The 115,343-nt window shown below is 42.9% G+C and carries 99 protein-coding genes, 3 tRNA genes, 3 rRNA genes and 1 pseudogene; 57 read left to right on the plus strand and 49 right to left on the minus strand.

Going from position 1 to position 115,343, the window contains the following annotated elements; all coding sequences use genetic code 11:
* From DPF90_RS03720 to DPF90_RS03740, 5 genes are all read left to right on the plus strand, one after another.
* A 23S ribosomal RNA gene (locus DPF90_RS03720) occupies positions 1–196 on the plus strand; the annotation flags it as partial.
* Positions 197–284: 88 nt separating this feature from the next.
* Positions 285–400 (plus strand): 5S ribosomal RNA (gene rrf / locus DPF90_RS03725).
* 42 nt (positions 401–442) lie between these two features.
* A tRNA-Thr gene (locus DPF90_RS03730) sits at positions 443–518 on the plus strand.
* Between the two features lie 13 nt (positions 519–531).
* Positions 532–647: ribosomal RNA gene (gene rrf / locus DPF90_RS03735) — 5S ribosomal RNA — on the plus strand.
* Between the two features lie 31 nt (positions 648–678).
* A tRNA-Asp gene (locus DPF90_RS03740) sits at positions 679–755 on the plus strand.
* A gap of 79 nt (positions 756–834) precedes the next feature.
* On the opposite strand, the gene apaH is transcribed toward DPF90_RS03740, so the two are convergent.
* The 6 genes from apaH to lptD all read right to left on the minus strand — a co-directional run bounded on the left by apaH (position 835) and on the right by lptD (position 7,629).
* Complete coding sequence (gene apaH / locus DPF90_RS03745) at positions 835–1,641, minus strand: bis(5'-nucleosyl)-tetraphosphatase (symmetrical) ApaH (protein WP_114784842.1); 807 nt, start codon at positions 1,639–1,641, stop codon at positions 835–837.
* A gap of 19 nt (positions 1,642–1,660) precedes the next feature.
* The gene (gene apaG / locus DPF90_RS03750) at positions 1,661–2,038 is read right to left on the minus strand and encodes a Co2+/Mg2+ efflux protein ApaG (RefSeq protein ID WP_114784844.1); all 378 of its coding nucleotides are present in this window, start codon (positions 2,036–2,038) and stop codon (positions 1,661–1,663) included.
* Positions 2,039–2,101: 63 nt separating this feature from the next.
* The gene (rsmA, locus tag DPF90_RS03755) at positions 2,102–2,908 is read right to left on the minus strand and encodes a 16S rRNA (adenine(1518)-N(6)/adenine(1519)-N(6))-dimethyltransferase RsmA (protein WP_114784846.1); all 807 of its coding nucleotides are present in this window, start codon (positions 2,906–2,908) and stop codon (positions 2,102–2,104) included.
* Between the two features lie 12 nt (positions 2,909–2,920).
* Entirely contained in the window at positions 2,921–3,913 is a 993-nt protein-coding gene (gene pdxA / locus DPF90_RS03760; RefSeq protein ID WP_114784848.1) for a 4-hydroxythreonine-4-phosphate dehydrogenase PdxA, read from the minus strand.
* Entirely contained in the window at positions 3,903–5,198 is a 1,296-nt protein-coding gene (gene surA / locus DPF90_RS03765) for a peptidylprolyl isomerase SurA (protein ID WP_114784850.1), read from the minus strand. Before surA ends, pdxA begins: the two co-directional genes overlap by 11 nt.
* Positions 5,199–5,250: 52 nt before the next feature.
* Positions 5,251–7,629, minus strand: a complete 2,379-nt coding sequence (gene lptD / locus DPF90_RS03770; protein ID WP_114784852.1) for an LPS assembly protein LptD — start codon at positions 7,627–7,629, stop codon at positions 5,251–5,253.
* A 148-nt stretch (positions 7,630–7,777) separates the two neighbouring features.
* Between lptD and djlA the strand changes: the two genes are divergently transcribed.
* The gene (djlA, locus tag DPF90_RS03775) at positions 7,778–8,635 is read left to right on the plus strand and encodes a co-chaperone DjlA (protein ID WP_114784854.1); all 858 of its coding nucleotides are present in this window, start codon (positions 7,778–7,780) and stop codon (positions 8,633–8,635) included.
* A 59-nt stretch (positions 8,636–8,694) separates the two neighbouring features.
* Here the strand turns inward: djlA and DPF90_RS03780 are convergent.
* From DPF90_RS03780 to rpsU, 5 genes are all read right to left on the minus strand, one after another.
* Positions 8,695–8,770 (minus strand) — tRNA-Ile (locus DPF90_RS03780).
* 141 nt (positions 8,771–8,911) lie between these two features.
* Positions 8,912–10,765 (minus strand): RNA polymerase sigma factor RpoD, encoded by a 1,854-nt coding sequence (rpoD, locus tag DPF90_RS03785; RefSeq protein WP_114784856.1) that lies wholly within the window; start codon positions 10,763–10,765, stop codon positions 8,912–8,914.
* A gap of 97 nt (positions 10,766–10,862) precedes the next feature.
* Positions 10,863–12,632 carry a DNA primase gene (gene dnaG / locus DPF90_RS03790; protein WP_114784858.1) on the minus strand — a complete coding sequence of 590 codons (1,770 nt, stop codon included), beginning with the start codon at positions 12,630–12,632 and terminating at the stop codon, positions 10,863–10,865.
* 95 nt (positions 12,633–12,727) lie between these two features.
* Positions 12,728–13,171: a GatB/YqeY domain-containing protein gene (locus DPF90_RS03795; RefSeq protein WP_114784860.1), complete on the minus strand. Its 444-nt coding sequence runs from the start codon at positions 13,169–13,171 to the stop codon at positions 12,728–12,730.
* Positions 13,172–13,199: 28 nt separating this feature from the next.
* Positions 13,200–13,415, minus strand: coding sequence for a 30S ribosomal protein S21 (rpsU, locus tag DPF90_RS03800; protein ID WP_001145625.1), 216 nt, complete (start codon positions 13,413–13,415; stop codon positions 13,200–13,202).
* A 229-nt stretch (positions 13,416–13,644) separates the two neighbouring features.
* Between rpsU and tsaD the strand changes: the two genes are divergently transcribed.
* Positions 13,645–14,661: a tRNA (adenosine(37)-N6)-threonylcarbamoyltransferase complex transferase subunit TsaD gene (gene tsaD / locus DPF90_RS03810; RefSeq protein WP_114784862.1), complete on the plus strand. Its 1,017-nt coding sequence runs from the start codon at positions 13,645–13,647 to the stop codon at positions 14,659–14,661.
* A gap of 134 nt (positions 14,662–14,795) precedes the next feature.
* The gene (locus DPF90_RS03815) at positions 14,796–15,605 is read left to right on the plus strand and encodes an alpha/beta fold hydrolase (protein ID WP_114784864.1); all 810 of its coding nucleotides are present in this window, start codon (positions 14,796–14,798) and stop codon (positions 15,603–15,605) included.
* Between the two features lie 32 nt (positions 15,606–15,637).
* On the opposite strand, the gene plsY is transcribed toward DPF90_RS03815, so the two are convergent.
* On the minus strand, positions 15,638–16,234 hold the full coding sequence (gene plsY / locus DPF90_RS03820; protein ID WP_114784866.1) for a glycerol-3-phosphate 1-O-acyltransferase PlsY: 597 nt from the start codon (positions 16,232–16,234) through the stop codon (positions 15,638–15,640).
* 160 nt (positions 16,235–16,394) lie between these two features.
* Between plsY and folB the strand changes: the two genes are divergently transcribed.
* The 11 genes from folB to rpoS all read left to right on the plus strand — a co-directional run bounded on the left by folB (position 16,395) and on the right by rpoS (position 24,056).
* Positions 16,395–16,748, plus strand: coding sequence for a bifunctional dihydroneopterin aldolase/7,8-dihydroneopterin epimerase (folB, locus tag DPF90_RS03825; RefSeq protein ID WP_114784868.1), 354 nt, complete (start codon positions 16,395–16,397; stop codon positions 16,746–16,748).
* The gene (folK, locus tag DPF90_RS03830; protein ID WP_114784870.1) at positions 16,745–17,242 is read left to right on the plus strand and encodes a 2-amino-4-hydroxy-6-hydroxymethyldihydropteridine diphosphokinase; all 498 of its coding nucleotides are present in this window, start codon (positions 16,745–16,747) and stop codon (positions 17,240–17,242) included. Before folB ends, folK (DPF90_RS03830) begins: the two co-directional genes overlap by 4 nt.
* A 7-nt stretch (positions 17,243–17,249) precedes the next feature.
* Positions 17,250–18,053 (plus strand): undecaprenyl-diphosphate phosphatase, encoded by an 804-nt coding sequence (locus DPF90_RS03835; protein WP_114784872.1) that lies wholly within the window; start codon positions 17,250–17,252, stop codon positions 18,051–18,053.
* A 91-nt stretch (positions 18,054–18,144) separates the two neighbouring features.
* Positions 18,145–18,423, plus strand: a complete 279-nt coding sequence (gene ftsB / locus DPF90_RS03840; RefSeq protein WP_114784874.1) for a cell division protein FtsB — start codon at positions 18,145–18,147, stop codon at positions 18,421–18,423.
* A gap of 2 nt (positions 18,424–18,425) precedes the next feature.
* Positions 18,426–19,127, plus strand: coding sequence for a 2-C-methyl-D-erythritol 4-phosphate cytidylyltransferase (ispD, locus tag DPF90_RS03845; protein ID WP_114784876.1), 702 nt, complete (start codon positions 18,426–18,428; stop codon positions 19,125–19,127).
* A 3-nt stretch (positions 19,128–19,130) separates the two neighbouring features.
* Complete coding sequence (gene ispF / locus DPF90_RS03850) at positions 19,131–19,607, plus strand: 2-C-methyl-D-erythritol 2,4-cyclodiphosphate synthase (RefSeq protein ID WP_114784878.1); 477 nt, start codon at positions 19,131–19,133, stop codon at positions 19,605–19,607.
* 51 nt (positions 19,608–19,658) lie between these two features.
* Complete coding sequence (truD, locus tag DPF90_RS03855) at positions 19,659–20,705, plus strand: tRNA pseudouridine(13) synthase TruD (protein ID WP_114784880.1); 1,047 nt, start codon at positions 19,659–19,661, stop codon at positions 20,703–20,705.
* Entirely contained in the window at positions 20,702–21,466 is a 765-nt protein-coding gene (gene surE, locus DPF90_RS03860; protein WP_205395160.1) for a 5'/3'-nucleotidase SurE, read from the plus strand. Before truD ends, surE begins: the two co-directional genes overlap by 4 nt.
* A complete protein-coding gene (locus DPF90_RS03865; protein ID WP_114784882.1) occupies positions 21,463–22,089 on the plus strand; it encodes a protein-L-isoaspartate(D-aspartate) O-methyltransferase in 627 nt (208 codons plus the stop codon). The genes surE and DPF90_RS03865 overlap by 4 nt, the downstream gene beginning before the upstream one ends.
* A gap of 2 nt (positions 22,090–22,091) precedes the next feature.
* Entirely contained in the window at positions 22,092–23,009 is a 918-nt protein-coding gene (locus tag DPF90_RS03870; protein WP_114784884.1) for a peptidoglycan DD-metalloendopeptidase family protein, read from the plus strand.
* A gap of 63 nt (positions 23,010–23,072) precedes the next feature.
* On the plus strand, positions 23,073–24,056 hold the full coding sequence (gene rpoS, locus DPF90_RS03875; RefSeq protein WP_114784886.1) for an RNA polymerase sigma factor RpoS: 984 nt from the start codon (positions 23,073–23,075) through the stop codon (positions 24,054–24,056).
* A 54-nt stretch (positions 24,057–24,110) separates the two neighbouring features.
* Here rpoS and DPF90_RS03880 read toward each other — a convergent pair whose 3' ends face one another.
* On the minus strand, positions 24,111–25,385 hold the full coding sequence (locus DPF90_RS03880) for an HlyC/CorC family transporter (RefSeq protein ID WP_114784888.1): 1,275 nt from the start codon (positions 25,383–25,385) through the stop codon (positions 24,111–24,113).
* Positions 25,386–25,507: 122 nt separating this feature from the next.
* Positions 25,508–26,302 (minus strand): cytochrome C assembly family protein, encoded by a 795-nt coding sequence (locus DPF90_RS03885; protein ID WP_114784890.1) that lies wholly within the window; start codon positions 26,300–26,302, stop codon positions 25,508–25,510.
* Between the two features lie 207 nt (positions 26,303–26,509).
* Between DPF90_RS03885 and ffh the strand changes: the two genes are divergently transcribed.
* The 5 genes from ffh (at position 26,510) to rplS (ending at position 30,125) form a co-directional block, all read left to right on the plus strand.
* Positions 26,510–27,889 (plus strand): signal recognition particle protein, encoded by a 1,380-nt coding sequence (ffh, locus tag DPF90_RS03890; protein WP_114784892.1) that lies wholly within the window; start codon positions 26,510–26,512, stop codon positions 27,887–27,889.
* 225 nt (positions 27,890–28,114) lie between these two features.
* Positions 28,115–28,363, plus strand: coding sequence for a 30S ribosomal protein S16 (gene rpsP, locus DPF90_RS03895; RefSeq protein WP_005438039.1), 249 nt, complete (start codon positions 28,115–28,117; stop codon positions 28,361–28,363).
* Positions 28,364–28,392: 29 nt separating this feature from the next.
* Positions 28,393–28,941: a ribosome maturation factor RimM gene (gene rimM / locus DPF90_RS03900; RefSeq protein WP_114784894.1), complete on the plus strand. Its 549-nt coding sequence runs from the start codon at positions 28,393–28,395 to the stop codon at positions 28,939–28,941.
* 45 nt (positions 28,942–28,986) lie between these two features.
* On the plus strand, positions 28,987–29,730 hold the full coding sequence (trmD, locus tag DPF90_RS03905) for a tRNA (guanosine(37)-N1)-methyltransferase TrmD (protein ID WP_114784896.1): 744 nt from the start codon (positions 28,987–28,989) through the stop codon (positions 29,728–29,730).
* A gap of 41 nt (positions 29,731–29,771) precedes the next feature.
* Positions 29,772–30,125 carry a 50S ribosomal protein L19 gene (gene rplS, locus DPF90_RS03910; RefSeq protein ID WP_009602110.1) on the plus strand — a complete coding sequence of 118 codons (354 nt, stop codon included), beginning with the start codon at positions 29,772–29,774 and terminating at the stop codon, positions 30,123–30,125.
* A gap of 84 nt (positions 30,126–30,209) precedes the next feature.
* Here rplS and yacG read toward each other — a convergent pair whose 3' ends face one another.
* The 8 genes from yacG to nadC form a co-directional block, all read right to left on the minus strand.
* A complete protein-coding gene (gene yacG, locus DPF90_RS03915) occupies positions 30,210–30,404 on the minus strand; it encodes a DNA gyrase inhibitor YacG (protein WP_114784898.1) in 195 nt (64 codons plus the stop codon).
* 27 nt (positions 30,405–30,431) lie between these two features.
* Positions 30,432–31,172: a cell division protein ZapD gene (zapD, locus tag DPF90_RS03920; protein WP_114784900.1), complete on the minus strand. Its 741-nt coding sequence runs from the start codon at positions 31,170–31,172 to the stop codon at positions 30,432–30,434.
* A 27-nt stretch (positions 31,173–31,199) separates the two neighbouring features.
* Positions 31,200–31,814 (minus strand): dephospho-CoA kinase, encoded by a 615-nt coding sequence (coaE, locus tag DPF90_RS03925; protein WP_114784902.1) that lies wholly within the window; start codon positions 31,812–31,814, stop codon positions 31,200–31,202.
* A 1-nt stretch (position 31,815) separates the two neighbouring features.
* Complete coding sequence (locus DPF90_RS03930) at positions 31,816–32,685, minus strand: prepilin peptidase (RefSeq protein ID WP_114784904.1); 870 nt, start codon at positions 32,683–32,685, stop codon at positions 31,816–31,818.
* A 48-nt stretch (positions 32,686–32,733) separates the two neighbouring features.
* On the minus strand, positions 32,734–33,951 hold the full coding sequence (locus DPF90_RS03935; RefSeq protein WP_114784906.1) for a type II secretion system F family protein: 1,218 nt from the start codon (positions 33,949–33,951) through the stop codon (positions 32,734–32,736).
* A gap of 13 nt (positions 33,952–33,964) precedes the next feature.
* The gene (locus tag DPF90_RS03940) at positions 33,965–35,284 is read right to left on the minus strand and encodes a GspE/PulE family protein (protein WP_240314465.1); all 1,320 of its coding nucleotides are present in this window, start codon (positions 35,282–35,284) and stop codon (positions 33,965–33,967) included.
* Between the two features lie 2 nt (positions 35,285–35,286).
* Positions 35,287–35,727 (minus strand): pilin, encoded by a 441-nt coding sequence (locus DPF90_RS03945; RefSeq protein WP_114784910.1) that lies wholly within the window; start codon positions 35,725–35,727, stop codon positions 35,287–35,289.
* Positions 35,728–35,932: 205 nt separating this feature from the next.
* Entirely contained in the window at positions 35,933–36,820 is an 888-nt protein-coding gene (gene nadC / locus DPF90_RS03950) for a carboxylating nicotinate-nucleotide diphosphorylase (protein WP_114784912.1), read from the minus strand.
* Positions 36,821–36,953: 133 nt separating this feature from the next.
* Here nadC and ampD point away from each other — a divergent pair, with 133 nt between their 5' ends.
* Entirely contained in the window at positions 36,954–37,499 is a 546-nt protein-coding gene (ampD, locus tag DPF90_RS03955) for a 1,6-anhydro-N-acetylmuramyl-L-alanine amidase AmpD (RefSeq protein WP_114784914.1), read from the plus strand.
* 84 nt (positions 37,500–37,583) lie between these two features.
* Here ampD and fldB read toward each other — a convergent pair whose 3' ends face one another.
* Positions 37,584–38,105, minus strand: coding sequence for a flavodoxin FldB (gene fldB / locus DPF90_RS03960; protein WP_114784917.1), 522 nt, complete (start codon positions 38,103–38,105; stop codon positions 37,584–37,586).
* A 163-nt stretch (positions 38,106–38,268) separates the two neighbouring features.
* Between fldB and xerD the strand changes: the two genes are divergently transcribed.
* The 7 genes from xerD to lpdA all read left to right on the plus strand — a co-directional run bounded on the left by xerD (position 38,269) and on the right by lpdA (position 49,292).
* On the plus strand, positions 38,269–39,165 hold the full coding sequence (gene xerD / locus DPF90_RS03965) for a site-specific tyrosine recombinase XerD (RefSeq protein WP_420855715.1): 897 nt from the start codon (positions 38,269–38,271) through the stop codon (positions 39,163–39,165).
* A gap of 38 nt (positions 39,166–39,203) precedes the next feature.
* Entirely contained in the window at positions 39,204–39,956 is a 753-nt protein-coding gene (locus DPF90_RS03970; RefSeq protein WP_114784921.1) for a thioredoxin fold domain-containing protein, read from the plus strand.
* A 117-nt stretch (positions 39,957–40,073) separates the two neighbouring features.
* On the plus strand, positions 40,074–41,810 hold the full coding sequence (gene recJ, locus DPF90_RS03975) for a single-stranded-DNA-specific exonuclease RecJ (protein WP_114784923.1): 1,737 nt from the start codon (positions 40,074–40,076) through the stop codon (positions 41,808–41,810).
* Positions 41,811–42,215: 405 nt separating this feature from the next.
* Complete coding sequence (pdhR, locus tag DPF90_RS03980; protein WP_114784925.1) at positions 42,216–42,983, plus strand: pyruvate dehydrogenase complex transcriptional repressor PdhR; 768 nt, start codon at positions 42,216–42,218, stop codon at positions 42,981–42,983.
* A gap of 49 nt (positions 42,984–43,032) precedes the next feature.
* Entirely contained in the window at positions 43,033–45,702 is a 2,670-nt protein-coding gene (gene aceE / locus DPF90_RS03985; RefSeq protein WP_114784927.1) for a pyruvate dehydrogenase (acetyl-transferring), homodimeric type, read from the plus strand.
* 19 nt (positions 45,703–45,721) lie between these two features.
* The gene (gene aceF / locus DPF90_RS03990; RefSeq protein ID WP_114784929.1) at positions 45,722–47,608 is read left to right on the plus strand and encodes a pyruvate dehydrogenase complex dihydrolipoyllysine-residue acetyltransferase; all 1,887 of its coding nucleotides are present in this window, start codon (positions 45,722–45,724) and stop codon (positions 47,606–47,608) included.
* A 253-nt stretch (positions 47,609–47,861) separates the two neighbouring features.
* Complete coding sequence (gene lpdA / locus DPF90_RS03995; protein ID WP_114784931.1) at positions 47,862–49,292, plus strand: dihydrolipoyl dehydrogenase; 1,431 nt, start codon at positions 47,862–47,864, stop codon at positions 49,290–49,292.
* Positions 49,293–49,412: 120 nt separating this feature from the next.
* On the opposite strand, the gene DPF90_RS04000 is transcribed toward lpdA, so the two are convergent.
* The gene (locus DPF90_RS04000) at positions 49,413–50,018 is read right to left on the minus strand and encodes a LuxR/HapR/OpaR family quorum-sensing transcriptional regulator (protein ID WP_114784933.1); all 606 of its coding nucleotides are present in this window, start codon (positions 50,016–50,018) and stop codon (positions 49,413–49,415) included.
* 303 nt (positions 50,019–50,321) lie between these two features.
* Here DPF90_RS04000 and hpt point away from each other — a divergent pair, with 303 nt between their 5' ends.
* Positions 50,322–50,852, plus strand: coding sequence for a hypoxanthine phosphoribosyltransferase (gene hpt, locus DPF90_RS04005; RefSeq protein WP_114785251.1), 531 nt, complete (start codon positions 50,322–50,324; stop codon positions 50,850–50,852).
* A gap of 70 nt (positions 50,853–50,922) precedes the next feature.
* Here hpt and can read toward each other — a convergent pair whose 3' ends face one another.
* Positions 50,923–51,582 carry a carbonate dehydratase gene (gene can, locus DPF90_RS04010; RefSeq protein ID WP_114784935.1) on the minus strand — a complete coding sequence of 220 codons (660 nt, stop codon included), beginning with the start codon at positions 51,580–51,582 and terminating at the stop codon, positions 50,923–50,925.
* A gap of 330 nt (positions 51,583–51,912) precedes the next feature.
* On the opposite strand from can, the gene DPF90_RS04015 reads away from it, so the two are divergent.
* Both DPF90_RS04015 and DPF90_RS04020 read left to right on the plus strand, forming a co-directional pair.
* The gene (locus DPF90_RS04015) at positions 51,913–52,827 is read left to right on the plus strand and encodes an ABC transporter ATP-binding protein (RefSeq protein WP_114785252.1); all 915 of its coding nucleotides are present in this window, start codon (positions 51,913–51,915) and stop codon (positions 52,825–52,827) included.
* A gap of 1 nt (position 52,828) precedes the next feature.
* Positions 52,829–53,599, plus strand: coding sequence for an ABC transporter permease (locus DPF90_RS04020; RefSeq protein WP_114784937.1), 771 nt, complete (start codon positions 52,829–52,831; stop codon positions 53,597–53,599).
* Between the two features lie 71 nt (positions 53,600–53,670).
* On the opposite strand, the gene panC is transcribed toward DPF90_RS04020, so the two are convergent.
* The 7 genes from panC to sfsA form a co-directional block, all read right to left on the minus strand.
* Complete coding sequence (gene panC, locus DPF90_RS04025; RefSeq protein ID WP_114784939.1) at positions 53,671–54,573, minus strand: pantoate--beta-alanine ligase; 903 nt, start codon at positions 54,571–54,573, stop codon at positions 53,671–53,673.
* An 11-nt stretch (positions 54,574–54,584) separates the two neighbouring features.
* The gene (panB, locus tag DPF90_RS04030) at positions 54,585–55,379 is read right to left on the minus strand and encodes a 3-methyl-2-oxobutanoate hydroxymethyltransferase (RefSeq protein ID WP_114784941.1); all 795 of its coding nucleotides are present in this window, start codon (positions 55,377–55,379) and stop codon (positions 54,585–54,587) included.
* A 25-nt stretch (positions 55,380–55,404) separates the two neighbouring features.
* A complete protein-coding gene (gene folK, locus DPF90_RS04035; protein ID WP_114784943.1) occupies positions 55,405–55,887 on the minus strand; it encodes a 2-amino-4-hydroxy-6-hydroxymethyldihydropteridine diphosphokinase in 483 nt (160 codons plus the stop codon).
* Positions 55,884–57,254 (minus strand): polynucleotide adenylyltransferase PcnB, encoded by a 1,371-nt coding sequence (gene pcnB, locus DPF90_RS04040; RefSeq protein ID WP_114784945.1) that lies wholly within the window; start codon positions 57,252–57,254, stop codon positions 55,884–55,886. The genes folK (DPF90_RS04035) and pcnB overlap by 4 nt, the downstream gene beginning before the upstream one ends.
* A 112-nt stretch (positions 57,255–57,366) precedes the next feature.
* Positions 57,367–58,257, minus strand: a complete 891-nt coding sequence (gene gluQRS, locus DPF90_RS04045) for a tRNA glutamyl-Q(34) synthetase GluQRS (RefSeq protein WP_114784947.1) — start codon at positions 58,255–58,257, stop codon at positions 57,367–57,369.
* Between the two features lie 69 nt (positions 58,258–58,326).
* Positions 58,327–58,773 carry an RNA polymerase-binding protein DksA gene (dksA, locus tag DPF90_RS04050; RefSeq protein WP_114784949.1) on the minus strand — a complete coding sequence of 149 codons (447 nt, stop codon included), beginning with the start codon at positions 58,771–58,773 and terminating at the stop codon, positions 58,327–58,329.
* 139 nt (positions 58,774–58,912) lie between these two features.
* On the minus strand, positions 58,913–59,626 hold the full coding sequence (gene sfsA / locus DPF90_RS04055) for a DNA/RNA nuclease SfsA (protein ID WP_114784951.1): 714 nt from the start codon (positions 59,624–59,626) through the stop codon (positions 58,913–58,915).
* Between the two features lie 54 nt (positions 59,627–59,680).
* Here sfsA and hrpB point away from each other — a divergent pair.
* The 10 genes and pseudogenes from hrpB (at position 59,681) to DPF90_RS04105 (ending at position 75,898) form a co-directional block, all read left to right on the plus strand.
* A pseudogene (gene hrpB / locus DPF90_RS04060) lies at positions 59,681–62,129 on the plus strand (ATP-dependent helicase HrpB).
* Complete coding sequence (gene mrcB, locus DPF90_RS04065) at positions 62,126–64,471, plus strand: penicillin-binding protein 1B (protein ID WP_114784953.1); 2,346 nt, start codon at positions 62,126–62,128, stop codon at positions 64,469–64,471. The pseudogene hrpB and the gene mrcB overlap by 4 nt, the downstream one beginning before the upstream one ends.
* A gap of 100 nt (positions 64,472–64,571) precedes the next feature.
* Positions 64,572–66,812, plus strand: coding sequence for a patatin-like phospholipase family protein (locus DPF90_RS04070; protein ID WP_114785253.1), 2,241 nt, complete (start codon positions 64,572–64,574; stop codon positions 66,810–66,812).
* A 287-nt stretch (positions 66,813–67,099) separates the two neighbouring features.
* Complete coding sequence (gene acnB / locus DPF90_RS04075; RefSeq protein ID WP_114784955.1) at positions 67,100–69,697, plus strand: bifunctional aconitate hydratase 2/2-methylisocitrate dehydratase; 2,598 nt, start codon at positions 67,100–67,102, stop codon at positions 69,695–69,697.
* A gap of 112 nt (positions 69,698–69,809) precedes the next feature.
* Positions 69,810–70,181, plus strand: coding sequence for a YacL family protein (locus tag DPF90_RS04080; protein ID WP_114784957.1), 372 nt, complete (start codon positions 69,810–69,812; stop codon positions 70,179–70,181).
* A gap of 174 nt (positions 70,182–70,355) precedes the next feature.
* Positions 70,356–70,694, plus strand: a complete 339-nt coding sequence (locus DPF90_RS04085) for a P-II family nitrogen regulator (RefSeq protein WP_114784959.1) — start codon at positions 70,356–70,358, stop codon at positions 70,692–70,694.
* A gap of 25 nt (positions 70,695–70,719) precedes the next feature.
* On the plus strand, positions 70,720–71,949 hold the full coding sequence (locus DPF90_RS04090; RefSeq protein ID WP_114784961.1) for an ammonium transporter: 1,230 nt from the start codon (positions 70,720–70,722) through the stop codon (positions 71,947–71,949).
* A gap of 141 nt (positions 71,950–72,090) precedes the next feature.
* Positions 72,091–73,104 carry a Fe(3+) ABC transporter substrate-binding protein gene (locus DPF90_RS04095; protein WP_114784963.1) on the plus strand — a complete coding sequence of 338 codons (1,014 nt, stop codon included), beginning with the start codon at positions 72,091–72,093 and terminating at the stop codon, positions 73,102–73,104.
* Positions 73,105–73,241: 137 nt separating this feature from the next.
* On the plus strand, positions 73,242–74,867 hold the full coding sequence (locus DPF90_RS04100; RefSeq protein WP_114784965.1) for an ABC transporter permease: 1,626 nt from the start codon (positions 73,242–73,244) through the stop codon (positions 74,865–74,867).
* Positions 74,867–75,898 carry an ABC transporter ATP-binding protein gene (locus DPF90_RS04105; protein WP_114784967.1) on the plus strand — a complete coding sequence of 344 codons (1,032 nt, stop codon included), beginning with the start codon at positions 74,867–74,869 and terminating at the stop codon, positions 75,896–75,898. Before DPF90_RS04100 ends, DPF90_RS04105 begins: the two co-directional genes overlap by 1 nt.
* A 21-nt stretch (positions 75,899–75,919) precedes the next feature.
* On the opposite strand, the gene DPF90_RS04110 is transcribed toward DPF90_RS04105, so the two are convergent.
* The 12 genes from DPF90_RS04110 to hemL form a co-directional block, all read right to left on the minus strand.
* Positions 75,920–77,833: a beta-N-acetylhexosaminidase gene (locus DPF90_RS04110; protein WP_114784969.1), complete on the minus strand. Its 1,914-nt coding sequence runs from the start codon at positions 77,831–77,833 to the stop codon at positions 75,920–75,922.
* Complete coding sequence (locus DPF90_RS04115; RefSeq protein ID WP_114784971.1) at positions 77,830–78,720, minus strand: glucosamine kinase nucleotide-binding domain-containing protein; 891 nt, start codon at positions 78,718–78,720, stop codon at positions 77,830–77,832. Before DPF90_RS04115 ends, DPF90_RS04110 begins: the two co-directional genes overlap by 4 nt.
* 1 nt (position 78,721) lies before the next feature.
* Positions 78,722–80,440: a glycoside hydrolase family 9 protein gene (locus DPF90_RS04120; protein ID WP_114784973.1), complete on the minus strand. Its 1,719-nt coding sequence runs from the start codon at positions 80,438–80,440 to the stop codon at positions 78,722–78,724.
* Positions 80,441–80,489: 49 nt separating this feature from the next.
* Positions 80,490–81,482, minus strand: coding sequence for an ABC transporter ATP-binding protein (locus DPF90_RS04125; protein WP_114784975.1), 993 nt, complete (start codon positions 81,480–81,482; stop codon positions 80,490–80,492).
* 36 nt (positions 81,483–81,518) lie between these two features.
* A complete protein-coding gene (locus DPF90_RS04130) occupies positions 81,519–82,502 on the minus strand; it encodes an ABC transporter ATP-binding protein (protein ID WP_114784977.1) in 984 nt (327 codons plus the stop codon).
* On the minus strand, positions 82,499–83,530 hold the full coding sequence (locus DPF90_RS04135; RefSeq protein ID WP_420855711.1) for an ABC transporter permease: 1,032 nt from the start codon (positions 83,528–83,530) through the stop codon (positions 82,499–82,501). Before DPF90_RS04135 ends, DPF90_RS04130 begins: the two co-directional genes overlap by 4 nt.
* On the minus strand, positions 83,527–84,516 hold the full coding sequence (locus DPF90_RS04140) for an ABC transporter permease (protein ID WP_114784979.1): 990 nt from the start codon (positions 84,514–84,516) through the stop codon (positions 83,527–83,529). The genes DPF90_RS04135 and DPF90_RS04140 overlap by 4 nt, the downstream gene beginning before the upstream one ends.
* A gap of 158 nt (positions 84,517–84,674) precedes the next feature.
* A complete protein-coding gene (locus tag DPF90_RS04145; protein WP_114784981.1) occupies positions 84,675–86,348 on the minus strand; it encodes an ABC transporter substrate-binding protein in 1,674 nt (557 codons plus the stop codon).
* Positions 86,349–86,933: 585 nt separating this feature from the next.
* Positions 86,934–90,320 (minus strand): hybrid sensor histidine kinase/response regulator, encoded by a 3,387-nt coding sequence (locus DPF90_RS04150; protein ID WP_114784983.1) that lies wholly within the window; start codon positions 90,318–90,320, stop codon positions 86,934–86,936.
* A 197-nt stretch (positions 90,321–90,517) separates the two neighbouring features.
* Entirely contained in the window at positions 90,518–91,540 is a 1,023-nt protein-coding gene (gene rsmC, locus DPF90_RS04155) for a 16S rRNA (guanine(1207)-N(2))-methyltransferase RsmC (RefSeq protein ID WP_114784985.1), read from the minus strand.
* A 77-nt stretch (positions 91,541–91,617) separates the two neighbouring features.
* Complete coding sequence (locus tag DPF90_RS04160) at positions 91,618–92,703, minus strand: AI-2E family transporter (RefSeq protein ID WP_114784987.1); 1,086 nt, start codon at positions 92,701–92,703, stop codon at positions 91,618–91,620.
* Between the two features lie 271 nt (positions 92,704–92,974).
* Entirely contained in the window at positions 92,975–94,267 is a 1,293-nt protein-coding gene (gene hemL / locus DPF90_RS04165; RefSeq protein ID WP_114784989.1) for a glutamate-1-semialdehyde 2,1-aminomutase, read from the minus strand.
* A gap of 252 nt (positions 94,268–94,519) precedes the next feature.
* Between hemL and erpA the strand changes: the two genes are divergently transcribed.
* The 3 genes from erpA to DPF90_RS04180 all read left to right on the plus strand — a co-directional run bounded on the left by erpA (position 94,520) and on the right by DPF90_RS04180 (position 99,329).
* On the plus strand, positions 94,520–94,861 hold the full coding sequence (gene erpA, locus DPF90_RS04170) for an iron-sulfur cluster insertion protein ErpA (protein WP_114785255.1): 342 nt from the start codon (positions 94,520–94,522) through the stop codon (positions 94,859–94,861).
* A 245-nt stretch (positions 94,862–95,106) separates the two neighbouring features.
* The gene (locus DPF90_RS04175) at positions 95,107–96,210 is read left to right on the plus strand and encodes an efflux RND transporter periplasmic adaptor subunit (protein WP_114784991.1); all 1,104 of its coding nucleotides are present in this window, start codon (positions 95,107–95,109) and stop codon (positions 96,208–96,210) included.
* The gene (locus DPF90_RS04180; protein WP_114784993.1) at positions 96,198–99,329 is read left to right on the plus strand and encodes an efflux RND transporter permease subunit; all 3,132 of its coding nucleotides are present in this window, start codon (positions 96,198–96,200) and stop codon (positions 99,327–99,329) included. The genes DPF90_RS04175 and DPF90_RS04180 overlap by 13 nt, the downstream gene beginning before the upstream one ends.
* Positions 99,330–99,350: 21 nt before the next feature.
* On the opposite strand, the gene DPF90_RS04185 is transcribed toward DPF90_RS04180, so the two are convergent.
* On the minus strand, positions 99,351–100,637 hold the full coding sequence (locus DPF90_RS04185) for a peptidoglycan DD-metalloendopeptidase family protein (RefSeq protein ID WP_114784995.1): 1,287 nt from the start codon (positions 100,635–100,637) through the stop codon (positions 99,351–99,353).
* 129 nt (positions 100,638–100,766) lie between these two features.
* Here DPF90_RS04185 and tyrS point away from each other — a divergent pair, with 129 nt between their 5' ends.
* Both tyrS and DPF90_RS04195 read left to right on the plus strand, forming a co-directional pair.
* On the plus strand, positions 100,767–101,954 hold the full coding sequence (gene tyrS, locus DPF90_RS04190; RefSeq protein ID WP_114784997.1) for a tyrosine--tRNA ligase: 1,188 nt from the start codon (positions 100,767–100,769) through the stop codon (positions 101,952–101,954).
* 373 nt (positions 101,955–102,327) lie between these two features.
* Positions 102,328–103,173, plus strand: coding sequence for a magnesium transporter (locus DPF90_RS04195; protein WP_114784999.1), 846 nt, complete (start codon positions 102,328–102,330; stop codon positions 103,171–103,173).
* Here DPF90_RS04195 and dacB read toward each other — a convergent pair.
* Complete coding sequence (dacB, locus tag DPF90_RS04200; RefSeq protein ID WP_114785001.1) at positions 103,152–104,585, minus strand: serine-type D-Ala-D-Ala carboxypeptidase; 1,434 nt, start codon at positions 104,583–104,585, stop codon at positions 103,152–103,154. The genes DPF90_RS04195 and dacB overlap by 22 nt on opposite strands.
* Before the next feature lie 102 nt (positions 104,586–104,687).
* Positions 104,688–105,743 carry a porin gene (locus DPF90_RS04205; RefSeq protein ID WP_114785003.1) on the minus strand — a complete coding sequence of 352 codons (1,056 nt, stop codon included), beginning with the start codon at positions 105,741–105,743 and terminating at the stop codon, positions 104,688–104,690.
* A gap of 517 nt (positions 105,744–106,260) precedes the next feature.
* On the opposite strand from DPF90_RS04205, the gene greA reads away from it, so the two are divergent.
* Complete coding sequence (greA, locus tag DPF90_RS04215; protein ID WP_114785007.1) at positions 106,261–106,734, plus strand: transcription elongation factor GreA; 474 nt, start codon at positions 106,261–106,263, stop codon at positions 106,732–106,734.
* Between the two features lie 102 nt (positions 106,735–106,836).
* On the opposite strand, the gene yhbY is transcribed toward greA, so the two are convergent.
* Positions 106,837–107,133, minus strand: coding sequence for a ribosome assembly RNA-binding protein YhbY (yhbY, locus tag DPF90_RS04220; protein ID WP_114785256.1), 297 nt, complete (start codon positions 107,131–107,133; stop codon positions 106,837–106,839).
* Between the two features lie 113 nt (positions 107,134–107,246).
* Between yhbY and rlmE the strand changes: the two genes are divergently transcribed.
* The 6 genes from rlmE (at position 107,247) to rimI (ending at position 113,130) form a co-directional block, all read left to right on the plus strand.
* Complete coding sequence (rlmE, locus tag DPF90_RS04225) at positions 107,247–107,876, plus strand: 23S rRNA (uridine(2552)-2'-O)-methyltransferase RlmE (protein WP_114785009.1); 630 nt, start codon at positions 107,247–107,249, stop codon at positions 107,874–107,876.
* Positions 107,877–107,983: 107 nt separating this feature from the next.
* A complete protein-coding gene (gene ftsH / locus DPF90_RS04230; RefSeq protein WP_114785011.1) occupies positions 107,984–109,936 on the plus strand; it encodes an ATP-dependent zinc metalloprotease FtsH in 1,953 nt (650 codons plus the stop codon).
* Between the two features lie 50 nt (positions 109,937–109,986).
* The gene (gene folP, locus DPF90_RS04235; protein WP_114785013.1) at positions 109,987–110,838 is read left to right on the plus strand and encodes a dihydropteroate synthase; all 852 of its coding nucleotides are present in this window, start codon (positions 109,987–109,989) and stop codon (positions 110,836–110,838) included.
* Between the two features lie 2 nt (positions 110,839–110,840).
* Positions 110,841–112,181, plus strand: a complete 1,341-nt coding sequence (gene glmM, locus DPF90_RS04240; RefSeq protein ID WP_114785015.1) for a phosphoglucosamine mutase — start codon at positions 110,841–110,843, stop codon at positions 112,179–112,181.
* Positions 112,182–112,276: 95 nt separating this feature from the next.
* Positions 112,277–112,675: a DNA polymerase III subunit psi gene (locus tag DPF90_RS04245; protein ID WP_114785017.1), complete on the plus strand. Its 399-nt coding sequence runs from the start codon at positions 112,277–112,279 to the stop codon at positions 112,673–112,675.
* 5 nt (positions 112,676–112,680) lie between these two features.
* Complete coding sequence (gene rimI, locus DPF90_RS04250; RefSeq protein ID WP_114785019.1) at positions 112,681–113,130, plus strand: ribosomal protein S18-alanine N-acetyltransferase; 450 nt, start codon at positions 112,681–112,683, stop codon at positions 113,128–113,130.
* Between the two features lie 3 nt (positions 113,131–113,133).
* On the opposite strand, the gene DPF90_RS04255 is transcribed toward rimI, so the two are convergent.
* Positions 113,134–115,185: a putative bifunctional diguanylate cyclase/phosphodiesterase gene (locus tag DPF90_RS04255; protein ID WP_114785021.1), complete on the minus strand. Its 2,052-nt coding sequence runs from the start codon at positions 115,183–115,185 to the stop codon at positions 113,134–113,136.
* Between the last annotated feature and the right edge of the window lie 158 nt (positions 115,186–115,343).

Below are 115,343 nucleotides of genomic sequence, written 5' to 3' on the forward strand. Positions count from 1 at the left end.
GCATTGCCCGGTAGCTAAGTTCGGAATCGATAACCGCTGAAAGCATCTAAGCGGGAAGCGAGCCCTAAGATGAGTCTTCCCTGACCCCTTGAGGGTCCTAAAGGGTTGTTCGAGACTAGAACGTTGATAGGCAGGGTGTGTAAGCGTTGTGAGGCGTTGAGCTAACCTGTACTAATTGCCCGTGAGGCTTAACCATACAACACCCAAAGGGTTTTGTTGTGGACTCAACTAGAACATTGAATGTGTAAGAACGAAGAAACAGCTTTCCGAATTAACAAATTTTGCTTGGCGACCATAGCATTGTGGACCCACCTGACTCCATGCCGAACTCAGTAGTGAAACGCAATAGCGCCGATGGTAGTGTGGGGCTTCCTCATGTGAGAGTAGGACATCGCCAGGCTTTAAATACCTTGCTTGAGATATAAATCTTGAGCAATATTATGCTGATATAGCTCAGGTGGTAGAGCGCATCCTTGGTAAGGATGAGGTCCCCAGTTCGAGTCTGGGTATCAGCACCATCAAAGAATTTTGCTTGGCAACTATAGCGCTTTGGACCCACCTGATTCCATGCCGAACTCAGAAGTGAAACGAAGTAGCGCCGATGGTAGTGTGGGGCTTCCCCATGTGAGAGTAGGACATTGCCAGGTTCTTATTTAGACTCAAGAGTCTAACCAGTGTGGAGCGGTAGTTCAGTTGGTTAGAATACCGGCCTGTCACGCCGGGGGGCTCGGGTTCGAGTCCTGTCCGCTACGCCACTTATTCTAAACCCCAGCAGCCATGTTGGGGATTTCTGTTTTAAGAGCATCGATTCTATTGTTTATTAACTCGTTCTTACTAGGAAATACTTTTTTGAGAGTAGTATTGTTTGTCTTCCCAGCGGATCATGGTTAAGCTACCTCCCCATACACACCCTGTATCTAAGCCTATAACTCTTTTTCCTTTATAACCTTCAAGCGCAGCCCAATGGCCAAAAAGAATAGTTTTCTTGATTTTCTTTTGTCGTTTGAGTTCGAACCAAGGCTGCAAATTACTTCCAATCAAATCTTTAGGGGGGCGTTTACACTCCATATCTAAACTAGCATCTGGAAAGCAGTATCTCATTCGAGTGAAAGCGTTAATGATAAAGCGGTATCTCTCAATACCTTCCAGTGTGGAACACCATAGATTAGGCGTGTTGTTATACATATTTTCGATAAGCCAAGGCCATTTATCGCTTTTTAATATAGCCTCCACCTCTTTTGCGCATTTTTTCGCGGTTGATAAAGTCCATTGAGGCGTGATCCCTGCATGACAGACAATAAACTCCTCATGCTCGGCAAGAAGAGGTTGGTAGCGTAGCCAGTTTAGTAACTCATCACGATCATTGGAGTCTAGAATTGCTCCTGTGTTGTCTTTCTTCTTGGCTTGATGTATCCCGAGAGATACGGCAAGGAGGTGTAAATCATGATTACCTAAGACAACTCTAGCACTGCTCCCCAAACTTTTTATAAAGCGGAGTGTCTCTAAAGATTTAGGGCCCCTTGCAACTAAATCTCCTGCTACCCAAAGCACATCATTATTCGCGTTAAATTTGACTTTTTTGAGCAGTAATTGAAACTCATCAAAACAACCTTGAATGTCACCGATAATGTAGTTGGACACAACCAATCCTATGTTGTAATTAATTAAGAATGTTGGGTAATGCTAACCGAAATGGCTCGATTTCTGTGATGAATTCTTTACCTTTCTCATCCAGTAAAATGTATTGACCTTGCATAACGCCTACTGGCGTTTCAATGGCAGTACCACTACTGTATGTGTATTCATCATTACCGGAAATAAAAGGCTGTTGGCCGACTACGCCATCGCCTTCGATAGTCATTTGCTTTCCATTAGCATCAGTAATGAGCCAGCGACGACTAATGAGTTGGACGGTTTGGTTGCTTAAATTCTTTATAGTGATGACATAAGCGAAGACATAGTGTTTCTCATCTGGCTGAGACTGCTCTGATATGTATTTGGTGTGGACTTGGACTTTAATACAAGGGGTGACTTCCATTGGGACTCCTGCGTATTAGTCAAAAATTAGAGTTGCCTTACTACAACTCTAATTATACGAGTGTTATTTATGATTTGCGTCTAACCAATTCGCTAGATCAACAAATTGCTCTAGAGTTAAGTTTTCCGGACGCATACTTGGGTTGATGCCAAGCTCCTCTAATACATCTGAACTTACCAATGACTTATAGCAGTTTCTTACGGTCTTACGTCTTTGATTAAACCCTTCCCTACACACTCTATCTAACCAGTTAAGATTAGTTGCAGGGTATGGGATTGTCTCATACGGAACGAGGCGAACTACGGCTGAATCAACTTTAGGTGGTGGAACAAAAGCGGTTGGGGGAACTTCTAGTACAGGAACAACCCTACAATAGTATTGAGCCATTACCGTCAAGCGGCCATAGGCTTTTGTTCCTGGCCCAGCTGCTAACCTGTTCACGACTTCTTTCTGCAGCATAAAATGCATATCTTGAATATCTTTGTGATATTCAAATAGATGGAACATCAGGGGGGTGGAAATGTTATACGGCAGGTTACCAAAAATGCGTAGCCTGTTATTAGGTTTCACTAGTTGTGTGAAGTCGAAGCGCATTGCATCGCCTTCATGTATGGTCAGCTTATCGGCAAGATCTGGGTGTTGTCTCAATCGTTCAGCAAGATCTCGATCAAGCTCGATCACTGTAAACTTGTCGACTTCTCGACCAACAGGCTCGGTGATCGCCCCTAATCCTGGACCAATTTCAACTAAGTTTTGCCCTGGTTTAGGGTTGATTGCAGATACGATACCATCAATGATATATGGGTCGTTCAAAAAGTTTTGACCAAAGCGCTTTCTTGCTTTGTGTCCTAAATGGACATCGTTTCTCATATTTTTCTCAAGTTAACTTATTTTATTCTCGGCTAGCTCTATTGCTTGAGTCAGTGCCGTTGTAAAACTTCCTGTATCAGCTTTGCCTGTTCCAGCCAGTTCTATTGCTGTACCGTGATCAACGGATGTCCTAATAAAAGGTAAGCCTAAAGTGATATTCACTGACTTACCAAATCCTTTATATTTTAACACGGGGAGTACTTGATCGTGATACATTCCTAATATAGCATCCGCGTCATCCAGATATTTAGGACTAAATATGGTGTCTGCAGGAAGTGGGCCTGTTAGGTTAATACCTTCCTCTGCTCGGATGTCACCAAGTGTAGGGCTTATGGTATCTATTTCTTCAGTCCCCAAACAACCATCTTCACCTGCATGTGGATTGAGCCCACAGACATATATCTTGGGTGACATGATGGAAAACTTGTTGATCAAATCTTGGTGAAGGATGCGGATAACATTACGTAAGCGATCAGCGGTAATGGCTTGCGAAACTCCAGATAGTGGGATGTGAGTGGTTACTAGTGCCACTTTGAGCCCTTCAGTGGCGAGCATCATAACAACCAGAGGGGTGTTTGACATTTCTGCTAAATATTCTGTATGCCCACTAAAAGGGACCCCTGAATGGTTGATAATCCCCTTGTGTACCGGGCCAGTTATCAGAGCGTCAAACTCGCTATTTAAACAGCCGAGAGAAGCACGTTTTAAGGTTTCTAATACATAATGACTGTTGCTTGAATCCAGATTTCCGGGGGTAACTTGTGAGACTAACGGGATATGTTCAACGATCAAAGTTCCTGCTTTTTGAGGCAGTGGCGATGCTGACGAGTCATAGTCAATAAGTTCCACCTCTATATTTAGCCGTTTAGCACGCTGCATCAACATGTTTTTGTCTGCACATATGATCACTTGGTGTGGCCAGTCCTTTTGTGCGAGGGAAAGTGCGAGATCCGGTCCTATACCTGCCGGCTCGCCTGCGGTAACTATAACTCGTCTAGTTGTCATCTTGGCCATCCTTGACGATTTCTACGAAAGCGCTCGCTCGTATTTCCTGTAACCAAGTGCTTGCTTCTTCATTGAATTTGCGGTTAAAGATAATTCTATAAGCTTTGTTCTTTAAGGCAGAATCGGTACGGTCTACTTCTCTTCTGTCCAAAACTTCAAGAATATGCCAGCCGTGGACAGTCTTAAATGGTTCACTGATTTGTCCGATACGAAGTGAATCTACCTGATGTTTAAATTCAGGAACATAGATGTCAGAGGTTTGATAGTCCAATTCGCCTTTTTGGGCAGCAGATCCGGGATCCTGACTATATTGCTGAGCCATTTCGCCAAATGTTGCCTCGCCAGCTTCAATTTTACGAGTGATTTCGAGCAGCTCTCTTTTTACGCCGTCATCACTCAGGATGACGGTAGGTTTTATAAGGATATGCCGCGCTTTTACTTCAGTGACTGCGACGGTTTCTAGGCCTTTGACATCCTCAATCTTTAAGATATGAAAGCCTACGCCACTGCGAAATGGACCAATTATACTTCCTTTGCCTTGCAGTTTGATTTGATCGGCGAAGATGGTCGGCATTTCTTCTTTTCTCATCCAGCCCCAGTCACCGCCTTGTAGAGCTTTGGGACCTTTAGAGTATGTATATGCCATAGTTTGGAAATCTGCACCTGCATTTAGCTCATTTACAATCTTGTTCGCCTGCGCTTCGACTGTGACTTTGTCGTTATCCTCGTTAACTCTGAGTTGAATATGTCCGACTTTGTACTGTACTGTCGCGTTAGTTTCTTTAGCTAAAATGTCAGCAAGGTTATCTACTTCGGCTGGTAATATATTGATGCGACGACGAACTAATGCATTACGCGCTTCACTCGCAGCTATTTCCTTGCGTACTTGCTCTCTAAATTGAACGTAATTTAGGCCTTCTTTCGTCAAAGAAGAGTTCAGCTCTTCAAGCGTTTGTTTGTTATTCTTTGCAATATCTTCGATCGCTTTATTTAGACGATTGTCATCGATACGCACCCCAATCCTGTCTGCTTCCTGTTGTTGTATGGTATCGACAATTAACTTTTCTATTACTTGTCCGCGAAGTGTTGCATCATCAGGGAGAGTTTGTTGATTATCCTTAGCGTTTGCACGGATAGTTTTTAATGATGTTTCAATATCACTTTGCAGTACAACTCCAGTGTTGACAATGACAGCAACACCATCAAGCTCTGAAGGTGCTGCTTGTACAGCTGTCAGTTGGCTAGCAACAAAAAGCCCAAGGAGAAGTTTATTCCAAATTTTCATCTGATTACCTGTAAATAGTCCTGCCTGTGTGTTAAAACATCAGGTTTTAAAATTAGTTATTTAGGAAAAATGGGCGTCCATAGCCAAGTGAGTTATTGGCACTACTTTCGCTGACTTCGCCTGAGTTTGAGCCTATACTCGTTCCGAACCCTATAATGCCAAAGTTGAAGCTAAAGTTGTTTTCATAAGTTGGCGTAGAATTTGGGTAACTGGAAAAATTCGGGTTCCAGTCTTTAAGTTGGTTGCTGTAGCTAAAGCCAATGTACCAACAATCTGAACGATAGTTTATTCCAGCTAACCATTCTAGAGCATTACTGGTAGTGAGGTCGTAGAAGTACTGGCCGCTTGCGCTCCACTTTGGTGTTAGTTGATAGCTAGCGAGTAAACCAGCTTGAGATATACCATTTTCTGTTATCGAATCTAAATCATTAATACTGTCGAGTGTGTTTTCTATATATTCACGAGTTACGTATCGGTAGTTCCCTTGCACATAACCTTTGTCAAACCGATATTCGAGGGTGCTGTTAGCCAACTGTAGATCGCTGGTATCGACATCATACTGTATCCCACCATGATAGAATAAGTAGTCGTCATAGTTAAAATCCATCTCAACAGCCCAAGCTGAGAAGTTGGACATATTGTTTTCATTACTTAAAGCTGAGTTTTTGGTGTCTTTATCAATATAGAAAATTTGTCCAAACGAGATGTTAAGCCTTTCTTTGTAATGGTTATCAAAAAATCGAGTAGAAGCGCCATAGCTGAACTGATTTGCAGCGGCTATCCGGTCGACCCCGCTATACTTGCGGCTACGAAACAGACCGTAATAGTCGGTTTGAAGTAAGGTCGTGTCGTATAAGTAGATATCACTTTGATCTTTTTCTGGTACATATAAGTATTGGACTTGTGGTTCTAGAGTCTGTGTGTAGTTATCAAAAATAACGGTATCACGCTCAAGAGTAATACCAGCATGTGTTCTAAATTCAGGTATGACGCGTGATGTTGACTCTTTTAAATTATATCCCTCGCTCGATAACTCGGTTAGATCTAAACCGCTTAAGTCTTGTTGGTAATAAGTTCCAAGTAATCTAGCCTCTGTTGTCCAGCTGCCCCATGAGGACGCTACGGGAATTTTTATACCTGGTTCAATATGAACTCGAGTGGCGGATGGTCTTTCAGAGTTATCGGTATCAAATTTGGATATATGACTTTTAAGGTCTAAGTCAAGATAACGCATTACTTCTGGGGAGTAGTAATTAAAGCTAAGCTGAGGTAAGAGGCGATATGGGGTATTATCACTTTCTGTTAAAAGTTGAAAGTCTCGGCTTAAAATGGAAGCATCCCAACTTGCTGAACGGTAGGTAACAACGGCTTCTTGGATCAGCTGTCCGTCAGATTGATTGCCTAAACTTGAACCTGTATCTGAAAAATAACGGATATCACTGACTTTTGAATAGTCAACTCCTAGCTTCCAATTCTCGTTATAGATGCCTGAATGTTGCCATTGAATACCCCAGCGATCCCCTTGTTCTGGGTACTTCTTATCGTCAGGTAAATATTCAGATTTAATCGTACTATAGCCTAAATCTGACAGGTAGCGGAATTCACTGTTTAACTGAGTACCACGATTTTGCATCGACTTAAGAGTTGTTTGCAAGTCGTAGTCTGGCGCTAAGTTCCAATATATAGGGACTTCCACTTCGAAGCCATCGCTTGACCCATAGGAAACAGTAGGATAAAGAAAACCGGTCTTACGAGTGTCACCAATTGGAACCGTTAGAAATGGTAGGTAAAAGACAGGTACATTTTGAATTTCAAAGCGAGGATTATAGAAAGTGGCTTCTTCTTCGTTTTGGTCAATATCAATGCTCGATGCTCGCATGCGCCATGAACTGTCTCCCTCTGGGCATGAAGTAATAGTACCATCCTCTACTTCGTAGACTGCTTTTCCTGTTTTGGCCACATAGACAGCCTCACCACGTCCTGGCTCACACAAAAACTTATAGCTAGTGTTTTCCAGTGTGACTTCTTCGGAGCTAATATTGTATACCGCCTTATCTGAGATGGTTTTTATTTGCCCATCGCTAAATATAACGTTTCCTTCTGCAGCAACGATATTATCTCTTTGATGTACCGTGGCTTTATTCGCTTTCATACGTTTGTTACCTTGAGTCACAGTAACATTACCTGAGTATATTGCCTTATCGCCGTTTATTGCCTCTAGGTGATCAGAATCAGCACTGACAGGTTGTTGTTTATTTTCAGACTCTTCATTATTGACCACACATTGGTCGATAGGGTCTAATGTCTGACACTGACCAATGATAGGCATTGCTTGTGAAGATACTGCCGCGGATTCTTCAGCATTCGCTTGAGATATGAGAAAAGCGGCGCTAATTGAACTGGCTAACAAGGTACGAGGAAAACGTGACATCGAGTTTGACTATCCTGTTGAACTTGATATATCCGGTGAATAGATGACCGAATGTAAAATTAAACGGTCTCTATGATAAAGGAATTTAAAGCTTACAGCACTATCAGACTGCTTTATGAAGAAAAAATTCAGAGATTGAGAGTAAACAATGCATATTTTCGGCAAAATACTGGGTACTTTTTTTGGCTTTCTTATGGGAGGGCCATTTGGTGCTATTTTCGGCTTATTTCTAGGTCATCAGTTCGATAAGGCTCGTCGCTTAAAACTGGCAGGTTTTAGTTCGGATTTTGGTTCTGGCCCGAGTCAAAGCGAGAGGCAGGCTGAGTTCTTTAAATCTGCATTTGCGGTTATGGGGCATGTAGCAAAAGCTAAGGGCCAGGTCACACGGGAAGAAATCCAGTTAGCGACAACCATGATGGAGCGAATGAGTTTACACGGTGATCAGCGTAGGGCTGCGCAAGAGGCTTTCCGTGAAGGTAAAGAGCGTGATTTTCCCTTAGAAACAGTTTTAGAACGCGTACGTATTTCTGCTGGTGAAAGATTTGACTTGATGCAGTTTTTTCTAGAATTGCAGATTTCAGCAGCATTTGCTGATGGGGATATACATCCTAGCGAAAGGAGTGTGCTGCATAAAATCGCTCAAGGTCTTGGCTTTTCATCTCAGCAGCTTGAACAACGTTTAAAAATGCAGGAAGCCGCATTTCGCTTTCAACAAGGAGGAGGCTTTGATGGGTATTCTGCTGGTGGGCAGTCGCGAGGTTCTGGCAGCAGTTGGCAACAAAATTCATCGGCCAACCAGCTTAGTGATGCCTATAAACTCCTAGGTATAGATAGCAGTGCGGATGCTAAAACTGTCAAACGTGCTCATAGAAAACTAATGAATGAGCATCACCCAGATAAGCTTATGGCAAAAGGATTACCACCTGAGATGATGAATGTTGCTAAAGAAAAGGCTCAAGAGATTCAAAGTGCTTATGATTTAATTAAAAAAGCAAAAGGTTTTTAGGTGAACACCTTGATATCGAAAACAAAAAACCTGATGAAATTCATCAGGTTTTTTGTGTTTGGTGGCCCCTCGCAGATTTGAACTGCGGACCAATCGATTATGAGTCGACTGCTCTAACCACTGAGCTAAGGGGCCTTCGTAGGTCAACGATTATAGGGGATGATGATAGGGCTGTCTAGACACAAAACAGGGTAAATTAGCCTATATTTTATCCACTTAAACTGTTTGGTTATAAAAAAGGCGAGCCATTGCTCGCCTTTTGACCATGATGCTTAATTATTCATCTAAGAAGCTGCGCAGTGTTTCTGAGCGGCTAGGGTGACGAAGCTTACGTAATGCTTTTGCTTCTATCTGACGAATACGCTCTCGAGTGACATCAAACTGCTTACCAACCTCTTCAAGAGTGTGGTCAGTATTCATATCGATACCAAAACGCATACGAAGAACCTTAGCTTCGCGAGGTGTAAGACCTGCTAGAACATCTTTTGTCGCAACTTTTAAACTTGTAGAAGTTGCTGAGTCTAAAGGAAGCTCCAAGGTTGTATCTTCAATAAAGTCGCCAAGATGCGAATCTTCATCGTCGCCTATCGGCGTTTCCATTGAGATCGGCTCTTTAGCAATTTTTAGTACTTTGCGAATCTTATCTTCCGGCATTTGCATGCGCTCTGCCAATTCTTCTGGAAGTGGTTCACGGCCCATCTCCTGTAGCATTTGACGAGAGATACGATTCAGTTTGTTGATCGTTTCGATCATGTGTACTGGAATTCGTATTGTTCGAGCTTGATCGGCAATAGAGCGAGTGATTGCTTGTCGAATCCACCAAGTTGCGTAAGTCGAGAACTTATAGCCACGGCGATATTCAAATTTATCAACTGCTTTCATCAAGCCTATGTTACCTTCTTGAATCAAATCCAAGAACTGCAAACCACGATTAGTGTATTTCTTCGCGATAGAAATAACCAAACGCAAGTTAGCCTCGACCATTTCTTTCTTAGCTCGACGGGCTTTTGCCTCACCGATAGACATACGGCGGCTAATATCTTTGATATTTTGTACCGTTAGAGAAGTCTCTTCCTCAATCATTTTCAGTTTCATGATTGAGCGACGTATGTCTTCTTCGCTGCGTTGAATTTTTTCTGCATAAGGCTTATCAGAAGATAAAATTTCGTCTAGCCATGCTTCGCTTGATTCATTACCAGTAAAGAGCGTAATGAAGGATTTTTTCGGCATTTTACCGTATTCAACAGACGCCTTCATGATCAAGCGTTCTTGAGTACGGACGCGCTCCATTGAGGTGCGCAACTCGTCAACTAAGTAATCAAACTGCTTAGGAGTCAGACGGAATTCTTTGAACACATCCAGTACAAGCTCGTGAGCAATTTGAGCTTTTGGACTTTCATTGCCGTACTCATTGCACGCCAACTGAAAGTTTTGGAAGGTGTTACGCAGTGAGGTAAACTTCTCAAGGGCGAGTTCAGGGTCAATTCCTGTTTCTTCTTCCTCTTCGTCGCTATCTTCACTGTCTTCATCGACGTCTTCATCATCTTCGTCTTCTAAGTCAGACTCAGCCAGCTCTGAACCTATGTGGGTTGCAGTTGGCGCTGCTGTTTCATCAGCATCAGGGTCTACGAAGCCGGTAATGAGGTCAGTAAGGCGCAGTTCCTCAGCTTGAACTTTATCGAATTGCTCAAGAATATAAGGAATGGTTCCCGGGTACTCGGCTACAGCATTTTGAACTTGGTTAATACCATCTTCAATGCGTTTTGCAATATCGATTTCGCCTTCACGAGTCAGTAGTTCTACTGTTCCCATTTCGCGCATATACATACGCACTGGGTCCGTGGTACGGCCAATTTCATTTTCTACGCTAGATAATGCGGCAGCAGCTGCTTCAGCGGCATCTTCATCGGTAATTGTATCATCGTCATTCAGAGCAAGGTCATCGGCATCAGGCGCAGTTTCAACAACTCGGATGCCCATGTCGTTAATCATTTGAATGATATCTTCAACCTGCTCAGAATCTACGATTTCTGCTGGCAGGTGATCATTTACTTCTGCGTAGGTCAGATAGCCTTGTTCCTTGCCTTTAATGACAAGTTGTTTTAGCTGTGACTGCGGATTTTGATCCATAGACGGTATCCAACTTAGTATCTGGTGAAGGAATTAGTATGCGAGTGCAAACCACCCATAATAACACATTAATTTATTGCTGACTATTCAAACAGGGTTACACTTTTAAATCTAGCATTAAAGCTAGCAGCTCCCTTCTTTCTTCGGTTGATAAACCGACACTTCTTTCTTTGGCCTGCAAATCTTCAATTTGCTTTTCGACACACTGGGCCAATATTTTATCCAGCGAATCTAAAAAAATATCTTGTTCATTATCTTCATCGAGCGGGATTTCCCATCCAGCTAAACGAGACAGTAGAGCTTCATGACTCGTATTGCGCCAGTGTTCAATTAACTGACCTGTGCTTATATTGGGGTGCAGCTGGCAGTATTCAAGCACCTCAATGAATAATCTTAATCCAGGAACCGATAGTTCTCTAACTGGGGTCAAATCCGGCACCATTTGAGCATAGTTCGGATTTTGAATAAGTAACGCTATCACCTCACGCATTGGCGTTCTTTTGATGTCTTTATGAGGAGTAGGCTTTGTATCAGTTGTTGTAGTTATCAGTGAATTGAGAAACTTCTGAAGTTGGAAGTCACTCCAACCAGTACCCAGTGTTAACTCTTTCCATAAATATGCTTGCAGCGAGGGATCAGTCGTTTTGTTAAGTAGTGGGGCTGCGTTTGTCGCCACATAGGTCCCCCAGCGTTTAGGATCTGAATCCGGAGCATCTTTTTTAATTTCGGCGAGTAAGAAATCAATCAATGAATCTGCTTTATCTATTTCTCGCTCAATTGCCTCTTTGCCAAATTTTCGAACAAAGCTATCTGGATCTTCTCCATCTGGTAAAAACAAGACTTTAAGTACTTTGTTGGCATTGAGGAACTGCAGGGCATTTTCCATTGCTCTTCTTGCCGCTTCTCGGCCTGCTCGATCACCATCGTAGCAGCAAACGATAGTGTCTGTTTGTCTGAATAATTGGCGTATGTGATCGTCTGTTGTCGAGGTTCCGAGAGATGCTACCGCATAGTCGACACCATATTGAGCCAGAGCCACCACATCCATATAGCCTTCAACAACTAATATTTGTGGTGGTTCACGGTAAGCCTGCATGACTTCGTATAGACCGTATAACTCTTTGCCTTTATGGAAAACGGGTGTTTCTGGTGAGTTAAGATATTTTGGGGTGCCATCGCCTAGGATTCGGCCACCAAAGCCAATGACTCTTCCGCGCCTATCATGAATAGGGAACATGACTCGGCCACGAAAACGATCGTAACGGCTACCTTTATCATTTTCGATTAGCATTCCGCCGGAGACGAGCATAGCTTGGGTTTGTTCTGTGTGTCCAAAATTCTTACGGACTAAATCCCACTCATCAGCCACATAACCAATACCGAATTTTTTGACTATCTCTCCTGTGAGGCCCCGATCTTTTAGGTAGTCGATAGCGACTTTGCTTCCGGAGTGCTTTAACTGGTCTCGGTAAAACTGAGCAATGCCTGCCATCAAATCATAGAGGTTACGTTTTTGCTCATTATTGGCTTGAGGGGCATTTGAGGTGAACCTTCCACCTTGGCGTTGTTCTCTTGGTACATCTAACCCCAGATAAGAGGCAAGTTCATCAATCGCTTCTGGGAATTCTAATCTTTCGTACTCCATCATAAAGTCGATAGCGTTGCCATGGGCACCGCAGCCAAAGCAATGATAGAACTGCTTTTCTTGGCTTACACTAAATGACGGTGTTTTCTCATTGTGAAATGGACAGCATGCGCCGTAGTTTTTGCCTTTTTTCTTTAGCTTTACACGAGAGTCGATGATGTCGACAATATCCAGCCGAGCGAGTAAGTCATCGATAAAGCTTCTTGGTATCTGTCCTGCCATAAACCTCTAGAATACGAAAAAGAATAATAGGCTAGATACAAACAAGCCGCGCTTTCCCAAGGTTAGCACGGCCTGTTGTAATGTGTATTGAGTAATTATCCGAGCTTAGCGCGTACTAAGCCGCTGACTTTACCCATATCTGCTCGCCCCTGAATCTTTGGCTTAAGCACAGCCATTACTTTACCCATGTCTTGCATGCCCGCTGCTCCTGATTCAGTAATGGCATTGGTGATCAATGCGGTTACTTCAGTTTCACTTAGCGGTTGAGGCATAAACTCCTCAAGTACAGTAATTTCAGCTTGCTCGGTATCAGCAAGATCTTGTCGACCTGCAGATTCATATTGAGCGACAGAGTCGCGACGTTGTTTAACCATCTTAGTTAAGACAGCAAGAATATCGTTGTCAGTCAGAGTTATCTGTTCGTCAACTTCACGCTGTTTAATCGCAGACAGAGCTAAACGTATAGTGCCAAGGCGCAATTTGTCCTTGGCTTTCATCGCTATTTTTTGCTCATCTTTGAGAGTATCAATCAGAGCCATAACTAAATTCCTTTGTTGGACTTAGTTATTAGTACAGGCGAACGCGACGAGCGTTTTCGCGAGCTAGCTTCTTAGCGTGACGCTTTTGAGCCGCTGCTTTAGCGCGTTTGCGAACTGTAGTTGGCTTTTCGTAGTGCTCACGACGACGCACTTCAGAAAGGATACCTGCTTTTTCGCAAGAGCGTTTGAAACGACGTAGAGCAACGTCGAACGGTTCGTTTTCACGTACTTTAACTACTGGCATATGCCTTTCACCTCAGGGGTTATTCATTAATGCTGATTTTGAAGTACCAAAGCTTTACTGCCGGTTCTATTATCAGCTTGATCAAAAATGGTGCGGAATTTTAATCCGATCATATAGGCTTTGTAAAGCCCTTTGTCGTTTAATCAGTATACAAAATTTGTTTGCTAAGCCAAGCCAAGGTAAGATTGCGCCAATTTTGAATCGTAGAACAAGCTATCTAGGTTAAACCATGCGTATTATTGGTATTGAAACCTCATGTGATGAAACAGGCATCGCGATATATGATGATGAGAAAGGACTGCTTTCTCACAAATTATACAGTCAAGTTAAACTGCACGCCGATTATGGTGGTGTCGTTCCAGAGCTTGCTTCTCGTGATCATGTTAAAAAGACCATTCCGTTAATTAAATCGGCAATGACAGAAGCAGGTTTGACATCTAAGGATATCGATGGTGTCGCGTATACGGCTGGACCTGGTTTAGTTGGAGCTTTACTGGTAGGTGCGACCATAGGCCGCAGCCTTGCTTATGCTTGGGGGGTGCCTGCTGTACCGGTACACCATATGGAAGGGCACTTATTAGCGCCCATGTTAGAAGATAACCCGCCGCCTTTTCCATTTGTTGCTGTACTTGTATCTGGAGGGCACTCTATGATGGTTGAAGTCCGAGGAATTGGTGAGTATACGATTCTCGGTGAGTCGATTGATGATGCTGCTGGTGAAGCCTTTGATAAAACGGCTAAATTGATGGGGCTCGATTATCCGGGAGGCCCTCTTTTATCTAAGCTGGCAGAAAAAGGCACCTCTGGGCGCTTTAAGTTTCCTCGTCCAATGACAGATAGGCCAGGTTTAGATATGAGCTTCTCGGGGTTGAAAACATTTACAGCTAATACCATTGCTGCCAATGGTGATGATGAACAAACGCGTGCTGATATTGCGTTAGCATTTGAAGAGGCAGTCTGTGCAACTTTAGCGATAAAATGCAAGCGGGCTCTTGAACAAACTGGGTTAAAGCGGATCGTTATTGCTGGTGGTGTGAGTGCTAACCGTCGATTGCGTTCAGATTTAGAACAATTAGCCAGCAAGATTGGTGGAGAGGTATATTATCCACGAACCGAGTTTTGTACCGATAATGGTGCAATGATTGCCTATGCGGGTATGCAGCGGCTAAAAAATGGTGAAACGACTGATTTATCTGTGCAAGCGACCCCACGCTGGCCAATCGACCAATTGAAACCAATCTTGTAATCCAATTTTTTACAATAAAGCCACTTAACTCAAAGGGGTGGCTTTCCCCATCATTTCTAATACCTCAATAGCTTTGAGTGCCATAGGCACCATGAGTCACCTTGGTAGGTATTTTGATGAAAATGAGAATGAATATGCCCAAATTTACGTTAGACGAACAGAAAATGGTTTATACAGATATCGGCCAAGGTCCTGTGATTGTTTTTGGTCATGCATATCTGTGGAACAGGGAAATGTGGGCTCCGCAAGTCGAAGTGTTAAGCAAAAAGTATCGCTGTATTGTGCCAGACTTTTGGGCACATGGAGACTCTGGTTCTGCCCCTAAGTCAATGAATTCACTGGTCGACTACGCCAAACATATTGTTGCCTTAATGGACCATCTGAGTATTGAGCAGTTCTCTATTGTTGGTATGGAACTGGGGGGAATGTGGGGAACTGAAGTTGTAACTTTTGTTCCCCGCAGAGTGAAGTCGCTCGTTATGATGGATACCTTTGTTGGTTTGGAGCCAGAAGTGACCCATAAAAAGTATTTTTCTTTATTGGATACGGTGGAGTCTTCACAGATGTTCTCTGGCTCGATCATTGAATCCATCTTGGCGCTTTTTTTCGCTTCTGAGCATCAAGCAACTGAGTTAGTAGCACAATTTCGTACGAGGTTGGCAAGCTTAAAAGGTGAGCGAGCGATAGAAACGGCCCGAATAGGTCGCATGATCTTCGGGCGCCGAGATCAGGTTGAAGATATAGAGATGTTTGCATTACCGGTATTGATTGCTGTTGGGGAGAAAAATGTACCTCGGCCAGTCCTTGAGTCATACCTTATGCATGATTGTATTACTGGCTCTGAGTTTGTTCAGATACCAACTGCTGGGCATATTTCAAACCTAGAGCAACCTGAATTTGTATCAAAAATGCTGGAAGACTTCTTCACCAAGCTGTATCAATAAACGATTTAGAGCAAGTGTGAGAGATATGAGAGTTAAACAGAATTTTTTTCGTTGATTTTTGGTTCAGAGCCGTCGAGTAAGCGCTTAATGTTTTTGTGGTGACGAAAGATGATTAGGCATGCCAACATGGCGACAGGTAAGGTGTATTGGGGTTTTATCATCCAGGTATAAAGTGGGGCTAGTAAAACGGTGACAATTGCAGCTAGAGAGGAATAGCGAAATAGCACAATAACTAGCAACCAAGTAGCGATGAGCATGCATGATAAGCCTAAACCTATTGGAGCTATAGACCCTAGAGCGGTTGCAACCCCTTTACCGCCTTGAAAATGGAAAAAAATGGGGTACATATGACCTAGGCATGCAGCGATGGCTATGACACCAAGCAAAATGGGTTCAATATGAAAAAAGTAGCCTCCCCAAACGGGAATGGTTCCTTTTAGCATGTCACATAATAGTACTGCGAGTGCGGCTTTTTTGCCTCCTAGCCTAAGTACATTGGTCGCCCCAGGGTTATGAGAACCTACATCACGTGGATCGGGTAATTTGAGTAACCGACAAATAAGAATAGCGCTCGAGACCGAACCCAATAAATAAGCTGAGATGATCATGACAATAGCGATAGTGGTCATAGTGTCGTTACTCATTATAAAAAGGTGTTAGCTGAGCAAGTAATTGATATCATATAGCGCTTACAAGGCTCAAACTACCCAGATCTTGGTGTTTGGGACAAAAATAGTACGACTTTTTATCAGATTTGGGTATCCGACCTCTAATTAGGAATCAAAATGCATGGATAAAGTGTTTATCGAGCAGTTAGAAGTGATCACGACGATAGGCGTGTACGATTGGGAACAGAGCATTAAGCAAAAGCTGGTTCTGGACATTGAAATGGCCCACGATAATCGGGCTGCAGGTAAAAGTGATAATGTTGTTGATGCTCTTGATTACGCTAAAGTAAGCTCGGCGGTTCTTTCTCATATAGAATCTGGTCGTTTTTTATTGGTCGAGAGAGTGGCAGAAGAAGTCGCTGAATTAATTATGAGCCAGTTTGCTGTTCCTTGGGTGAGAATTCGATTAACAAAACCTGGAGCTGTTGTTCAGGCATCCGGTGTGGGGGTCATCATTGAGCGAGGCAACCCATGACAAAAGTATACATTGGTGTTGGCTCCAATATAGAGCCGCGCAAACATATCGAGGTTGCGATTGGTGCATTACATGAGATTGGTCAGAACATTCGCTTGTCGACTATCTATGAATGCCCAGCTGTAGGCTTTGATGGTGACGCTTTTTACAATTTGGTTGTTGAAATGGAAACCTCGCAAACTTTAGAAGAATTTGTGCAGCAGCTGCGTGATATAGAGCTAGAGTGGGGGCGTGAGCGTGACTCTGAAAAACTTCAGTCTCGCACGGTTGATTTGGATATTATCTTGTTCGGCCAACAGGTATCTAAACACTCACCAGAGCTACCTCGCAGTGATATCTACAAGTACGGTTTTGTCATTGAACCGCTGCGTGAATTATGTGCTGAACTTCGCGTGCCCAATGATGGCCGAACTATCGATCAAATTTGGTCAGAACTTTCTTACCCAGAACACCTAAGTGAAATAGAACTTTGGTTTAATCACCCTTCTAACTGAGAATCTAATGAGTTATTTTGAAGCTTTTATTCTAGCCTTGATACAGGGCTTTACTGAATTTTTACCCATTTCTAGTTCTGCACATTTAATTTTGCCCTCCGCAGTACTTGGATGGGAAGATCAAGGGCTAGCCTTTGATGTAGCTGTTCATGTGGGTACCTTGGCCGCAGTGGTTATATATTTTCGTCATGAAGTTGTAGCCTTATTCAGTGCCTTTTTAGCTTCAATCTTTAAAGGCGATCGCAGTAAAGAAGCTAAGCTGGCTTGGATGATTGTTATTGCAACCATTCCAGCTTGTGTCTTTGGCTTATTAATGAAGGATATTATAGAGCTGTATTTGCGCAGTGCTTGGGTTATTGCTATTACAACCATAATTTTTGGTTTGTTGCTTTGGTACGTTGACAGAAATGCGAGCCTTGCTAAAGACGAATATCAGGTAGACCGAAACAAAGCAATATTGATAGGTATTGCGCAAGCAGTAGCTATGATACCTGGAACCTCTCGCTCTGGTATTACGATTACAGCCGCGTTGTATTTGGGCTTTACTCGTGAAGCAGCGGCTAGGTTTTCATTCTTAATGTCAATTCCTATTATTTTGCTAGCTGGTGGTTATTTAGGTTTGAAACTTATCAGTAGTGGCGTGGCCGTAGACACAAACATGCTCCTCACTGGTATTGTTACATCCTTTGTGAGTGCTTATTTATGTATTCACCTGTTTCTTAAACTTATATCGCGTATGGGAATGACCCCATTTGTAATTTATCGATTGGTATTAGGTTTAGGATTACTCTTGTTTTTGTTACAGCGCTGACCTTATTGAGCTCTCTATACCATTATATCGCCATACAAGTGGTATTATGGTATACATGAGCTTCAAATTACTGTCATTGTTATAACTAGTTATGCGAATTTTTGCCCTTGTTTTATTACTATTATTAGTCTGGCTGCAGTACACGCTGTGGCTGGGGAAAAATGGCATTTCTGAGTTTAAGTCTGTCCAGGCAGAGATTGAAGTACAGCATCAGGTTAACGGTAACCTGCAAAATAGAAATAGCGAAATGTTTGCTGAGATTGATGATTTACGTCAAGGGCTAGATGCGATAGAAGAGCGAGCTCGCCATGAGCTGGGAATGGTTAAAGATGGTGAAACCTTTTATCGAATTGTTGAAGAGAATAACTGAGTATGACACAAGCTTCTTCCATTATTGCGATTGTTCCAGCCGCTGGTGTAGGGCGCCGTATGGGGGCAGAACGCCCCAAGCAATACCTTCAAATAAACGAAGCAACGGTACTCGAACATACAGTATATAAATTGTTAAGCCATCCAAATATCGCCAAAGTTGTTATTGTGGTAGGGAAAAACGATCCTTATTTTTCACGTTTATCTTTAGCCCAAGATGATAGAGTTGCCGCCGTTATTGGTGGTGATGAACGAGCGGACTCTGTTCTAGCTGGTGTCAATTTTGTACGCAATAATGAGGAATCAGACTGGGTTATGGTTCATGATGCGGCTCGGCCTTGTATTAACAATCAGGACATAGACAACTTGATTAAGGCGTCATTAAATCATCCAGTTGGGGGCATACTTGCCGCTCCTGTTAGAGATACGATGAAAAGAGCCAATCGTTCCGGTGATATTGAAAGTACGGTTGATAGAGAAAACCTATGGCACGCATTAACCCCGCAAATGTTTCGTACCGTTCAACTAGCGACAGCTTTGGAGTGGGGTTTATCTACAGGTGTTCATATCACGGATGAAGCGTCTGCCATGGAATGGTCAGGATTGTCACCCGCGCTTGTTCCGGGTTCGGCAGAAAATATAAAAATCACTCAACCTGAAGATTTGGCTCTGGCTGAGTTCTACCTTACCAAGAATAAAGGATAACTTATGATTCGAATTGGCCATGGTTTTGATGTACACAAATTTGGTGGTGATGGCCCAGTTATTATTGGTGGTGTTGCTGTTCCATATGAGTATGGTTTGTTAGCTCACTCGGATGGTGATGTTGCTTTGCACGCTCTAAGTGATGCGTTACTAGGCGCTATAGCGGCAGGCGATATTGGCCGACACTTCCCTGACACAGACGACAAATGGAAAGGCGCGGATAGTCGAGGGCTACTTCGTGATGTTTATAAGAAAGTTAAGCAAATGGGATACGTACTTGGTAATGCGGATGTCACCATTATTGCGCAGGCTCCTAAAATGGCGCCTCATATTGAGGCTATGTGTCAAGTTATCTCAGACGATCTTGAAACCGACATTGGCAATGTGAACGTGAAAGCGACAACAACTGAACGTCTTGGATTTACTGGACGTAAAGAAGGTATTGCAACTGAAGCGGTTGTCGTACTTGTGAAGAAATAACAAATGATTCTGCCCTGAGGAAAGCTCACGGGTTTATGCAGTGGTAATGGTATGACCGATATTTTGTCTTCTTTGGCCTATTTAAATGGCCTCCCCAATTCAACCGGAAAATTAAAAGTTGAGCCAGAACATTTCCAGGTAAGTGAAGATCTAGGCTTTGGTTTCTCCGGTGAAGGTGAACACCTTATGGTGCGAATTCGAAAAACAGGGGAAAATACAAGCTTTGTCGCGAATGAATTAGCCAAAGCTTGTGGAGTTAAGTCAAAAGATGTCAGCTGGGCTGGATTAAAAGATCGCCATGCCGTTACGGAGCAATGGCTTAGTGTGCATTTGCCCAAGGGCGGAGAGCCAAGCTTGAGCTCTTTTCTGACCCAGTATCCTAGTATAGAAGTGATTGAAACTAGGCGTCACAATAAGAAGCTTAGACCTGGTGATTTAGTCGGAAACCATTTTAGCATCACACTGACTGAAGTCAGTGATGTTGAAGATGTTACCCAGCGCTTGCAAGCGATTAGTCTGCATGGTGTGCCTAATTATTTCGGTAGTCAGCGTTTTGGTAATCAGGGTAATAACCTTGGAGAGGCTAGACGTTGGGGAAGGGAAAATGTCCGTACTCGTAATCAGAATAAACGCAGCCTTTATCTTTCCGCTGCTCGTTCATGGATTTTTAATACAATTGTATCAAAACGCATTGAAAAGAGCTTGTTCGATCAAGCGGTTGAGGGGGACTGCCTTTTGACAGATGAAGGCATCGTTTTAGCTGAAACACAAAAACTGGTCGCCTTAAATGAAAGCATCCGCGAAGGGAGTGTGTCTATTACTGCAGCTCTGGCCGGTGACAATGAGTTACCTACGGTTTCCGATGGCCTCTTAATCGAGCAGCCTCAGCTGGATGTTGAACCTGATTTGATGGCGTTAATTCGAGGCAACCGAATGCGGCATGAGAGACGAAGCATAGTCCTTAAGCCGCAAGACTTAACATGGAGCGTTGATAGGGACTCGGTTAAGTTAGACTTTTCTTTAGATGCAGGTTGCTTTGCGACGGCGCTTATTCGAGAACTTATTCAAGAAATAAAAGTGGAGCGCAATTACCAATGACTGATAAAGTTTTGAAAATATTGCTCAGTAACGATGATGGAGTGCATGCTGAAGGCATACACGCCATGGCGGACGCGCTGAGTAATTTGGCGCACGTGACTATCGTTGCTCCCGATAGAAATCGCTCTGGAGCGTCAAACTCACTAACCTTGGAGCAGCCCTTAAGAGTAACTGCTTTATCTGAGCGCGTATACTCAGTCCAAGGAACACCGACTGACTGTGTCCATTTTGCGCTAAATGAATTAATGAAAGATGAACTTCCAGATTTGGTCTTATCTGGTATCAATCATGGTGCCAATTTAGGTGACGATGTGCTGTATTCAGGCACGGTAGCGGCGGCGATGGAAGGTCACTTTCTAGGTGTTCAGTCGATAGCATTTTCTTTAGCGGGAAAGGTGAATTTTCAAACAGCCGCTATTGTGGCAAAACAAATGGTGCAACAACACCTGAAATCTCCTATCCCAACCAACAAGCTGCTTAATGTGAATATTCCGGATTTATCCTTGGATGAGATAAAAGGAACTTGTACAACTCGTCTGGGTGCTCGTCATCATGCAGAACCCATGCTAAAGCAGCAAGACCCGAGAGGGTGTGATATATATTGGTTAGGGCCTCCCGGTAAAGAGCAAGATGCGGGAGAGGGGACGGATTTTTATGCCATTGAGCAGGGGTTTGTTTCCGTCACTCCAATTCAGGTTGATCTCACTGCACATGAGTCACTGCCTACGATGAACCGCTGGTTACAGGACACGTACCAATGACAAATCCCAAGGCTGATAAGTTAGTTGATTTTCTGATTGAGAGTGGCATCCAAGATAGATTTGTGATCAATGCAATACATTCTATTCCTCGTGAGCAATTTGTATCTCAAGCAATGCATCATCAAGCCTATGACAATAATGCCTTGCCGATTGGTCAGGGGCAAAGTATCTCTCAGCCCTATATGGTCGCAAGGATGACTGAGCTATTGGAACTGACACCGGAGAGTAAAGTTTTAGAAGTCGGTACAGGGTCAGGCTATCAGACGGCTGTCTTGGCTCGATTAGTCGAGCATGTTTATTCTATAGAAAGAATAAAACTGTTGCAGTGGGAAGCGAAGCGTCGGCTCAAGTACCTAGATATATATAATGTTTCCACCAAGCATGGTGATGGTTGGCAAGGATGGTCAACAAAAGGCCCTTTTAACGCTATTATTGTTACCGCCGCAGCCGCATCAATTCCGCCAACCTTACTTGAACAGTTGGACGACGGCGGTGTTTTGGTTATTCCTGTGGGTGAGGAGGAGCAAAGTTTGCTTAAAATTACACGCTATGGAGATGATTTCCCTTCTGAAATTATAGAAGATGTGCGCTTTGTTCCCCTTATAGCAGGTGAACTTGCTTAACTATGATCCGCAAGACTGAGTCCATTCTTTTTGTTATTCCATTTGTAAGCGCAATGCTTATTGGATGCAGTGCTCATTTCCCAGCCCCTGTTTCTGGATTAAATAAAGATTACACAAATATCTCTCGTGGCAGTTACAGGGGGAGTTACTATCAAGTGGAGAAGGGTGATACCCTGTATTTTATTGCATACGTCACAGATAAGAATGTAAATGACATTATTCGTTACAATGATTTAAAAAAGCCTTACACCATTTACCCTGGTCAAAAATTGAAACTTTGGCAGCCCGTCTATAAAGCACCAGCTTACGGTGGGGCGGGGGCTGTAGGCGGATCCGTACCCGTTACACTAGCATCGACATCTGCGATTAATACAAAATCAAGTAAAGACTCTAATCAAGCAGTTAGCAGCAACAAGACGAAAGTTGACCCCATATCTTCCCAAAAAGCGACTGTGAACAAGGTTGATCAATCTTCAGCAAAGGAGTATGTTGGAGCTAAAAGTAAAACAAATGTTAATAAACCCGTCAGTTATGCGAATCCAAACAGTGAGAAAATTTCTAAATGGTTATGGCCAGCCAAAGGGAGGGTAATTAAAAATTTCTCAGCTGGAGACCAGGGTAACAAAGGTATAGACATTGCAGGACAGCGAGGTCAACCGATATCGTCGACAGCTAATGGAACCGTTGTATATTCGGGTAATGCACTCAAGGGTTATGGGAATCTTGTGATTATCAAACACAACGATAACTATCTCAGTGCTTATGCGCATAATGAACGGTTGCTCGTGCACGAAGGACAAAGTGTAACAGCAGGCCAGAAGATCGCAACGATGGGCAGTTCTGGAACTAACAGTGTTCGACTACACTTTGAAATTCGTTACCAAGGTAAGTCAGTGAATCCTAAACGCTACCTACCTTAATACTTTATAGATTTATAGCGGCATTAAAAGAAATGCTTCGCTAGATCGCCAGGGGGAGGCGCTATGAGTATCAGTAACACAGCAACGAAAGTCGAAGAGTATGAGCTTGAAGCAGAAATGGAAGCGATTCAGGCTGATGATTCCACAACCACGGGCAGTGCCCAAGCCGAGGATGCAAAAGAAGATTTTGATGTATCCACTAAAAGCTTGGATGCGACCCAACTTTATTTAGGAGAAATAGGTTTTTCACCTCTGCTTACCGCAGAAGAAGAGGTACTATATGCTCGTCGTGCTCTTAGAGGAGACGAAGCAGCTCGTAAACGTATGATTGAAAGTAATCTTCGTTTAGTGGTGAAAATATCCCGTCGATATAGTAACCGTGGTCTCGCGTTACTTGATCTTATTGAAGAAGGCAACCTAGGTTTGATCCGAGCGGTCGAAAAGTTTGACCCCGAGAGAGGCTTTCGCTTTTCAACTTACGCAACATGGTGGATAAGACAAACCATTGAGCGTGCTTTGATGAATCAGACTCGGACTATACGTTTGCCCATTCACGTCGTAAAAGAGCTTAACATCTATTTACGTACAGCCAGAGAGTTATCTCAAAAGCTTGATCATGAGCCAACAGCGGAAGAGATCGCACTTCAACTAGATAAGCCAGTTGATGATGTCAGTAAGATGCTGCGTCTTAATGAGCGCATCAGTTCAGTCGATACTCCAATTGGTGGCGATGGTGAGAAAGCACTGCTTGATATCATTCCTGATGTAAACAATTCAGACCCCGAAGTTTCTACTCAGGATGATGATATTAAGTCTTCATTGATTGATTGGCTTGACGAGTTAAACCCAAAACAAAAAGAGGTCCTCGCACGTCGGTTTGGGCTATTGGGTTATGAGCCTTCAACTCTAGAGGAAGTCGGGCGTGAGATTAACCTTACTCGAGAAAGGGTAAGACAAATACAGGTTGAAGGTTTGCGTCGCCTAAGAGAAATCTTGATTAAGCAGGGCCTTAACATGGAGAGTCTATTCAGTATTAATGAAGAGTAGGTGAGCTTAAGTTTAGAAAAAGCCTTGATGTGTTCAAGGCTTTTTTATTAGTCGTTATTTATCTTTATCCTTGCAAGGGTATACTTTAACTAATTTGATGCGGTTTTCTTCTAGGTCAACGATTTCCATTGGATGGCCTGAAACTTGAACACTGATATGGCTTTCTGGTATGTCTTCCAAATGTTCCAATATGAGTCCATTTAATGTTCTAGGACCATCTGTTGGTAATGTCCACATTAGCCCTTTGTTGATGTCTCGGATGTTTGCACTACCCTCTATCAAAAAGCTTCCATCGCCTTGAGGTATAATTTCATCAGACAGACTTGGAGTGATGGAAGTCGTGAATTCACCAACGATCTCTTCCAAAATATCCTCAAGAGTAATAAGACCAATGATATCGCCATACTCATTAACAATCAGGCCAATACGTTCTTTGTTGCGCTGAAATTTAAGCAATTGGATATTGAGAGGCGTGCCTTCTGGAATAAAGTACACTTCGTCAGCAGCACGCAGTAAGGTTTCTTTATTGAACTCATTCTTCTCCAGCATCAGACGATAAGACTCTCGCAGTCTTAGCATGCCGACCACTTCGTCGATTTGATCTCGATACAGAACAACACGGCCATGTGGGGAGTGAGTTAATTGTCTTACTATGGACTTCCAATCATCATTTATGTCGATACCAGTAATTTCATTTCTTGGAACCATAATGTCGTTTACAGTCACATTCTCTAAGTCGAGAATCGAAATCAGCATATCTTGGTGTCGCCTAGGAATAAGACTACCAGCTTCGTTAACCACAGTACGTAACTCTTCAGAGCTTAAATGATCATCACCGCCATGCTTGGCTCTGATCCCTAACAACCGAATAAAACCATTAGTGATGAAGTTAACCAACATGACTAATGGCGACAGCAATTTCATTAATATGGTGAGAAGGATACTGCTTGTGTATGACACTCGTTCAGGGTAAAGGGCGGCAAGAGTTTTAGGCGTAACCTCAGCAAATACGAGGATAACCATAGTTAATGCGCCTGTTGCTATCGCTACGCCAATATCGCCGTACAGACGCATACCTAAGATGGTTGCGATGGCGGAAGCCAAAATGTTAACTAGGTTGTTGCCGATTAAAATCAGCCCAATGAGTCGATCAGGGCGCGCTAGTAGTCTTTCTACACGTTTAGCGCCTTTATGACCATGATTAGCTAGGTGTTTAAGCCGATATCGGTTCAAAGCCATCATGCCTGTCTCTGAACCTGAAAAATATCCTGAAATAACGATAAGACACGCGAGTAGGGCAAATAATGCACCCGTTGATATGTCGTCCAAAGCTGAATGTTTCCTTTTGAGGTTTGGTTAATTTATGACCTAAGCCAAGCGTGAAGTCAATCTCAGGTTATAAGTAAAACATTGTAAAAGAAAGGCGTATTGTGCGCACTCTTAAATATCAATTATTTAAGAATGATTTCACGAACAAATCGACTTCCGAAGTAGGCTAAGGTCAACAAAGTTGCGCCAGCAACGGCAAACCAAGTTACCTTACGACCTCGCCAACCTTTTTGGTAGTGACCCCAAAGTAAAATTGAATATACGATCCACGCGATAAAAGACAGGACCCCTTTATGTGCTTTGCCTTGAGCGAACATATCCTCAACAAAAATAAACCCTGTTAAAAGAGTCCCTGTAAGCAGAAGGTTACCGATCAGGATAATTTTAAACAATTGCCTTTCGACCATCAGTAGCGGCGGTAAATTTGAGTTTATACTCAATGCTTTTTTCGATTTGAGTTTGTGATCAAGCCATGCTAATTGAAGAGCATAAAGCGCACCGATAGTTAAGGTTGAATATGAAAAAAGTGCCAAGGAAATATGGATGAGCAGTTTTGGGTCTTGTTCTAAGTGAGTAATGAAGGTACTGGGTAAGAAGGCCGCTGCAGATAGGTTAATCGCTGCAAAACAATAGACGACAGGAAGCAGAAACCATAAACGCGTTTTTAGCATTGCTAAACTTAATACCAAAGAAATAATGAAACTTATCAATGAAGCGACATTGAGAATGCTGAGATTTTGCCCTGAGCCTTCAATGATAAGATCGCCCAACAACCAAGCATGAAAGGCCAGAGCTAAAAATGCACTGGCTGATACCGTTTTGGTTCGAATGCCGACCTGATGTACTAGGCCCGGAACTATGGTTGCGATTGCTAAAACATAAAGTATTGCAGCAGCAACGGCGATGATGTTGTCCATGCTTCTCTGTTATTTGGTGAATTTTTGATAAATTATACCTTGCATCAAAAGCTTGGGCTATGACTTATATAGCTGATTTGCGTGTTATGAGAGATCAAAAGTTACTATAGCAGTGCAAAGCAGTGCCTGGCTAAGGTATACTCACAATAATTTTGTCGCCAATTAACAGGCGGTGGCATTTAGGGTCGCTCAGATAAAGAGACTAAGATGTTTGATAATTTAACGGATCGATTATCCAAAACCCTGAAGAATATCAGTGGTAAAGGTCGTTTGACCGAAGACAACATAAAAGACACATTGCGTGAAGTGCGTATGGCTTTGTTGGAGGCGGATGTTGCCCTTCCTGTCGTGCGTGATTTCGTAAAACGGGTCAAAGAAGGGGCGGTTGGCGTTGAGGTTTCAAAGTCTCTAACTCCTGGGCAAGAATTTATTAAGATTGTTCAAGCCGAACTTGAAGCTGTCATGGGGGAATCTAACGAGGCGCTCAACCTAGCAGCTCAACCGCCAGCCGTTATTTTGATGGCCGGTTTACAAGGTGCGGGTAAAACGACCTCTGTTGGTAAGCTGTCTAAACTATTAACAGAGCGCGATAAGAAGAAAGTTCTTGTTGTTTCTGCCGACGTATATCGACCTGCTGCGATCAAGCAGTTAGAAACACTTGCATCAGATGTAGGTGTTGATTTTTTCCCATCTTCAGCAGACCAAAAACCATTAGATATTGCTAATGCTGCGATAGACCACGCCAAGAAAAAGTTTTATGACGTACTGCTTGTTGATACAGCAGGCCGCCTAGCTGTCGATGAGCAAATGATGGCTGAGATTCAGGAGCTTCATACGGCAATTACTCCTGTTGAAACACTGTTTGTTGTTGATGCAATGACAGGACAAGATGCAGCGAACACAGCAAAAGCGTTTGGTGATGCATTGCCTTTAACAGGGGTTGTTTTGACCAAGGTGGATGGTGACGCTCGCGGTGGTGCAGCCTTATCTGTACGCCATATCACGGGTAAACCCATCAAATTTTTAGGCGTTGGTGAAAAAACGGATGCTCTAGAGCCCTTTCACCCTGAGCGTGTTGCCTCTCGTATTCTTGGCATGGGAGATGTACTTTCTCTGATTGAGGATCTTCAACGCAACGTTGATACCGAAAAAGCAGAAAAACTGGCTAAAAAGTTCAAAGAAAAGAAAGGCTTCGATCTTGAAGACTTCCGTGAACAATTGGGACAGATGCAGAATATGGGTGGCATGATGGGAATGCTAGACAAACTGCCTGGTATGTCTCAGTTGCCCACGGATGTAAAAGATAAAGTTGATGATAAAATGTTCAAACAGATGGAAGCCATTATCAACTCGATGACAATGAAGGAGCGTCAACGCCCTGAACTTATTAAAGGTTCTCGTAAAAAACGCATTGCCGCCGGTTCAGGAACGCAAGTTCAAGATGTTAACCGCCTACTCAAGCAATTTACTCAAATGCAGAAGATGATGAAGAAAATGCAAAAAGGCGGCATGAAAGGCATGATGCGTAACATGCAAGGTATGATGGGTGGTATGGGCGGAGCTGGCTTCAATCCATTTGGTCGATAGTCGATAACCCATTAAAAATTCAAGGTGTTATATAGCTCACAAAATGGTTACTGCTTTATCTAATGATACAGTGGCACTAGATTGGTGAAAAAATAGCTAAATACCTTGCAATACTGCGGAATAAGAGTAAAATTCCGGAGCTTTATTTTGGCACGAGACCCCAAACTGTTTCATATGAGCAGTCCTTGGGGTTAATTTTATTTTTGAGAAAGCAAAGAGGACGACATGGTAACCATTCGTTTGGCACGTCACGGCGCGAAGAAGCGTCCATTTTATCAAATCGTAGTAGCGGACAGCCGCAATGCTGCAACTGGCCGTTTCATTGAGAAAGTGGGTTTCTTTAACCCAACGGCTAAAGGTCAAGAAGAAGGTCTACGTCTAGACCTAGATCGCGTAAACCACTGGGTTGGTCAAGGTGCATCTCTATCTGACCGTGTAGCTAAGCTAGTAAAAGACGCTCAAAAAGCGGCTTAATTCTTAATTCAAGAAGAAGTAATTAGCTTATGTCGATGAAAGGTAAAGAAACAACGAGCAGTGATAAGATTGTAGTAGGTAAGCTTGGTGCTTCTTACGGCATTCGTGGCTGGCTTAAGGTTTTTTCCTACACAGACAATACTGAAAGTATATTTGATTACTCACCATGGTTTATAAACCAAAAGGGTGAATGGGTTGAGCAAAAAGTAGAAAGTTGGAAGCGCCATAACAAAGGTTTGGTGGTAAAACTTGAGGGTCTAAACGTGCGTGAAGATGCACAGTTGTTGACTAACTTTGAAATTGCTATTGACCCTGCTGTATTACCGGAATTGCCAGAAGATGAATTCTACTGGCGTGATCTGATTGGAATGCAAGTAGTAACTGATAAAGGTTATGATTTGGGTATAGTCTCTGACATGCTTGAAACGGGTTCCAACGATGTTTTGGTGGTAAAAGCAAATCTAAAAGATGCTTTTGGTCAAAAGGAACGACTAATTCCGTTCCTTGAAGAGCAAGTGATCAAACTTATTGATCGCCAAGCTCAACGGATCGAAGTTGACTGGGATCCTGGATTCTAACTCCAAGTAACGGAGCAATTGAACCAAGTTTATATTGGTGAAAACATGTGGGTTGGCATAATTAGCCTTTTTCCAGAAATGTTCCGCAGCGTTACTGACTATGGGGTAACAGGTCAAGCGGTTAAAAAAGGTCTTTTGTCAGTTGAGACATGGAATCCTCGCGATTTCACTCACGACAAACATCGTACCGTCGATGATAGACCTTACGGTGGTGGCCCTGGTATGTTGATGATGGTTCAGCCTTTGCGCGACGCTATTCATGCTGCTAGAAACGCCTCACCAGGTAAGACGAAAGTTATCTACCTATCTCCTCAAGGTCGTAGACTTGACCAAAAAGGAGTGGAAGAGCTGGCAAAAAATGAGAACTTACTTCTGATTTGTGGCCGCTATGAAGGGGTAGATGAGCGTGTCATCCAAGCTGAAGTTGATCAAGAATGGTCAATTGGAGATTTTGTGATGACGGGTGGTGAAATACCAGCCATGACGTTAATTGATTCTGTTTCACGGTTTATACCGGGAGTGTTAGGAGATTTTGCGTCGGCAGAAGAAGACTCTTTTGCTAACGGTTTGTTAGATTGCCCTCATTACACGCGACCAGAGATGTTAGATGGTCAACCAGTACCTGAAGTACTGACATCTGGCAACCATAAAAACATTCGTCGCTGGCGACAGAAACAGTCGTTGGGCCGCACTTGGCTAAGAAGACCAGAGCTCCTGGAAAACCTAGCTCTGACTGACGAACAGGAACAATTACTGGCTGAGTTCATAAAAGAACATCAAAAGCAGTAACCTATTAAATTTAGTATCAGTTTATTCTAGGAATATTGAAAATGAGTAACATCATCAAGGCTCTTGAAGAAGAGCAAATGAAAAAAGATCTACCTAACTTTGCACCTGGTGACACAGTTGTTGTTCAAGTTAAGGTTAAAGAAGGTGAACGTGAGCGTTTACAGGCTTTTGAAGGCGTTGTAATCGGTATCCGTAACCGTGGTCTACATTCTGCATTCACTGTACGTAAGATCTCGAACGGTGAAGGTGTAGAGCGTACGTTCCAAACTCACTCTCCAATGGTTGATAGCATTGAAGTTAAGCGCCGTGGTGCAGTACGTCGTGCCAAGTTGTACTACCTACGTGAGCGCTCTGGTAAGTCTGCTCGTATTAAAGAGAAACTTGCTAAGAAGTAATGCTTTAACTAGCGTTCTCATCGTATCAGCGGAGGCAAACCAGCTTCCGCTTTTTTATTCTTTAACATAATGGTTCGAGCTAGGTTAGTACTGCTCTTCTGACCAACCGTCAGCATCAGACATGTCCGGTGCGCCGGGAATGGAATTTTCCTCATCTGCCCACCCACCAAAATCTATCATTTGACACTGCTTACTGCAGAAGGGACGGTGAGGGCTGGTTGCTCCCCACTTAACATCTGTGCCGCACTTTGGGCAAGCAACCGTAAAGACTTTGGTCATAATGACTTCTCTAGAAAAAGATTTATCTTAGCTACACACAGCTAATTGGAACTCGATATTATCGCAGGAAGCTTGGCCTGAAGCAAAAAAGATAAATTTGATTGCGAAACGATTCTTGTGACCTGAAATCATGGGGTACACCCCATACTCCATTGGGATTTCAAGGCGGAGTATATTGGCATCTTCTGCATCGCTTTGATAAAAACCAGAACGAGCTTCTTGCGGTTGGAGATGTCCGGTCTCACGTGTCAGACGCAGCCAAAGCTTGAGCGCATCAGTGAGAGGTTGCAAGTTTTCTATCCATTTACGGCTGTCTTCAATTTTCTGTTTGATGGGAAGGTGCAGCCAATGGTGAAGCGCTGGTAAATCGAAGCAGCATGAGCCCCCAGGCAAATTAAATCTTTGCCTAATCGTACTGAGAAAGCGGTCTTCTTTAAGGCTTTGACCAAAACGCTCTGCTGCCATTAGTTTACTGTGGACCTCATCAACTTCGGCTAACACGTTGTTGAGCATTTTTTGATCTACACCTTCCACGTGTAGCCATGAACGATAGGAAAGACGCTGTTTTTCGATGTCTTTAGCTAACTCACTTTTCAGTTGTATTTGTTCAAAGATTTCAAGTAAGTCAAAAAGTGAGCGAAAAAACAGCAGGTGTTGCATGTCATCGCTAAATTGGGATGACATATTTAGTTGAGTGAGCAAGGCTTCAACTCGTAGATATATCCGAGTTTTCTCATTCAATGGATGTTCAAAGTAGTGCGTTGTCATTCCATGTAGCCTTTGATTATTCTTCCCTTATTCTGACCGATTTCCCATACTTAATTCTAGATACTTTTTATGTAATTCTGTGATTTCAGGCAAAAGATCCTTGTTTATCGTATCATTTTTGATTACATCATCCGCAACACTGAGCCTATCACTGCGACTTGCCTGAGCTGCAATGATGGCTTGAGCTTGTTCAAGTCCCACCTTGTCCCTTTCCATTGTCCTTAGCAACTGGGTTTGTTCATCAACATCAATTACCAAAACTCTGTCAGTCAAGTTTTGCAGCTTGTTCTCAACCAGCAATGGTACCACGAGCAACACATATTGTGATGACGCCTTGGCAACATCTAACTGCATTTTTTCCCTAATCATAGGGTGAAGTAGCGCATTGAGCCATGTTTTGTCTTCTTCACATTCGAAGACCTTATTTCTTAGTTTAGCTCGGTTTAATGTTCCGTCACTCAATAAGATATTAGAACCAAAACGAGATTTTATCGCTTTTAATCCTAAGGAATCTTTTTCAACGACTTGTCTCGCTGTAATATCAGCATCAATAATCTCTATGCCAAAGTGAGAATTAAATAGGTTTGCCACTGTGGTTTTCCCACTTGAGATCCCCCCAGTAAGCCCGACAACAAAGGGCATCTTAGACTCCAATAATTGTAGTGAAGTACCAGTTTATAATACTTTCTCCCCAGATAGCACTTACCCAACCTGCTATGGCGAGGTAGGGCCCGAAAGGGAACGCTTTGTCTATGCCTTGCTTTTTAAAACCTAGTTGGATAAGCCCAAATATGAGCCCAACTAGAGACGAAAGTAAAACAATAATGGGTAGGTATTGCCAACCAAGCCAAGCTCCTAAAGCGGATAGTAGCTTGAAATCACCATAGCCCATGCCTTCTTTGCCTGTGATAAGTTTGAAAGCCCAGTATACAGACCATAGGCATAAGTAACCTGTGATGGCTCCAATCACTGAATCTTGCAATGATACAGGGCTTATCTCGAGGAGAGATAAAGTGATGCCCGACCAGGCCAAAGGCAGAGTCAGTTGATCTGGCAATAGCATAGTATCCAAATCAATGAATGTTGCAGCGATGAGGACAAAGGTAAAAAAGAGTAAAGCAATGGCGAAATAACTGAACTCGAACTGATACGCTATGGTCAAGCTGAGCAGTGCAGACAGCAGTTCAACAAAGGGATAACGAGCGCTTATCTTGGCTTGGCAATAATGGCATTTCCCTCTCAACACTAGCCAACTTACTAGCGGAATGTTGTCACGAACACGAATCGGCGTATGGCATTTAGGGCAATGGGAATTCGGGGTGCTCAGGTTAAACTCACCTGAAGGCGGCTTTATTTTGTATTCGGGAAAGCAATCTGCGCACTCTTTCCGCCATTCATGTTCCATGATCTTCGGTAAACGATGAATGACAACATTAATAAAGCTTCCTATGATTAGGCCAAATAAAGTGGCTAAGGTTGGGAATAACCAAGGGTGATAAAAAAACAGATCCATATGTAACTCAGCCGATTTAGGAAGTAGAGGTGATTCAAGGAGACTATATTAGCTCATTACGTTAACTAAGTTAAAGATGGGCAAGTACATAGCGGTCACCAAACTTGCGACAATTGTACCTAGTACCACAATCACAATAGGTTCAATTGCCCGACTCAGATAGTCGATAATTTTTTCAATCTCATTTTCATAGTCATCTGCGACACGATTTAACATCTCAGCAAGGCGCCCAGATTCTTCACCTAGCATAACCATTTGCATTATAAATTCGTCAAAGGCGCCACTGCTGCGCATTGCTTGGTGTATTGGGACGCCAGAATCCACTTCTTGGATAACCGTATACATTGCTGTTTGATAAAACGTATTGTCAAATGTCTGGGCCGCTGCGTGCAAACTCGGAGTAATTGGAATACCGGAATCAAAACAGGTTGCTAGTGTTCTAATAAATTGGCTAAGACAAGCCAAACGATACAATTTACCAAGCACAGGTACTTGGAGCTTCATTCTGTCTAGCTTTTTTTTCCAGGGGATTGAGTATCTGTATCCAAGTCGTATCGATACTATGAGAAGTATAAAACCAAGAGCAGTGTGAAGTCCGTAATTTATCGTAATTTGTGAAAGGCTAATGACTTGTTGAGTAAACCATGGCAAGGGAGCGTTATAGCTTTCAAACATGCGTTCAAGTTCAGGAATAACTTGAGTGAGCATTAGGATAGTGACAAGCCACGCTGTCCCAAAAACCAAACAGGGATATATACTTGCCCCTACAGCTTTTGAGCGAATATATTCTATCTTTTCTCTATGAGTTGCTATGCGTCGTAAAGATTCTGCTAGTTGTCCAGAACTCTCACCCGCATGAATAATTGCGAGATATAAGGAATCAAAATGAGTGGAGGACTCTTTCAGTGTTTGGGTTACGGATAATCCTGATTCGAGCTTTTGACGTATTAGCCATATGATGGATCTAATTCCTGCCTTGGAAAGATTGTTTGCAACAATTTTGAGTGAAGTTGTGATTGGTAGTCCGGCGTCGATCATACTGGCCCATTGTCGTGTTAGCAGTGTAACTTCTTTTGCGTTGACCCTCTCTCGCATTTGACGGTAAGCAGGTAGTCTGCGTTTTAAAATAAAGCTTACATCAATACCTTGATCATCAAGATAAGCTAGGACTTGAGAGCGACTAAGCGCGAGTATTGTTCCTTGCTGTTTTTGATCATTTGAACCAAAACCACACCAATAGTAACGGCTTAACTTGGGAGCTGACATACGGGGGTACACCTCATGGAGCTAGTATACGTTGCAGTTCGGCATAGCTAGTTATTCCTTGGTTAACTCTCTCTAATCCAGACTGATAGAGCGCTTTTATACCTTGCTTTTTAGCTAGTTTATCCAATTGGTGTTGGGCGTCTTTTTTTAAGATCGAATCGCTTATCTCTGGAGTGATACTAAACATTTCATAGATACCGATCCGGCCTAAATATCCATTATTGCAGGCACCGCACCCATGGGAGCTGGCTTGATAAAGCACGGAGTAATCGTCTTTCGATAAACATTCGGGTATTGGTGCAGGAATCTTACACAAAGGGCACAGACGACGGAGTAATCTTTGGGCAATCACTAGGCAAAGCGAAGCTGCGATGTTATGTGGTTCTATGCCAATATTTTTAAGGCGAGTGATTGCTTCAGTGCTTGAGTTTGTGTGCAATGTCGCTAGAACCAGATGGCCAGTTTGAGCGGCTTTAGTTGCTATATCTGCTGTTTCTTTATCTCGTATTTCACCTAGCATGATGACATCTGGATCCTGACGAAGAAAAGCTCGTAAAGCTTCAGCGAAGCCAAAACCAATTTGAGGCTGGATCTGAACTTGATTGATACCTGAGATGCTTATTTCAATTGGATCTTCAGCAGCTGAGATATTGAGACGTTCACTATCGAGTGTAGATAAACCGCTGTATAAAGATAAGGTTTTACCACTCCCTGTTGGTCCAGTAATCAGAATAAGACCTTGAGGTTTCTTTAATGCTTGCTCATAAATTTGGCGTTGTGCAGTGCTATAGCCCAGAACTTCAAGATCTAAGCTAGTGACTTGGTTGTCTAAAATTCTTAATACTAACTTTTCGCCCCACATGGTGGGTAGAGTTGAAACACGAATGTGTACATCATTTGATTTGGTTAATCTATGAGTAAGACGACCATCTTGAGGTAAACGACATTCAGAAATATCCAGTTGCGATAAAATTTTGACTCTTGCGACAAGCCTTTTGCAAATTTGATGCGGTGATTGGTGGACCTCAACTAATATCCCGTCGCAGCGAAACCGGATTCTAAACGATTGTTTATAAGGTTCAAAGTGAATATCAGATGCTTTTTGGCGAACGGCTTTAGAGATGACCTGATGAATGTAGCGACTAGTATGCGATTCATCTCGCTGCGCCTCATCCTTTACTGTTACCTGATTGATAATTAAATTATCGAGTTCGTGAAAATCCATCTCTTGGTTGTTGGAGGAGAGGTAAGTCTTTTCTGTTGCATACAATGCACTGGCTGGTTGTTCGTTAATAACATTGGCATTAAAAAGTAATCTTGGAAGTCGGCTCATCATTAGCTCCCGGGGCACCAATATTCACTGTCAGTTCCTGCGCAATTAAGGCTCCAAACCAAACCATTGCTGGATTCTTGGCTTGTCAGAGAGAGGACCGAATCTGAGGGTAGAGAGCCTTTTGAACCTATGGTGACGGCCTTGATTATTGTATCGCTATTATCCGATAGAGCTTCTATAGAATAGCCATTAAAGATCTGTTGAGAGGGTATTCCGTTTTGCCCTGAAATACAGCTAGCAGGCGAATCAGTGGTTGAGATGCAAATACCGACGGCCATTTTCATCGCTGACATGGTTGATAAAATTTCACTAGCGTGAGCACGCTTGGTGTAGTTTTGGTAACTTGGAATAGCGAATGATGACAAAATTCCTATGATAGCGACAACTATCATCAATTCTATGAGAGTAAAACCTAGTGATTGCTTCCTTTCTGGTGCCATCATTAATCATTTACTTGAAGAGGAAATGACATTCACTATATGAAAGTAAGTCTATTTTATCCTTGATAATAAAGTAGATAATTGAAGTTTATTGGCGGAATTAGTTTGTTAGTTACATGCATGTTACACAAGGCAAGAAAATGGTGTTAGTTGAGGCTTTCTATCAAGGTAAGGAGCAAGAGAGATTGGTCATCTCTCTTGCTGATTGTTATTTAAAGCGCATTGATAGGTCAAGTGCTTTGATATGCTTGGTGAGAGCGCCCACTGAAATATAATCTACGCCTGTTTCTGCATATTCTCGTAACGTCTCAAGCGTCACGTTACCTGAGTTTTCCAGTGCTGCGCGACCTGCGTTAATTTTGACCGCTTCACGCATCATGTCTGTGGTAAAGTTGTCCAACATAATAATATCAGCACCAGCTTCAATCGCTTCGGTTAGCTCTTTTAGGTTTTCTGTTTCAACTTCAATAGGTTTTCCTGGGTGAAGCTGTTTTGCAGTGAGTATGGTCTGAGTAATGCCACCATTGGCAATAATATGGTTTTCTTTGATCAGATAGGCATCGAATACACCAATACGGTGGTTAAAGCCCCCTCCACATGCAACCGCATATTTCAGAGCGCTTCGCAAACCTGGAATGGTTTTTCTAGTATCGAGAAGACGGCAGTTGGTGCCTTCTAATTGCTTGGTGTACTGAGCGGTTGTGGTTGCGCAGCCTGACAGCGTTTGTATAAAGTTCATGGCATTGCGTTCACCAGTAAGAAGAGCTCGTGATGGGCCAGAGAGGTCGCAAAGGACTTGGTTTGGCTCGACTCTATCGCCGTCTTTAACATGCCATTCAATGTTTACGTCGCCGCCCAACTGTTTGAACACTTCATTGGCCCATTCACTACCGCAAAATATTCCATGTTCCCGAGTAATGATACTTGCTTCATTATGCGCATCTACCGGAATTAAACTTGCGGTAATATCTGCGGCTGGGTTAAGTGTGCCACCTAAATCTTCTTTGATTGCTTCAGTCACTGAGCGAGAAATTTCTTTTGGTAGCTGTTGTTTCAAATACTCGAGGCGTTCGTTGCTGTTGTGGGTGTTTTTCATCACAAATTTAATAGGCAGTTTTACATGAGTGGATGCATAATACGATGACTAGCAGGGAAATTCAGCCATTATTCTGGTATTTAGTGTTCGACAATATAAAATCAACAACTTAAAAATAAACTAGGTGATAGAGATGATAGATGGCAATGGTTGGTATAAAGGAGCGAGGCATGTTCCCTCTCCGTTTTCTGATTCTAGGCCGGATGCTGAAGATATCTCCTTGCTGGTGATCCACAATATTAGTTTGCCACCGGGTCAGTTTGGTGGGCCATATATAGAACAGCTGTTCACAGGTCAACTGCAGCCCACAGCGCATCCTTTTTTTGCTGCCATATACCAAAGTAGGGTTTCGGCTCATTGTCTGATTAGGCGAGACGGTGAAGTTGTCCAATTTGTTCCATTTACCGCTAGGGCTTGGCATGCTGGTATTTCAAGTTTTGCTGGACGAGACAAGTGCAATGATTATTCGATTGGTATTGAGCTTGAAGGCAGCGATTTTGTTTCTTATACCGATCAACAATATCAGGCATTGAGCATTTTAACTAACAGCATACTAGCTCGCTTCCCCAAAATTATTTTGCCGAGAATTACAGGGCATCAATATATCGCGCCAATGCGTAAAACGGATCCGGGTTTGGTTTTTGATTGGCAGCGTTATCGTAATGAATTGAAGAGCTAGCTCTAGTTCAAGGAATGAAAGAGACATGAGATAACCCCTCATTTCAAGAGAGGTTGACGTCTTTATACAAGCTTTATGATGCCGTCAGAGAGTTTGTTGATACTCTACCAAAACTTGCTCAATCCATGTGGCAATGCGTTCATCACTAAGTTCATATTGTGAATCTTCATCCAAGGCTAGGCCAACAAATTGCTTTTGATCTGCGGTAAGTGCCTTAGATGCGTCGAATTGGTAACTTTCATCATTTGGCCAGTAACCAATAAAATTAGCGCCTACTTTTTCCAATTGTTCGTGAAGCATACCCATCGCATCTAGATACCACTCACCGTATCCTTCTTGATCACCTAAGCCGAATAAGGCAACGGTTTTGCCACTAAGCGATAAGCTAGCAATATCATTCCAAACTTCATCCCAATCTTCTTGAATTTCTCCAAAATCCCATGTCGATATACCAAGAATGAGCAAATCATAGTTTGCCATTTCAGTAAGAGGAGTTTGTTTGACATTGAAAATATCGACTAAGTCCTCACCTAAAATAGCTCGCATTTTTTCTGCGGCCATTTCTGTATAGCAGGTAGTTGAACCGTAAAACAGACCAATCTTCATTACTTTCTTTTTCACTTATTACGACTAATAGCGAATTCTAACCATAAAATGGCGAGCTTTGCAGCGAATATGCCGAAGAAAAAGTAATTTTTATGGCTTTATTATCTCACGCCACTTACATTGAGCACATATCTCATCAATAAGGATTAATGTGTCAGACAATATTTCTTTTGAACAGGGTATAATCGAACAGTTTCTTGATGCGATGTGGATGGAAAGAGGACTGTCTGAAAATACTTTGGCCTCTTATCGTAACGATTTGTCTAAGCTAGTGAAATGGATGTTAGATAATAACTACCGGCTTGATTTTATTAGCTTGTCAGGGCTCCACGAGTACCAGAGTTGGTTAATGGAACAGGGGTATAAACAGACGTCTCGCGCAAGAATGTTGTCCGCGATTCGGCGTTTATTTCAGTATCTTCATCGTGAAAAAGTGCGCAGTGATGATCCTAGTGCGCTTCTTGTCAGCCCTAAACTACCCAAGCGTTTACCCAAGGACTTGAGTGAAGAACAAGTTGAAGCGTTATTGAACGCTCCTGATCCTAATAATGCGATGGAATTAAGAGATAAAGCCATGCTTGAGTTGTTGTATGCAACTGGCCTTCGAGTGACAGAGCTGGTGAGCCTTACCATGGAAAATATTAGCCTGAGACAGGGTGTTGTGCGTGTTACGGGTAAAGGTGGAAAAGAGCGGTTGGTCCCGATGGGAGAAAATGCGGTTGAATGGATTGAAACTTTTATGCAACATGGGCGGTCTGAGTTGCTAGGAGAAACAACGTCTGATGTGGTGTTTCCCAGTAAAAGAGCGCGTCAAATGACACGCCAAACATTTTGGCATCGTATCAAGCATTATGCCATTATGGCCGGAATTGATACCGAGTTGTTGTCACCGCATGTACTGCGTCATGCATTTGCGACTCATTTGCTTAATTACGGCGCAGATCTTAGGGTTGTACAAATGTTATTAGGACATAGCGATCTTTCGACGACACAAATTTATACTCACGTGGCAACCGAGCGACTAAAACAGTTACACAGTGAGCATCATCCAAGAGCATGAGGGAACTCCCTTTTGCAGTAAATTATAAGGTGAATTCAATGAGCGTATTACGCCGAATGACTCTGCTTACCCTTCCATTATTAGTCGCTGCTCAGGCAGTGACTGCGGCAGAGACTAAAATAGATAAAGCCCAGCTTGAAAAGCGATTCTCTAAATTAGGGCTAGAAATCAATAAGGTAGTGCCCGCCGATATCAAAGGTTTGGTTGAGGTACAGACCAGCGGTGGAGTTCTTTTTGCCTCGCCAGATGGTGAGTATTTTTTAGCCGGTACTTTGTACAAGTTAGACAAAGATGGCCAATATGAAGATGTACTCGCAAAGCGTCAGGCTCCTATTAATGCTGCCAAGATCAACAAATTCCAAGATAGCATGATTGAGTTCAAAGCTAAGGATGAAAAATATGTTGTCACTGTATTCACCGACATTACCTGTGGTTACTGCGTGCGGTTACATAATCAGATGAAAGATTATAACAAATTGGGTATCACGATTCGCTATATGGCGTATCCACGCCAAGGTGGAACAGGCTCAGTTGCCGACCAAATGGCGAGTATTTGGGGAGCGAAGAATCCTCAAGAGGCAATGCATGACGGAAAGGTGAAGCGTGAATTCCCTGAAAAGAGTAAAGACTTTGCCAAATATCAAGAGATTATAAAGAAGCATTATGCTTTGGGTCGAGAACTAGGTATCAGTGGAACACCAGCGATCTTCTTACCTGGTGGAGAAATGGTTGGTGGTTACCTTCCGCCTGATCAAATGCTAAAACGTTTGCAACAGACTGAAAAGTCATAATCTATTGTTGTCTTACTAAAAAGTAGTGAATCACCTCATGATGGATACATTGATTGAGGTGGTTATTTTCTGACTTCTCTTTGCCTCGCCATAAAATATCTGCTCAATGAAACATTTATGATAGAAATACAACGTCGTCCAGAAATGGATCTTACTATGCTTGAGGCTGATATTGCGCCTCTTCTTAAACGCATCTATATTTCGCGTGGTATCACTTGTCCACAGCAACTAGATACTGCTGCTCGCGCTCTGCATTCCTATCAAAAGTTAGATGGTATTGAGGCAGCGGTAGCTATCTTGTATCAAGCAATCTTAGACAACAAACGTATTATTGTGGTCGGCGACTTTGATGCCGATGGGGCAACTAGTTCGGCTTTGTCTGTGCTTGCGCTTCGAATGCTTGGTTCAACCAATGTAGATTATTTAGTGCCCAATCGTTTTGAAGATGGCTATGGCCTCAGTCCTGAGGTGGTCGACCAGGCGATTGAAATCAGCGCTGAAGTTATCATGACGGTTGATAATGGTGTGTCCTCTATCGAAGGCGTGCGGTATGCCAAGTCACAAGGCTTGACTGTGCTGGTGACCGATCATCACTTGCCTGGAAACGAACTTCCTATCGCTGATGCCATGGTTAATCCGAATCTTGAATCTTGCGCTTTTCCATCAAAAGCTTTGGCTGGAGTAGGGGTTGCGTTTTATCTGATGATGGCTTTGTGTGTCCACATGCGCAAACTAGGCTGGTTTTCCCAACAAGGCATGCCAGAACCAAAATTAATGGAGTTACTTGATCTGGTTGCGCTTGGTACCGTGGCTGATGTGGTCCCTTTGGATGAGAACAATCGAATTTTAGTTCATCAGGGATTGCTACGTATACGGGCGGGTAAGGCTAGACCAGGAATTCAGGCGTTAATAGAAGTAGCAAAGCGCGATGCAAGAAGGTTGGTGGCGGCCGACTTTGGTTTTGCACTCGGTCCGAGAATTAATGCAGCAGGACGTTTGGATGACATGTCATTTGGTGTTGAACTTTTGCTCACCGATAACATACATGCAGCGCGCCGAATGGCGAGTGAATTAGATGGCCTCAATCAAACCCGCAAAGAAATTGAAGAAGGGATGAAGCAGGAGGCGATGGCATTTTGCGAGCGTTTACAGTTTAGTGATGATGCTATGCCCTATGGATTAGTATTATTTCAACGCGACTGGCATCAAGGTGTGATTGGTATTTTGGCATCTCGAATCAAAGAAAAGTTTCATCGTCCAGTGATTGCTTTTGCCGATGGCGGTGAAGGTACGTTGAAAGGTTCATGTCGTTCCATTCCCGGTTTGCATATGCGTGATGCACTCGATCGTATAGATACACAGAATCCCGGTTTGATCATTAAATTTGGCGGTCATGCGATGGCGGCTGGCTTAACCATTTTAGAACAGGATTTTGAGCGTTTTTCGCAATTGTTTGATGCAGGAGTAAAAACAGAGCTTGATGAAGCAGCGTTAAAGGGCGTTATTCTCTCTGATGGAGAACTTAAACCAGAAGAGTTTTCAATGCATACCGCTGAATTACTTCGCTCTGCTGGACCTTGGGGACAAGCTTTCCCAGAGCCAGTGTTTGATGGAGAATTTAAACTGCTCCATCAAAAGCTGGTGGGAGAAAAGCATCTAAAGCTTATGTTGGAGCCGCTGCATAAAGGTCATCCAACCAATATTATGTTGGATGGGATTGCTTTTAATGTTGACTTACGCCGCTGGCCAGATGCATCCGTTAAAACGGTTCGTTTAGCATTTAAACTTGATATCAATGAATTTCGGGGTAACCAGTCATTGCAATTAATGATTGACCATCTTGAAGCAAAGTAAAGGTTACATCTATACCTCCATTATGACTGGCTGAATTAGACCTTCCTAATCATAACTGAACTGGTTTTAGTCAAGTCAGTTCAGTAGCTTACCTTTCCATTTCTTCACACTGAGTTGTCGATTTTGATAAATAACCCCTGCTGATTTATTGAAACTTAGCTTTGGTATCTTGTTCTAAAATTGAGTTGCAGCGTCATTCAAGATACGCATGTATATTTATTGTAATTGGTCTGACCAATTGAGTTGCTGTTTTAATCAGCTATTGTTATCAAAGTGTTGATGGTTATCCACTTCAATGATATGGGTCAATTTATGACTGGAACTTGCGTTTTAATTATGTTAATTTCGTCGCCAATATGAAATTGGTAATACCAATTGACTGCAAAGAGTAGAAGAACAAAAAATATGGCTTATCAAAGGATTCGTCAGCCGAAACTTTCCGATGTTATTGAACAAGAGTTAGAGAGGCTGATTGTGGAAGGAACCTTATCTCCAGGGCAGCAGTTGCCCCCGGAGAGAGAACTAGCAAAGCAGTTTGATGTTTCTCGCCCCTCAATCCGAGAAGCCATTCAGCGTCTAGAAGCCAAACGTCTTCTTACACGTCGCCAAGGTGGTGGGACTTTTGTTAGCGAGAAAATTTGGACGAGTTTTTCCGATCCTCTGCTAAATTTATTGTCTAGCCACTCGGAAACACAGTTGGATTTGCTTGAAACGCGTCATGCGATGGAAGGTATCTCCGCTTACTTTGCAGCAGTTCGTGGAACCGAACAGGACTTTACGCGTATTCAAGCTTGCTTGAAACATATTAGCGAAGAACAAACCAAGAAGAATGTTGAGGCGGAAGCAACGGCGGTTATGCAGTTTCTCATCGCTTTAACTGAAGCAGCTCACAATGTGGTTTTATTGCACATTGTACGCAGTTTGGCACCGCTATTAGAGCAAAATGTCCTGCAAAACCTCAAACTCTTACATCGCCGCGATGATGTGGTTGAAAAAGTAAGTAAACACCGAGCTAATATTGTAGATGCGATTGTTTCAGGTCAGCCTGAGAAAGCACGTGAAATGTCACATTCACATTTAGCTTATATTGAAGAAACATTGTTGGATTTGAGTCGTGAAGAGTCTCGTCGAGAGCGTTCTTTACGTCGAATTCAGCAGGGTAACGATTCATAACATCGTTACTTATAATAAGTAGATCCAACCAACAGAAGGATAGATCGCCATGTCTGATATGAAGCATGACGTAGATGCACTCGAAACTCAAGAATGGTTACAGGCCCTTGAGTCAGTGGTACGTGAAGAAGGTGTAGAGCGTGCTCAGTTCCTACTAGAGCAAGTTCTAGACAAAGCACGTCTAGACGGTGTTGACATGCCAACTGGAGTCACAACGAATTACATCAATACGATTCCAGCAGATCAAGAACCCGCTTACCCAGGTGACACAACCATTGAGCGTCGTATTCGTTCCATCATTCGCTGGAATGCAATCATGATCGTTTTACGTGCATCGAAGAAAGACCTTGACCTAGGTGGTCATATGGCGTCTTTCCAGTCTTCTGCTGCATTCTACGAAACATGTTTCAACCACTTTTTCCGTGCACCTAACGAAAAAGATGGTGGTGACCTAGTTTATTACCAAGGTCATATCTCTCCGGGGATCTATGCGCGTGCTTTTGTTGAAGGCCGCTTAACTGAAGAGCAACTCGATAACTTCCGTCAGGAAGTGGATGGGAAAGGCATTCCTTCTTACCCACACCCTAAACTCATGCCTGAGTTCTGGCAGTTCCCAACGGTTTCCATGGGACTAGGTCCTATTTCTGCTATCTATCAAGCTCGCTTCCTTAAATACTTAGATGGTCGTGGTCTTAAAGATACTTCTGAGCAGCGCGTTTATGCCTTCCTAGGTGATGGTGAGATGGATGAGCCAGAGTCACGTGGTGCTATCTCTTTCGCGGCTCGTGAAAAGCTGGACAACCTTTGCTTCCTGATCAACTGTAACTTACAGCGTTTAGATGGCCCTGTAATGGGTAACGGTAAGATCATTCAAGAGCTTGAAGGCTTGTTTAAAGGTGCTGGCTGGAACGTGGTCAAAGTTATTTGGGGTAACAACTGGGATTCTCTACTGGCTAAAGATACCACAGGCAAGTTACTTCAATTAATGAACGAAACAATTGATGGTGATTACCAAACGTTCAAAGCTAAAGATGGCGCGTATGTTCGTGAGCACTTCTTCGGCAAGTACCCAGAGACAGCTGCACTTGTTGCTGACATGACAGATGATGAAATCTTTGCGCTTAAGCGAGGCGGTCATGAATCATCTAAGCTTTACGCGGCGTACAAAAATGCTGAGCAGACTAAAGGTCGTCCAACTGTTATTTTAGCTAAAACAGTTAAAGGCTATGGTATGGGTGATGCAGCTGAAGGTAAGAATATTGCTCACCAGGTTAAGAAAATGGACATGACTCATGTTCTGCATATGCGTGACCGTTTAGGCCTACAAGATCTATTGACTGACGAAGCTGTCAAAGATTTGCCATATCTGAAGCTAGATGAAGGCTCAAAAGAGTACGAATATCTGCATGCTCGTCGTAAAGAACTTAAAGGTTATACACCTCAGCGTCTGCCTAAATTTACTCAAGAACTCGCGCTACCTGAACTCGAAGAGTTTGGTCCTTTGTTGAGTGAACAAAAGCGTGAAATCTCTACCACAATGGCCTACGTTCGTACCTTAAATATTCTATTGAAGAATAAGGGCATTGGTAAAAACATTGTTCCAATTATATGTGATGAAGCTCGTACCTTTGGTATGGAAGGTCTATTCCGTCAAATCGGTATTTATAACCCACACGGTCAGGAATACACGCCTGAAGACCGAGGTGTTGTTTCTTACTATAAAGAAGCAACCTCGGGCCAAGTACTTCAAGAAGGTATCAATGAGCTAGGTTCTATGGCTTCTTGGGTTGCTGCAGCGACCTCATACAGCACTAACGATCTGCCAATGATCCCATTTTATATTTACTACTCAATGTTTGGTTTCCAACGAGTAGGTGATATGGCATGGATGGCTGGTGACCAACAATCACGTGGTTTCTTGCTTGGTGCGACTGCCGGTCGTACAACACTTAATGGTGAAGGCTTACAGCACGAAGATGGTCACTCACACATTATGGCAAATACGGTACCTAACTGTATTTCTTACGACCCAACTTTCGCTTACGAAGTTGCAGTCATCATGCAAGATGGTATTCGTCGCATGTACGGTCCAGAGCAAGAAAACGTGTTCTATTACCTGACGCTGATGAATGAAAACTACGCAATGCCAGCAATGCCAGAAGGTGTGGAAGAGGGTATCCGTAAGGGTATCTACAAACTTGAAAGCTATTCAGGTAAGCGTGGTAAAGGTAAAGTTCAATTAATGAGCTCTGGTACCATAATGAATGAAGTGCGCAAAGCGGCGCAAATCTTGAGCGATGATTACGGTATTGCGTCTGATGTTTACTCGGTAACATCTTTCAATGAAGTAACTCGTGATGGTCAAGCAGCAGAGCGCTTTAACATGCTACATCCTGAAGCAAAAGCTCAAGTACCCTACATTACCAAACTAATGGGTAAAGAGCCGGCAATTGCTGCAACTGACTACATGAAGAACTATGCAGAGCAAGTTCGAGCATTTATGCCTTCTGAATCATTCAAAGTTCTTGGTACTGATGGTTTCGGTCGTTCGGATAGCCGTGAAAATCTTCGTCGTCACTTTGAAGTGAATGCAGGCTACGTTGTTGTTGCAGCGCTAACAGAACTTGAAAAGCAGGGTAAAGTTGATAAGTCAGCGATCACTGAAGCGATCAAAAAGTTCGATATCGATACTGAGAAAACTAACCCGTTGTACGCTTAATTAGAAAGGTAGATAAGAAATGGCAATCGAAATTAATGTACCAGATATCGGTGCGGATGAGGTTGAAGTTACTGAAATTCTTGTAAGCGTTGGCGACAAGGTTGAAGAAGAACAGTCTCTAATTACTGTTGAAGGTGACAAAGCTTCTATGGAAGTTCCAGCATCGGCAGCGGGTATTGTTAAAGAAATTAAAGTCGTTGAGGGTGATAAGGTATCGACTGGCTCGCTGATCATGGTATTTGACTCTGAAGACGGTGCAGCAGACGTTGCCCCTGCAGCTGTTGCCGAAGCGCCTGCGGCTGCTCCAGCATCATCTGAACTGAAAGAAGTTCATGTGCCTGATATTGGCGGTGATGAAGTTGAAGTAACTGAAATCATGGTTGCCGTTGGTGATAGCATTGAAGAAGAGCAATCTCTTCTGACTGTTGAAGGTGACAAAGCTTCGATGGAAGTACCTGCACCATGTGCTGGTACTCTAAAAGAGATTAAGGTTGCAACTGGTGATAAGGTTACAACGGGTTCTCTGATCATGGTGTTTGAGGTCGCTGGTTCTGGTGCAGTATCAGCGCCAGTCGTGGCAGATGCGCCAGTTGCTGCAGCACCGACAGCTTCTGCAGTAAAAGAAGTGAATGTCCCAGATATTGGTGGCGATGAAGTTGAAGTAACTGAAGTCATGGTTGCTGTCGGTGATACAGTGGAAGAAGAGCAATCTCTTATCACTGTTGAAGGCGATAAAGCTTCTATGGAAGTGCCTGCCCCATTTGCAGGGACTATCAAAGAAATCAAAATCTCAACCAGTGATAAAGTATCGACTGGCTCTCTGATCATGGTCTTTGAGGTTGCTGGCGCAGCCCCTGTAGCTGCTGCTACTTCAGCTCCAGCTCCAGCTCCAGCTCAAGCGGTAGCACCTGCTCCAAAAGTAGAGACTCCGGCTGCAGCTCCAGCCGCAACAGGTGACTTCCAAGAGAATAATGAGTATGCGCATGCATCTCCTGTCGTTCGTCGTCTTGCTCGTGAGTTTGGCGTTAACCTAGCTAAGGTTAAGGGTACTGGTCGTAAGAGTCGCATCCTTAAAGAAGATGTGCAGTCATACGTGAAAGAAGCACTCAAGCGTCTTGAGTCCGGTGCAGGCGCTGCATCAGGCCAAGGTGATGGCTCTGCACTTGGCCTACTACCATGGCCAAAAGTCGACTTTAGCAAGTTTGGTGAAACTGAAGTACAGAAGCTTTCTAAGATTAAGAAGATCTCAGGCGCAAACCTGCATCGTAACTGGGTAATGATCCCTCATGTTACACAGTGGGACAATGCTGATATCACCGAGCTAGAAGCCTTTCGTAAAGAACAAAATGCGATCGAAGCGAAGAAAGATTCGGGAATGAAGATTACTCCTCTAGTCTTTATCATGAAAGCTGCAGCGAAAGCGCTAGAAGCTTTCCCTGCGTTTAACTCTTCACTATCTGAGGATGGCGAAAGCATCATTCTGAAGAAGTATGTCAACATAGGTATTGCAGTCGATACGCCAAACGGTCTGGTTGTTCCTGTGTTTAAAGACGTGAACAAGAAGGGCATTTACGAGCTGTCTGAAGAGCTAATGGTGGTATCTAAGAAAGCACGTTCAGGTAAGTTGACAGCAGGTGACATGCAAGGCGGGTGTTTCACCATCTCTAGCCTTGGTGGTATCGGTGGTACTGCGTTTACCCCAATCGTAAACGCGCCAGAAGTGGGCATCTTAGGTGTGTCTAAGTCTGAGATGAAGCCTGTATGGAACGGTAAAGACTTTGAACCGCGCCTGCAGTTACCTTTGTCACTATCGTACGATCACCGCGTCATTGACGGTGCAGAGGGCGCTCGCTTTATCACTTACTTGAACGCTTGTCTGTCAGACATTCGTCGTTTGGTTCTTTAACCAAAATTTGTTACCTAGAGGCGGCTGTTTGAGCCGCCTCTGTTACTTAAAACATCTGACAGTTAAGTGAGGCAAGAGGTTTTCTTCGCTGAATTGTCGGCTAGCTCACAGGCTAAATGGAATTGCTTTTCACACCATTAACATCTCTGTAAACTGTTGGCGGTCTGAAAATAACTGTTTAAAACTAACCACTCTTAAACATAAGAATCAATACCCACTCGCCTGTTAGGGATAATGACTACAAGAGGTCAAAATGAGCAAAGAAATTAAAGCCCAAGTTGTTGTACTTGGTTCTGGTCCTGCTGGTTACTCCGCTGCATTCCGTTGTGCAGATTTAGGTCTAGAGACCGTACTTATCGAGCGTTACAGCACTCTTGGCGGTGTATGTTTAAACGTGGGTTGTATCCCATCGAAAGCACTTCTTCACGTTTCTAAAGTGATTGAAGAAGCAAAAGCGATGGCAGATCACGGCGTTGTATTTGGTGAGCCACAAACTGACATCAATAAAATCCGTATTTGGAAAGAAAAAGTCGTTAACCAGTTAACTGGTGGTCTTAGTGGCATGGCTAAGATGCGTAATGTAACGGTTGTTAGCGGCTACGGTAAGTTTACTGGCCCGAACTCAATTCAGGTTGAAGGTGAGGGTGAATCCACGGTTGTTAATTTTGACAATGCAATTATTGCAGCGGGCTCTCGTCCAATCAAATTGCCGTTTATTCCACATGAAGACCCACGTATTTGGGACTCTACTGACGCATTAGAATTAAAAGAAGTACCAGAGAAGCTGCTTATCATGGGCGGCGGTATCATAGGCCTAGAGATGGGAACTGTTTATCAATCTCTTGGTTCAAAAGTCGATGTTGTTGAGATGTTTGATCAGGTTATTCCTGCAGCAGATAAAGACATCGTGAAAGTCTACACCAAGCGTGTTAAAGATAAATTCAACCTGATGCTTGAAACTAAAGTGACAGCAGTTGAAGCGAAAGACGATGGCATCTATGTGTCGATGGAAGGCAAGAAAGCTCCAGCGGATGCTGAGCGCTACGATGCTGTTCTAGTTGCAATCGGTCGTGTACCAAACGGTTTGTCACTTGATGCTGAGAAAGCAGGCGTTGAAGTTGATGAGCGTGGTTTTATTAATGTCGATAAGCAGCTTCGTACTAATGTTCCTCATATTTTTGCCATTGGCGATATTGTTGGCCAACCAATGCTGGCTCACAAAGGTGTGCATGAAGGCCACGTAGCGGCAGAAGTTATTGCTGGTAAGAAACATTACTTTGACCCTAAAGTTATTCCTTCAATTGCTTACACTGAGCCTGAAGTTGCTTGGGTTGGTAAGACAGAGAAAGAAGCGAAGGAAGAAGGTATCAAGTACGAAGTTGCTACTTTCCCATGGGCGGCTTCTGGTCGTGCAATTGCTTCTGATTGCTCGGATGGTATGACTAAGCTTATCTTTGATAAAGAAACTCACCGTGTGATTGGTGGCTCAATTGTGGGTACCAACGGTGGAGAACTTCTTGGTGAGATTGGCCTAGCGATTGAAATGGGCTGTGATGCTGAAGATATTGCTCTTACCATTCACGCACACCCTACGCTACATGAGTCTGTTGGTCTAGCAGCTGAAGTATTTGAAGGTTCAATCACTGACCTGCCAAATAAAAAAGCAGTGAAAAAGAAGAAATAATTTTCTTCTAGCCACAACTGTATAGCCGCTGAAGTATCAGCGGCTTTTTTGTATCGTATGAATCACAGATACAAAAAAGCCGAGTCTCTAACAGGACTCGGCTTGGACTTCAGTTAACGCTTATTTATAGATACAAAGCATATCTAGGTAGCTTTGTGTTAAGCGGTTTACTGAGTCATCATCCTGTGTACGATTTGCCTGTACAAACAGTGAGTAACAAATACCATGGAATAGCGTTGCTAGATCCGCAGGATCATGAGTATCGCAGACTTCGCCTCTTTCAATTGCTTTAACAAACATATTTTGAACTAACAGTTGGTTAGTACGGTTTGTTGACACGAACAGTGGCCAAACTTCATCACGCGTTGAAGCGCTCCACTCGAACCATACTTTTAGCCAGTGGCAGTCATTAACCACGAGATCGACCATAGCAGAAGTTAGGTTACGAAGGTTTTCTTTCGCATGAATATCCAGATCAATGTTGTCTGATAGGAAGTTAGAGAACTGACGTACAACATAATTTAACACGTCATCGACCAAGTCTTCACGGGTCGGAAAGTAGTTAAATACGGTTGCGACAGAAACTTGAGCAATTTCTGCGATGTCTGCGTGACCACCACGGCCGATACCACGACGAGCGAACACCTCTAGTGAAATTTCCATTAGTTGTTGCTTGCGTTTTTGTGGAGAAAGGCGCGTACGCGGTCTTTTAGCTATAGAATCCATAGTTATATTTCCTTGCCAATTGAGTTGTATATATGGGCTTATGCCCTAATTAGAATATTATTATTGCTTTCGCAGGTATGAGTGTAATGGTGCATATCAATTAGGTCAACGATTTCAGTTTATTTAATAATCATTTTTATTAATACCGTGCTTGAGATCATGTAGTTGCATATATTTATTGCAGCCTTTAATCAAGCAAACGTTTTACCTGTGACATAGTGATGATAAAATATGTGCCTGAATCTTGGGTTAGTGCCGAATTCCTGCCTAATGAATTTCCTTTAAATGAAAAATGAGATTGATATGAAGCATACAGTAGAAGTAATGATTTCTGAACAAGAGGTTCAACATCGGGTCAATGAATTAGGAAGAGAGATCACGGCGCATTATCAAGGGAGTGAAAATCTAGTACTTATCGGTTTGCTGCGAGGCTCATTTGTGTTTATGGCCGATTTGGCGAGAAAGATTGAATTAACGCATCAAGTCGACTTTATGACGGCTTCTAGCTATGGCAATAGTATGGAAAGCTCTCGCGATGTAAGAATCCTTAAAGATCTTGATGATGATATCAAAGGCAAAGATGTACTCATTATCGAAGACATTATCGATACAGGAAACACGCTCAATAAAATACGTGAGATATTGTCCTTGCGTGAACCTAAGTCTATTTCTATTTGTACCCTTTTAGACAAGCCTTCACGTCGTGAAGTTGAAGTTCCTGTGGACTGGGTGGGTTTTGCTATTCCTGATGAGTTTGTCGTAGGGGTTGGTATTGACTATGCACAAAATTACCGCCATTTGCCATATATAGGGAAAGTGGTTCCCCAGGAATAAATAGATTGATTTTAAGCCAGTTAACAGCCCTGACTTCAATAGGCAGGGCTATATATCGGCCAAAGCAAGCTTAACCCAGCACAGGTGAAGCTAAAATCTTATTCAATGCTTCTTGGTGTCCAGACTCGAGAGACTCGCGACTAGAGCAACGAACGCCTAGGTCTTGTAATTTACCATTACCTATACCATACACAACGCCATGGATTTCGATCTCTTGACCACGTTCCCAAGCTCCTTGCAATATGGTCGAGTTCCCTAGGTTATAGACTTGTTCAGCAACATTAATTTCACACAGTTTGTCCCCCCACTGATCACGTGGCAGAGATTCGATTTGGTGTTTGTATTTATGGTAGTTATCGCGAATATGAAGTAGCCAGTTATTGATAAGTCCTAACTGAGGATTGTCGATTGCAGCGTTGACGCCACCACAACCATAGTGACCACATACAATAATATGCTTGACCTTAAGCACTTCAACTGCATATTGCACCACTGATAAACAGTTAAGATCAGTGTGAATGACTTGGTTAGCTACATTCCTATGTACGAAGAGCTCACCTGAATATAAGCCAGTAAGGCGCTCGGCTGGAACTCGGCTATCAGCACAGCCAATCCAGAGAAAGTCGGGATTCTGTCCCTCTTTTAGTTTTGCAAAGTACTCTGGTCGTTCAGCCTTAATGGATTCAGACCACTTTGAGTTGTTTTCAAAAAGCTGTTTTATTTCCGGCATTTTACAATTTTTCCTCTACGAACCTTGCTCCACTATACACAATGTTCGGTCGCCATTCCTGCTAAATTGTACTCATCCTCGACTCATCTGATGTCTCCTTAACCCTGTTAAATAAAGGGTTTAAGGGCTTTTTCCTGTCTTTTAGAGTTATTTTTCAAATATATTCTATATTTCTAATTTATTCGAAATAATGGTTGTGTATACAGATGTTCGGCGATAAACTCAGTGGCAGCTGTGGTGATTAGGAAGTCTTTGGCCACTCTTTTTGTCGGTTTACTTTTCCAATACTTCTACCACAAGACATATGACCTTTTATTAGCAGTGAATACTATGTACGCATTAGAAATAGAACAGCTTCGTAAAACATATTCGGGTGGGTTAGAGGCGCTGAAAGGCATCAGTCTCAATGTGACTGAGGGAGACTTTTATGCTCTTCTTGGACCTAATGGTGCCGGAAAATCAACCACTATTGGTGTGATTTCATCTCTGGTAAATAAAACATCTGGCAAGGTAAGGGTATTTGGCTATGACATTGACCAAAGCCTTGAATTGGCCAAACAGAATTTGGGCTTGGTCCCTCAAGAGTTTAATTTCAATCCGTATGAAACCGTAGAACAGATTCTCCTGCAGCAAGCAGGGTATTATGGTGTTCCTCGTGCACTTGCCAAACAAAGAGCGCAGAAATATCTAACTCAGCTCGAGTTATGGGATAAGCGAAATGAACGTGCTCGCTACTTATCGGGAGGCATGAAAAGACGGTTGATGATTGCAAGAGCTTTAGTTCATGAGCCTAAATTATTGATTTTAGATGAGCCTACTGCTGGTGTAGATATCGAGCTTCGTCGCTCTATGTGGGAGTTCCTTAAGAAAATTAATCAACAAGGTATCACTATTATTCTCACCACGCACTACCTCGAAGAGGCGGAAATGCTATGTCGAAATATTGGCATTATCAATAAAGGCGAACTGATTGAAAACACCACGATGAAAGACTTATTGAGTAAGCTTGATGTTGAAACTTTTATTTTGGATTTAGAGGAAGGCACGACAGAGCCTAGGTTAGAAGGGGTAGTTAGTCACCGTTTACAAAATGGCTCGCTAGAAATTGAAATAGAAAAAACGCAGGGTTTAAACAGAATTTTTAGTCAATTAACCGATCAGGGTATCAAGGTCTTATCGATGCGAAATAAAGCCAATCGCCTGGAAGAACTTTTTGTCAACATTGTTCAGCAGGGAGAGCAGTAATATGTATCGTCTATATTGGACCGCTTTTTGTAGCCTTTTGGGTAAAGAGGTACATAGATTTACTCGAATCTGGGTTCAAACACTAGTGCCTCCTGCTATCACTATGAGTTTGTATTTCATTATTTTTGGTCGTTTAATCGGCTCGCGAATTGGTGAAATGAATGGCTTTAGTTATATGGAGTATATTGTTCCAGGCCTCATTATGATGTCAGTGATCACCAATTCTTATTCCAATGTCGCTTCGTCATTTTTTAGCGCCAAGCTTCAAAAAAATATTGAAGAGCTTCTAGTCGCGCCTGTGCCCAATTATGTGATTATATTTGGCTATGTGATGGGAGGGGTTACTAGGGGGTTATTGGTTGGCTTTATTGTCACCTTGGTTTCGCTGCTGTTTGTGGATTTACAAGTCGATCATTGGGGTATTATCTTTCTTACCGTATTTATGACGTCAATTGTTTTTGCGCTTGGCGGCCTAATCAATGCTGTATATGCAAAAACATTTGATGATATCTCAATTATCCCAACTTTTGTCTTGACTCCACTTACTTATCTAGGTGGTGTGTTTTACTCGATCAGCTTGTTGCCTGAGTTTTGGCAGGGAGTGTCGAAAATTAATCCTATCGTATATATGGTCAATGCATTTCGTTATGGATTTTTGGGTATTTCCGATGTCGGAATTGTAGAGTCATTCAGCGTATTAGCTGTATTTGTGATTTTACTATACTCTGTTGCGCACTACCTAATTACCAAGGGAATTGGAATAAGAAGTTAGTGTTTTGTGGCAAAAGGAAAGGCTGGGATATTTGCCCAACCTTTTAAAGAATTTAGTCCGTTTTATTCAAGTTATTCGGCGCTTTCGGAGGGCGATTCTACATTGGCTTCTTCTTTGGTATCAGTTATCAGATCGACAACTTGATTATCGATTAGACGAGCTTGCCCCAAAAACGCTGACATTAAAATAACGACTTGAGTAGTCTCTGTACTTACCACACCTAGACTGTTTGCATCGCGAATAAATATTTCGTCAGGTTGGAGACCTGCGGCGCGAAGCTGATCGCTTGCATCTTCGATAATTGAGGCATAGTCGTCACGCCCACCGCGTATCGCGCTGCTTATCCAGCGCATGGTGCGAGCCAAAACAGGTGCACGCTGGCGCTCATCCATGGTTAATAGATTATTGCGAGAGCTCATGGCAAGGCCATCCATTTCGCGAACCGTAGGCACGTTGACGATCTTTATATCCAGTGCCAAATCTTCAGTCATCTTTTGAATAACAGCGAGCTGTTGGAAGTCTTTTTCACCAAAACATGCAACTTCAGGCTGAACAATGTTGAACAACTTGGTCACTACGGTTGCAACACCGCGAAAATGCCCCGGTCGAGAAACGCCTTCGAGGATGTTTGACAGTCCAGGCACATCGACAAAAGATTGTTTGTCTGTTCCGTTTGGGTAAATGACATCGGGTGTCGGCGTAAAGACAACTTCTATGCCTTCATTAGCTAACTTGCTTAAATCATCTTCGAGTGTTCTAGGATAGTTGTTTAAGTCGTCACTACGCTCAAATTGCATAGGATTCACAAAAATACTCGCGACAACAATGTCAGCATGCTCGCGAGCCTTACGCATTAGAGTTAAGTGGCCCTCATGCAAATTACCCATAGTTGGCACAAAGGCAATGCTACGGCCATCACGTTTGTACTGCTTGATTTGCTCACGAAGTGTGGCAATCTCAGCAAAAGTTTGCATTAGTTCGCTCCTTACGCAATGGTGTGGGCTTGACTTGGGAAAGTACCACGTTCAACTTCGTCTTTGTACATGGCGACCGCTTTACGCAGATCTCCAGTTTCAGCAAGGAAGTTCTTTGAAAACTTAGGCATGTAGTTTGCCGATATACCGAACATATCATGCATAACTAGGATTTGTCCGTCCGTGGCATTACCTGCACCAATACCGATAACAGGAACATCACAGATATCTGTGATACGAGCCGCTAGCTCTCTAGGAACGCATTCCAATAGAATTACTTGAGCTCCTGCTTCTTGTAGCGCAATGGCATCACGGACGATTCGTTCCGCTTTGTCTTGCTCACGCCCTTGTACTTTAAATCCACCAAAAATATGGACTGATTGTGGTGTTAACCCCAGATGAGCACATACAGGTACCGCACGTTGTGTTAATACTTTTACGGTATCGACCAGCCAATCTCCCCCTTCAATTTTGACCATGTTGGCCCCAGCTCGCATTAACTTAGCTGCACTATCGCAAGCTTGTTCAGGTGTTGCGTAGCTCATGAATGGCATATCAGCCATTAATAGGCAATTTGGGCTACCTGCTCTTACACAACGGGTATGATAGGCGATATCTTCGATTGTAACTGGTAATGTATCAGGAGCGCCATGTAACACCATGCCTAGTGAATCGCCGACAAGAAGAACGGGCATCTCTTCACTTTCAAACAGCTGGGCGAAGCTCGCATCATAGGCGGTGGAAGTAGCAAATTTACGACCTTCCTGCTTCCATTTCATCAGGTCAGATATGGTAACTTTTTTCATGATTTTTCCTTTCAGGGCTTGGCTATTATTGCCAAACACGCAGACCGTTTTTCGAGACAACTGATAGCAAGTCATCTAGTCTGGTCCCACACGGGAGAGTGATATTTGGGGCAATTTCAGCCAGTGGGTAGAGTACAAACTCGCGCTCTTTCATCCCATAATGAGGAATGGTTAGACGCTCAGAATCAATCACCTCATTGCCGTAAAGAATAATGTCTAAATCCAAAGTGCGAGGTCCCCAGCGTTCATCTTTACGAACACGTCCTTGCTCTAGCTCAATGACTTGTGTGCAGTCGAGCAATTGTATTGGTGTTAATCGTGTCTGGATTTTGACGACGGCATTAATGTAATCAGGTTGATCTTGTGGCCCCATAGGCGTGCTCGTATATAGCAAAGAGCTACTGATAAACTCAGATTCCGGTAACTCTTTAAGCGCGTCAATTGCATTGTTTGCTCGCGCTATTGGATCAGATAAATTGCTCCCAATAGCGATGTAGACCGTAGTCATGAAGATGAAACCTTGTTTTTTTTGTTACGATATGGCTTACGACGACGCTTTTTACCTTGCTCTGGTGTGTCTGACTCTAAATCAGAGACCATAGCTTGTTTCATTTCGCGTCCCGCATTTTGGAATGTCTGCCACCATTTGGCGAGTTGTTCGGTTTCGCCAGTCTCTATTTCTCCTCGCATTTCGAGGAAATCAAAGCCAGCCCTGAACTTGTTGAGTTCCATCAATCGAAAAGCTCGCTTACCGTTTCTTCGTGGCAGGCGAAGTTGTAATTGCCATATTTCTCGAATTGTTGCCGTATGGCGACGAGGTATGGCGATGGTACGTACTTGTTCATCGAGAATATAGTTGCTCGCTTCCATAATAGCATCGTATTCAGATAGCTTACGTTTAGCCATTAGCATGTCAGCGCGTGTAAGAAGAGGGTACCAAAGCATAGCGGCGAACATGAACGCAGGGTTTATACGCTTGCCTTGTTCTATTCGTATATCAGTAGAATCTAAGACTAAATCCAACATTTGCTCAGTTTTTGACGAATAGTCTTGCGTGAAGTCACTGGCAATTAGAGGAAATAATTGTTGGAAGAGATTGTACTCACGCATCAGATGGTAAGTTTCTAATCCATAGCCAGACTGTAACATTTTGAGAGACTCTTCATATAAGCGTGCAGCAGGTATGTCTTGCAATAGGTGCGACATGTCTTCAATCGGTGCCGCTGTATCTTCTTCAATATCGAAATCTAACTTCACAGCAAAACGAATCGCACGCAGCATACGGACAGGGTCTTCACGATAGCGAGTCTGCGGATCGCCAATCAGACGAACCAGTCTATCTTCAAGGTCTTCATGCCCACCTGCGTAATCATGGATGGAATAATCACCTATGTTGTAATACATAGCGTTGATTGTAAAATCACGACGCTCAGCATCTTCATCTATGGTGCCATAAACGTTATCGCGTAAAAGCATGCCTTCTTTTGACTGCTGCGAGACATTTTTTGTGGTTTCTTGGTGGTGACCACGGAAGGTCGCCACTTCAATGATGTCTCTGCCAAACATAATATGTGCCAAACGAAAGCGGCGACCGATCAGGCGGCAATTTTTGAATAGCTGGCGTATTTCTTCCGGCGTTGCATTGGTGGCAATATCAAAATCTTTAGGATTTTGATCTAGTAATAAATCTCTTACACCGCCGCCGACCAGAAAGGCCTCAAAACCAGCGCCATGAAGTCGATACAACACCTTAAGCGCGTTATCACTAATGTGTTTACGAGAAATGTTATGTTCTTGGCGTGTGATGACGTTCAGAGATAACTCTGGAAAGACGTCGTTTTTATTTGGTGTTTGGTCGTTTTTATTCATCTGCATCAATTACTCGTATTTCTGGCGGCTCTCATCACCAGTACTCGAGTGTGCCTATTTTGGCCTGGCTTATGGTTCCGTTTACACTATTCGGGCTAATTTCGCGGCTAATGATAGCCTACAGTGAGCTATTTGAGAATCGCGGTGTTATTTCAGTTGCATCTGGTAGTTGTTCAATTCTCCAGTTTGCGATACCCCAATCAATGATCTCTCTCACATTACTCTGCTTAATTTCCTTATTTAATTCAAAACCTAAAAATTGCATTGCATCGATTAAAGTGGGTTTAGGTTGATTTAGGTCAATGGCTGGTGCGTGATTTTGTTTGGACAGTTTTTGACCCGAATTATCTGTAGCTAACGGTAAATGTATGTAATTGATGAGTGGTTGATTAAGAATATGATACAAACTTATTTGTCTGCCCGTCGGCTTAATTAAATCAGCGCCACGCACCACTTCGGTCACGCCTTGAGCAACATCATCAATCACCACTGCTAGATTATAGGCAAATAGACCGTCTCTGCGCTTAACAATAAAGTCCTCTCGTGCAAGCTCGGGAGGAACGGAAAATTGGCCATGTTTCCTATCATCAAAGCTTTCAACTGGATGTGTCATAAGCAATCTAATGGCGCAGTTACCATCGTCTATTAACTTTTTATCGCGGCAATTTCCAGTATAAAACCCGCCCATAGCTTTAACTTGCTTGCGTGTACATTTACAGTAGTATGCTTGGCCGGAATTTAACCAGCTATCCAATTGTGCTTGATAAAGGGCATGACGATGACTTTGATAAACCACATCATCATCCCAATCAAGATGGTAAGCTTCTAAAGTACGTAAAATAAGATCGGACGCACCTTTCACTTCTCTTGGAGGATCGAGGTCTTCAATACGCACCAGCCATTTACCTCGTTGAGATCTTGCCTGGAAGTAGCTTCCTAGTGCAGCGACAAGAGATCCAAAGTGCAGTGGACCTGAAGGTGAGGGAGCAAAACGGCCAATATAAGTCATCTGATATTCTTTTCTAACAAATCAAAAAGGGAGCAATTGCTCCCTCTATTACTCGTGTTGCTTATACTGCTAGCCTTGCATTTGCTTTTCTTTAATTTCTGCTAAAGTTTTGCAGTCAATACATAAATCAGCAGTTGGGCGAGCTTCTAAGCGACGAATACCGATTTCGACTCCACAAGATTCACAGAAACCAAATTCGTCTTCTTCAATCTTATTAAGCGTTTTTTCAATCTTCTTAATAAGGCGACGTTCTCTGTCGCGATTACGAAGTTCTAGGCTGAACTCCTCTTCTTGAGAGGCTCGATCTACGGGATCTGGAAAATTCGCAGCTTCATCTTGCATGTGATGCACAGTGCGATCAACTTCTTCCCTGAGCTGGTTTCGCCATGCGGTCAAAATTTTCGTGAAATGAGCCAACTGCTCTGGTGACATATATTCTTCACCAGCTTTCTCTGTATATGGCTCAACCCCTGCAATGGCTAGGATGCCTAGCGCTTTTTTCTTTGATTCTGGCATGCAGCATCTCCTACTTACACCTGATCCACTGCGCTCGCAGTTGGATTTTAAGGCGGCTATCTATAGCAAAAAGAACAAAGTGAGGCAAACACTCTAGAGTAAACTTGCTGTCAATGTGAAGATGACACCATTTTTTCTCTTAACCAATGAAACGAATAGGTTTTACTAGTTTTACCTCAGTATTTGAAAGCTGTGCTGCATAACACAGTATTTCAACGCCTTGTTCTTGTGCGTTCTTCAATAATTTTGAATATTGTGGGTCTATATGGTGTGCAGGAGAGACTTTTTCAATACCAGAATGCAAAACTGTGAATAAAAGTACTGCTCTGTATCCATTTTGAACCATTTTTGTGAGCTCTCTCAGGTGCTTCTGTCCACGAGTGGTTACCGCATCTGGAAAGTATCCCTGGCCTTGATGAGCTTCATCAAGTAATGTCACGCTTTTTACTTCTATATAGCAGCTTGGGTGCTCGCTTGATGTGAGTAGAATATCAATTCGACTATTTTCATCGCCGTATCGAACTTCTGTTTTGAGCTGTTCGTAGCCTGTTAGCTCGCGGATCATGCCTGTTTCTATCGCTTCTACTGCGAGTTGATTCGCTCTAGCCGTATTTACACAAATTGTGTCGCCTTGATTGGTTTGGGTTAGCTCCCAGCTATGCGGGTATTTACGCTTGGTATTGCTAGACGTTGAATACCAAATGGTATCTCCAGTTGTTGCACAGCCTGTCATGGCACCAGTATTTGCACAGTGTATGGTAGTCTCTTCATTATCGGTTAAACGGATGTCAGCAAGGAAACGTTTGTAGCGTTTAATCAATACAGCGGGTTGTAATTGAGGTTCAAACTTCATTTGAGGCTGGATTTATGTACAATATTTATATTATTACATCATAAGGTTTAACCCTTGTCACAGCTTCCCATAGAGAGCGTGATGCCAGAGTTATTGTCTGCCATCAAAACTCACTCCCAAGTTATTCTTAAAGCCGCACCAGGTGCAGGTAAGTCGACCTACCTTCCATTAAAGCTATTAACCGAAAATGCGGTTGATGGAAAGATCATTGTGTTAGAGCCAAGGCGTCTAGCTGCACGTAATATCGCCTACTATCTTGCTCAGCAGCTCGGAGAAAGCATCGGTCAGCGTGTTGGTTATCGAGTGAGAGGGGAGTCTAGGGTTAGCGCCAACACGCAACTAGAGATTGTAACTGAAGGTATCTTAACCCGCATGATCCAAATGGATCCGGAGCTGACGGGGATCTCATTGGTGATTTTTGATGAGTTCCACGAACGTAGCATTCATGCGGATACTGCTCTTGCGTTTTCTCTCGAGATTCAGGATGTATTGAGAGAGGATCTCAAGTTAGTCGTCATGTCAGCGACTATAGACCTCGATACTATCAAGGTGTTGATGCCTAATGCTAAGTATATTGAATCTCAAGGCCGAAGTTTTCCAGTTGAATATCGTTATCATCCTTTAAGGCCTAATCAGCGATATGAGCATGTGATGGTGGCTCAAATTCACAGTTTAATCGGTAAGGAAACAGGGTCATTACTGGTATTTTTACCGGGTATGTCAGCCATTAAGCGTGTAGCTGAGGGCTTAACCAGTTTGCCAAGTAATGTCGATGTTTTCCCTTTACATGGACAATTGAATTTTCAACAGCAGCAGGCAGCGATTCAAGCTCCTACTAAAGGGCAACGTAAAGTGGTGCTTGCGACCAATATTGCTGAAACTTCTTTGACCATAGAAGGCATACGTATGGTTCTCGATTCAGGTTTACAGCGCACTGCGAGATTTGATGTTAAAAATGGGGTAACTAAGCTTGAGCAAGTTCGTATTGCGCAATCATCAGCAGAGCAAAGAGCGGGGCGAGCAGGGCGATTGGAGCCGGGTATTTGTATAAGGCTATATTCTGAAAGTTCGTTAAATCAGCAGCCCTATGTGCCATCTGCTGAGATATTGTCTTCAGATTTATCCAGCCTAGCGATAGAGCTTGCTCAATGGGGGGCTTCTGAGCCATCGGAATTAAAGTGGCTGGAAAGCAAGTTTTTTACAATCCAAACAGTTACTGGTGAATCTGGGTTTATTGGATGATAAGCATCAATTAACAAGTCGAGGCAAGGCCGCTTGTGATCTTGGGGTAGAACCTAGAATTGCAGCTATGTTAACCCATTCAAATAGCCCCGCATGGCTCTCCACAGCACCTGCAGTGGCGGCGTTATTGGAATCACCTGAGCGCAATATTGTCAACTTTTCACATTCGGTTGATAGCTTCAAGCGAGGAAAACATTCGCAGCAAAAAATGGTGCATCAAAGAGGTATGGCTTTAGCTCGCAAGCTTAATGTGGGCTTTTCTACTGACTCTATTGACGAATCTTTGGTAGCCGTCATGTTAGCAGCCGCTTTTCCTGATCGAGTCGCTCAGCTGCGTAGTGGAAAAGCAGGGAAGTTTTTGCTTGCCAATGGACATGGCGCTGAATTGGCGGAAGAGGAAAAATTATCTACTTCAGAGTATCTAGTAATCGCAGATCTTATGCGAACCCAATCAGGTTCCTCTCGTATCTTTTTGGCTGCGGAGCTAGAATTACTATCTGTGAAAAAGTGGTTCCCTGGCCTACTCAAAAACAATGATTATCTTGATTGGGATGATGAAAAAGGACGATTAATCGCCGAATCTCAACAGTGTATTGGACGCTTAGTTGTCGAGCGAGCGCCTTTGCCGACACCTCCTCCTAAAAAAATGACCCAAGCTTTACTCAACTATGTAAGACGCAAGGGACTGGCTGTATTAGACTGGTCGGATAATAGCACGCAATTACTTGAACGCATTCGCTGCGCTGCTGATTGGCTACCAGAACAGCCATGGCCAGAAACGTCGGATACACAATTATTGAAAAACCTTGAACACTGGTTGGAGCCATACTTAACTGGAGTCAACTCATTGCAAGCAATGAAAAAAATTGATCTTGAGCCCGTATTAATGTCCTATCTTTCTTGGCCACTTAACAAGAACATAGATCAATGGCTACCCGTTTATTATTTGTTACCCACGGGAACGAAGAAAAAGATTCGCTATAAACAAGGCCACGAGCCTATTTTGTCTGTACGAATGCAGGAAATGTTTGGTCAACAAGCGTCGCCTCAAATAGCACAGGGAAGAAAAAAATTGCTGGTGGAATTGCTTTCACCCGCGCAGCGCCCATTACAGATAACAAGCGATTTGGCTAGCTTTTGGGCGAGTGCATATAAAGAAGTACAAAAAGAAATGAAAGGACGTTACCCCAAGCATGTATGGCCTGATGATCCAGCTAATCATGTGGCGACGACGAAAACTAAGCGACAACTGAACTCATGAGCAAGAAAACAACCTTTAAAAGTAAACAACCTAAAACCACGAAAAAGCCATCTCCTAGGAAGAAGAGCTCAAAGAAGAATCAACGCAGCTGGCTACAAATAGTTTGGAGTGTAGCTTGGAAAGCAAGTCTTGCTGGCTTAGTCGTGATTGTCTTTATTGGTGTGTATCTTGATAGCGTGGTAAGGCAGCGCTTCGAAGGTCAGTTATTTGATTTACCCACTGTCGTGTATGCACGAATTTTAAATCTTGCTCCTGGTGACCGCATTTCAATACAAGAAGTGCGCAATGAGTTAGATGTACTCAATTATCGTAAAGTGCGGCATCCTCGCTACCCTGGGGAATATTCATCCTCTTCGACCAAGATTGAATTGTTTCGTCGTCCTTTTGAATTCACCAATGGCCCTGAACCTGATCGTCATGTGATGCTTCATTTCGATGCTACAAGCTTAAAGCGGATTGAGTCATTGGAGAAAGCTGGTGATCTTGGCTATCTGCGTATTGAACCCAAAATGTTGGGGATGTTAGAAAAGGATCATGACGAGCAGCGCTTATTTCTCAGGCGAGACCAGTTTCCCGAGATCATGGTTGATGCGCTACTTGTAACCGAAGATAGAGACTTTTATCAGCACGATGGTGTTTCCCCGCTTGCTATCGCTAGAGCTATGGTTGCCAACTTGAAAGCCGGTAGAGCGGTTCAAGGGGGAAGTACTCTTACTCAGCAGCTCGCTAAAAATATATTCCTATCTAGCGATCGAACATTGTGGCGCAAGCTACGTGAAGCTTATATGGCTCTGATTATTGATTATAGATACAGCAAAGATCGCATTTTAGAAGGTTATCTCAATGAAGTTTACCTAGGCCAAAGCCGAGGTGAAGCGATTCACGGATTTGGCTTGGCTTCTCGGTTGTATTTTGGGCAGCCCATTCAGGAACTGCGAATAGACCAGCTTGCTCTGTTGGTCGGTATGGTAAAAGGCCCTTCCTATTACAATCCTATCCGTTATCCGGAAAGAGCGAAAGAGCGACGTGATCTGGTGTTACGCTTGATGATGCAACAGGATGTGTTGAGTGCAAGTCAGTACGAAACGGCAGTAAATCGTCCATTGGATATACAAGACAATCCCCGTATTGCAAGTCGCCAGCCTGCTTATTTCCAGCAACTTAAAATCGAGCTTAAAGACAAAGTGGGTGGGGTATTTCAGTCAGATTTAGGCCTGAGGGTATTTACTTCGCTCGATCCTGTTTCACAGCAAGAGCTAGAACAAGCGATTGCTAGAAAGATTCCTCAATTAAGCCAAGTGGCGGGGAAATCTTTGGAAGGCGCTGCGATTGCCGTTGACCGCCATACAGGTGAAATACGCGCTATGGTTGGAGGAAAACGTACCGGCTATGATGGCTTTAATCGAGCGTTGAATGCCAGCCGTCAAATCGGTTCACTGGTTAAGCCAGCTGTGTATTTGACAGCCTTAGAGCAGCCTCAGAAGTATAACCTTGCAACCACTTTACATGATAAGCCGATCAGTTTAAAAGGCTCAAAAGGGAGCGTTTGGTCGCCACGAAACTATGACAGAAAATTTAGAGGTGATGTACCATTGTATTTGGCGTTAGCTAAATCACTCAATGTTCCGACAGTAGAATTAGGCATGCAATTGGGTATACCTAAAGTTATTGATACTCTCGAAAAACTCGGTGTGGATCCTGATGAAATTAGGCCAGTGCCTTCGATGTTCCTCGGCTCTTTCACCTTGACGCCTTTTCAAGTTGCTCAAATGTATCAAACCCTGACGAATTCTGGTAAGCGCTCGCCATTATCAGCACTGCGTTCAGTGGTTGATAAAGAGGGTAAGGTGTTATTCCAGTCTTTACCTCGAACATCTCAGACCATAGATCAGCAAGCCGCTTGGCTGACCACTTATGCTATGAAACGTGGTGTTTTGGAGGGAACAGGGCGATATCTTAATAGTCAATTTGGCTGGGCTGCATTAGCTGGAAAAACGGGTACGAGCAATGACACTCGTGATAGTTGGTTTGTTGGGATAGATGGTCGAGAAGTGACGACTATCTGGCTTGGTAGAGATGATAATCAGCCAACCAAACTGACAGGATCCAGCGGTGCACTTAGAGTGTATGCGGAGTATTTAAACCATCGTATTCCGGAAACATTAGCCTTACCTTGGCCTAAAGGTATTAGTACTTTAGGTTTTGCTTATACTGATAATGGAAGTCTCGAATTGGATTGTGGTAATGCGTTCAAGCTGCCTATGTGGGATGTTAATAATCAGCTTAAAAGTCAGTGCGATAGCCAGCCGACTCAGTGGATTAAAAAGTTATTTAGCTGGTAGAAATGTGTTGAACTCAGTAAAGGTATTGCGAAAAGGGAGCGATGCAGTGAAGAAGTTATTGTGCTTTTTACTTGTCTATATAGCTGCGCTTCAAAACGTGATGTCGGCGGAAAAGCCAGACAAACAGGAAGAGGCAGAGCGACCCCAAATAGCAGTCGTTCTTGCTGGAGGTGGAGCAAAAGGCGCTGCGCATATAGGTGTGTTAAAGGCGCTAGAAGAGCTTAAAATTCCGGTGGATTACATCACTGGAACCAGTATGGGAGCCTATGTTGGTGGCTTGTATTCAACGGGTATGAGCGCCGATGAAATCGAGAGTTTTATTACGACTATCGATTGGAACAATGGCTATCGTGACAGAGTGGATCGCAGTGAACGTCGTGTGCGAGATAAAGAGTATGAAGACAGATACCAACTGACGACCGATTTAGGTCTTCGTTGGGGAGAGATTCATGCAGCTCGTGGAATTGTGCAAGGTCAGGGGATGCTCAAAATCTTACGTGAGACTTCTGGTAACCTCCCTCCTTTTACTTCTTTTGATGATCTAGCAATACCTTATCGCTCAGTTGCTACTGACATTATAGAGTTAGAACCTGTAGTGATTGGTGATGGATATCTTGTTGACGCCATGATGGCGAGTATGTCAGTCCCTGGAGCTTTGCCTCCCTATGAGCTCAATGGCCAACTGTTAGTCGATGGTGGTGTTACGAACAATATGCCTGTTGATGTAGCAAGAGCCTTGGGTGCTGATGTGGTTATTGCTGTTGATATCAGTACTGATTACCGAGAGGAAGATGAGTTTACGACTTTATTCACTGTCGCTGATCAACTGTCAAATTATTTAGTTCGAAGCACTACAAATCGTCAAGCTAAAACACTAACAAGCAAAGATGTTTTCCTTCAACCCAAAGTGGGTGATATGGAAACGACGGAATTTGACAAAATGCCGTTCGCTTTTCAGCAAGGTTACAAAGCTGCTATTGCTAATGAGACAAAGCTTAAGCAGTATAGCGTATCATCATCTGAGTATCAGGATTACATCGATCATAAAGAAGATGCGCGGCGAAAGCTTCGTTATGGTGATGAAATCACGGTCGAAGAAATCATTATTCATAATCACAGTCACTATAGCGAAGAAACGTTAAAAAAGTACCTTAAACTTAAGCCAGGCGAGCGTTATGCAACGGCTGAGATAGAAGCGAGCGTCCAAAGTCTTTATGCGCTAGATCGATTTGAACTTATCACTTATCGCTATGAAGAAATTGATAATCAAAACACCCTAGTGCTTAATATTCGAGAAAAAACCTGGGGGCCAAATTATATCAACTTTCGCTTTTTTCTAGAAGATGATTTTGAAACAGACAGTCAATACTCCATTGGCGTTTCGACCAATTTCACCGATTTAAATTCTCTGGGGGCTGAATTTAGGCTCAATGTCGAGATGGGCTCGGACAAACTTGTCTTGGGAGAGTTGTATACTCCACTTTTGTTCAACACAGATTTCTTCACCACGGTTACCGGGTCGTACAGCAGTGAAAAAGTCAATGTTCCTAAAGGAGGAATGACAGATACTTCGTTAAGTGCAAGTCGAGACTATATTCCAGTGGCATTCAATGAATGGGGAGCCGAATGGGCGCTTGGTTATCAAAATGCATTGTGGAGCAGGATCAAGCTTGGGGTTCGATATACAGATGGTGTTGGAGAACTTGCTTCTCTTCCTTCTCTGGGTAATTCGTCCTATAAGCGGGTTGGAGGCTTTATTAATTATCGAATAGATACCCTAGATAACTACAGTTTACCGAGTAAGGGCTGGTTTTTAGACCTAGATTATTTGGTATCGCATGATGACAGCGTTGGTGTTACGGGCAGTGTCTTCGAGGGACATAATGAAGATACGGCTTTCGAGTATGGGGCTAAGGCAATTTATGCGCACAGTATTTCCCGTCATACCCTAGTTGCCAATTTAGATGTTGGCGTGGTAGAGAGTAAAAATTCTGCGTTAATTATCAATCCTAAAGAACTGGGTGGCTTTTTAAACTTATCGGGTATCCCTCGTAGCAGTCTAATTGGACAGAATAAAATCTTTGGTAGCTTAGTTTATCGTTATCGCTGGTTTGACAATGACTTTGGCTTGTTTTCATCGCCATTTTATCTAGGAGCTTCATTGGAATATGGAGGAGTTTGGTCAGATCCCAGCATTAGTGCTGATAAAGCGCCTCTCTATGGTGCAGGGTCTGTTTTCTTTGGCGTGGACTCGCCTGTCGGGCCTATTATGGTTGGATATGGAAGGACAGAACAAAATTATGACTCTTTCTACCTTATTATTGGGACCAGTTTTAAATAATTATCCCATAATAAGTAATGTGAATTATAAACAGATAGGGTGAGTGAATTGGGGAACAAAGTAAAGAAAATCATGGGACTTTAGTTATAACTTGCTATGTTGGTCAAAGTGATGAGATTTTAATTTATCGTTAAATTTGCTATCCTAGCGCCCAAAGTTTGGTCTTTTTGATATAAGTTCTAAGCTAAGAACATGATTATCGAGAACCAAGTTTCCAAGGATGTTTACTTCGTTAATTTTGAATAATAGTAATAATAACGAAGAAACCGCAATGAGAGGAAAAAGTCGTGCTTGAAGCCTATCGTAAACACGTCGCAGAGCGTGCTGCTGAAGGAGTTGTTCCGAAACCACTAGACGCTGAACAAGTTGCTGGTCTTGTAGAACTTCTAAAAAATCCGCCTAAAGGTGAAGAAGCCGTACTTCTTGACCTACTAGAGAATCGTATTCCTCCCGGTGTTGATGAAGCGGCTTATGTTAAAGCTGGTTTTTTAACTGCAGTCACTAAAGGTGAAGTGACATCTCCGTTAGTCAGTCGTGAAAAAGCAGCCCAGCTGCTCGGTACCATGCAAGGTGGATATAATATCGCGCCCCTTGTCGACCTTCTTGAAGATGATGCTTTGGCTCCAATCGCCGTGGAAGCTTTGTCTCATACTTTATTGATGTTTGATGCATTCTACGATGTAGAAGAAAAAGCCAAAGCGGGCAACACTCATGCTCAAAAAGTCATGCAGTCTTGGGCAGATGCCGAATGGTTTTTGTCTAAACCAGAGCTTGAGAAAAAAATCACTCTTACTGTGTTTAAGGTGACGGGTGAAACCAACACCGATGACCTTTCTCCAGCCCCAGATGCTTGGTCTCGTCCAGATATCCCCGTCCATGCTCTTGCTATGTTGAAAAACGAGCGTGATGGTATCACTCCAGATCAACCTGGTAGCATCGGTCCTATTGCCCAAATAGAAGACCTGAAGAAAAAAGGTCATCAGCTTGTCTACGTAGGCGATGTGGTCGGAACAGGTTCCTCACGCAAATCAGCGACTAATTCCGTGTTGTGGTTTATGGGTGATGATATTCCTAATGTGCCAAACAAGCGCGCAGGTGGTTATGTTCTGGGTGGAAAAATTGCACCTATCTTCTTCAATACTATGGAAGACGCAGGTGCGTTGCCAATTGAAGTTGATGTATCCAAGCTCAACATGGGTGATGTGATTGATGTGTACCCTTATGAAGGCAAAGTCTGTAATAATGCAACGGGTGAGACTCTTGCTGAGTTTGGCTTGAAAACCGATGTTCTTATTGATGAAGTTCGTGCCGGTGGCCGAATTCCGCTGATTATTGGCCGTGGTTTAACAGACAAGGCTCGTCAATCTCTCGGTCTTGAGTCATCTGATATTTTCCGCAAGCCTGGCGCTGTTGCTGATTCATATAAAGGCTACACGTTAGCTCAAAAAATGGTTGGTAAAGCATGCGGTGTAGAAGGTATTCGTCCGGGTACTTACTGCGAGCCCAAAATGACCACAGTTGGATCTCAAGATACCACAGGTCCTATGACTCGGGATGAATTGAAAGATCTAGCTTGTCTGGGCTTTTCGGCTGATTTGGTGATGCAGTCCTTCTGTCATACCTCAGCGTACCCGAAACCGGTTGATGTTAATACTCACCATACACTGCCTGATTTTATTATGAATCGCGGTGGAGTATCTCTTCGTCCAGGTGATGGTGTGATTCACTCTTGGCTCAACAGAATGCTTCTTCCTGACACAGTAGGAACTGGTGGTGATTCACATACTCGTTTTCCTCTTGGCATCTCTTTCCCAGCAGGTTCAGGCTTGGTAGCCTTCGCAGCGGCAACTGGGGTAATGCCGTTGGATATGCCAGAATCGATTTTGGTTCGCTTTAAGGGCAAAATGAAGCCTGGTATTACGCTCAGAGATCTTGTGCATTCCATTCCGTATTACGGTATTAAGCAAGGCCTTCTAACTGTTGAAAAAGCAGGCAAGATTAATGAGTTTTCTGGCCGGGTTTTAGAAATCGAAGGGGTTGAGCACCTAACCGTTGAACAAGCATTTGAACTGTCTGATGCGTCAGCGGAACGCTCTGCTGCTGGCTGTACCGTTAAGCTTTCCCAAGCTTCGATCGAAGAGTACCTCAACTCAAACATTGTTATGCTCAAGTGGATGATTTCTGAGGGCTATGGCGATCGTCGTACTATAGAGCGTCGTATCGCAGCAATGGAAGAGTGGCTTGCAAATCCGGAATTAATGGAAGCGGATGCCGATGCAGAATATGCCCATGTGATTGATATTGATCTTGCTGAAATCACAGAACCGATCCTTTGTGCACCAAATGATCCAGACGATGCACGCTTGCTATCGGATGTTCAAGGTACGCAAATCGATGAAGTCTTTATTGGTTCTTGTATGACTAACATTGGCCACTTCCGCGCGGCAGGTAAACTGCTTGAGCAATATGGTGGACAACTAGATACTCGTCTTTGGGTTGCTCCGCCAACCAAAATGGATAGAGATCAGCTCACTGCAGAAGGATACTACGGAATTTACGGCCGTGCTGGAGTGCGTATCGAGACCCCAGGGTGTTCCTTGTGTATGGGTAACCAAGCTCGAGTTGCAGACAAAGCGACAGTGATGTCGACGTCTACGCGTAACTTCCCTAACCGTCTTGGTAATGGAGCGAATGTTTTTCTATCCTCTGCTGAATTGGCCGCTGTTGGTGCTATTCTCGGTAAAATCCCAACTAAGGATGAGTACTTAGAATATGCTAAGCAAATTGACTCCACAGCCGCTGATACGTATCGCTATCTAAACTTCCACAAGATGGAAGAATACACCAAGAAAGCCGATAGCGTGATTTTCCAAGAACCAGTGTGATCCACAAGGGTAACACCGAGCATACGAGCGCCTGTTAGCTGCAGGCGCTTTTTTTGAGCTTTTTGAACGGTACCTATATACTTTGCCTTCTTTTTTGCACACGGCATTAATGATGGAATTTGAATTTATTCGCAACACCCTAATGGGCGAATACTATGTGAAGCCAAGTATGGGCCACGAAGTTCTCGGCCGCTGGCTTGAAGAAGAAATTGGTAAAGACAAGCAAAAAATACAGCAAGTAGAAGCCTTGTTAGAGGCTGTAAAGCACTCTCCGCTGCTAGAGCATAACTACTCAGGATGTGAAATCTCACTCATTATTCAGGGTGATGAAGTGACCGTAGAAGAAAATGTATTGAGCCATGGAGAATCTATGTCGGAAGGTAGTGAATTCGATTATTACAACAGTGAAAGCAAAGCATCTTGTGGACTGGAGGACTTTGTATCTTTGTTTGAGCAGTGGAAAGCGTTTCTACAGTCCAGATAGATAAAGCGATTTAAATTTATCGCATCATTATTGTGAAAAGGGCGCACCGATGTGGTGCGCCCTTAGTGTTTCTAATTCTTTTAAAAACACCAGATGACTATATATCAAATACTTAATAAGTTGGCATGTAGCTTGGATTAATAGATTTAATTACGTCAGCCTCGAGAGGGTAAGATGAAAATCATTAATGCGATCATAAAGCCATTTAAATTGGATGATGTGCGAGAAGCTTTAGCAGATGTCGGTATAGAAGGAATGACGGTATCAGAGGTGAAAGGCTTTGGGCGGCAAAAGGGTCATACTGAACTTTATCGTGGTGCTGAATATCAAGTCGATTTTTTACCTAAGGTGAAGCTCGAAATTGCAACCCATGCGGATAATGTTGAGCCTGTTTTAGAAGCAATCTCTAAAGCAGCTCACACCGGAAAAATAGGCGACGGAAAAATCTTTGTTTACGACCTGAACCAAGCAGTACGCATACGTACTGGTGAAATGGACGCGGAAGCACTCTAGGCTCGATAGGATTGGAGAATACCAAATGGAACTTACATCAACAGTTGTTGAACTGCGTTACGCTCTAGACACTTTTTTCTTTTTGATTTCAGGTGCACTTGTCATGTGGATGGCGGCTGGATTCGCTATGTTAGAAGCAGGCTTAGTGCGGTCAAAAAATACTACTGAGATATTAACTAAGAACGTTTGTCTTTATGCGATTGCCTGTACCACTTATCTGGTTGTTGGCTACAACATTATGTATGTCGATAATACTGAGGGAGGCTGGTTGCCATCAATCGGTGCTCTAATCGGATCGCAAAGTGCTGGTGCTGATCACTCTTTAGAGTCTGACTTCTTCTTTCAGGTAGTGTTTGTTGCTACTGCCATGTCCGTTGTCTCTGGCGCGGTTGCTGAACGAATGAAACTCTGGTCATTTCTTATTTTTTCGGCGGTGTTGACTTCATTTATTTATCCAATGGAAGGCTACTGGTCATGGGGTGGCGGCTTTTTAGCACAAGCGGGCTTTAGTGATTTTGCGGGCTCTGGAATTGTGCATATGGCGGGAGCATCGGCAGCGCTTGCTGGAGTACTACTGCTAGGGGCGCGCCGCGGCAAGTATGGTAAAAATGGTGAAATCTACCCAATTCCTGGTTCAAATATGCCGCTTGCTACCTTAGGGACATTTATTTTGTGGTTTGGTTGGTTTGGCTTTAATGGTGGCTCTCAACTAATGGTGTCTAATTTCGAAAATGCCACCGCAGTAGGAAAAATCTTTCTTAACACCAACGCCGCTGCCGCTGCTGGGGCATTTGCTGCGCTCTTAGTATGCAAAACGACTTGGGGCAAAGCCGACTTGACCATGGTACTTAATGGCGCTTTGGCTGGTTTAGTTGCAATTACTGCCGATCCTTTATCTCCGTCTCCGATCTATTCGGTAGCGATCGGCGCAGTTTCTGGCGTTTTGGTAGTCTTTAGCATCATAGCGCTGGATAAACTCAAGATAGATGATCCGGTTGGTGCTATTTCTGTTCATGGAGTTTGTGGCTTTTTTGGTTTGATGGTGGTGCCTTTGAGTAATAGTGAGGCCAGCGTTGGCGCTCAGCTACTGGGTGCTGTCACTATTTTCTCTTGGGTATTTATCAGCAGTTTAATTGTGTGGTCGGTACTTAAAGCCACTCTTGGTATTCGTGTTTCTGAAGAAGAGGAGCTAGAAGGGATGGATATGCATGATTGCGGTGTTGGTGCTTACCCAGAGTTTGTGACGATTAAATAGTCACAAGCTGTTACAAATAGAATACTCAAAAATCTGTCAGCTATGTCGGGTTTTTACGCATGATTAATTGAGTTCTTGGCCATCTTGAATATAATACAAGTGATAAAAATTATCATTTAGATTAATACAAGGACTGAACCAATGAAAAAAATGCTGACTCTTTCGGCTTTGGCATGTGCTACTTTGGCGCCAACCGCTATGGCTGCTGAAGAAGTAAACGTCTACTCATACCGTCAACCTTTCTTAGTTGAGCCTATGTTTAATGAGTTCACCAAAGAGACTGGCATTAAAGTAAATGTAAAGTTTGCTAAAAAGGGTTTAGCAGAAAAGCTGGCTCAAGAAGGCGAATATAGCCCTGCTGATGTTATTCTAACGGTCGATATTAGTCGTCTTTCTGAGCTGACAGACAAAGGCTTGGTTCAGTCTGTTGATAGTGATGTACTAGAGAAAAATATTCCAGCTCAGTATCAAGATGAGAATAATGAGTGGTTTGCGTTAACCACACGAACGCGCAGCGTTTATTCATCTCGTGACCGGGTTGGCAAACTAGGTGATGACTTTACTTACGAGGATCTTGCTAAGCCTGAGTTTAAAGGCAAGATTTGTACTCGTAGCGGTAAACACCCTTACAATGTTTCGCTGGTTTCTTCAATGATCGCCCACCAAGGTGAGGCCGAAACAAAGAAGTGGCTGGAAGGCGTTAAAGCTAATCTAGCACGAAAGCCCCAAGGTAATGACCGTGCTCAAGTGAAAGCAATCAAAGAAGGCCTGTGCGATGTATCTCTGGGTAACAGTTACTATCTAGGGAAAATGTATAATGATAAAGAGCAGAAAGCATGGGCTGATGCGGTTTACATTAATTTCCCTGATCAGAAGACTACGGGTACCCATGTTAATATCTCTGGTATGGCAATGGCCAAATACTCACCGAATAAAGATAACGCGCTTAAGCTGATGGAGTTTTTATCTGGTGATAAAGCTCAGAGCATGTATGCAGAGGTCAATTATGAGTATCCTGTTAAAAATGGCGTGAAGCGTTCAGCGCTGGTTGCATCTTGGGGAGACTTTAAGGCAGACACCATCTCTTTAGACGAAATCGCTGATCATCACTCATCTGCAATTAAACTACTCGACGAAGTAAAATTCGACCTGTAATTGTTCATCATTGCAATTATTTAGCCTCAAGTTGCTGCTGTTGTTGGCGTGACTTGAGGTTGTTGCTATATAAGGGTATAAAATACCCTTAGTGTGATAGAGATGCATGACTCATATGCATCTATGATTGTTAGGCAATGAAAGAAAAATTATACCTATGGAAAACCAGTAGTGGGATGCTTGCCTTGCTACTGGTTTTGCCGATCTTGGCAATATTTATGACGTCAATTGGTGAGACAGATGAACTCTTTTCTCACCTTTTATCGACCGTAATGCCAACTTATACTCTCAATACGGTCGCTTTGGCTGCTGGGACTATGCTGCTGTCTGCCGTTTTTGGTATACCCTCCGCTTGGGTAATGGCAATGTGCAAAATCCCAAGTGAAAGGTTTTTACAGTGGGCATTGGTCCTTCCTCTGGCTATGCCTAGTTATATTGTGGGATACATTTTTACCGACTGGCTTGATTTTGCAGGCCCAATCCAAATATTTCTTCGTGACGTTATGGGGTGGCAAGCAGGAGATTATTGGTTTCCTGACATTCGGACCTTGCCTGGCGCTATTTTTGTGTTGGCATTGGTTTTATACCCATATGTGTATTTACTTTGCCGCGCCTCCTTTATGGAGCAAAATGTCTCTTTATTGCAGTCGGCACGCTTGCTGAAATGTTCACCATGGGAAAGCTTTCTTCGGATATCATTGCCACTTGCCAGACCCTCTATCGCCATAGGGCTCTCCTTGGTTGCGATGGAAACCATCGGTGATTTTGGCACAGTCAGTTACTTTGCTGTAAATACTTTAACTACAGCGGTGTACGACACTTGGCTCGGCTATTCGAGCCTAACTGCTGCCGCAAAAATATCGGCAATTATGCTGATATTTGTTGTCTTATTGCTCAGCACCGAGCGTTATAGCCGCCGCAGACAAAAGTTGTTTCAAAACCAGTTTAATAGCAGTGAAGACTTTAGATATCAGCTACAGGGCTGGAAAAAATGGTTAGCCTTATTTTGGTGCTGGGGCTTGGTCGTCATCGCGTTTGCATTTCCTTTAATGCAGTTGATTGTTTATGCATATCAATACTTTGCTCAAAGTTGGACCCCAGAATTTCGTCAATACGCTTTGAATAGTTTGTATGTATCATTTTCAGCAGCTTTCATTGGCGTTTTTGTTGCTGTCGTGGTGAATTTTTATCATCGCTTGGTCGGAAATAGCCAAAGCTTGGTCTTTATGCGTTTATCTTCGTTAGGCTATGCTGTTCCAGGTACTGTACTGGCTATTGGGGTTATGGTCCCGGTTCTTTTTATGGATCATTTGGTCAATGATGTGGCAAAAGCGATCAATGTGACTCAGCCCGGCTTGATATTTTCAGGCTCTATGTTTGCGTTGATCTTTGCCTTAACGGTGAGGTTTTCTGCAGTGGCTATTGGTAGCGTTGAGAGCAGTCTTAACAAAGTATCTCCTTCACTTGATATGGCCTCACGTACTATGGGGTGTAATTCCAATCAGATGCTATGGCGTGTTCATTTTCCTCTGATTCGACGAGGTGCGTTAATTGCAGGTCTTCTGGTGTTTATCGAATCAATGAAAGAGCTCAATGCTGCTCTGCTGCTTCGGCCGTTTAATTTTGAAACCTTGGCAACTTATGTGTATAACTTTGCCTCCGATGAGCAGCTTGAGTTAGCAGCGTTACCCGCAGTACTTTTGGTATTAGTCGGATTGATTCCGCTTGTATTAGTTAATCGTTCACTGGAGCACTCTCACTAATGAGTAAAGCGCTATCTATCACTAATTTAACTTGTCAATACCATCTGCAAACAACCGTGCTTGAGTCTTTGTCTTTGGATGTAAGCCAAGGTGAAATCGTGTGTTTGCTTGGTGCGAGTGGTTGTGGAAAAACAACCTTGTTAAAAGCGATCGCAGGTCTACTTCCACTAAGCTCAGGGACCATGCGTCTCAATGGCAAGCTAATAGATAACGGCAGCTGCTGGCAGCCACCAGAGCAGCGAAATATTGGCATGATATTTCAAGATTACGCACTTTTTCCTCATTTGACGGTGGAAGAAAATGTGGCTTTTGGTTTAAAAGCATTTAGCAAACATGATAAATCGCTCAAGATCGCGGAAATGTTGGCGTTGGTTCATCTCACTGGATACGAGAAGCGTTACCCACATCAGTTATCAGGCGGGCAACAGCAACGCGTCGCCATCGCTCGTTCCCTGGCGTACAATCCTGATTTGCTATTGTTAGACGAGCCTTTCTCTAACATAGACACTCAGGTTCGCCACGAATTGATTGGTGAAATTCGTAAAATCTTTAAGCAGCAGGGTGTGACGGCAATCTTCGTAACTCATAGTCGTGAAGAAGCTTTTGCCTTTGCTGATAAGATGGCGGTGATGAATCACGGCATCATAGAGCAATATGGAACCGCGAGTGAATTGTATTATCAACCATCAAGTAAATTTGTTGCCGATTTTTTAGGTGGCGGTAGCTACCTGAACGCAAAACGAGTATCGGAACGAGAGTTTGAAACTGAGCTTGGCCTTGTCGAAGCAAAGGCGCAGCAAGATATCCATATTGATGCTAAGTGTGAATTGTTACTGCGCCCGCAGCACATCCAGATCAGTGCGACTGAACAAAGCAGCGTCATGGTACTTGAGCAGCAATTTATGGGAGATCATTGCCGCTATGTTATTGATGCCAACGGTAGCCGATTATTAGCTAGTTCATCGGAACCATTAAACATTGGTCAGCCAGTTTCGGTCAAGGTAGAAACACACGGTGTTTTGGCATTCTAATTCCGCCTTGATCTGACGTTATTAAGTTTTTGTCTTCCATGGGTATCGGTATTGGATATTTTGCTTATCCATTAGTCTCTGATGCTGTTTTAGGCGAGATAAATAATCTTGCCAATCGCGTCCAGAGCTGTCTGTCCAGCAAACTTCAGAAAATGCAGTCAACCTTGGGAAAAGCATATAATCAATGTTGGCTTGTTCTATGGTGTTTTCGCACCATAGAGCGCACTGAAGCCCTAATATCTTTTGATGCATATTGCTCTGTGCTGATATTTGCTCAAGTGGCTGGTAACGGTAAGCTTTTTCTAAAGTTAGTACTCCTGCCCAATCGGAGCCGGGTTCATTAGGCGTATAGTTTTGTACTAAATCAAAGTAGGTATATTGGGCTGGTTGGAGAATCACATTGAAACCTTGCTCAGCGCTATTTATGGCGGCGTTCTCATTGGTCCAAGCAACTATGACAGTATTTGGACTGACTTTATTCCCATTTTTGACTTCTTCCCAGCCAAGCATACGTTTTCCAAGTGATTTAAGTTTGTTCTCTGCATAGCGGAGAATATGACCTTGAAGCTCATCTGTGCTTTGGTAGTGATTGACTTTCATGAGTGTCTGACAAGCTTGACTATTTTTCCATACACCAGAGGGGACTTCGTCACCGCCCATATGTATCCAAGGTGAAGGGAAAAGATCAGCAATTTCTTCTAGTACTTTATCGATAAAAAGATAAGTACCATCAAGGACAGGGGAAAGAGTGTTATCGTGATAGTTTTGGACACTTAGATAGCAAGATGCGTCTTCGTCATCAGCAAGTAGATAAGGGAGAGATTTTATCGCTGCTCTACAATGCCCAGGGATATCAATCTCTGGTATTACAATAATCGAGCGATCAGCGGCATAAGCGATGATTTCTCGTATCTGCTCTTTGCTATAGTACCCTTCATGATTTGAGGTAAGATGGCTCAATTGTGGCTCTAAATCGTACTGACTGCCACGTTTTGCGCCTACCTGTGTGAGTTGTGGAAAAGCATCGATCTCCACTCTCCATCCTTCATCATCGGTTAAATGCCAGTGAAAATGGTTAAGCTTGTAGTAGACCAATTGATTAATCAATCTTTTGATTGTACTCACGGAATGAAAATGACGAGCGCAGTCGAGCATCAACCCACGATAAGTAAATCGTGGATGATCGACGATCTTAACCTTAGGAACGACGAAATTACCATCTAAGCTTTTAATTAGCTGCAATAAGGTAGCACTGGCGTGGGTAAAACCATTTATAGAGTTAGCCTCTAATTTAATACACTCCGCCTCCACCTCTAAATTATAGTGTCCGTCGTCTAGGGAAGAATTGAGCACAAAGAGTATACCGCTTTTACTTTTTCCAAGCTGAATGCCAAACATGGCACTCATTTCTTGCTCTAGCCATGTGGCAGCTTTCTCTGCCATGGAAGTTTGGATGGAGATATTGATTTTGTCGGTCAAAGTTATCTCCCCCTTTTGATATTCGATTTTGTTGGGGTGAGGGATAAGCCCGGTGCAAGATGCTTTTGGAGGTGTCAAGCAAGCATCTATTTCATGGACTTTGGCAAGCATCATTGGGTTTATGGCTACAGGCAGTTTCTGGTTTGTGTCTAGGTTAACAACTACTGCCTCTTTTATGCCATGAGCATAGAAGCGAATAGGTGGTGACTTAACAATAAATTCGCAGTAATACTGATTATCTATAGCTAATTTGTCGATATCTGGCGTGATTGTGCAAAAACTTCCTATTTGCTTGACTTTGCCATGAGTGATGCTGTCGAGTTTAATATTGCGCTCGAAAATAAATTGCAAATACCAGCGTGAGAGTGTGAATTCAGAGACGTTACGCAGTGTTAAGCTGACCAAGCTTTGCTCGGGCTCTTCATATATAACGGCAAGTTGGAGTTGATAGCTCATGCTTCCTCTCTTTTAAATAGATTATGCTCTGGCTTTCCTGCAAACATCAAAGCGCCTTCAAGTGCATCATACTCAGGTGTAACCAGCCATTTATGAGTGCTTGGGGTAAGCCAATCACCAATGCGCTCAGCGATACCGCCCATAAGACAAACTCTCTCAGCGCCTTTTTTAACTAAAGCTTGAATTAACATCTCAATGTCACGTGCGCTTTCTTTTAGTAGCCATATCGCAAGAGGATCGTTTTGATGTGCATGATCAAATATCAGAGGACAGAACTGAGCATAATCTCGGGGTAGAGCGTTTTTAGACCAAGTGACAACTTCACTGATATCATGGTTAAAATGTTGGAAAATCTGCTGACAAAGTGGTGTTTTTGCACGCATGTCATCTGCCGCAAGAAGAACTTGTTGCAGTAATTTAAGGCCCATGATGGCGCCACTACCTTGATCTGAAATGGGAAACTCGTGTCCTCCCACCACATATTGTTTGGTTCCGGACAAATAAAGACCGCATGATCCTGTCCCTGCAATGACTATGGCGCCGCTATCTCCGTTATGCGCGCCTAGACAAGCACCGTAGGCATCGGTATTCAACACTAAAGAAGCAAAAGGGTGTGGTTGTGATATGAACTCGAACCATGCACTTTTATGTTCAGCGCCAGCAAGCGCTAATCCAAGGTGCATGAAAGCGAATTGGGAATGATCAAGACTGGCACTTTTCGCCGCTATGGATACGGTTTCGATTATAGACTGTAGGGCAAGTTCGACTCCGAGTAGAATATTAGCGCTGCCGCCTTTTGCTTCTCCAAGTAATCTTCCTTGATGATCTCTTATTCTTGCTCGGCAACTGGTTCCCCCGCCGTCAATACCGACATAATATTGAATCATTCTAACTCTCCTCCCTGTTAGTAAAATGATGTGATTGGGCAATGATCGCCAGAAGGAACCATGCGCTGTGGGGTAACCATTGTTCTCCCCATCGCCAATTTTGCGCCATATCGTCTTTATGAGCTGAGGGGTTAAATGCTATGCCATGTGGATCATTTACTCCCGCAGTAATGCCATTACAAATACCTCCTTTGGCATTAAAAAAACCAAGTTGAGGTAAATAATCAGGGTTATTGTGTCCATGTCCATCGACCATACACATGTCATAGGGGTTAAGGCCTAGTATCCAGTCTATGGCACCTTGAGCATATTGAATTAAGCCATTTTTTATTGTGATATCATTGATATAAGGCTGCGCGAAATAGGCCATCACAGCTAATGATGATAAGCGTGCATTCTCGCCTTGCCACCAATAACCTGTCTCATTATCTTGCGCAATGAAGAAAGCTTCTCGTTTGTCATGATGCAGATCTTTAACGTATTGACGTGGATAGCCAAATGGATTGAATACCTTGTGAGTGATGGACAGTTCAAATTGACAGGATTGAACTAGAGTCTTTAAAACGGCTTCACTAAGATTATCTTGTTTATCTATGCTGAGATACTCGCATAGTGCGATTGCAGGAAGGCCTGCTTCTGCCGCGTGAAAGTAAGGCCGAGAGCCATCGTCATTGGCTGACCAATAATGACTTACATTAGCATCCGATTGTTGACGGCTTGTAAGCCTTTTTGCCCATGTGCGAGCTTCTTCTAAGTAACAAGTTTGATGGGTTGATTTGTACAACTCGACGCTAGCAATAAGAGCGCAATACTCATCAATAATATTTTCTTGATTGTCGTTTAGATAATAGTGGTTGTGCTCTTTAAGGTGTGCGTAGCCTAAAACTGCCGCTTTGAGGTACTCCTCAGCCGTATAGTCTCTGTCCTTGTGGAGTCTTGCTGCTGCTGCCAATGCCGCGATAGCAAGGCCGCCGCCTTGACGAAAGCCTGCTTGGTAGTCGTCTGACTTTTGTCCCTGCTGGGTTGAGTAGGAACATATTTCTCTTTCTTGAGGGTTTTTGGACCACTTATCAAATACAGTGGTATAGAAATAGCCGCTGCTGTGTTGCATTCTGAGCAAAAAATCAGCCCCGAACAAAGCTTCATCTAACATCCTTTGATAGGTAAAATTGGGCAGACTGCGCTGAGTTATTTCAATCCCTTTGACTATATTCCATACCACGATGGGCGTTTGCTGCGGGTTGAAATAGTTCGCATAGGAAAGATGAGATAAGTATTTACTTACATCTCCAGATGCGTCGTACCAGCCGCCGTGTACATCAACATAGGTTTGACTATTGAGTAAACGAACATGTTTATCTTGCCTATCAAATAGCCCATCACAACGTTGTGATTTGAAATAATGGATCAGATCGGAAAGTGTTGATTGGCACAGTTGGTTATTTGAAATAGTAAATGGTTTAGATTGGCAGTGTTGAAAGCGCAAATAATAGCTGCCAGATACTTGATGGGCGGAAAAGTTGATATGACTGAAATATCCCTGATGCCATTTTTCAACTCGCGCAATCTGTCCTAATGGAAAATGGCCGACACATTGCTTGTTATAGGCATTGATTAATTCCACCTTAGAGTTTGGTAGCAAAGAATCCTCATCGAGCATCAAAATGGCCTTTTTAGGACCAAGCCTTTCATAACCAATATGGTTGGTTAGTATTTGCATTCGTACCTCTAGGTATATATTTTCAATGTGATGGTTTGGTTGATGTTTATTATTGGTGTAAGTAACAACGAACAAAGTGGTTGCTTGAGAGCTGTGTGATCTCCGGTAGCTGTTGTTTGCATTTTTGAGTCGAATGAGGACATCGAGCGGCAAATGGGCAGCCTGAAGAACTCGGCGTCCAAAGGGGAATTTCTCCTTTGTTACCGTCTAATTGGGTATGAATGGATTTACTTGGATCTGGTACGGCAGAGATAAGTAATTGGGTATAGGGGTGCTGAGGCTGGTGGATAACTTCTTCTGTATCCCCCCATTCGACCATATGACCGACGTACATAACCGCAATGTCTTCAGCTATATAACGCGCTGTTGCTATATCATGGGTGATATAAAGTAGTGACATTTTTTTCTCAAACTTCATTTCCTCCATGAGATTTAGCACCCCTGCGCGAATAGACACATCAAGCATTGAAGTTGGTTCATCAGCTAATACAACTTCGGCTTCTACTGCAATGTTACGCGCAAGATTCACTCTTTGACGTTGCCCTCCTGAAAGCTGGTGAGGGAACTTACTGGCTGTTTCTTTTGCTGGAATTAAGCCTACTTGCTCTAACAGCGCATACACGCGCTCCTGCAATTCTTTTTTGTTATTTGTTGCGACTTTTTTATGAATCAATAGAGGGCGGGCTAGATGATGAAAAATGTTGTGGGTTGGGTTGAGAGAACTAAAAGGATCTTGCCATACCATTTGTACCCCTTCTCGATAACTCTTTAGTTCAGAGCGAGAGCGAAAAGAGGTGAGATCTTTGCCTTTATAGTGAATCGAGCCTGAGTTTGGCGCATACATTTTGGCGATCATCTTGGCTGTGGTTGATTTACCAGAGCCAGACTCTCCCACTACGGAAAGACCACGACTCTTATACATTTTGAAGGACACGTCATTAATCGCGCGCATCATTGGCTGTTTTAATGCGTTACTATTAATCGGAAAGTCTTTGATAAGGTTTTTCCCTTCAACGAGTAGCTGTCCATATTCATCGCTCATTATCGCCTCCTGTTTATTGGTCTTTATCGTCTCAATCTAACACTTGATTTGAGTGATAGGCTCACCGTAGAGGTGGCAGTTAGAAAAATGGTTCGGCTCTATTTGGGTTAGTTTTGTGCTTTTTTGACGGCAAATATCTTTAACTTGCTGACAACGAGCCTGAAATCTGCAGCCTGATGGGATATCTAATAGATTGAGAGGGCTACCCGGAATCCCAGTCAGTTTCGTTTTAGGCCCTGTTAGTGAAGGAAAAGAGCTGCCTAAGCCTTCAGTGTAAGGGTGGTAGGGAGCATTGAGAATCTTGTGTGATGGGGCAATTTCAACTAACTCGCCCGAATACATAACACCAATGCGGTCAGAAAACTCAACCATGAGTGAAAGATCATGTGTGATAAATAAAATGGCAAAGCCAAACTCTTCTTTTAAAGCGTAAATCTTTTGCAGGATCTCCCTTTGTACCACGACATCTAAAGCCGTTGTTGGCTCATCCATAATGATCATTTTGGGATTTAGTGCTAGAGCAATGGCAATCAAAAGACGCTGACGCATACCTCCAGAAAATTGATGGGGATAATCATTTAAGCGGCTAGGGTGAATATCGACAATCTCAAGCAGTTCCTCGGCTCTTTTTCGCGCTTGATTTCGAGTCATATTGGTATGACACATAATCACATCACAAAATTGTTCTTCCATGGTTAAGACAGGGTTTAAGGCGTTCATCGCACTTTGAAAAACCATGGACATTTCGTTCCAGCGGAATGTCTGCATACGTTCATCGCTGTATTTGAGTATGTCGTCACCGTTAATCAGGATTTCACCTGCGCTGATGTAAGCGGGCGGTTTGTGTAGTCGCATGAGTGAAAAAGCGACGGTGGATTTTCCGCATCCAGACTCTCCGGCCAAACCAAATATTTCTCCCGCTGCAATATCAAAGCTGACATTGCTGCATGCTCTTACATCTCCTGCATCGGTAATATAGTCAACACATAGGTTGCGGATAGAAACGAGAGGGCTAGTCATAGTGGTTTTTCTCCGCTACAAAGTGGGGGTTGTGGTTTGAATTCTTGCAAGGGCTTTTGCTGCTGACGGGATAACTTTTGCCAGCGTTTTAGGCCTTTATGCGATCGCAACTGAGGGTTTGCTATTTCGTCTACGGCAAAATTTAGTAAAGCAAGTCCAGTAACAAGAAGAATGAGTGCGGCGCAAGGAGCTAATAACTCCCACCAAGCACCAATTAGCATGGAAGAGGAAGTTTGCACGTTATAAAGCATTATTCCCCAACTGACAGTATTGGGATCGCCAAGACCAAGAAAAGAAATCGTTGCTTCCATCATAATGGCGTACATAACAGAACCGATGAAGCTTGCTCCAACAATAGGGATTAAATTAGGCAAAATTTCGACGAAAATGATTCGCCACCGAGACTCACCCAAAACTTCTGCAGCTTTAACAAACTCTTTTTCACGTAATGCTAGAGTTTGAGCACGAATAACTCTTGCACCCCAGGCCCAAGCGGTAAAGCCTATGATAAGCGCAATGGTGAGTGGGCCAGCCTCCCCGATAAATGCGGCTAAAACAAATAACAGAGGATATTGAGGTATCACCAGCATGATATTCATTGCTGCGGTTAATATATCGTCAATACGACCACCGAAATATCCAGCCGAGATACCGATAACGGTGGCAAACAAGCACACACTTAAACCTACTCCAAATCCAACGCTTAGGGAAACTCGTGCGCCATGAACAAATTGAGACCATACGTCTCGTCCCATCCGTGTTGTACCCAATATATGGTCGGCTTTTTTTGACATGACCAAGGTGCGCCTATCTGTCGCAAGGTTTTTGGCTATCCATCCATCAGGGTGAGATTGGGCTGACTTTACGATGATTGAAGGGTATTCATGCGGGTTACCAGTCCGTTTGTTCGGCGCATGTTTGGTTAGTATTGGTGCAGCTAAAGCAATGATAAGAAAGATACCAATAATTAAGCTACCGATAAGAGCTAAGCGGTTTCCCCAGATAAGTCTTAGTAGCACTTTTATCATGAATAACCTCCTTGACGCAGGCGTGGGTCGAGGACAACGTATAAAATGTCAGCCAAGAGATTAAAAAACAGCATAAATAAGGTCATAATAAGAAGCTGTCCTTGCAACACCTGGTAGTCGCGGGCTTTTATTGCGTTAAAAAGAACAGAACCTAAGCCCGGATAGTTAAAAATGATCTCTATGATCAACTGCCCACCGATAGCCATACCAAGAGCCATAGATAAAGCGGTGACACTTGGAAGCAGTGCATTACGAGCGGCATAGTTAAATATCACTCGCTGCTGACTGAGGCCTTTACCTTTGGCCATCGTAATATAGTCTTCAGCAAGCAAGTTGATCATGTTATTACGCATATTGACCAAGAAGCCGCCAATCTGAACAATTGAGGCGCAAAATAGGGGAAGTACAGCGTGATAGGCGACATCTTTTATAAAACCCCAGTTGGTCCAATCGGGCGTTTTTCCTGCCGTATACGCATAACCAGTGGGAAACCACTTCAAACCAATCGCAAATACAAACATAGCAATCATAGCGATGACAACCTGTGGTACCGCTTGGATGACAAGCATGCCAGGAGTAATGAAGGCATCGTATTTACTGCCACGTTTCCAAGCCGCGTAGATACCCAAAATAGAACCTAGAGAGAAAGAGAGAACCACTGCACTGCCAGCGAGAAAGAGAGACCAGCCAAAAGCGCCACCAAGTAATTCACTGACAGGCAATGGATAAAATTGGATTGATGTGCCTAGTTCCCAACTCAGGATATTTTTCATGTAGGCAATATATTGAACAAATAGCCCACCATCGACAAACCCAAGAAGTTCTTTCATTGCCGCAATTCGCTCGGGGGTCACCTGCACTGAAGCATTGGCAAACATCATAGTTACAGGATCGCCAGGCATGGCTCTTGGTATAATAAAATTTAGGGTTGCAGCAACCAAAAGTGCCATGCAGTAAAATGATAATCGCTTTAAGAAATAGCCCATTACCTAGCTCCTTGCTCGATTTATCTATACGCTGTTTGTGAGTCATCAATGAAGTTCATGATGCAATATGTCCTGACGATATACGCCATATACCAATAACTGAAGCTATATAGAAATGAAAGCAGCGTCTGAATTTGAGGCGCTGCTATGGTGTTGTTTTATTGAACGGGCTTTAAATCTAATACATGAAGCAGGCGCTCAGGAATACCTGCCCAGATATTGGGACGACCTTTTGGATTATCTTCATTCCACCAGCCAGTAAAGCGCATGGTATTGTATTGATACATGTAAGCACCAGATAAAACGGGAATCGTTACCTGATCTGTAGCAATGATCTTTTGTATACCGTGGGCGATATCCAGTTGCTCTTTTCTATTCGCCGTTTTATAAAAGCTATTGAGCAGGTTATCTAGTTTGTTATTTTGGTAAAAGTGCATGGCAAAACGGGGCATGCCTTCACCGGATTGAAGTGCTGAGTTATAAGCACTATTCCAATAGGTATAAGGGTCAGCACCATGAAAATAATTGGTGTAGGCAACATCGTATTTTGCCTCGAGCATAGCTTGATTATAAACAGAGAAATCTGGCGTACGTGCTTTAGCTTTTATGCCAACCTCCGCGAGCTGCTCAACGGCTAATTGAACTGTGTTATTAAAGTCAGTCCAACCGTTAGGGGATTGAATCAATAGTTCGAATGCTAGGCCCGAAGGTGTCTCAACAAAGCCATCTTGATTGATATCTTTAAATCCAGCTTGAGCCAATAAGTCTTTTGAGCCTTTAACATTATAGGTGTTATAGGCTTTGTACTTATTATGGATGCTTTCGTCTGACCAAGACTCAAAGGCATAACCTAGACCAGAAGCAAAATCATTTATTGTACCGCCGCCATAGAAAGCAATATCTATAATGGTCTGCCTGTCGAGGGCCATAGAAAATGCACGTCTAAAATCGACATTGGTTAGTGCCTCACGTTTGGCGGGATCAGGGTTTTTGAAGTTTATAACGAAAGCTTGAGTGCCTGACGGCGGATACCAGTAGTGGTGATTGGGGTTGGAAGCCGCATAGGTACGATCGATATCTGGAATAAATGAGGATGTCCAGTCGAGTTCACCATTGACGACTTTACCCAAGAACTGATCATTGTTTGCAATCTGTGGAACCCTCAAGCAATCAACCTCGAGGTTTTTAGAGTCCCAATAATTAGGGTTGCGACATTGAATATAGAGCTGGGATGTGAAAGTGTCGATTTCTGTAAAAGGGCCGGAACCGACAGGGTTTTTGTTTGAAAAGGTGGAAGGGTCTTTAACATTTTTCCAGATGTGTTCTGGCACAATTGGAACTTTGACTATCTCATAAGGTGCATTAGAGTTAGCTTCTGTAAGCTCAAATCTAACTCGGTAGTCGTTGATTCTTTTTACACTGGAAACCCATGAATTGATACCACTTTGGTCAAGCTCTGGGTTGTTTTTCACTAGATTAAAGGAGTAAACCACATCGTTTGCGTTAAAGGGTTGGCCATCAGACCAATTTACATCTTGGCGCAAGTAAAATGTGACATTGGTAAGATCTTTTGATAGCGAGTAGCTGCTCGCTAAGCGAAAAACAGGCTTATTCTCTTGCATTTCATTGAATACAACCAAGGGCTCATAGATGAAATCCCATGTAGTATGTAGATGAGTAGCACCTAAATAGGGGTTAAAGTTACGCACGAATGTGGAAAATTCTTTGGGATGAATGGTTAGCTCGCTGCGCTCAGTTGCCATAGCTGCGGGACTGAGCCCCGCAGCTATGATAACTGTGGCTAGCACTGTTTTCGTTATATTGGCAAGCATAGCTGTTCCTTACTTTTTGCTTTCATGTCACATAGAGAGCCACGTGTTTTCAACGATAAGCATTTCCCAGCAACTACCTCAATATTACTGACTTTAAAATGTCATTTGACTAATAAGAGTGGCCTGTAGACACTAGGTCAATTAAGCAAACACTCTATTGTTTCATTAGGCAATTCTATTTCTCGTTAAAAGCGTTAAAAGTCTTGTGATTACCGTTAATGACGTTAAATGCTAAGTATTACGATATGTATCCCTAGCCTTACAATGGGCTTTGCAGCTTCAATTTCGCACGTTAAAATAAGTTTATGTGAGTGTTTACTTACTTTTATTCCCAGAAAAATCTTTAGTTTTAAAATGTGAGTTTCTTTATGAGATCATTGTCACTAGTGTAATTATTGGCAGTAGTATTGACCTGAATAAATTCTGCCGTCTTGTTGTGATTACGTTCTCAAACTGATGACTTTATACCAATTTAGCCAATTAATATTGCAAGTTAAGCCGGATTATAGATTCATATATTCGCTAATTCTTAAAGCATTGTGGTGCTGCTCTTATTGTTCCGGAACACTGAGTAGCTATCAATATCTAGTTTGTTAGCAAGTGCTGAAGCTTATCATGCAAATTTTCAATGTGGCTTCGCTCTGGAGTCATTTCTTTGCAGTGCTCTAGAATGAACTCCAATGAACTCAGTACAGTCCTCCAGCGAGGGGTTTTAGGTAATGTTTCTACTCTCAAATATTTATCTAGGGTTCGGGTTTGCAATGTACTGCGATCTAAATAGACTCGCCATAAACCACTTTGTTCAGCAAAATCAAACTTACTTAGACCAGTCACATTTTCCCAGTACGCAAGGCCGCTGGTCATCGAATCAACCAGTATTTCACGCATGATTTCCTGCTTTGATTTGTCACTATGAACGCCTCTTTCGACAAGATCGCTAAATTCATCTCCAAGCTCTTTGAGCTCGAGAAGTTTCGCTTTATCACCTTCAAAGGCGTAACTAGAAAGAGCTTCTACCGCCGTTTCTAAATGATTTAAGCGCGTGGTGTTAATTCCTCCTCCAATGTCAAAAATATACATTGATTTGAGTCCAGAGTTGGTCGGGAGGCTTACAATATCTGCAGAGAGAGATTGGCGGACTTCATTAACGTAGACATCGATAGGGCCACAGTAATGAGGTTTTTGGATTTCTAGGAATTTACGAGAAATTAGCTCATCTGCTCTCGAGCGTTTAAGCTGTTCTGAAGTGCGCTTAAAGAGTAAGGAAGCCGCTTCATTGGTAAAACGTATTCTATTGTCATCTCTGACACATATGATAGCTTCTGGCGCAGATTCTAGTTGTTCTAATAAGCGTCCTTGCGTTTCAAGTAAGCTGGCTTCGACCCTAGCTCTTTGTTGTATTTCACCTTTGAGCTGTTGATTCTCAACTTTACGCAGCTCGGCTTTACTTGCTGTCAGATGCGCTTTGATTCTAGCAGCAAGCTCTTGTTTATTAAATGGCTTTGATAAGTAATCATTGGCACCAGCGTCAAATCCTCTAACCCTGTCCTCAGGCTGATTTAAAGCGGTTAACATAATAATGGGTAGCTGGGCATGATCGAATTGTGTGCGTATGGTTTGACAAACCTGATAACCACTGACACCTGGCATCATAATATCTAATAGCACGAGAGCGGGCTTTTCGTTATTAAGCGCTTTTATTGCTTCCTCTCCATTTTGAGCTGTTCTTATTCGGTATCCTTCTACGCGCAGGAAGCTGTCAAGAATTCGTAAGTTTACAGGCTCATCGTCTACGACCAGAAGCATAGGCGCTGATTCATCTTCACTAGTTGACGAGCTTTCAAAAGGCTCTATATCAATAACTTCTGGAGCTTTGAAATGTAAACCATCAGTATTATAAGTTTGCTCTATTTGAGTTTCAGATGCTATCGGAAGCGTAAAGCTGAAGGTGGTTCCTACCATAGGTTGGCTACTGACGTACAAGTGCCCCTTCATTAAATCGATCAATTGACGGCAAATTGAGAGGCCAAGACCAGCACCTTGCTGATAATGCCCATTGTCACTGTTTGCCTGAGTTAGAGGCTCAAATATATGTTCTAACTGACCCGTAGGTATACCTTGTCCCGTATCGACAACCTGAACACGAATATTATCGTCTATTTGACATGCTGATATAACAATCTTACCTTCATTTGTATACTTGATGGCGTTACCAATTAGGTTGTACAGAACCTGCTCCAGACGTTGTGGGTCCGCGCATACCCATAAAGGTTCCTCTGGTACTTGGTTAATCACTCGAATGGGTTTGTTACCAATTAGGTGGGAAGAGAGTTCCATGACTAGGCGCGCTGCCCCCGATATATTGACGGCTCTCGCCTCAATATCCAGCTTTCCATAGCGCATTTTGTGATAATCAAGTAAGTCGTCAACCAAATTTGCTAGGCGCTGGCCACTATTGATAATAATATTCAGTTGATACCTATGATCGGCCGTCATAGGACCATTGGCTCCAGATATCAGCGCTTCTGCTATCCCTACCATGCCATGAAGCGGGGTTCTGAGCTCATGAGATGTGGTTGCGAGAAACTCATCTTTAAGCCGATTGGTAAGTTGTAGATCTTCGTTTTGTTTTTGGATCACTTGAAGGTTTTTCTCAAGCTCCATATTTTGCTTTTCAATTAATTGTATTTTGTCACGTATTGAGCGCTGCATACGCTCGAAACTAAGTGCGAGCCTGCCAATCTCATCCTTACGCTGGGTATTGACTATATCTGTATCGAGGTTTCCCGCGGATACTTTTTCTGCTGCCCAAGTTAGCCTTAATAAGGGGGCTGTAATAAATTGAGAAAGGTAATGAGAGGCAAGAATCACCAGTGCAATGGCAATCAGCATGGCAAAAATAAAGATGGTTTCGAGCTGGTGCACGCGAGCAAAGGCTACCTTCTCGGGCACTTCAACAATAATCGCCCAATTAATGCCGTTAAAGGAAATCTGACTATAGGCGGCAATAATACCGTCACCTAACTTATTTATATAGGTGCCAACCGCCGTATCGCCACTAAGAGCTTTGCCAACCACTTGATAGCTATTATCAATGTCTTCTTGTTGTACCTTCAATGTTCTAGAGAGATGGTCTTGACCAACAAGTAAAGTTTTCATCTCAGCGGTGTCTTTATGATCAGAGATAAGCTTGGTTATTCCATTATTAGGCAAGCGGAACATAGCATAGCTATGGAGGTAGCCCTGCTGAATGATTGGAGCGCCTAGCCAAGCGACTTGCTTTTTGCCATCTACCCTGAAATCCGAGATGATGATTGGCGTATATTCTTCATTGGTTTTACGCTCTTTTGTTACTTCATCTGTAAGCTTTTTAAATGTATTACCAAGATGGGTGTTTTTGTAGCGCCCTGTTAGTAGGTTTGTACCAAAATTGTCGTATTTTAGGGTAGAATAAGTCACGTTACCTTCCAAATCGACTAACAGAATATCATCAAAATCAGAGCGTCTTAAAAGTTCAACATAGGCTCTATGATAACGCTTATGAAGCAAACGGTATCTCTCAGTACCGTTATATAAATTAGATTGAGGAAGAATAGAGGTTTTTACTTGATCTCCTGAGCCCTTGATATAGCGTTGCTGTGCGTACTCCCGAGCTTGCTCTATGTCCAAACCTAAGCTCCGAAAGGCATTTACTAAGCCATAAAAACGTCCACCACTGGCGTAAGCCAACTCTGAGCGGACAAAACCCATTACTTCAGATTGTTTGGCCATCATGTAATCTAAAAGCTGCTGCTTTTTATTATCACGCACCGAAACTAAATGTGATGTACTTTGCTTTTCAAGATCTTGACTGTGAGAGTGCAGGAAAAACAATGCGACAGCGGTAAGAGGGGTAATGCTCAGTATCATAAAGGCGAGCATGAGAGTGTGTTTTAGTCGCTTAAATCTCTGTTTTCTATATAACTTAAACATAAGCTTGGCTTAACTTTCCCTAGTGTAGGCTGGCATTAGAATGCTCAATCAAAAAAACGTAAACCACTTAGAATGACAAAATTAACGAGTTTTTTTACTTTGACAAGTAAGTTAGATGCAAAGCGTGGAATCAACCTGAATTTTTTGCCGTAAGGTGGGTTTTAGCTCAATAGTTGATTGGTATTGAGCTTAATTAATTATTTTTTTGCGTGATAAATTGCAAATTTGTTGGTCTTGTTTATCGTCTCACAATGACCAAAGGCATTATTAATAATCGGAGGGTATTTGAGAAAACTATTCGCCACGATAAACAACTGACCTTCTTCTGCTTGGTATCTTGGCGCATGGGCAAGAAGAGACTCTGTCGCATCATAACTCGTTTCTAATCCAGAGTGAAAAGGTGGATTACTGATGATAAATTGATAATCCTGACTGGTGTTAGAGTAAACATCAGAAGCAAACACTTTTCCACTTAAGTCATTGGCTGCTAACGTTGCTATGCTTGACTCTACTGCTAGTGCATTGATATCACACATTTCTAACTCTATGTCAGGATTTATACTTTTCATGACACAGCCAATAACGCCTGCTCCGCAGCCAAAATCAAGAACCTTACCATTGAGGGCAGGCAGACTGTCTAATAGCAACTGACTCCCTACATCAAATTGACCGTGACTAAATACACCGGGCAAACTTCTTATAACAAGCTGCTGACTTTTGTAGTTAACCGTATATTCTTTAAACCAATCATTGATGGAAAAGCATGCTGGTGGCTGGGTACACTTTCCCCAATAGAAAGAACAACGTCTCGCTGAGTCATATTTGCCAATGGAACCAAAAGGTTTGAACATCTTTTCTACACTTTTTATGCCAGAGCGATTTTCTCCTACGATGACAACTTCAGTATCAACGCCTAGTTTGCAAAGTAGCATGGTCAATAAAAACTCAGCCTCTGCTTTGGCTTTTGGCCAGTAAAGCAAAATCATATCGGCTTTGGTCTCTTTATCGAACTCTGAGCCAAATACAGTAGATAGCTGCTCACATGGTTCAAGCTGGCGGTAATAACTGTAGTTAGTGGTAAAAACAGTCACAGACTCACAGTGTTTCGTAAGCTCTATCGGAAACAGATCTTCTAGCTCGCCAGCAACAATAAGGTTTTTACCTGCGAAATAGTCGAGTTGTCTCTGTGCAATTTGGCTCGGGGCAATGTAGGCAGACATAATAGGCTCTGGAAAAAAAAGATGGGGGATTTTCTCACAATCCCCTGAATTCTTGAAGCCTGCTTTTCTATGAGATCTTAGTTTTGATCTTGTTCATCGAGGAAGTGTTTGAATTCTTCCTCATAAATATTAAACAGCACCATTGTGATAGCGAAGATTAGTGGTCCGTATATGAGCCCTATTAATCCAAACAAATGGAGTCCTCCGAGCAGGGAGAAGAAAATCATTAATGTGTTCATTCCCGCACTGCCTTGCATCAAAAATGGTCTGAGTAAGTTATCGATCGAACCAACCACAGCGATGCTCCATATTGTAAGAAATATTCCCCATGTTGTATCACCGGTTAAAAATAGGTAAATCGCTGCAGGTATCCAAATTAATGCGGTACCTACCACAGGGATAAATGAAGCGAATCCCATCATGGTTCCCCAGAAAAGACCTTGAAAGCCTGCTAGCCACATACCTATGCCTCCGGCAAAGCCTTGTGCGATCGCGGTTAGAAAAGATCCCATCACGGCTGATTTTGATACTTTTTCTACTTCTTCAAGCAGTTTGTCTTCTTGGCTTCGAGATAGTGGTAGGATATGACGTATCGCTGCAATAATCGTATCGTGGTCGCGAAGCAAGAAAAATAACACAAATAGCATCAAAAAGAAGTTGAGGAGAAAACTGGTGGCATCTCCAAGGATCTTGGCGCTAATTCCTACTAAATTGGTGCCAAATGATGTCGCAAACTGAGCGATTTTTTGACCAACTTCTTGTGGTTTAATTTCGTCAAACGGGAGGTAAGTATTAACTATAGATAAAGCTTTTACTATCCATGGATGCTCAAATAAGGCCTGAATACCGCCTTGTGTGACCCACTGATACACATTCTGTGAAAAAGTAGAGCCTTGTTGAACAATGGCTGCAAAAACAAATAGAAGTGGTAAGACAATGATAACAGAGAGTAGCATGCAAGAAAGTAATGACGCCAGATTTCTATGACTGCCCAGGCGTGTTTCGATTTTGTCATGTATTGGAAACATCAAAAGCGATATGATGAAGGCCATGACAATAGAGTTTATATAAGGCTCAACCAACAAGAAACAGGCAAAGCCTGCCGCGAGAAGAGCAACAACGATCACCCAATGGCTGGATGTAATTTTAAATTTTCCTGACACGTTTGCGATCCAATTATTCAGTTAGATGTAGGTATAATGGCCATAATCTGCTGAGTCTTCAACGTAAAACCAAAGTGTTATGTCTAGAGGGAAATTTAATGGGATGTTGTAATGAGGAAAAATCTTGCTGTACTGGCACTCAAGCCAAGCGAAAAATACCTTGGTTTTGGTTAATGGTGATTTTACTGAGTGTACTGGCTATTTTGTATTGGAGTTAATACCAACTAGGAATCACCTAAAAATCTAGTGATTCCTAGTTGTTGGAAACGTATTAGGCTTCTTTTGCTAAAAGAGCAAAACAGCGGTCGGCAGCTTCGAGCGTTGCTTCAATTTCTTTGCTTCCATGAGCCAGTGATGTAAAGCTGGCTTCAAACGCTGAAGGAGCTAGGTAAACACCGTGCTCAAGCATTAAATGGAAGAAGCGCTTAAATCGTTCGATATCACATTTAGCCACGTCTTCATAGCGAGTTATTTGTGCTTGCTCTGTGAAGAAAAAGCCAAACATGCCGCCTACTTGATTGACTACGAGTGGAATTCCATGTTGTTCTGCGAGTGATTTAAAGCCCTTGGCGAGCTGTTGTGTCTTAGTGGCTAAAGCTTGCTCGTTACCCTCTTCTTTGAGTAGGTTTAGGCATGCATACCCGGCGGCCATTGCAATTGGATTTCCTGATAGAGTGCCAGCCTGATAAACAGGGCCTGTTGGTGCGATATGCTGCATTATTTCTTTTTTACCACCAAATGCACCGACAGGCATTCCACCACCGATGACTTTTCCTAAGGTTGTTATATCAGGGGTTATTTTGTAGTAACCCTGAGCTCCGCCCAACGCCACTCGAAAGCCTGTCATAACCTCATCAAAGATAAGTAGGGTGCCTTCTTGATCACAGATTTCGCGCAGTCCTTCATGGAAACCCTCTACAGGAGGAATACAGTTCATATTCCCCGCAACTGGCTCAACAATAATACAAGCTATGTCGCCTTTGTTTGCGGCGAAAAGCTCACGTACTGAATCTAAATCGTTGAAGGTAGCAGTTAAGGTGTGCTTAGCGAAATCCGCTGGGACGCCTGGTGAGCTTGGCTGACCTAGCGTAAGTGCGCCCGATCCAGCTTTTACAAGTAAGCTATCAGCATGGCCATGGTAACAGCCTTCAAACTTAACAATTTTATCTCGTCCTGTGTAACCGCGGGCCAGGCGAATGGCACTCATTGTTGCTTCGGTGCCTGAGCTTACCATACGAACTTGTTCCATAGATGGCACTAACTCGGAAACCAGCTCTGCCATTTTAATTTCCATTTCTGTTGGAGCACCAAAACTTAGGCCTCTCTGTGCGGCCTCAATCACGGCTTCACGCACGACTGCATGATTATGCCCAAGGATCATGGGGCCCCAAGATCCAACGTAATCGATATACGCTTTTCCATCAGCATCAAAAATTAACGGACCGTCCGCACGCTCTACAAAAATAGGTGCTCCACCTACACCATTAAAAGCACGCACAGGAGAATTAACTCCTCCAGGGATCGTTTGTTGGGCTTTTTCGTAAAGCTCTGCTGATTTGGTCATGGATATACCCTCATTTTGATTACTTCGGACCAATTTAGGCGCACATTGTACATGGTCATCTTTATACATGAAACATTTTGCAGTCCGGTATGTGTTTTTTTCGTCACTAAAGCAGTGATTTAACGAAAAAAATAAGCTTAGATGGTGAATACTTGAACGGAGCACTCAGGTATTAGATAATAAGAAGAACTAAAATAATGATGTATTCGATAGTAACTATGTTTATTGGATCGAAATGTGAGAGAGGTCATCGTGAGTGAAGTCAATATTCCACTAACCTTTTCAGATGCTGCCGCCAACAGAGTGGGAGTGTTAATTGCTGAAGAAGAAAACCCAAATCTCAAGCTACGTGTTTATATCACAGGTGGCGGTTGTAGTGGCTTTCAATACGGTTTTACATTTGATGAGAATGTGAATGACGGTGATACAACGATAATTAATAGTGGTGTTACTTTAGTCGTTGACCCCATGAGTTTACAGTACCTTGTGGGGGGGGAAGTTGATTATACCGAAGGACTAGAAGGCTCACGCTTTTTCGTGAGTAACCCAAATGCAACAACAACTTGTGGTTGCGGCGCGTCGTTTAGCGTGTAAAGACTGATTTAAACAAGCCGCGTACCACCGCGGCTTTTGCCTCTTAGAATTATTTCCTTAACTGTTCACTTCTTACGTTTTCGAAATCAATCTGATCTAGTTTCAGCACGTCACAAACTCTCAGCTGCTAGATGTAATAACTGAGACATTGGCTAAATTACTGGTTCAGCGTGTTTTATTTTTAGTGGGTTCATTTATATCCTGAGTTATTGAGATTTGATGCATATACTCGACAAAGGATTGTTATGAGCAGATTGTCATTCTTCCAATTTCTTTCCTCAAAACCTTATATTTTGTCAATGGCTATTATTATTGCTTTATCGATTTGGTTAGGACTAGGGACTCTCATTGCTGAAGAAAATACGCTATCGAACACTTTGAATGATAGCCCTAAAGCAAAGGTCGGTTTCCAAACATATACTGCTCAAAAAGTTCAAAAGTCGATAAGTTTATATGGAAGAACAGCCCCTGATAAGCAAGCTAAATTGGGCGCTGAAATAGCGGGTAAGATCGTAGAGTTGACCGTGGATAAAGGCGAAGTTGTCATTAAAGGGCAAGTGATTGCGCGTATCGATAAAGGTGATTTGGATATCCAGGTAGAACGAGCTGGTGCAGTACTTAAAGTTAGGGAAAAGGAATACAAGGCAGCTCAATCTCTAAAAAATAAAGGGTTACAAGGAGAGGTCGCTTTTAGTAAGGCTCAGGCAGACCTAATTGAAGCAAGAGCGGAGCTGAGAAATGCAAAACTTGCCCTTGCCAATACAGCAGTTAAAGCACCGTTTGGTGGTGTTATTGAGCGTTTATACATAGAGCTTGGTGATTTTGTCAGTGTTGGCGATCCTGTCGCGACATTAATTGATCTTCGTCAGATAGTAATAGAAGCCGATGTGAGCGAACGGCATATCCAAAACTTGGCGCTCCAGCAACCCGCTCGGGTGTCCTTTATAGGTGATAATGAAGTTGAAGGTAAAGTCAGCTATATTTCCAGAGTCTCATCCCCTGAGACTAATACTTTTCCGATAGAAATCCTCTTGCCCAATCCTCAACAAAAAATCCCTGCTGGGGTGAGTGCTGAAGTGGAACTAAATCTTTATGAGCAGTTGGCGGTTAAAGTCACGCCAGCCATGCTTGCACTGGATGAATCTGGCAACTTGGGGATAAAAACTTTGACTAATGAACAGGTTAACTTTGTACCAATTAAGTTAGTCAAAGCTGAACAAGATGGTGTCTGGCTTACAGGGTTGGGAGAACAGGTAAGTATTATTACTGTCGGCCAAGGTTTTGTTCTCCATGGCGATACAGTGATTGCGGTCGAGCAAAAAAGTGAGGGTAAGTTATGTACTCCTTGATTGATGCGGCTCTCTCTCGGGTCAGAACAATGTTGGTTCTGTTAGTTTTTGTTTTAGTTGCAGGGGTGTCGACTTATTTTACAGTGCCTAAAGAATCGAGCCCAGATATCACAATCCCTATCATTTATGTGTCTGTTGGTCATCAAGGTATTTCTCCAGCCGATTCAGAGCGACTGCTTGTTCGCCCTATTGAACAGGAGTTACGTTCGATTGAAGGGGTGAAAGAAATGACATCTAAAGCATCTGAGGGACATGCTTCAGTGATGCTTGAATTTAGTGTTGGGATTGATCTGAACAAAGCCATGTCTGATGTTCGCGAAGCCGTCGATTTAGCTAAGCCGAGACTACCTGAAGATAGTGATGAACCAACAGTTAATGAAGTCACTTTTGCGTCTCAAGAGCCAGCCTTAACGGTTGTGCTTTATGGCGGCGTCCCAGAGAGAACCGTGGTAAAAATTGCTCGCCAATTAAGGGATAGGCTCGAAAGTTTCCGTCAAGTTCTTGAAGTTGATATTGCTGGAGATAGAGAGGATATTGTCGAAATCATAGTTGATCCCTTGCTGATGGAAAGCTATGGCCTTGATCAAGCTGATATCTATAATTTGATTGCTCTAAATAATAGGGTTGTTGCGGCAGGTTTTGTTGATACAGGTTATGGTCGGTTCTCGGTCAAAGTCCCTTCTGTATTCGATTCCATCAAAGATGTATTAGAGTTACCAGTTAAAGTTGACGGCAAGCAAGTGATTACTTTTGGCGATGTAGCAAATGTTCGGCGAGCTTTTCGAGACCCTGAAAGTTATGCACGCTTAGATGGGCAATCTGCGATCGTTCTCGATGTAAAGAAGCGTGCGGGTGAAAACATCATTGAAACAGTTGCTCTCATCAAACAAGTGCTTATGGAAGCGCAGAAGCACCAAGAGTGGCCCAATAACTTGCAGGTCAAATATACTTGGGATCAGTCTAAAGATGTCAAAATGATGCTTAATGATCTGCAGAATAACATTTTATCTGCCATCATTCTTGTGGTCGTTGTTATCATTGCAATTCTTGGCGTCCGTACTGCATTTCTTGTCGGTATATCAATTCCTGGCTCGTTTTTAACGGGTTTATTAGTGCTGGCTGTGTTCGGTTTAACAATTAATATTGTTGTGTTGTTCTCTTTGATCATGGCCGTCGGTATGCTGGTTGATGGCGCAATCGTAGTGACTGAATTTGCTGACAGGAGAATGCAAGAAGGCGTAGGTAGGAAAGAAGCATATCGTGAGGCAGCTAAGCGTATGGCATGGCCTATTACAGCGTCAACTTCAACGACTTTGGCTGCTTTTGCACCATTGCTTTTTTGGCCTGATATCACTGGCGAGTTTATGCAGTACCTCCCCCTAACTTTGATTGCCACCTTGTCGGCATCATTGGCAATGGCACTTTTGTTTGTGCCGGTAATGGGGAGCTTGTTTGGTAAACCGCAACAAGCAACAGAGAGACAAGGTGAAATAATGCTTGCGCTCGATAACGGGGACTTTTCCAAAGCCAAGGGGATTACCCAATATTACTACCAGACTTTAGATACAGCCCTTCATTATCCATTTAGAATTCTCGTTAGCGCTATTGTACTCGCTATTTTAGTTGGTTGGGCCTATGCAAAATCAGGCCTCGGCGCAGAGTTTTTTCCTGAAGTTGATCCACCGTTTTTTACCGTCAAAGTTCGTTCTCATGGCGACTTATCGCTGGATGAAAAAGATGTGATCATGCGTGATATTGAGTCCGTAATGCTTGGCCATCAGGAGTTTGAAAGTGTATATACCAAAACAGGGGGAGATGATGAAATAGGGCAGATTCAAATTACTCCTGTTGATTGGCAATATAGGCGCAAAATAAAAACAATTATCGAAGAGTTGAAGCGCTCGACAGATCAATATGCTGGTGTTGAGATTGAATATAAATTTCCAGATGCAGGCCCTCCTGTAGAACATGATTTGGTTATTGAATTGTCCTCTCGAGCACATGACCAACTTGATGTTGGCGCCAAATTAGTTCGTCACTGGGCGGATGGATATTCAGCGTTTACCAATATCAGTGATACTTCGAGTAAAGGAGGAATTGATTGGCAGATAGACATACGCCGAGATGATGCGTCTCGTTTTCTTGCAGACGCCACTTTGGTAGGAAATACCGTTCAATTTGTTACGAATGGGCTTAAATTAGGTGACTATTTACCTGATGATGCGACTGAGGAAGTCGATATCCTTGTCCGATATCCGCAAGAAAAAAGAGATATTGGCCGCTTTGACCAGCTTAGAGTGAAAACAGCAGCTGGCATGGTACCAATAACCAATTTCGCCAGTATTATTCCTAGCCATAAGCAAGATACCATTCGCCGTATTGACGGCACCAGAGTAATCAATGTATTTGCAGATATGAAAGAGGGTTATAACCTAACACTTGAATTACCTAAAATTGAGCAAGCATTAGCCCAGTTGTCACTACCTGACGGGATCGAGTTTAAAATTCGTGGCCAGAATGAAGAGCAGGAAAACTCGTCAGCATTTTTACAAAAAGCTTTTATGATTGCTTTGGTTGCAATGGCACTTATTTTACTGACCCAGTTCAACAGTTTTTATCAAGCATTTTTAATTCTTAGTGCGGTGTTGTTTTCCACGGTTGGTGTTCTGGCTGGTCTGTTAATTTTCCAAAAGCCTTTTGGCGTCATCATGTCTGGGATAGGTGTCATTGCGCTGGCTGGAATTGTCGTGAATAATAATATTGTTTTGATTGATACTTACAATCAGCTAATTAAACGTGGTGTCGAAAAACGTGATGCTATTCTGCGTACTGGAGTACAACGTTTGAGGCCAGTGCTGTTGACAACGGTAACCACTATTCTTGGTCTACTCCCCATGGTCTTAGAAATGAACATTGACCTGATTAACCAAAAAGTAGAGTTTGGTGCTCCTAGCACTCAGTGGTGGTCGCAGCTTGCAACTGCGGTGGCTGGGGGATTAGCATTTGCAACATTACTGACATTGATTCTAACTCCTTGCCTCTTGATGTTGAGTCGAGATAGCAAGATAAACACTTGTGTTCAAGAGAGCCTTGCCACTTCCTCGAAGTCAGACGAGTAACTTCGAGGAAGAAAAGTTAGGCTATTGAGTTGCGAGCAATTGGCTATAGCGGTTGAGTTTATCTAATCTCAGCTTAGCATTGGCGATAAAAGTCGTTTTATCTTTGCCTCTGAGGGATTTAGCTTGCGGTAATTTTACCGTCCTCGGGTTTTTGTGAACACCATGCACCAAAAATTCATAATGAAGATGTGGGCCAGTTACTCGACCAGTACCTCCAAGTGTTCCTATAGTTTGACCCTGTTTAACCCTTTGTCCAGTTTTCACTTTACGCTTGGTTAAGTGGAGGTATTTGGTAACGTAAGTATTGCTGTGTCTTATGAAAACGTAGTTGCCGTTGAACTTGTTGTAGCTGGATTTTTGTACGACGCCATCTCCTGCTGCCCATATTGGGGTGCCTACTGGCGCGACATAATCTGTTCCTCTGTGTGGTTTAACTCTGCCAGTAACAGGGTGAAGGCGGCGAGGGTTAAAATTTGAGGACACACGACGAAAATCGACAGGGGAGCGCAAAAATGCTTTTCTCATTGCTCGGCCATTTTCATCATAATAATTGCCATCCTTATCATTCAAAATCGCTTTGAAGGTATCGCCTTGATTGGTAAAAATGGCGGCAATGATTTTGCCTTGCCCAACCACTTCACCCTCAACAATTTTGTCTTGGTAAAGAATTTCGAAATAGTCGCCTTTTCGGATATCGAGCGCGAAGTCGATGTCCCACCCAAATATCCCAGCCAGTTCCATAATTTGGTTGGCAGTAAGTCCTGCGCCAACTCCTGCGTTCCAGAAATTTGAGGAAATGTTAGCTTCAGCATAATTGTATTGATAGTGGACTTCTTTCTTCTCAAGTCTGGAGGTAAACCCAATTTCAGAGCGTGTGATCAAAAAGGTTTCATAGGCACTGATTTTTCGAGAAATTTGCACTAACTGATTATCGACGTCAAAACCCAATAAAAAAGTATCTCCTGGACGTATTCGAGTCAGCTGTTTTTTTATTTCCTTGTTGGTCGTTGTGAGCTCATGTAGGAGCCTAGGAGATAATCCTGCTCTTTGAAAAAGGAGAGCCATGGTATCGCCGGAACCAACAGTATGTTTTTCCCAGCGCAAGGCTGAACTTTTACTGTCTGAGTCTGAAACCGTCAATGAGCGGGCATCTATATCTATTGGATAGTACTCTCCGAGCTGATAGAGCTTCTTCTCCGAGCTTAAATCTCGAGGTGAAGGTAGCAGTAGCGCAATGATAATTAATGCACCGAATAACGCAATAAAGGTTCTGTGTATAGCTGGTAGCTGGTTGAAAATAGACAGCATCTTAGTGTTCGTTCTAAAAAATCCGTAAATATAGTTACCTGTTTAGTCTAACTGGTTTCAAAAGTACTCGCTATTCAAGTAATATGGTAAATTATTAATTTTTTGCCAAATCTGTGGGAGTGAACAAGAATGGCGAGTATTGAATCTGCACTGGCCGAGATTAAGCGCGGCGTTGAAGAGCTTATTCCTGAAGAAGAGCTAATAGCAAAGTTAAAAGAGAATCGCCCCTTGCGGATTAAATTAGGTGCTGATCCTACGGCTCCTGATATTCACCTTGGTCATACGGTTATTTTCAATAAGCTGCGTTTGTTCCAAGAGCTAGGTCATGATGTTACTTTCCTTATTGGAGACTTCACTGCGATGGTAGGTGACCCTACAGGTAAGAACACCACACGACCACCTTTGAGTCGAGAAGATGTTATTCGTAATGCTGAAACTTACAAAGAGCAAGTATTTAAAATTCTTGATCCGGCAAAAACCAAGGTTCAGTTTAATTCGGAATGGTTATCTGAACTTGGCGCAGAGGGTATGATTCGCTTAGCTGCCAATCAGACTGTTGCACGCATGCTTGAACGTGATGATTTCAAAAAGCGTTATGCTGGTGGCCAACCTATTGCTATTCACGAGTTTATGTATCCTCTTCTTCAAGGCTGGGACTCGGTTGCAATGGAAACGGATGTTGAACTTGGCGGGACCGATCAGAAGTTTAACTTGCTGATGGGGCGTGAACTGCAAAAAGCAAATGGGCAAAAACCGCAGGTTGTGTTGATGATGCCGCTTCTTGTTGGCCTTGACGGTGAGAAGAAAATGTCTAAGTCTGCTAATAACTACATTGGTATTAGTGAAGCGCCAAGTGAAATGTTCGGTAAGATCATGTCGATATCAGATGATCTGATGTGGAGCTATTATGACTTACTTTCTTTCCGTCCGCTGGAGCAAATTGCTCAGTTCAAGGCAAGCATTGCTCAAGGAGAGAACCCTCGTAATATAAAAGTGTTACTCGCCAAAGAAATCATTGCGCGTTTCCACAGCGAAGAAGAGGCCGATGCCGCCGAACAGGAATTTGTTAATCGATTTGCTAAAAATCAAATTCCAGATGAAATGCCAGAGTTTACATTTGATGCGGGATTGCCTGTAAGTAATTTGTTAAAAGAAGCCGGTTTGTGTGCCTCTACTTCTGAAGCAATGCGAATGGTTAAACAAGGCGCAGCGAAAATAGATAGTGAGAAAGTCTCAGACGCTAAGTTTGCTCCACTTACTGGCACTTACGTTTTTCAGGTCGGCAAGCGTAAGTTTGCTCGAATCACGATAAATTGAGTAATGTAATTAAAAAAGCGCCTTAATGGCGCTTTTTTAATGAGCTTTGTCAGTATTGGGACGATTTACGCAGAATTAACTGTAGTAAATCGTAATTTTTGTTATCATTCGATCGCCGTCAGCTTTGATGGTTTTATTTGGAGACTTTTATGAACAACATCGACCATCCCCCTAGTATGGAGGGAGAAAAATAAACCTGCATCGGTGTTGACTATTTGCGTCTCTGCCATGTGGTAGAGAACATCTTTTCCCAAATACTTCTCAAATTTTTCTCCTTCCTTTCTAGAGTTTAAGTTCCTACCAGATAATGATATTTAGTCTCATTGCTTGGTGACTTGATGGTCGTTACCTATTGCCAATCGGGAGATTCGCCATGAAGGTAATGAACAATACATATATTAAAAACGGTGCTTATTTTTCTGAGCAGGAAATTGGCGCGGCTCGTAATGCTTTTTTGCAGTACGAACAAGAGCAGCAAGTGGATCTGCTATCTATTATGCCTATTGAAGAAGCTGTAGCCATTTTGCGCAATTGCTCTCTTGGTTATGTACAGCAGTTAATTGCTCTGCTGGAGAACAAAGGTGAAGATAAATTAGCACGCCACTATGCTCATCGATTGGGCTTTATTCATTCTGAAGCAGAAACCACGGGCAGTTACTTGAGAACCTCAGTGCTGGAGCATGTGAAACAGCGTATTGGTTGGATCATATCCTTGGCCTTGCTTGGTATCGTATCAGGGCTGATTATTGCTCAATATGAAGATACCTTAAGTCAGCTTGTTTTATTAGCTGTGTATATGCCTGTGATTGCGGCGGCAGGAGGCAATACAGGAACTCAGGCTGCGACCTTAGTGATAAGAGCACTAGCAACAGGGGAGCTTAGAAAGCGCCAGTGGCTTGCGGTTTTTTGGAAAGAGAGTCGTGTTGCTGTTTGCTTGGCGATTGCAATTGTTATGGTGATTGTTGCTCGTGTAATGCTATTTAGTGGCCATGCTTCGACAGGAGGTTTTCCACTTAGTAGCATTGCTACTGCAATCGCCGTCGCTCTGTTTATTCAAGTGATTTTATCGACGACTTTGGGAGGGCTACTACCCATATTAGCGAGAATGTGCAAACTGGACCCAGCCGTTCTTGTCAGCCCAGTATTAGCATCGATTGTTGATATTTCAGGTATGTGGATTTTCTTTAATGTCGTTAATCATTTTTTAGGTATTACCTGACTAAACTTGACGACATCTTTATAGAAGGCTTGTTCAAATTGGGTAATTGGAGCGACGGTTGGAGGACTGTCGCTTTTTTTCTTTTCGGGAAAGTAGTCAGAGACAAACTGAACAAATATTGTGGAAGGTTTACCTGAACTATCTAGACCAAAACCAGCCATGTTGTGGCTACCATACAAAGAGCCGCTTTTGGCTATAATTTGTCCCCTAATGGGATCTTTGCGCATGCTACGCCTGTATTTTAGCGTTCCAGACTCTCCAGAACTTGGCATCAATTCAATCATATTGAGATTTTCATCGTTTAGCCATATGTGACGTAGAATTTGGGCCATGGTCTTGCTTGAAAACCGGTTGTTGCGTGAGAGTCCAGAGCCATCGGCCATGGGTACATCATGTAAATCTATTCCTGTGTGCGCAAAAATGATCTGTTTGATCGCTTTAGTTCCATTATTAAAACTACCGGGTTGAATATAAAATTTAGAACCTAATGTCTTGGTTAGATTATCTGCAATCAAATTGTCCGACTCTATAATCATTGTTCCCAAAAGGTGCGGAAGAGGTAATGAGTGGTGAGTCGCAAGTAGAGACGTGATGTCTGAGTTCTCTTTAGGTGCTCCTATTTTTATTGAACCAGAAAAAGAGATCTTCATTTGACTTAATAAAGTACCTAGCATTCGCTGGGTATATAACCCTGGGTCTTGGACTGCAAACTTAAGCGGTAGAGGTTTGTTGCGTTTTATTAAGCAGCCTTGCAGTTGATAATGATTATTAGGCGATGTGACCAGTTCGAGATTACATTGGGTGCTTTCTTGGTGATCTTTTGACACACTTGATGCTTGAGTTGTGACGTAAACAGGAAAATGTTTAGGTACATAGACTCTGGTCTGTCCATCATCCTGACTGTATATCGATGCTTGGACACAATTTCCATCAAGCGTGATGGCTGTTGCGGGAGCGCTATAGCAAACTCCGAGTATATCCCAAGGCCAGCCTACTGCGCGATCGTATCCTGTAAAGGCACTGTTATCTAACCAAATATTACCCTCAATATTCTTCAGTCCATTTCTTTTGGCAACCTGCAATAGTCGCTTCAAGTCTTCTGTCGTTAGTGTCGGGTCTCCAGAAAAGCGAATAATGAGATCTTTACCTATTTGTTCAAGCTTTGTTTCGTAGCGAAAGTCATCACCAAGCTCTAATTTTGCCGCCAGTGCAGTGACGAGTTTTAGAGTGCTGGCAGGTGGAAAGTAGACCTCTGTATTTTGTGTATCATAAATGACTTGTTGTTGGTTCAAAGATTCAATCAGAAGACTAGCTTGTGCCCCTTTGGGAAGTTGTTCGATAGTGAGGTCAGCCAGTGTAGGAAAAGAGAGAAGAAAAATAACAAAAGCCACAAATAATTTGGAGGTCTGCATAGAATTACGTCACACGACTTAAAAGGTGAAGAACCAGTATAACCAGTAAAAAATACGCCCGCTAGAAGCGGGCGTGATCAGACTGTCAAATTTAGTCGTAAATTAGAAGTCGTAACGCAGACCTAGTGCGAATTCGTCTTCGGCATCTGCCTTAGTGATATTTTGTGCTGCATCTTCGTCAAGTAGGTTGAAGTTGTATGAGATGTAACCACGGAAGTTAGGCTTGAAGTAATATGTTGCATCGATAGCTACGTTATCAGCTTCGTCTTTCTTCGTGCCTGCTTTATCGCTTTCAAGGTAGTTATAGCTGGTTGTAAATACAGTTTGTCCTAGAGTATAAGCCGCTGCAAATTCGTAACCAGTGAGATCTGTAGTATCGCTTTCACCAACAATTTGATCTTCGCCATCAACGAAGGTACCTGCAAAGTAAAGATCATTGATAGTGTAGGAAGCAGCTAGCATATACTGAGAGCGATCAGTGTATTTGTAGTCTGAGCCATCACTCTTGGCTGAATAGTCGACGTTTTCTGTACCATCTGCATAACCTGCACCAAGCTTGATGCCTGTTTCGCCGATTGCATAAATTGCAGATAGTGAGTAGCCATCAGCATCATTGTCTTTGTAGCCATTATTACCATCAGCCTCAGCATCAGCGAAACGGTAGCTGCCTTTTAGGCCTAGGTTATTGAATTGACCTTTGTAAGAAACCATGTTGTCTGAGCGATCTGCGATAGCGATTTTATATGCAGCAGAGTTACCATGATAAGCCATGATATCGGTAAAATCAGTGATTACGCCAAGTGCACCTTCATTCTTACCATAGGTCACTTCACCAAATGTACCGCCAATACCACCGTATAGATAACGGTTAGTTAGGTCTGACTCTCCACTGTCTGTAGATTTACCATTTTCGTTAGTGGTAAATTCACCTTCATAGAAACCGACACCATATAGGCCATCTGTAATTTGTGCTTTACCTAGGAAATTTAAACGCACACGAGACTTGTCTTCCGCTTTACCATCTTTTAGCGCTAGACGGGCTTCTGCACGACCACCAAGCTCGATAGAGTTACCATCTTGGTTGTATATCTCTGCTGCATTTGCACCAGTTGTAAAAGCGGCAGCCGAAACGGCTAGAGCGATCAGAGTTTTGTTCATCTTATTGGTCCTAATTTACTGTCCATAAATATTTTTGAAAGGGCTAGCCTTTCTATTTTCTTCCGTTCCACAGTTCTGACTGCATAGGTTGGCAACAAGCTTAAGCACGCAACTAGAGCCATAGAAGTCTTGCTGGCTTTTGTTTTAACGCCAAAGTTCCAATCTAAGTTAGTAAAAAGATATAAATATGAATTTTGCACGCTGTTTTATTTTTGGTAAAAAATACTCAATCAACTGTTTTTAATGATAAAAATTTCCATTTAGTCTTGTTTTTACCTATGGGTTTGTTTAGTTTTTTTTATGCTTGAATAGTGCATCTAAAGAGCTTTAAGCTATGGATTTAGCTGATGAAATTATTTTATTTATAAGTCTGAGAATCCTAGAGATGAATTCAGGTGATTTAGTCGCTAACTTTGTTTACACTAGAGAAATTAATGTTGAGTCATATTCTCTACCCAATCCGTCCGATTGGGTGGTTTCGTTTTGTCCAAAGATAGCTTTGGCAATGAGGTAAAACATGGAAAAAGTCCCAATGACAGTCCGCGGTAAAAAGATGCTGCGTGAAGAATTAGACCGCTTACTCAAGCTTCGCCCTCAAATATCTGAAGCTATTGCAGAAGCACGTGAACTTGGTGATCTTAAAGAGAACGCAGAATATCATGCAGCTCGTGAAGAGCAGGGGATCTGTGAAGCTCAAATAAGAGATATCGAATACAAATTATCTGTCGCTCAGGTGATTGATGTATCGAAACTAGATAACACTGGAAAGGTTATCTTTGGTTCGACAGTTACTGTCATCGATTGCGACACTGAAGATGAAAAAACGTATCAGATTGTTGGCGATGATGAGGCTGATATCAAAGCGGGTCGTATCTCTGTAAGCTCACCCATTGCTCGAGGTCTGATCGGTAAAATGGAAGGCGACGAAGTAGTGATATCCACGCCTGGTGGTGACAGAGACTTCGAAATTGACAGTGTCGAGTATCGATAGACTCTCTACTACTTTTTGTCACTGTTCTGTATTCGTGATCAGTGAATGTGAAAAAGGTCGCGCAAGGCGACCTTTTTGCTATTTCGCATAATGCTGTGATTATTACTTGCGTGGTAATTCAATTTTACGATCGTCGCTTTGCTTGTACAGAACAAGGGTTTTACCTATTACTTGTACATTTTCAGCACCAGTCTCACGTACAATAGCCTCAACAATAAGGTTTTTTGTTTCACGATCTTCGCTGGCTATCTTAACTTTTATCAGTTCATGATGGTTAAGAGCGATCTCGATTTCCGCCAGAACAGCTTCAGTAAGTCCATTTGCGCCCATAAGCACGACGGGTTTCAAACCATGTGCTAGGCCTTTGAGGTGCTGCTTTTGTTTTGTGCTTAAGTTCATTACGCGGCCAATTTTCTTTACTTTAAGGGTTGAAAAATACCATTTTAACGCCATCTATCCCTGAAGACTATAATTTATTGGCTATCGTGGCCTTTTGTTTAATTAGGATTTGGATGAGCAAACAGAAACATTCAGCCAGTTCAGGACGTTGGCTGAAAGAGCATTTTGACGACAAATTCGCCAATGAAGCTCGTAAAAAGGGCTATCGTTCTCGTGCTTATTTTAAGATCGAAGAAATTCAAAATAAGGATAAGCTTCTCAAACCTGGAATGGTAGTCGTTGATTTAGGAGCAGCTCCCGGTGGGTGGTCTCAATATGCTGCTAAGCTAGTAGGTGACGAGGGGAAAATCATTGCGTGTGATTTACTTCCCATGGATCCGATTGCAGGGGTTAGTTTCCTTCAAGGAGACTTTCGAGAAGACTCTGTATTGGAAGCTTTGTTAGATAAAATTCAACCATCTATGGTGAATGTTGTTATGTCTGATATGGCTCCTAATATTGCAGGCAACAACTCTGTTGATCAACCAAGAGCTATGTACTTAGTTGAACTGGCTTTAGATATGTGTCGACAAGTTCTAGCCCCAAATGGTAGTTTTGTTGTGAAAGTATTTCAGGGCGAAGGTTTCGATCAATACGTTAAAGATGTTCGCGAGATGTTTAAAGTCGTGAAAATCCGCAAACCTGATTCTTCTAGGGCGCGTTCCCGAGAAGTGTTTATTGTAGCCACTGGTTACAAAGGTTAACTATTTGCTTTATGAAGCACAGGTTAACACTGTAGCTACAGTTTACAAACTGTAGTACCCTACCTTTAATTACAATTATTTATCGCGAGGCTTACACCTTGAGTGATATGGCAAAAAATTTAATTCTATGGCTTGTAATCGCTGTCGTTTTGATGTCGGTTTTCCAGAGCTTTGGCCCTGGAGATAGCAGTGGCAGAGCAGTTGATTACACCACATTTGTAAAAGAAGTTGGTCAAGGCCAGATTCAGGATGCGACCTTTAAAGGTGAAGAAATTACTTTCACTCGTCGCGGCGGTGGCTCTCGTTATGTGACCTATATGCCTGTGTACGATCAAAAACTTCTGGATGACATGATCAACCAGAATGTGAAAGTACAAGGAACACCACCAGAAGAACAGAGCTTGTTAGGAACGATCTTTATTTCTTGGTTCCCAATGATCTTGTTGATTGGTGTGTGGATATTCTTCATGCGCCAAATGCAAGGCGGCGGCGGTAAAGGCGCTATGTCATTTGGTAAGAGTAAAGCTCGAATGATGAGTGAAGAGCAAATTAAAACCACATTTGGAGATGTGGCGGGGTGTGATGAAGCGAAAGAAGATGTCAAAGAGTTGGTTGACTATCTTCGCGACCCGAGTCGATTCCAAAAGTTAGGCGGAAAGATCCCGACTGGTGTATTGATGGTTGGTCCACCAGGTACGGGTAAAACGTTACTTGCTAAAGCCATTGCGGGCGAAGCTAAGGTGCCTTTTTTCACTATCTCTGGTTCTGATTTCGTTGAAATGTTCGTTGGTGTCGGTGCTTCGCGTGTGCGTGATATGTTCGAACAGGCAAAGAAAGCAGCCCCATGTATCATCTTTATCGATGAAATTGATGCAGTTGGCCGCCAACGCGGTGCAGGTGTTGGTGGTGGCCATGATGAGCGTGAGCAAACATTGAACCAAATGCTGGTAGAAATGGATGGTTTTGAAGGCAATGAAGGAATTATCGTCATTGCGGCAACAAACAGGCCAGATGTTCTAGATCCAGCTTTACTTCGCCCAGGTCGATTCGATCGACAGGTTGTCGTTGGTTTACCAGATGTACGTGGCCGTGAGCAGATTCTTAAAGTACATATGCGCAAAGTGCCGTTGGCAGGAGATGTTGAGCCTTCTCTCATTGCACGTGGTACACCAGGTTTCTCTGGTGCTGACCTTGCCAACTTAGTTAACGAAGCAGCCTTATTTGCCGCTCGCGGTAATAAGCGTAATGTTTCTATGGTTGAGTTTGAACTGGCTAAAGACAAAATCATGATGGGAGCGGAGCGCCGTTCCATGGTGATGTCGGAAGAGACCAAAGAATCAACAGCATATCACGAAGCTGGGCATGCTATTGTTGGTCGTCTGGTTCCTGAGCATGATCCTGTATATAAAGTTTCTATTATTCCACGTGGTCGAGCTCTTGGGGTGACAATGTATCTCCCAGAACAAGATCGAGTGAGTATGTCTCGCCAGCACCTTGAATCTATGGTTTCCAGTCTATACGGTGGTAGGCTAGCAGAAGAGCTTATTTACGGGGCAGAAAAAGTTTCGACTGGCGCTTCGAATGATATTGAACGTGCAACGGATATCGCGCGTAAGATGGTCACTCAATGGGGGTTCTCAGATAAACTTGGCCCTCTTCTTTATGCAGAAGAAGAAGGTGAAGTCTTCCTTGGACGTAGTGTTACTCAGACCAAGCATATGTCAGATGACACAGCAAAACTCATTGATGATGAAATACGCAAAATTATCGATCGAAACTATACTCGTGCTAAGCAGATCCTTGAAGATAACATGGATATTATGCATGCCATGAAAGATGCGTTGATGAAGTATGAAACTATCGACGCGGGTCAGATTGATGATTTAATGGAGCGTAAAACTGATATTAGAGAACCAGCTGGTTGGGGAGATAACTCTGACAAGCCAGCGGCTAAAGATTCAGTTCAAGATGAACCTAAATCAAAATCTGAACAAGAAGAAGTGATGTCTTCAGCAGATCCTGTTGAAGAACAAGCGCCTGAAAAAAAAGACGCAGAATAAGATAGACTAACCAATTAAACCCCGGTAATGTCGGGGTTTTTGTATTTTTTATGATAATCAAATCAAATAATAAATTCCTAGACTTATCCACATCCCATGTAATGGGTATCCTAAATGTCACACCTGACTCGTTTTCTGATGGTGGAAAATATAACTCTCTCGAGCTTGCAGTTCAGCAAGCAAAGAAAATGGTAGAAGCGGGTGTCAGTATTATTGACATCGGTGGTGAATCCACTAGACCAGGTGCTCCAGATGTTGAGTTAGAAGAAGAGCTTGCGAGAGTGATTCCGGTTATTAAGGCTATCCGCTCACAGTCTGATGTGTGGATTTCCATTGATACCAGTAAAGCGGAAGTTATGCGCCAAGCTGTGCAGGCTGGAGCGGATATGATTAATGATGTTCGTGCTTTACAAGAACCAGGAGCATTGGATGTTGCAGCTAAGTCTGGCGTAGCAATATGTTTGATGCATATGCAAGGACAGCCACGCACTATGCAGACTAACCCTCAATATCACAATTTATTCCAGGACATTACTAAGTTTTTACAGCAACGTGTGCAAGTGTGTCAGGAGATGGGAATTGATAGCAACCAATTAGTACTTGACCCTGGTTTTGGATTTGGCAAGACTCTGGAGCATAACTACCATATATTGGCGCACCTTGAAAATCTTCATCAACTTGGTTTCCCTATTCTTGCAGGTATGTCGCGTAAATCCATGCTGTTTAAACCTCTTGATAAATCTCCAGTGGAATGCGTTGCTGCTAGTATTAGCTGTGCAACCATAGCGGCGATGAAAGGGGCGCAAATCATTCGTGTTCATGACTTTGAACAAACGCTTGATGCAATGAAGATTGTTGAAATGGTAAAAGCCAATATTGATTTAAAATTTGGAAAGGAATAAATATGTCTGAGAAAAGACGTTATTTTGGTACTGATGGTGTTCGCGGCCATGTGGGGCAGTACCCAATTAACCCTGATTTTGTGTTGAAACTAGGCTGGGCAGCTGGACGAGTTTTAGCCAAGCAAGGTACAAAGAAAGTTATTATTGGTAAAGATACGAGAATATCTGGTTATATGCTTGAGTCTGCTCTTGAGGCAGGCCTTGCTGCTGCGGGGTTAAACGCGACTTTAACTGGGCCTATGCCAACGCCTGCTGTTGCTTACTTGACACAGACCTTTCGCGCTGAAGCCGGAATAGTGATTTCAGCATCTCATAATCCTTATTATGATAACGGGATTAAGTTTTTTTCTTCAGAAGGAACTAAGCTCCCAGATGATATTGAGCTTGCGATTGAAGCCGAATTAGATAAAGAAATAGAGTGTGTAGACTCTGCTTTACTAGGTAAAGCTGCGCGCCTCAACGACGCTGCGGGTCGCTATATTGAATTTTGTAAGAGTACTTTTCCTTCAGACTTAAGTCTTTCTGGGTTAAAAGTAGTTGTCGATTGTGCGCATGGAGCCACTTATCATATTGCTCCTTCTGTCTTTACTGAGTTAGGTGCTGAAGTTGTTGCTATGGGTATTGAACCTAATGGTACCAATATTAACCATCAGGTTGGAGCAACAGACGTGAAGGCTCTTCAAAAAAGAGTAGTTGAGGAGCAAGCCGATTTGGGTTTGGCATTTGATGGCGATGGTGACCGACTTATTATGGTTGATCATCAGGGCAATAAAGTCGATGGCGATCAAATCGCTTATATCATCGCTAAAGATGCGATGCGCCGTAGCGAGTTAAAAGGCGGAGTTGTCGGCACCTTAATGACGAATCTAGGGATGGAAAATGGCCTTAAGGAGCTAGGTATTCCTTTTGTACGCGCAGCCGTCGGCGATCGGTATGTCATGGAACAGCTGTTGGAGAAAGGCTGGCAGATTGGTGCGGAAAACTCCGGTCACATTATACTGCTTGATAAAGTCACAACAGGAGACGCTATTGTTGCTGCATTGCAAGTGCTTGCTTCAGTTGTTGATAGCGAGTCCTCTCTTGAACAGCTAACCCAGGGAATGACCCTGTACCCCCAAGTATTAGAGAATGTGCGTTTTTCTGGAGATTCTAATCCTATGGAATCGATAGAAGTGAAGTCATCGGTTGAAGAAGTAGAAGCTGAACTTGGTAGTAAAGGGAGAGTTCTCTTGCGTAAATCGGGTACCGAACCTTTGATTCGAGTTATGGTTGAGGGAGAAGATGCAGCTTTAGTTCAAGCCTCCGCACTTAAAATAGCGGAAGCTGTTAAAGCCAGTTTTTAGAATAATGGCCCTTTGTTAGGGCCTAAACCTTTCAGATTAGTTGTAAATTACTAGTATAAATTTCGGCTATTTTAAGTGAGTTATGTATCGAGCCTATGCTGAGCAATCAACATATTTATTTGCATGAAATGGGCATTCAGGCTTATGAAGTCCAAGATATTAATCTGCTACAAGGGTATAACGCAAAGCCGATTAGCTTAGCAGAAACATGTAAGCTCTTGTTTGTATCTGATACTTATCCTATCGGAGATACTGCAGAGTTACTTGAAAAAGTCTTGAAAAGTATGAATCTTAGCACTGCTGAAGCTCTTCATATCTACCCACAATATCTCCCTCTTGTATCAAGCAAAACTCAGGCTTGGACTTGGTTTGCAGGATGTCAGATAGATCCAAGCATTCAAGGTAAGGTCTTAAGCTCACCAAGCTTATCTTGCGTTAGAGGTAACTCTCAATATAGGCGAGAGTTATGGCAACAAATTTGTGAGAATCGATAATCATTATGTTGCTTAATCTTATGCCCCTCAAGCAAATACACCTCGAAGAAGTTTTTGCCATTGAAACACAGGCTCATACTCATCCCTGGTCTTTTAGTCTGATTGAAAACATAAATGGACGAGGCGCTTGCCATAAAGTTTTGATCAATGAAGATGAAAAAGTCGTTGGGTATTTTTATGCGCAGAATATTCTCGGTGAGGTAACTCTTCTCAATATCGCGGTAGAGCCGAAATTGCATGGACATGGTTATGGTAAATTTCTAATAGCGTCATTCCTAGAAATGTGTGCAAGCGATAAAGCAGAGAGTGCGTGGCTAGAGGTTAGAGCAAGTAACCATAAAGCCTATAGATTGTATGATGCAGTAGGATTCAATGAAGTAGACAGAAGAAGAGATTACTACCCCACTGAAGATGGCAAAGAGGATGCCATCATCATGAGTTATCTTTTCTTGTAAAGTTTACTTATGTACTGCTTTATCTATAGAAGATCCCTCAATAGGATAGAAGTTGGCTTCGAATCGAGAAGGTAATTCTGATGCAGGAAGGGGTTTGTCGAAGATATAACCTTGGAACTGGTCACAACCCAAATCTCGCAAAATATTAAGTTCAGCTACTTCTTCTACACCTTCAGCAATGACTTCTAAGTTTAATCTCTGAGCTGTCATGATGATGGTGTCTACAATAGCTTGATCGCTTTCATCCAGATGAACTTGAGTAACAAACGAGCGATCGATTTTAAGTACATCAGCTGCTAAGTGTTTTAGGTATCTCAGTGATGAATAGCCAGTCCCAAAGTCATCAATCGAGATTTTAAGATTGAATTCTTTCAACTTGCTCATTTTCTCTATTGCATCTTCTACGTTTTCAAGCAACAGGTTCTCCGTAATTTCTAGCTCAATGTGATCACCGTTTACTCCTGCTTGAGCGAGTGCATCATGTATGTATTCTACAAAGCTATGCTGCCCAAATTGAAGAGGGCTAATATTGATAGCGAGTCTCTTAAAGGTGTCCGGTAACACACCTTGTTTGAGCCAGACGGAATACTGGTGTAAAGCTTGTTCAATAATCCAGTTACCGATTTGAAGTATCTGCCCTGTCTCTTCCGCGATAGGCATAAACACTCCGGGAGGAAGTAGGCCTTTTTCTGGGTGATTCCATCGAATAAGAGCCTCGACCCCCACGATCTGCTGTTTTCCACTCACTTGTGGTTGATAATAAAGCTCTAGCTGACCTTTGTTGATTGCTTCATGAAGCCCTTTTTCTATCTCTAAGAAAGACTCTACCTGAGCTTGCATCTCTGGTTCATAAAACATGTATTTGTTTCTTCCTGCCACTTTTGCGCGGTATAAAGCGGTATCAGCTTGACGCAACACATCAATATTGGTGCTGTTAACTGATGGGAAGACAGAGATCCCCACACTAGTTGTGCAGTAAAGCAAGTGGTCATCGATTGAGTAGGGATTAGAGATTAATGCGAGTAGCTGCTGAGCTGTATCATGGGCTTTGTCTGGATGAATCGAGGGCATGAGAATTGCGAATTCATCACCACCAATGCGCGCTGCGGTATAATCATCTGCGAGCCAAGCTTCCATGCGTTTCGCAATGGCTTTTATTAAGTGATCACCAATGGTGTGTCCCAACGAATCGTTTATAGTTTTGAATCTGTCTAAATCAAGGTAAAACAGAACACCAGCCGTGTTGTCTTGTTGAGCTTTTTTGATTACGTCGTCAAGAGTTTGAAGCAACAAGCTTCGGTTTGCGAGTCCTGTTAACGAATCGTAATAGGCTAATTGGTTTAGTTTTGCTTCCGCGGCTTCTCTGTCTTTCCATAAAGTATGGAAAGTGGTTGCCAATTGTCCTAGTTCATCATCTCGATGAAGATTGGGCATTGAAACTTCAGTTTCTTTGTTTTGTAGTGACCTGACCCACTCGATGAGTGTCACTAAAGGTTTGGACAGTTTCTGATAAAAAAACAGCAGTAGAATCGTAGTAAGTAGGATATTTCTGAAAAGGTCGAATAATAGTATCTGACTGGTCTTCGCAATAAAGTTCTTAGCTATGTTCGCCCCATTGACGGAAAAACTCAGCATACCTACTACAACATGTGAGTTAGGTTGATGAAGCTCTGTTTGGTACACTGGTGTGTTTGGCGTAAGATAATGCGACAGTGCTTCTGTAAAAGAACTTTCCATCGCGATGTTTCTTTCTTGCTCAGTTAACACATCGCCAAAATCATCGACAATAGCAACCTGATAGATTGCACTGTCCATCAATAAGCTTGAGGCGACCTGTTCGGCCAACAACTGGTTCAAATGATATGCAGCTTGGCTGGCATTACTGTAGTTTTGTAACAGCTTGAACTGGTAGTGTTCTTCTATCCGCTTATGCTCCTGATGGAGATCGACCAAAATTTGGTACAGGCTAAATATGATCCCCAGTATCACAGATACTAGGAAAACGGTTTTTGCTTGTCGGAATGCTAATGAATTTATTCTTTTGCTCGCAGGCATAATCGTAACTGGTTCCTTCTACTCCTTTAGTTATAGACCAAATTTATTGATATTTTAATTTGTAGTGCATTTCAAGCAGAATTATTTGTCTCGGTTGCTCCCAAAGTCAATATAAGCGAAAATACCACGCAAATAGAATCATTACGCTAGTGAAGAAA

It is taken from the genome of Vibrio tetraodonis (assembly GCF_003350295.1).
Classification (GTDB): Bacteria; Pseudomonadota; Gammaproteobacteria; order Enterobacterales; family Vibrionaceae; genus Vibrio; species Vibrio tetraodonis.

Excerpts from the sequence above, each read along its gene's own strand:
- apaG (WP_114784844.1), bottom strand. The coding sequence starts at position 2,038 with ATGGAAGTCACCCCTTGTATTAAAGTCCAAGTCCACACCAAATACATA.
- rsmA (WP_114784846.1), bottom strand. The coding sequence starts at position 2,908 with ATGAGAAACGATGTCCATTTAGGACACAAAGCAAGAAAGCGCTTTGGT.
- pdxA (WP_114784848.1), bottom strand. The coding sequence starts at position 3,913 with ATGACAACTAGACGAGTTATAGTTACCGCAGGCGAGCCGGCAGGTATA.
- surA (WP_114784850.1), bottom strand. The coding sequence starts at position 5,198 with ATGAAAATTTGGAATAAACTTCTCCTTGGGCTTTTTGTTGCTAGCCAA.
- lptD (WP_114784852.1), bottom strand. The coding sequence starts at position 7,629 with ATGTCACGTTTTCCTCGTACCTTGTTAGCCAGTTCAATTAGCGCCGCT.
- djlA (WP_114784854.1), top strand. The coding sequence starts at position 7,778 with ATGCATATTTTCGGCAAAATACTGGGTACTTTTTTTGGCTTTCTTATG.
- rpoD (WP_114784856.1), bottom strand. The coding sequence starts at position 10,765 with ATGGATCAAAATCCGCAGTCACAGCTAAAACAACTTGTCATTAAAGGC.
- dnaG (WP_114784858.1), bottom strand. The coding sequence starts at position 12,632 with ATGGCAGGACAGATACCAAGAAGCTTTATCGATGACTTACTCGCTCGG.
- DPF90_RS03795 (WP_114784860.1), bottom strand. The coding sequence starts at position 13,171 with ATGGCTCTGATTGATACTCTCAAAGATGAGCAAAAAATAGCGATGAAA.
- rpsU (WP_001145625.1), bottom strand. The coding sequence starts at position 13,415 with ATGCCAGTAGTTAAAGTACGTGAAAACGAACCGTTCGACGTTGCTCTA.
- tsaD (WP_114784862.1), top strand. The coding sequence starts at position 13,645 with ATGCGTATTATTGGTATTGAAACCTCATGTGATGAAACAGGCATCGCG.
- DPF90_RS03815 (WP_114784864.1), top strand. The coding sequence starts at position 14,796 with ATGCCCAAATTTACGTTAGACGAACAGAAAATGGTTTATACAGATATC.
- plsY (WP_114784866.1), bottom strand. The coding sequence starts at position 16,234 with ATGACCACTATCGCTATTGTCATGATCATCTCAGCTTATTTATTGGGT.
- folB (WP_114784868.1), top strand. The coding sequence starts at position 16,395 with ATGGATAAAGTGTTTATCGAGCAGTTAGAAGTGATCACGACGATAGGC.
- folK (WP_114784870.1), top strand. The coding sequence starts at position 16,745 with ATGACAAAAGTATACATTGGTGTTGGCTCCAATATAGAGCCGCGCAAA.
- DPF90_RS03835 (WP_114784872.1), top strand. The coding sequence starts at position 17,250 with ATGAGTTATTTTGAAGCTTTTATTCTAGCCTTGATACAGGGCTTTACT.
- ftsB (WP_114784874.1), top strand. The coding sequence starts at position 18,145 with ATGCGAATTTTTGCCCTTGTTTTATTACTATTATTAGTCTGGCTGCAG.
- ispD (WP_114784876.1), top strand. The coding sequence starts at position 18,426 with ATGACACAAGCTTCTTCCATTATTGCGATTGTTCCAGCCGCTGGTGTA.
- ispF (WP_114784878.1), top strand. The coding sequence starts at position 19,131 with ATGATTCGAATTGGCCATGGTTTTGATGTACACAAATTTGGTGGTGAT.
- truD (WP_114784880.1), top strand. The coding sequence starts at position 19,659 with ATGACCGATATTTTGTCTTCTTTGGCCTATTTAAATGGCCTCCCCAAT.
- surE (WP_205395160.1), top strand. The coding sequence starts at position 20,702 with ATGACTGATAAAGTTTTGAAAATATTGCTCAGTAACGATGATGGAGTG.
- DPF90_RS03865 (WP_114784882.1), top strand. The coding sequence starts at position 21,463 with ATGACAAATCCCAAGGCTGATAAGTTAGTTGATTTTCTGATTGAGAGT.
- DPF90_RS03870 (WP_114784884.1), top strand. The coding sequence starts at position 22,092 with ATGATCCGCAAGACTGAGTCCATTCTTTTTGTTATTCCATTTGTAAGC.
- rpoS (WP_114784886.1), top strand. The coding sequence starts at position 23,073 with ATGAGTATCAGTAACACAGCAACGAAAGTCGAAGAGTATGAGCTTGAA.
- DPF90_RS03885 (WP_114784890.1), bottom strand. The coding sequence starts at position 26,302 with ATGGACAACATCATCGCCGTTGCTGCTGCAATACTTTATGTTTTAGCA.
- ffh (WP_114784892.1), top strand. The coding sequence starts at position 26,510 with ATGTTTGATAATTTAACGGATCGATTATCCAAAACCCTGAAGAATATC.
- rpsP (WP_005438039.1), top strand. The coding sequence starts at position 28,115 with ATGGTAACCATTCGTTTGGCACGTCACGGCGCGAAGAAGCGTCCATTT.
- rimM (WP_114784894.1), top strand. The coding sequence starts at position 28,393 with ATGTCGATGAAAGGTAAAGAAACAACGAGCAGTGATAAGATTGTAGTA.
- trmD (WP_114784896.1), top strand. The coding sequence starts at position 28,987 with ATGTGGGTTGGCATAATTAGCCTTTTTCCAGAAATGTTCCGCAGCGTT.
- rplS (WP_009602110.1), top strand. The coding sequence starts at position 29,772 with ATGAGTAACATCATCAAGGCTCTTGAAGAAGAGCAAATGAAAAAAGAT.
- yacG (WP_114784898.1), bottom strand. The coding sequence starts at position 30,404 with ATGACCAAAGTCTTTACGGTTGCTTGCCCAAAGTGCGGCACAGATGTT.
- zapD (WP_114784900.1), bottom strand. The coding sequence starts at position 31,172 with ATGACAACGCACTACTTTGAACATCCATTGAATGAGAAAACTCGGATA.
- coaE (WP_114784902.1), bottom strand. The coding sequence starts at position 31,814 with ATGCCCTTTGTTGTCGGGCTTACTGGGGGGATCTCAAGTGGGAAAACC.
- DPF90_RS03930 (WP_114784904.1), bottom strand. The coding sequence starts at position 32,685 with ATGGATCTGTTTTTTTATCACCCTTGGTTATTCCCAACCTTAGCCACT.
- DPF90_RS03935 (WP_114784906.1), bottom strand. The coding sequence starts at position 33,951 with ATGTCAGCTCCCAAGTTAAGCCGTTACTATTGGTGTGGTTTTGGTTCA.
- DPF90_RS03940 (WP_240314465.1), bottom strand. The coding sequence starts at position 35,284 with ATGAGCCGACTTCCAAGATTACTTTTTAATGCCAATGTTATTAACGAA.
- DPF90_RS03945 (WP_114784910.1), bottom strand. The coding sequence starts at position 35,727 with ATGATGGCACCAGAAAGGAAGCAATCACTAGGTTTTACTCTCATAGAA.
- nadC (WP_114784912.1), bottom strand. The coding sequence starts at position 36,820 with ATGAAAAACACCCACAACAGCAACGAACGCCTCGAGTATTTGAAACAA.
- ampD (WP_114784914.1), top strand. The coding sequence starts at position 36,954 with ATGATAGATGGCAATGGTTGGTATAAAGGAGCGAGGCATGTTCCCTCT.
- fldB (WP_114784917.1), bottom strand. The coding sequence starts at position 38,105 with ATGAAGATTGGTCTGTTTTACGGTTCAACTACCTGCTATACAGAAATG.
- DPF90_RS03970 (WP_114784921.1), top strand. The coding sequence starts at position 39,204 with ATGAGCGTATTACGCCGAATGACTCTGCTTACCCTTCCATTATTAGTC.
- recJ (WP_114784923.1), top strand. The coding sequence starts at position 40,074 with ATGATAGAAATACAACGTCGTCCAGAAATGGATCTTACTATGCTTGAG.
- pdhR (WP_114784925.1), top strand. The coding sequence starts at position 42,216 with ATGGCTTATCAAAGGATTCGTCAGCCGAAACTTTCCGATGTTATTGAA.
- aceE (WP_114784927.1), top strand. The coding sequence starts at position 43,033 with ATGTCTGATATGAAGCATGACGTAGATGCACTCGAAACTCAAGAATGG.
- aceF (WP_114784929.1), top strand. The coding sequence starts at position 45,722 with ATGGCAATCGAAATTAATGTACCAGATATCGGTGCGGATGAGGTTGAA.
- lpdA (WP_114784931.1), top strand. The coding sequence starts at position 47,862 with ATGAGCAAAGAAATTAAAGCCCAAGTTGTTGTACTTGGTTCTGGTCCT.
- DPF90_RS04000 (WP_114784933.1), bottom strand. The coding sequence starts at position 50,018 with ATGGATTCTATAGCTAAAAGACCGCGTACGCGCCTTTCTCCACAAAAA.
- hpt (WP_114785251.1), top strand. The coding sequence starts at position 50,322 with ATGAAGCATACAGTAGAAGTAATGATTTCTGAACAAGAGGTTCAACAT.
- can (WP_114784935.1), bottom strand. The coding sequence starts at position 51,582 with ATGCCGGAAATAAAACAGCTTTTTGAAAACAACTCAAAGTGGTCTGAA.
- DPF90_RS04015 (WP_114785252.1), top strand. The coding sequence starts at position 51,913 with ATGTACGCATTAGAAATAGAACAGCTTCGTAAAACATATTCGGGTGGG.
- DPF90_RS04020 (WP_114784937.1), top strand. The coding sequence starts at position 52,829 with ATGTATCGTCTATATTGGACCGCTTTTTGTAGCCTTTTGGGTAAAGAG.
- panC (WP_114784939.1), bottom strand. The coding sequence starts at position 54,573 with ATGCAAACTTTTGCTGAGATTGCCACACTTCGTGAGCAAATCAAGCAG.
- panB (WP_114784941.1), bottom strand. The coding sequence starts at position 55,379 with ATGAAAAAAGTTACCATATCTGACCTGATGAAATGGAAGCAGGAAGGT.
- folK (WP_114784943.1), bottom strand. The coding sequence starts at position 55,887 with ATGACTACGGTCTACATCGCTATTGGGAGCAATTTATCTGATCCAATA.
- pcnB (WP_114784945.1), bottom strand. The coding sequence starts at position 57,254 with ATGCAGATGAATAAAAACGACCAAACACCAAATAAAAACGACGTCTTT.
- gluQRS (WP_114784947.1), bottom strand. The coding sequence starts at position 58,257 with ATGACTTATATTGGCCGTTTTGCTCCCTCACCTTCAGGTCCACTGCAC.
- dksA (WP_114784949.1), bottom strand. The coding sequence starts at position 58,773 with ATGCCAGAATCAAAGAAAAAAGCGCTAGGCATCCTAGCCATTGCAGGG.
- sfsA (WP_114784951.1), bottom strand. The coding sequence starts at position 59,626 with ATGAAGTTTGAACCTCAATTACAACCCGCTGTATTGATTAAACGCTAC.
- mrcB (WP_114784953.1), top strand. The coding sequence starts at position 62,126 with ATGAGCAAGAAAACAACCTTTAAAAGTAAACAACCTAAAACCACGAAA.
- DPF90_RS04070 (WP_114785253.1), top strand. The coding sequence starts at position 64,572 with ATGTCGGCGGAAAAGCCAGACAAACAGGAAGAGGCAGAGCGACCCCAA.
- DPF90_RS04080 (WP_114784957.1), top strand. The coding sequence starts at position 69,810 with ATGGAATTTGAATTTATTCGCAACACCCTAATGGGCGAATACTATGTG.
- DPF90_RS04085 (WP_114784959.1), top strand. The coding sequence starts at position 70,356 with ATGAAAATCATTAATGCGATCATAAAGCCATTTAAATTGGATGATGTG.
- DPF90_RS04090 (WP_114784961.1), top strand. The coding sequence starts at position 70,720 with ATGGAACTTACATCAACAGTTGTTGAACTGCGTTACGCTCTAGACACT.
- DPF90_RS04095 (WP_114784963.1), top strand. The coding sequence starts at position 72,091 with ATGAAAAAAATGCTGACTCTTTCGGCTTTGGCATGTGCTACTTTGGCG.
- DPF90_RS04100 (WP_114784965.1), top strand. The coding sequence starts at position 73,242 with ATGAAAGAAAAATTATACCTATGGAAAACCAGTAGTGGGATGCTTGCC.
- DPF90_RS04105 (WP_114784967.1), top strand. The coding sequence starts at position 74,867 with ATGAGTAAAGCGCTATCTATCACTAATTTAACTTGTCAATACCATCTG.
- DPF90_RS04110 (WP_114784969.1), bottom strand. The coding sequence starts at position 77,833 with ATGAGCTATCAACTCCAACTTGCCGTTATATATGAAGAGCCCGAGCAA.
- DPF90_RS04115 (WP_114784971.1), bottom strand. The coding sequence starts at position 78,720 with ATGATTCAATATTATGTCGGTATTGACGGCGGGGGAACCAGTTGCCGA.
- DPF90_RS04120 (WP_114784973.1), bottom strand. The coding sequence starts at position 80,440 with ATGCAAATACTAACCAACCATATTGGTTATGAAAGGCTTGGTCCTAAA.
- DPF90_RS04125 (WP_114784975.1), bottom strand. The coding sequence starts at position 81,482 with ATGAGCGATGAATATGGACAGCTACTCGTTGAAGGGAAAAACCTTATC.
- DPF90_RS04130 (WP_114784977.1), bottom strand. The coding sequence starts at position 82,502 with ATGACTAGCCCTCTCGTTTCTATCCGCAACCTATGTGTTGACTATATT.
- DPF90_RS04135 (WP_420855711.1), bottom strand. The coding sequence starts at position 83,530 with ATGATAAAAGTGCTACTAAGACTTATCTGGGGAAACCGCTTAGCTCTT.
- DPF90_RS04140 (WP_114784979.1), bottom strand. The coding sequence starts at position 84,516 with ATGGGCTATTTCTTAAAGCGATTATCATTTTACTGCATGGCACTTTTG.
- DPF90_RS04145 (WP_114784981.1), bottom strand. The coding sequence starts at position 86,348 with ATGCTTGCCAATATAACGAAAACAGTGCTAGCCACAGTTATCATAGCT.
- DPF90_RS04150 (WP_114784983.1), bottom strand. The coding sequence starts at position 90,320 with ATGTTTAAGTTATATAGAAAACAGAGATTTAAGCGACTAAAACACACT.
- rsmC (WP_114784985.1), bottom strand. The coding sequence starts at position 91,540 with ATGTCTGCCTACATTGCCCCGAGCCAAATTGCACAGAGACAACTCGAC.
- hemL (WP_114784989.1), bottom strand. The coding sequence starts at position 94,267 with ATGACCAAATCAGCAGAGCTTTACGAAAAAGCCCAACAAACGATCCCT.
- DPF90_RS04175 (WP_114784991.1), top strand. The coding sequence starts at position 95,107 with ATGAGCAGATTGTCATTCTTCCAATTTCTTTCCTCAAAACCTTATATT.
- DPF90_RS04180 (WP_114784993.1), top strand. The coding sequence starts at position 96,198 with ATGTACTCCTTGATTGATGCGGCTCTCTCTCGGGTCAGAACAATGTTG.
- DPF90_RS04185 (WP_114784995.1), bottom strand. The coding sequence starts at position 100,637 with ATGCTGTCTATTTTCAACCAGCTACCAGCTATACACAGAACCTTTATT.
- tyrS (WP_114784997.1), top strand. The coding sequence starts at position 100,767 with ATGGCGAGTATTGAATCTGCACTGGCCGAGATTAAGCGCGGCGTTGAA.
- DPF90_RS04195 (WP_114784999.1), top strand. The coding sequence starts at position 102,328 with ATGAAGGTAATGAACAATACATATATTAAAAACGGTGCTTATTTTTCT.
- dacB (WP_114785001.1), bottom strand. The coding sequence starts at position 104,585 with ATGCAGACCTCCAAATTATTTGTGGCTTTTGTTATTTTTCTTCTCTCT.
- DPF90_RS04205 (WP_114785003.1), bottom strand. The coding sequence starts at position 105,743 with ATGAACAAAACTCTGATCGCTCTAGCCGTTTCGGCTGCCGCTTTTACA.
- greA (WP_114785007.1), top strand. The coding sequence starts at position 106,261 with ATGGAAAAAGTCCCAATGACAGTCCGCGGTAAAAAGATGCTGCGTGAA.
- yhbY (WP_114785256.1), bottom strand. The coding sequence starts at position 107,133 with ATGAACTTAAGCACAAAACAAAAGCAGCACCTCAAAGGCCTAGCACAT.
- rlmE (WP_114785009.1), top strand. The coding sequence starts at position 107,247 with ATGAGCAAACAGAAACATTCAGCCAGTTCAGGACGTTGGCTGAAAGAG.
- ftsH (WP_114785011.1), top strand. The coding sequence starts at position 107,984 with ATGGCAAAAAATTTAATTCTATGGCTTGTAATCGCTGTCGTTTTGATG.
- folP (WP_114785013.1), top strand. The coding sequence starts at position 109,987 with ATGATAATCAAATCAAATAATAAATTCCTAGACTTATCCACATCCCAT.
- glmM (WP_114785015.1), top strand. The coding sequence starts at position 110,841 with ATGTCTGAGAAAAGACGTTATTTTGGTACTGATGGTGTTCGCGGCCAT.
- DPF90_RS04245 (WP_114785017.1), top strand. The coding sequence starts at position 112,277 with ATGCTGAGCAATCAACATATTTATTTGCATGAAATGGGCATTCAGGCT.
- rimI (WP_114785019.1), top strand. The coding sequence starts at position 112,681 with ATGTTGCTTAATCTTATGCCCCTCAAGCAAATACACCTCGAAGAAGTT.
- DPF90_RS04255 (WP_114785021.1), bottom strand. The coding sequence starts at position 115,185 with ATGCCTGCGAGCAAAAGAATAAATTCATTAGCATTCCGACAAGCAAAA.